The organism is Streptomyces sp. NPDC029151, assembly GCF_055564315.1.
This window is the reverse complement of record NZ_JBVHWQ010000004.1, coordinates 6,191-111,691: the sequence shown is the minus strand read 5'-3', so window position 1 is coordinate 111,691 and position 105,501 is coordinate 6,191. Positions and strand designations below refer to the sequence as shown.

Here is a 105,501-nt window from a genome sequence, read left to right as displayed (position 1 = left end):
CCGCTCTGCCGTGGAAGGCGGCGCAGGTCCCCACCCTCCACCCCCCCCCCCCCCTCCCCCCCCCCCCCCCCACCCCCCCGCCCCCCCCTCCCCCCCCCCCCCCCCCCCCCCCCGCGGTCGGGCTGCTCAGACGGTCGTGACGACGTCCTCGTACGCCAGGCGCGGGGAGCGCGGGAACCAGGCGTCCGGGCCCGGCTTGCCGATGTTGACGACCATCAGCGGGGTGTGGTCGTCGTCCAGGAACTCCTTGCGGACGCCCTCGAAGTCGAAACCGGTCATCGGGCCGGCGGCCAGGCCCGCGGCACGGACGCCGATGATGAAGTAGGCGGCCTGCAGCGCGGCGTTCAGCGCGGCGGCGCCCTCACGGGCCGGACGCTCGCTGAAGAAGAGGTCCGCGGCCTGCGGGAAGTGCGGGAAGAGGGCCGGCAGCTCCTCGTGGAACTCGTTGTCCGCGGAGAGGATCGCGACCAGCGGGGCGGCGGCCGTCTTCGGCTGGTTGCCCTCGGCCATGTGCTGCACCAGGCGCTCGCGGGCCTCGGGGGAGCGGACCAGGGTGATGCGCAGGGGGCTCTGGTTGAAGGCGGTCGGGCCGTACTTGACCAGGTCGTAGATCGCCTGGACCTGCTCCTCGGTCACCGGCTCGTCGGTGAAGGTGTTCGCGGTGCGGGCCTCACGGAACAGCAGGTCCTGGGCAGCGGGGTCAAGAACGAGAGACATGTGACTTCCTCGGATGCGCGTCCGGTCCGGAGCCCGGACCGGCTGACGGCACGACCCTACGACAGATGAGGTTTAACCTTCAACTAAAGCGGGGGTGCGGTGACCCGCCTCACAGCGCGCGCCCCGCTCAGTCCTCGGCCTGCTCCGTCTCCTCCTCCTCGGCCAGCGCCGCGTCCAGCCGGGCCCGGGCCCCCTCCAGCCAGCGCCGGCACACCTTGGCCAGCTCCTCGCCGCGCTCCCACAGCGCCAGGGACTCCTCCAGCGTCGTCCCGCCCGCCTCCAGCCGCCGCACGACCTCGATCAGCTCGTCCCGCGCCTGCTCGTACGAGAGCGCCTCGTCCACCTTGCTCGTCATTCGCTCACCTTCACTGTGAATTCACCCTCCGCGACGCGGGCCCGCAGCGCCTCGCCCGCCGTCACCTCGTCCGGACCGCGCACCACGTGCCCGTCCGCCCGCTGCAGCACCGCGTAACCGCGCTGGAGCGTCGCCGCGGGGGAGAGGGCCACCACGCGCGCGTGCGTGTGCGTGAGCTCCGACTCGGCGCGGTCCAGCAGGTGCCCCACGGTCCGCCGCCCGCGGTCGAGCAACGCGGCCACGTGGTCGGCGCGCTCGTCGATCATCCGGTGCGGATCCTCGACCGACGGCCGCGCCAGCGCGTGCGCCAGCCCCCGCTGCTCCCGCTCCAGGAACGCCGCCGTGCAGCGCCGCGCCCGGTCCCGCAGCATCCGCACCCGCTCCAGCTCCTCGCCGACGTCCGGTACGACCTTCTTGGCCGCGTCCGTGGGCGTGGAGGCGCGCAGGTCGGCGACGTGGTCCAGCAGCGGGTTGTCCGGCTCGTGCCCGATCGCGGACACCACGGGCGTACGGCACTCCGCCACGGCCCGCACCAGCTGCTCGTCGGAGAACGGCAGCAGGTCCTCCACGCTGCCCCCGCCGCGCGCGACGATGATCACGTCCACCTCGTCGACCGCGTCGAGTTCCTTGACCGCCTGCACGACCTGGGGAACGGCGTGCACGCCCTGCACGGGGACGTTGCGCACCTCGAAGCGGACGGCGGGCCAGCGGTGCCGGGCGTTCTCCAGCACGTCCCGCTCCGCGGCGGAGGCCCGGCCGCACACCAGCCCGATCAGCTGCGGCAGGAACGGCAGCGGCTTCTTCCGCTCCGGCGCGAACAGGCCCTCCGCCGCGAGCGCCTTCTTCAGCTGCTCCAGCCGGGCCAGCAGCTCGCCGACGCCGACCGGCCTTATCTCGGCGGCCCGCAGGGAGAGCTGGCCCCGCGGCGCGTACCACTCCGGTTTCGCCAGGACGACCACGCGGGCACCCTCGCCGACGACGTCCGCGACCGTGTCGAAGACCTGGCGGTAGCAGGTCACGCTGACGGAGATGTCGTACGACGGGTCGCGCAGCGTCAGGAACACCACACCGGCGCCCGGCCGGCGCGACAGCTGCGTGATCTGCCCCTCGACCCACACCGCGCCGAGCCGGTCGATCCACCCCCCGATCAGCCGCGACACCTCGCCGACGGGCAGGGGGGACTCCGGGGACGTGTTCACAGCCATGCGGCCGAGCCTAACGGCCCCCACGGACAACGGGACCGCGCGCCGTGGGAAGGACCGCGTCGCCGGGAACGACCGCCTCCGGGGTGCTCGCGCGGGCTCCCCGCGCCGTCACCGGCGCCCCCGCGGGGGCCCTCGCCTACCCGCGCACCTCCCGCCGCCCCCGTTGACCCACCAGCACCGGCAACCCGGCCACCAGCCAGGCCGCCCCCACCACCTGCGCCACCCCGGACGCCTCCACGACGACCGCCACCGTGATCACCGCCCCCGCCACCGGCACCAGCACATGCCGCCACCAGCTCGTTTCCCCCCGCCGCACCACGAAGTACCCCACCACGCTCGCGTGCAGCAGCGTGAACGCGGACAGCGCCCCGATGTCGACCACCGAGACGAGCCGGTCCAGACGGTCGTCCCGCCGCGCCGCCCACCCCGCGGCCACCAGCGTCACCACCGCCGCGCACAGCAGCGCCACCCGCGGCACCCCGGCGTCCGTCCGGGCCGGCGCCCGGGGCAGCCTCCGGTCGCGGCCCATGGCGAACAGCAGCCGCCCGGCCGCCGCCTGCCCGGCCAGCGCCGCGAACGCCGCGCCGATCGCCTTGCTCGCGGCCACCAGGTCGTGCAGCCACGTGCCGACGGCGGAGTCCACCGCGTCGTAGAACGCCGAACCCTGCGACGCGGGATCGTGCGCGAGCCGCGCGGACGTCGTCGGCTCCGGCAACGCGACCAGGTACGTCTGCGCCACGAACAGCACCCCGGCCGGCGCCAGGCAGAACAGCAGCGCCCGCGCCACCTTCGCCGAACCTCCGGTGACCTCCTCGGCGAACGTCGCGATCGCGTCGAAGCCCAGGTAGGACAGGACCGCCACGGAGACCGCGCCGAACACCGCCGACAGCGCGAACGCGCCCTGCGTGCCGTCCCCGGTCAGCGGCGATAGCCAGCCCCGCTGCGCCCCGTCCCGCGCCGGCACCACGACCGCCGAGACCGCGAACACCAGCAGCACCACGACCTCCAGCGCCAGGACGGCGAAGCCCACGCGCGCGGCGGCCCGTACCCCCCGCAGGTTCAGCAGCGTCGTGACGACCACGGCCAGCGCCGTCCACGCCCACCGGGACACCCCGGGGACCAGCGCGTTCATCGCGATGCCGGAGAAGAGGTACGCCACCGCCGGGACGAGCACGTAGTCCAGCGCCGCCATCCAGCCCGCGACGAACCCGGCAGCGTCGCCGAGCCCCGCGCGCGTAGGCGAACACCGACCCCGCCTGCGGTACGACCCGCACCATCTGCGCGTAGCTGAACGCGGTGAACCCCATGGCGACCGTGGCCACCGCGTACACCAGCGCCACCGCGCCGTGCGAGCGGGCGTCCAGCCCGGAGGCCGAGACCGCGTCGCAGCCCGTCCCGCGCGCCGGTCGTGGAAGCTGTCGTTCCGGTGTCGGACATACGCCTCGGTCTTCCCCGCGGCGGCGCGGGGAAGCGATCCCGGCGCCGCCGAACGCACCCTTACGATGGGACCCATGACCGCTTCCTCTGGCCGCCGTGTCCTGCTCGCCGCCCCCCGGGGCTACTGCGCCGGCGTCGACCGCGCCGTGATCGCCGTCGAGAAGGCCCTGGAGCAGTACGGGGCCCCGATCTACGTCCGGCACGAGATCGTCCACAACAAGTACGTCGTGCAGACCCTGGAGAAGAAGGGCGCGATCTTCGTCGAGCGCACGGAGGAGGTGCCGCCCGGCAACATCGTCATGTTCTCCGCGCACGGCGTCGCCCCCGTGGTGCACGAGGAGGCCCGGCAGGGCCGGCTCGCCACCATCGACGCCACCTGCCCCCTGGTCACCAAGGTCCACAAGGAAGCCGTGCGGTACGCGGGCGAGGACTACGACATCCTGCTGATCGGCCACGAGGGGCACGAGGAGGTCATCGGCACCTCCGGCGAGGCACCCGACCACATCCAGCTGGTCGACGGCCCCGCGGACGTCGAGAAGGTCGAGGTCCGCGACCCGTCGAAGGTCGTCTGGCTCTCCCAGACCACCCTCTCCGTGGACGAGACCATGGAGACCGTCGACGCCCTGAAGACGAAGTTCCCCGGGCTCGTCTCCCCGCCCAGCGACGACATCTGCTACGCCACGCAGAACCGGCAGCTCGCCGTGAAGCAGATGGGCGCCGAGGCCGAGCTGGTCATCGTCGTCGGCTCGCGCAACTCCTCCAACTCCAAGCGGCTGGTCGAGGTCGCCAAGCTCGCCGGCGCCCGCGAGGCCTACCTGGTGGACTTCGCCGACGAGATCGACGAGGCCTGGCTGGAGGGCGTGAGCACCGTCGGCGTCACCTCCGGGGCCTCCGTGCCGGACGTGCTGGTCGAGCAGGTCCTGGAGTGGCTCGCCGAGCGCGGCTACGCGGACGTGGAGCTGGTCAAGGCCGCCGAGGAGTCCATCACCTTCTCGCTGCCCAAGGAGCTCCGCCGCGACCTGCGCGAGGAGGCGGCGGCGCTGGTCGCAGAGCGCGGCGGGAGCGGGACGTCCGGGGCATGACCGCTGGTGGCCCGTCGTAACGTGGAGCCATGCAGATCTTCGGCGTGGACATCGGTGGATCCGGGATCAAGGGCGCCCCAGTGGACCTGGACCGGGGGGACCTGGCCCAGGAGCGTTGCAAGGTGCTCACCCCGCACCCGGCGACACCCGACGGCGTGGCCGACGGGGTCAGGCAGGTCGTCGAACACTTCGGCTGGACCGGCCCGGTCGGCCTGACCTTCCCCGGAGTGGTCACCGGCGGCGCCACGGTCCGTACGGCGGCGAACGTCGACAGAAGCTGGATCGACACGGACGCGCGCGCGTTGTTCAGCGACCGGCTCGGCGGCCTGCCGGTGACCGTGGTCAACGACGCGGACGCGGCGGGCGTCGCCGAGATGCAGTTCGGCGCCGGCAAGGGCCGCCGGGGCACGGTGATCCTTCTCACCTTCGGCACCGGCATCGGCAGCGCCGTCTTCGTCGACGGCACCCTGCTGCCCAACACCGAGCTGGGCCACCTGGAGCTGAACGGCCACGACGCCGAGAGGCGCGCCTCCAGCAAGGCCAAGGAGGACCACGACCTCAGCTGGGAGCAGTGGGCGCACCGCGTCCGGAAGTACCTGGCGCACGTGGAGATGCTGTTCTCCCCGGAGCTGTTCATCATCGGCGGCGGGGTCAGCCGCAAGGCGCAGAAGTTCCTGCACCTCCTGGAGGACGTCCAGGCCGAGATCGTCCCCGCGCAGCTGCAGAACAACGCGGGAATCGTGGGCGCGGCGATGCGAGCGGCCCAGCACGCCTGACGGGTACGGCCGGGTACGGCGTGCGGCGCAGGGGGTGCGGGACCGGCCGGGCTGCCGGCGCCCTCCGCACCCTGCGCCCGCCGCACCGGGCGTGCGGGGTCAGCTGCGCCGCCGGTGTCGTCGTACCCGCCGCGCCGGGCGTGCGGGGTCAGCGGCGCCGGTGGTGTCCTTGTACCCGCCGCACCTACCGCGCCGGGCGTGCGGGGTCAGCTGCGCCGGCGGTGTCCTCGTACCCGCCGCACCTACCGCGCCGGGCGTCCGGGGTCAGCCGCGCCGGTGGTGTCCTCGTACCCACCGCGCCGGGCGTCCCGGGTCAGCCGCGCCACCGGTGTCCTCGTACCCGCCGCACCTACCGCACCGGGCGTCCGGGGTCAGCCGCGCCGGCGGTGTCCCCGTACCCACCGCACCCGGCGCACGAGCACGACCGCCGCGGCGGCGAGCGTCCCGCCGTACAGCCAGCCCGCCTGTGTGGCCAGCCCGGTGACCAGCCCCATCAGCCGGCCGGGGAGCCCCCCGCCGCCCTCGGCGACCGGCAGCAGCCCCACGGCGAACGCGATCGGCGCCACGACGGGCGCGCTCAGCACGTCACCCGCGCGCACCCACAGCGCGGTCAGCACACACACCGGCAGGAACAGCACACCGTAGACCGCCGGGGACGCGCCGAACACCAGCGCGTCCAGGCAGCCGATCAGGAACATCGCCGCGAGACCGAACAGTCCGCTGCCGAGCCCGGTCAGCCGGGGGTTCGGCAGGTGCCGAGCAGCGGGCGCGGGCCGTCGCTCCCCGGCGGGCCTGCGCCGTGCCTGCGCCGGCAGCGGAGATGACGAGGGCACGCCACGTCGCGGTCCGTCGTTCGGGCGATGCGTTCTGTGTTGCTCCACAGGGACCAACCTAGGTCTGTTTATGTGCCGAATCGGCTTCCAGACACGCCGGTGGGCGGAGCTTGGCCGAGGGTTCGCCGCATCCGTGAGGCGGGCGCGCGGGACGCCGTAAACTGGTGGATCGGCCAGTGTCGGTCTCTGGCCCCTGGCAGCCCCTGGCCCACTCAACAACGGGAAGTCGCAACGTGTCGCTCACGATCGGAATCGTCGGCCTGCCCAATGTCGGCAAGTCGACCCTGTTCAACGCCCTGACCAAGAACGACGTGCTGGCGGCCAACTACCCGTTCGCCACGATCGAGCCGAACGTCGGCGTGGTCGGCGTGCCCGACGGCCGTCTCGCCCAGCTGGCGTCGATCTTCAAGTCGGAGCGGATCCTCCCGGCCACCGTCGACTTCGTGGACATCGCCGGCATCGTGCGCGGCGCCTCCGAGGGCGAGGGCCTGGGCAACAAGTTCCTCGCGAACATCCGCGAGTCCGACGCGATCTGCCAGGTCATCCGCGCCTTCAAGGACGAGAACGTCGTCCACGTCGACGGCAAGGTCTCGCCCAAGGACGACATCGAGACGATCAACACCGAGCTGATCCTCGCCGACCTCCAGACCATCGAGAAGGTCCTCCCGCGCCTCCAGAAGGAGTCCCGGATCAAGAAGGACCTCGCTCCCAAGGTCAAGGCGGTCGAGGAGGCCAAGGAGATCCTGGAGAAGGGCGACACCCTCTTCTCCCAGGGCATCGTCCAGGGCACCGAGCGCGCGGAGCTCCTCCACGACCTGCACCTGCTCACCACCAAGCCCTTCCTCTACGTCTTCAACGTGGACGAGGACGAGCTGACCGACGAGGACTTCAAGAACGAGCAGCGCGCCCTGGTCGCCCCCGCCGAGGCGATCTTCCTCAACGCCAAGCTGGAGGCCGACCTCGCCGAGCTGGACGAGGAGGAGGCCCTGGAGCTGCTGGAGTCCGTCGGCCAGCACGAGCCCGGCCTCGCCACCCTCGCCCGTGTCGGCTTCGACACCCTCGGCCTCCAGACGTACCTGACGGCCGGCCCCAAGGAATCCCGCGCCTGGACCATCAAGAAGGGCGCCACGGCCCCCGAGGCGGCCGGTGTCATCCACACCGACTTCCAGAAGGGCTTCATCAAGGCCGAGGTCATCTCCTTCGAGGACCTGCTCGCATCCGGCTCGGTCGCCGAGGCCCGCGCCAAGGGCAAGGCGCGCATGGAGGGCAAGGACTACGTGATGCAGGACGGGGACGTGGTGGAGTTCCGCTTCAACGTGTGATCCGTTCGGCGAAAGGCCGTCTGACCTGCGACAGAGCGGGTCGGGCGGCCTTTGTGGTGCGCACGGAGTCCGCAGCGTGCCGACGTCGGCCGGCGCGCGGGGCAGCGGCCTGTGCCGCTTCGCCGGCCCGCGGTCGGGCATCGGCGGGCTGGTCCGCCAACGCCTTGTCGGCGGCGGCCCGGGTCCCCTCCTCGGAGCCGGGCCACAGGTGGGTGTAGATGTTCAGCGTCATGGCCGCGTCGGTGTGGCCGAGGCGCTCGGAGACCGTCGTCACGGACTCGCCGGGCTTCATCAGCAGGCTGGCGTAGTGGTGCCGGAGGGCGTGAGGTCCGGTACCCCTCGCCATGCCGGCCTTCGCGCAGGCGGGCCGCCAGGCTCCGTCCATGAAGTGCGTGTAGACCACGGGCCAGCCGCGCGGCACCCGGCACCCGCACACGACCCTTCCGGTCGCACGAGCCTCCTTGGAGTGTGGCGACACAGCGTCCGACGTGTCCTCGTGGTGATCATGCCGCCGTCCAGAAGGGAATTCGGGGCAGGAGCGGAATGGCCGGGAACCATCGGTGCGGGCGGGACGTGGATTCTGTGGGAGCACGTTGTCGACGATGTCGGGGGAGGCACGGAAGTGCGTGACGGGACTGCACTCGCCGAGCGGATCGCCGAGCGGCGGGCCGGGACGGGTGATCCGCGGGCGCTCCTCGGGGAGTTGAGGCGGGCCTGCCTGCTCGTCCCGCTGGACCGGGGCGGGCTGTGGACGGGGCGGTTCGGCGGGGTGCGCTGGGTTTTCGCGTTCACCGGCGAGGAGGCCCTCGCCCGCTTCGCGCAGGAGCGGGCGAGGGAGTCCGGAAGCGCGCAGGACAGCGCGCGGCCCTGGGAGTTCGCCGAGCTGCTCGGCGCCCGGCTGCTGGACGAGGTCATCCCGGCGATGGGCGAGCCCGCGGGCATCGCCGTCGACGTCGCCGACCCCTACGGGGCCATGCTCTTCCCGCCCGTCCTGGGCATCGTTCCGGAAGAAGCCGCCGTCGATGCGCCGGCCAGGCCCGTCGGCGGGACCGGGTCGACCGGCGCGACCGCGGGGGGTGCCGTCTGATGGGTGACGGGGCGAAGGACCTCCATGTCGACGCCTACACCGTCCAGCGGCTCACTCAGGGCCTGCACAACGCGGTCGGTGAGCTGAAGGAGATCGGTACGAGCACCGGAGCGGTGCTCGGCAAGGGTTTCTCCGAACTGGCGATGACCGGCATGGAGGCCGGGCACCACGGCCTGTCCGTGGACTTCGAGGACTTCTGCGAGCGGTGGGAGTGGGGCGTCCGCGCGCTGATCCAGGACGCCAACGCCATCGCGGCGAAGCTCGGCCTGGCCGCGGGCGTGCTGTGGGAGGAGGACCAGTACGTCGAGAGCGCGCTGAAGTACGGCGTCAACTCGGTCGCCGGCGGCAGCCCGTACGCCTCCGAGGAGGAGATCGCCGGGCAGAGCTGGGGCCAGGTGTTCACACCGGACGCGCTGAACCCGGACTGGAGCGCCGAGTCGTGGGACCGCGCCGGTGACGAAATGGCCCAGACCTGGAAGGACACCGGGCGCGCGCTGCTCACCGAGGGGGAGGGCGGCGAACGGACGCGGAGGCTCAACGACCTCCTCGGCATCGACCAGGACCAGTTCGACAAGGCCGTGGACGACACGTTCGGGCCGTCGCCCGAGGAGCTGGCCGAACAGCAGCAGCAGGGCAACGGCGGGGGGCACTGACGCATGGGCATCGGGGACTACCTCAGCGACATCACCCCTGATGTCGTGGAGGACGCGGTCGAGGACGGCGTCGAGTGGGCCGGCAACCGGATCGAGGACGCCGGCAACTGGACGGCGGACCGGCTCGACGACGTCGGCTGGGAGTCCGGTGCGGACTGGGTGCGCGACAAATCGCGGTCCCTGGCCAACCGGATGGGCGCCCAGGTGGACGAGCTGGACCTCGGGCAGACCGAGGACAAGACCAAGCTCGTCTACGGCTCGCCGGGCAAGCTGCGCTCCACCGCCACCCACCTGCGGCACTTCACGGACTCCTTCAACGATGTCGGGCTCGGTCTCGAAGGCCTCGACTCGGACTCCCTGCGCGGCCGGGCGGCGGACGCGTTCCGCGGGACGGTGAAGCTGGAGCCGCCCAAGTGGTACAAGGGCGCGGACGCGTTCGAGGAGGCGGCGAAGGCCCTGGAGTCGTTCGCGGACACGGTGACCTGGGCGCAGGGCCAGGCGCAGCTCGCCATCGACAAGTGGAAGGAAGGCACGAAGGCCTCGGCGGACGCCCTTGACGCGCACAAGAAGAAGGTCGAGGGCTACAACAGCGCCGTCGAGAAGTACAACGCGACGCCCGCCGACAAGCGTGACCCCGCCACACTGCCGCCGAAGCCGGGCGAGTTCTCCGACCCCGGCAAGGCGAAGATGCAGGAGGCGCAGGACATCCTGGCCGAGGCGCGCAAGCAGCGGAACTCCGCCGCCGAGGCCGCCCGCAAAGCCGTGCAGAAGGCCCGGGACGCGGCCCCGCCCAAGCCCTCCTACGCCGACCAGCTCAAGGACGGTCTCGACGAGGCCGAGCTGATGAAGACCCACTTCGGCATGGGTGTGGTCAAGGGCGCCGCGGGCATCGTGAACTTCGTCCGGGGCCTCGACCCGCTGGACCCGTACAACATCACGCATCCGGCCGAGTACGTCACCAACCTCAACAGCACCGTCGCCGGTCTCGTCCAGGTCGCCAACGACCCCTGGGGCACCGGCAAGCAGATGCTGGACAACTTCATGAAGGACCCGGCGGAAGGCCTCGGCACGCTGGTGCCGGACGCGATCCTCACCGTCGCGACGGGTGGCGCCGGAGCCGCCGCGAAGGGCGCGCGGCTCGCGGAGGACCTCTCGGACGCCGCCAAGGCGCGCCGCGCCCGCAGGCTCAGGGAGACCGTCCGCAGGCCCGACGGCAAGCGGTGCGGCCGTGAGCCCGTCGACTTCGCGACCGGCCGCATGTTCCTGCCGCAGCAGGACGTTTCGCTGCCGGGCAGCCTGCCGCTGCTGTTCCGCAGGGACTTCGAGTCCTCGTACCGGGCGGGCCGCTGGTTCGGTGAGAGCTGGTCGTCCACGATCGACCAGCGGCTGACCGTCGACCCGATCGGTGTTGTCCTCCACGGTGAGGACAACCTGCTCGTCCCCTATCCGCACCCCGCCCCCGGCACGCCGGTGCTCCCCGAGGCGGGGCCGCGCTGGCCGCTGGAACGGCACACCGACGGCAGTTACACGCTCACCGACCCGGACACGGGTCTCGTCCGGCACTTCCTCGCGCCGTCCGGCGCCGAGCCGGGAGGCAACGGCTGCGCGCCGCTCGCCGAGATCGCCGACCGCAACGGTCGTACGATCACCGTCGAGTACGACGAGGAGGGCGCCCCGCTCGCCCTCACCCACTCGGGGGGCTACCGCCTCACGTTCACCACGGAGAACCGCCGGATCACCTCGCTCAGCCTCGGCGGAACCGAGATAGCCCGGTACGGATACAGCGAGGAAGGCCACCTCACCGAGGTCGCCAGGTCCTCCGGCGTTCCCACCCGGTTCGACTACGACACCGAGGGCCGCATCGTCGCCTGGACCGACACCAACGGCTCCCGCTACAGCTTCGTGTACGACGACGGGGACCGGTGTGTGTCCCAGACCGGCGCCGAGGGGCATCTGCGCTCGGAGTTCCACTACAGCGACCCGCACCCCGACACCGGCCTGACCACCACCACGGTCACCGACTCCCTCGGCCACACCTGGCGCTACACGGTCAACAGCCACCTGCAGGTGGTCGCCGAGACCTGGCCCACGGGCGCGACGGTCCGGTACGCCTACGACCGCGACGACCGGCTGCTGTCCCGTACCGACCCCCTCGGCGGGCGCACCGAGTTCCGCTGGGACGACCGGGGCCGGCTGGTCTCCACGACCCGCCCCGACGGCAGCGTGCAGACTGCGGCCTACAGTGGCGACGGGCGCCCCGTCGAGCTGGTCCAGCCGGGCGGGCTGCGCTGGAAGCAGGAGTTCGACGAACGCGGCAACCGGGTCGCGGTCACCAACCCCGCCGGGCGCACCACCCGCTACACGCACGACGCGCTCGGGCACGTCACCTCGGTCACCGACCCCCTCGGCGCCACGACCCTGCTGCGCCACAACGCCGCCGGCCTGCTCGTCGCCGAGACGACCCCGGACGGCGCGACGACGACGTACGTGCGGGACGCCTTCGGCCGGATCACCGAGCGCACCGGACCGAGCGGCGGAACCGCCCGCTTCGAGTGGACTCCCGAGGGCCGGCTCGCGCGGTTCACGGCCGCGGACGGCGCCGTGGAGACGTGGACGTACGACGGCGAGGGCAACTGCCTCAGCCACACCGACGCCGAGGGCGGCACCACGGCCTTCGAGTACACCCACTTCGACCTGCTCACGGCCCGCACCGACCCCGACGGAACCCGCCACGAGTTCACGCACGACACCGAGCTGCGCCTCACCGAGGTCCGCAATCCCCTGGGGCTGCGCTGGAGGTACACCTACGACCCGGCCGGCCACCTCGTCGCCGAGACCGACTTCGACGGCCGCACCGTCACCTACGACGTCGATCCGCTCGGCCGGGTGCTGACCCGTACCAGCCCGCTCGGCACGGCCGTCCGCTACGAGCGGGACGCGCTCGGCCAGGTCGTCCGCAAGGACGCCGGCGGCGCCGTGACGACGTACGAGTACGACCCCGCGGGCCGGCTGCTGCGGGCAAGCGGGCCCGACGCGGAGCTGATGTACGCGTACGACCACCGGGGTCACGTCAAGGCCGAGCTGGTCGACGGGCAGGTGCTGTCCTTCGCGTACGACGCGGCCGGGCGCCGCACCCGGCGGGTCACCCCGAGCGGCCATGTCACCTCCTACACGCACGACAGCGTGGGCCGTGCCACCGCGCTGAACGTCGCGGGCCACGACATCGTGTTCACACGTGACGCCGCGGGGCGTGAGCTGACCCGCAGCGTCGGGGCGACGCTGACGCTGACGTCGGACTGGGACGCCGCAGGCCGGCTCACCGCCCAGGAGGTCGCGCGCGGCGGCCACCGGCTGAACCTGCGGACGTACGCCTACCGTGAGGACGGCCATCTCGTGGCGGTGGACGACGCCCTGCGCGGCCCGCGCCGCTTCGGCCTGGACGCCACGGGCCGGGTCACCGCCGTCACGGCCGGCCGGTGGAGCGAGTCCTACGCGTACGACAGCGGCGGCAACACCGTCTCCGCCGCCTGGCCGGACCGGCACGCCGGCGGCGACGCCCGCGGCAACCGCTCCTACGCCGGCACCCGGATCACAGAGGCCGGGGCCAACCGCTACGTCTACGACGACGCCGGCCGGCTGGTCCGCCGTTCGAAGACCCGGCTGTCGAAGAAGCGTGACGTGTGGTCGTACACGTACGACGCCGAGGACCGGCTCACCGAGGTCACCACCCCGGACGGCACACTGTGGCGCTACCGGTACGACCCGCTCGGCCGGCGCGTCGCCAAGGAGCGCATGGCGGCCGACGGCCGGACGGTGGCCGAGCGCACCCGCTTCGTGTGGGACGGTCCCGTGCTCGCGGAGCAGACCACGGAGGTCCCCGGCGAGCTGCCCCACCACACCACGCTGACCTGGGACCACGAGGGCCTGACCCCGGTCGCCCAGACGGAACGGCTCACCGACGCGGCCACCCGGCGGGAGATCGACACGCGGTTCTTCGCCATCGCGACCGACCTCATCGGCAGCCCGACCGAGCTGATCGACGAGGACGGGCGCATCGCCTGGCAGAGCCGCACCACACTGTGGGGCATCACGACGTGGAACGCCGACGCGTCCGCGTACACACCGCTGCGGTTCCCCGGCCAGTACTTCGACCCGGAGACCGGCCTCCACTACAACCACCACCGCTACTACGACCCGCAGACCGCCCGGTACACCACGCCCGACCCGCTGGGCCTGGCGCCCGCGCCCAACCCGACGGCGTACGTGCACAACCCGCACCGGTTCAGCGATCCGCTGGGCCTCGCGCCGTACGAGGACAACGGGGGGCTCGGCGACCTCATCGAGGTCAACAAGCCCGACCCGGACGCGGACAAGCTGGCCGAGAAGCTCGGCGGAGCGCCCCGCAGGAGGTTCGCCAACGACCCGGACGGACGGGAGTTCGACGCGATCAGCGACGACTACGTGGCTCAGGCGAAGCCCAAGGACTTCACCCTGAACAAGAAGTTCCGCAAGCAGGCGCAGGCCACGTTCGAGGCGGCGATCCAGAGTGGCCGCACGCCGTACTTCCACTTCGACGGACCGCCCGGACCAGGGGTGATCGATAAGCTCCAGGAATACGGACGCCGGTACGGCGTCGAGCCGGTGATCGACACGACTCCGCTGGAGTGAGGACATGTACGAGTTCCATGGCTGGTTCGGCATTTCCGAGGACCCGTACGAGGACGACCCGCGGTCCCTGAAGGCGGGTGTCGAGGAGCTGCGTGCGCACATCGACGCGGTCCGGTGGGGCTCCAGCTGCAAGGTCGCGCTCGACGTCTTCAACGGGCTGGACGTCGTCACGGCCACCGGCCACACCAACCACGTCGGTTACGAGGCCGCACAGGTGGACGAACTGCTGGCCTACATCGCACGCCGGTTCCCAGGCTCGTGGGGGATGCTCTACGACCGCTCGGACGACGGCGACATCCCGAACGCCGACAACGCGTTCCGGGTGCGCGTGATGCGCAGGGGGACCGTCGAGGAGCGGCTGGATCCGTTCCTGTCGCCGTGCAATCCGGTGATCGAGGACTGAGCCCGGGCGGGGCGCGCGTCAGCCCGCGTGCCGCCTCGCGGACCCGGGCGGCCTCCCCGTCGGCGGAGCCGCCCGCCCCCGCCCGGCTCCCGGCGTGACCGACGTCCTTCCAGCCCCGGAAGTCGGAGTGACCGCAGTCAGGATCGCGGATGAGGGGGCGTGGGTGTGCGGAGGGCGTGAGCGGGCGGCTCGGCGCGAGCGGTACGAGGAGGAGGGGCCCGGGGATTGCTCCCGCGCCCCCATCCGTACCCGGTCTTCCAGTCGTACACGCTGCGCGACCTGGCCGACGGCCTGCCCGACGGCGTCGACGGCATCGCGGTCGAAACCGGACCCCGGTCCCGATACTCATGGCGGCCGATGCGGAGGAGCGCCAGGTGTGGCGGGCGCTGCACAACGAGCACGGGGACGAGGAAGGCCGCGCCGAGCGGCTCGTCACCCTGCGCTCCGGGGCGCCCTCGCCCGGCCCGCTCCTGCACGGGCTGGCCCTCGGCGCGCACATGTGCTTCGTCAACGGCGAGGCCTGGAACAACCCGCACTGCCACGGTCTGGGCCGGTCCATCCAGCAGCGGCTGCTGGACCGGGAAGTCTCCCCCGGGTACTGGGAGTTCGTCCTCGACGCGCGCACCGCGCTCGCCGAGCGGCACACCGGCGGACGGCTGCAGGCCGTCGACGCCACCGCGTGGCGCGCGTACGTCGGGACGGCCCTGCGGGAGCGTGCCGCGCAGGGCCCGGAGCAGATCGGCCCGGACCGGGAGCAGTTCGTCGCCCATGTCGTGGGCCCGGTCGGCGAGGTGCTGCGCTACGAGGGCAGGTTCCGCGCCGACGGCCTGCTCGCGCCGGACGCCGCGGTGCGTTCCGTGGCCGCCTGGGACATCGGCCGCGCCTCGATGATGGCCCGCTGGGGCTGCGGCGCCCGGTTCGCCACCCGCGCCGAGATGCGCGAGGCCGTCGTGGAGGCGAGCGGGGCCGCGCGGGCCGCGCACACCTCCTGGCGGGACTTCTCCGCCGGCTACGCGCTGGGCCGCTGCCTGCACTTCGACGACGAGCGGTTCGGCGGCTGGTACCGGGAGATGCTCGCCGCCCACCCGACCCTGGCCACCCGCTCCGACAGCCCCTGGCAGACCGTCCCCTTCCGCCTGCCCCACGGCGCGGGACTGGGCGCCTAGCCGCTCGACCGGCCCCGCCCGGCGCGGTGCGGAGCCGCAGGGGCGTCAGGCCGGGACGGTCGGGGAGTGCGCGGCGTCGTACACCGCGTGGGCGCGGGCGATGTCGCCGCTGTGCCGTTTGGCCCAGTCGACGAGGGAGAGCAGGGTCTCGTACAGCTCCAGCGCCATCCCCGTGCACTCGTACTCGACCCTGGGCGGAACGGTCGGGTAGACGGTGCGCACCAGCAGGCCCTCGCGTTCCAGCTTGCGCAGGTTGAGGGTGAGCATGCGGCGGCTGATGCCCTCGATGCCGCGCTCCAGCTCGCTGAAGCGCACGGGGCCCTTCGCCGCCGCGACGAGGATTCCGATGGCCCACTTGCCGGCCACCCGCTCCAGGACCTCGCTGACCGGGCACGCCGGGTTGTCGGCCTGCTCCGTCACATCCGTGTGACCCCGAGACATAAAAGTGCCTCCTTCCGCGGGCCGTTGACGTTACACAAGATGGACCCCGTAACAAAGTGAAACCACCGAGGGGGAGTTCCATGTCCGCTCACGTCCCGCGCCTGCGAGCGGGCGACGGCGCGTCCCGCCGGCTCGCGCTGGCGATCCTCTGCGCCGGCCAGCTGATGGTGATCCTCGACGGCACCATCGTGAACGTGGCGCTGCCGTCCATCCAGGAGGACCTGGGCTTCTCCCCGTCGGACCTCGGCTGGGTGGTGAACGCGTACCTGATCCCCTTCGGTGGCCTGCTGCTGCTCTCCGGCCGGTTCGGTGACCTCTTCGGCCGCAAGCGCGTCTTCGCCACCGGCCTGGCCGTGTTCACCGCCGCCTCCCTGCTGTGCGGACTGGCGCAGAGTCCGGCCACGCTGCTCGCGTCCCGCTTCGCCCAGGGGGTGGGCGGCGCCGTCACGTCCTCCGTCACGCTGGCCATGGTCGTCACCCTGTTCACCGGGCCCGGGGAACGGGCCAGGGCGATCGGCGTCTACAGCTTCGTGCAGTCCGCGGGCGGCACGCTCGGCCTGCTGCTGGGCGGTGTGCTGACGCAGACCGTCGGCTGGCACTGGATCTTCTTCGTGAACGTGCCGATCGGTGCCGTGGCCGTCCTCACGGCCCTGCGCCACCTGCGCGCCGAGGAGGGCGCCGGCACGGGCAGGAGCGCCGACGCGCTCGGCGCCGTCCTCGTCACGGCCGCGCTCATGCTGGCCGTCTACACCGTCGTGGAGGCGGCCGACCACGGCTTCGGTTCCCCGCCCGCCCTCGGCTCCGGCCTCGCCACCCTCGTCCTGCTCGCGGCGTTCGTGCTGCGCCAGGCCAAGGCCGCGGACCCGCTGCTGCCGCCCCGGATGTTCACGATCCGCAACGTCTCCGGCGCCCTGGGCACGCACACCCTGATGATCTCCGGCATGTTCGGCTTCCAGTTCCTGGCCGTGCTGTACATGCAGAAGGTCCTCGGCTTCGACGCGGTGCGGACCGGCTTCGGCGTGGTCCCGGTCTCGCTGCTCATCGGCCTGATGTCGCTGTTCCTCGCCCCGCGCCTCATCGCCAGGGCGGGCCCCCGGACCGTGCTGCTCGGGGCGCTGGTGCTGATCGCCGGCGGTCTCGCGTTCCTCGGGCAGGTCTCGGCCGACGGCGCCTACCTCACCGACGTGTTCCCGGCCACCGTGCCGCTCGGCATCGGCTTCGGCCTGGCGATGCCGTCGCTGGCCGGCCTGGCCATGTCGGGTGCGACCCCGCGGGACTCGGGACTGGCCTCGGGGATGTTCAACACCATGCAGCAGGTGGGTGCCTCCCTCGGGCTGGCGATCCTGAGCACGCTGGCCGCCTCGCACACCAGCACCGCCCTGGGTGACGGAACCGCCCGCGCGCACGCCCTGACCGAGGGGTACCAGCTGGCCTTCCGGGTCGGTTCCGGCTTCGTCCTGGGCGCCCTGGTGGTCGCCGCGACGGTGCTGCGCGACCCGCCCCGCCCCGGCACCCGCGCCGGGGCCGCCCGCCCCGGCACCGCCCCGGCCGCCCACCCCGCCGCCACCCGGCCGACGGAGACGGACACCGCCTCGGCGTGACGCACGACGGGCACGCGAAGGGGGCCGTACCCGGCGGAGTACGGCCCCCTCCCGCCCGCGCTCCCGCGGGTCACCGCGCCGGCGGGGCCCCCGGAACACCCGGGACCGGGTACGGCGCCGGTTCCGTCACCCAGCCCGCCGCCAGCACCAGGCGGGAGTCGCGGTCCACGGCGAGGAAGGCGAAGGGGCGGTCGAAGGTGACCCGGACGACCGTCGTCTCGTAGCGGTACTGCGGCATCGCCCCGGCCGGCACCGGCATGACCGCCGTCACCGCCGCGGCCCGGAAGCCGAGCGCGCCGAACTGGGCCACGGCCGACTGGCGGGCCTCCCCCACGGCCAGCGGGTAGGGGCTCACCCCCGGGAAGTGGCCGGCACCGGTGTCCATGGCCGCCGTGAGGCCGAAGAGGCCGGCCAGGGCGAGCAGGTCGTGGTCGGCCCGCACCTCGTACGCCACCGTCGTCACGTCCAGCGTCCTCGGCTCCGGCGCGGTGGCCGGCTGCTGCTCCACGTGCAGACCGGGGCCCACGTGCCCGTGCGGCAGCGCGCCGCCCGCGGTCAGCGGCAGGCCGCGCTTCACGATGCCGACGCCGGCCGCGAGCACCTGACCCGGCGTCATGCGCTCCTCGCCCAGGACCAGGTGGACGTCGACGCCGTTGTCCCCGGGGACGGTCAGCGCGGTGACGAAACCGTCCGGCGTACCCGTCACCCCCACCCGGTCGGGCCGCACGCTGCGCCGGTGCAGGCCGCGCAGGGTACGTCCCTGCCAGGGCCCGGCGCCGGGCCGCAGCGGCTGCTCCGTGAAGGGCTGGCGCCAGGTCGTGCGCAGCGCCAGGGCGGTGGCCAGCACCATCCGCGCCTCCCGGGTCAGCGTCGCCGGCATCCGCTCCACCAGCCCGCCGGTCCGCTCGGCCGCCCAGGCGTCCAGCCGCTCCTGCGCGGTGACGAGGTCGTCCCCGAACACCCCGTGGGCGCCGGCGGGCAGCCCGGCCCGCCACTCCTCGCGCAGGGCCAGCCCGTGGTGCGTCCACAGGCCGAGCGCCGCGTCCAGGCCGGACACCGAGGCCAGCGCCGCCAGCAACTCCCGTCCGGCACCGGCCGCCCTTTCGGCCGGTACGCCCAGCGCGCCCGCCAGCTCGGCGCGCGCCGGACCGGCCGCGCCGTCGGCGAGGAAGGCCAGCAGCGGCCAGACGCCCGGCGCGGAGAACACCGTGCCCTCGGCCAGGGCCCCGGCCCAGCGGGCGGTCAGCCCGTTCACACACCGGACCGTCTCCTCGGTCACCTTGCTCACTCGTTCCCCCACGGTGCTGCTCACTCCTGCTTCCCCCTTGTTCACGTACGTCCCCGCACCCCGGCCCGCTCACCGGGCCGGTTCACCGGCGGCCGCGCCCCCGTCCCGCCGTCCCGCCCCGTCCCCACCCGCATTCCGCCCCCGCTCGTGTGCCGCTTACCATGCGGCCAGTCGTACGTCAGTCCAGCCGCCGGACGGCCGCCCGGTCCCGTGCTGCCGCCGCCCGATCCAGGAGCACGGTACCGGTGTCCCTACCTCCGCCTCCCGGCCCCCACCAGCCGGAAGGGCCGTTCCGGCCCCCCGCGTCGCAGCCGCGGGGGGCGTACGGTCCGCCGCCGTACCCGCAACCCGCGGGCTACCAGCCGTGGAGCCAGGGCTACAGCCCGTACAACCACCCCGCACCCGTCAACGGCCTGGCCATCGCCTCCCTGGTGCTCGGGGTGCTGTGCTTCCTGCCCGGGGTGGGGCTGGTCCTCGGGCTGGTGGCGCTGCGGCAGATCCGCCGGCGCGGCGAGCGCGGGACGGGCCTGGCAGTCGGCGGGGCGGTGCTGTCCGGGGTCGGACTCGCGCTGTGGGCGCTGCTGATCGCCACGGGCGGCGCGGCGGAGATATGGCACGGGTTCAAGGAGGGCGCACGCGAGGGCACGACGATCTCCCTCGCGAAGGGCGAGTGCTTCGACGCGCCGGACGGTGCGCTGACCGGCGACACCTACGACGTGGACAAGGTGGAGTGCACCGGCGCGCACGACGGGGAGGTGTTCGCCTCCTTCCGGCTGCCGGGCGGCGCCTACCCCGGCGACGACGCGGTCGCCGACACCGCCGAGGAACGCTGCCGGGGCCTCCAGGACGGCTACGCGATGGACGGCTGGGCGGTCCCGGAGAATGTCGACGTCTATTACCTGTCGCCGACCGGGGAGAGCTGGTCCGCCGGGGACCGCGAGGTCACCTGCGTGTTCGGCGCCGCCGACGAGGGCGAGGACCTCACCGGGTCGCTGCGCAACGACGAGACCGTCCTCGACGCCCACCAGGTCGCCTATCTGAAGGCCGCGCACGTCCTCAACGCGGCCATGGACACCGCCCCGGACGAGAGGTACGTGGAGGACGACCTGCCCGGGCACAAGGCGTGGGCGGGCCGGGTGGCGACCGCGCTCGAAGAGCAGGCCGGGATGCTCCGCGCGCACGACTGGCCGGCCGGCGCCCGCAAGCCGGTCGCCGCGCTCGCCGCCGACCTGGACAGGGCGCGCGCGGAGTGGGCGAAGGCCGCCAGGGCCGCGGACGCGGACACCTTCTACACGCACTACGACACCGGCTTCGACCTCCTCGAGCCCCGGCGGACGGTCGCCGTGCGCACGGTCCTGGGGCTCGCCACCACCGTCCCGCGGGGCGACGACGGAGCCGGCACGAGCGCCCAGGTGTGAGAACACGCCTATACGGGGGAGGAACCGCCTGGGTAAAGCCCTCCCCGGCCTTTTGTCATCACATCGAGTGATTCTCTGGCCTTCGCTTGCATGGCACAACCCACGGTTGCCAGGCTGTTGCTGTCTGTACAACCTGAGGGGAGCGGCCAGTGACTTTCGGTGAGCAGCCGGCGTACCTGCGCGTCGCGGGTGATCTCCGCAAGAAGATCGTCGACGGTTCACTCCCGCCCCACACCCGTCTCCCCTCCCAGGCCCGCATCCGGGAGGAGTACGGCGTCTCGGACACGGTCGCGCTCGAAGCCCGCAAGGTGCTGATGGCGGAGGGCCTGGTCGAGGGCCGTTCCGGCTCGGGGACGTACGTGCGCGAGCGGCCCGTGCCCCGCAGGGTGGCCCGCTCCGGATACCGCCCGGCGGGCGGCGCCACCCCGTTCCGGCAGGAGCAGGCCGACGCCTCGGTGCGCGGCACCTGGGAGTCCAGCAGCGAGCAGGCCGAGGCCGGCGCGGCCATCGCCGAGCGGCTCGCGATCCGGACCGGGGACCGGGTCATGCGCACCAAGTACCTCTTCCGGGAGGCCGGCGAGCCGATGATGCTCTCCACCTCCTGGGAGCCCCTGGCCGTCACCGGCCGCACCCCCGTGATGCTGCCCGAGGAGGGTCCGCTCGGCGGGATGGGCGTGGTCGAGCGCATGCGGGCCATCGACGTCATCGTGGACAACGTCACCGAGGAGGTCGGCGCCCGCCCCGGCCTCGCCGAGGAGCTGCACCTGCTCGGCGGGGTCCCGGGCCATGTCGTCCTGGTCGTCCAGCGCACGTACTTCGCCTCCGGCCGCCCGGTCGAGACCGCCGACGTCGTCATCCCGGCCGACCGCTACCGCGTCGCCTACCACCTGCCCGTCAAGTGACCTCCCCGGCAGGCGGCCGCCCCCGCCCGGGCGGCACGCCGACGGCCCCCTCGGCGTGAGGTAGCGCACACCTCGTGCGCCTCGCGCGCGGTCGCCCCCGCGGACCGGCACCCCACCGGCCTCTCGCGCGCCGCAGCGATCCGGCCGTCTTGGCAGGTGACCGGCGGTTGCTCCGGTATGCCCCCGACCCGAGCCGACGGAGTTCCGGGCGGCGCATTCGGTCCCGTGCGCCCCCGGCGTTCTGGCTGGTTGCGTACCTCTTTGTGAAAAGTCGTATTCGCTGCGTGAAGGTTGGGCGTACGCTCGGGCATATGCGGACTGCGGTTTCCTTAGGCGGGGCACTGCGGGGACCCGAGACGGGAAGCAGGTGGGGTGGTGCGAGAAGGAACGCGGGCGGTGGGAGCCATGAGTGAGGGCACGGTCTCCCTTCCCTGGATCGTGATACGGCAGGACGACAACGGCAATCGCTACCGCGTCGGCCGGTACGCGACCCGCGCGGAGGCGCAGGAGATCGCGGACAGCCTCGACGACCGGGGGCACAAGCAGCTCTACTGGGTCGAGCGCATCGGCCAGAACCGGGACGGCGCGCAGAACTGACCGGGCGCGCGCTCCCGTAGGCTCCGCTCCATGACGCGCACGACTCCCGGAGCGGAACGGATCGTGGTGGTGGGAGCCGCCCTGTACGACGGTGGCCGGCTGCTGGCCGCACGCCGCAGCGCGCCCGCCGACCTGGCCGGGCGCTGGGAGCTGCCCGGCGGCAAGGTCGAGGCGGGGGAGCGGCCCCAGGACGCGCTGGTGCGCGAACTGCGCGAGGAGCTGGGCGTCGACGCCGAGCCGCTCGGCCCCGTGCCCGGGGAGTGGCCGCTGCGCACGCCGTACGTCCTCCAGGTGTGGACCGCCCGGCTGCGCCCGGGCTCACCCGGCCCCCGCCCTCTTGAGGATCACGACGAGCTGCGCTGGCTGACGCGTGCCGAACTGTGGGACGTGCCGTGGCTGGACCAGGACGTGCCGGCGGTGCGCGAGGTGGCGGCCGGATGGCGGGGCGAGGCGTAGCCCTCGTTCCGATCGGCAGGACGGCGTGGCCCTCGCCTGGCCTGGATGCGTAGCCCCCGCCCCGCGAGGGGTGCGGGCTACGCACCGCGAGGGGCGCGTGCGGCCGGTCTCCGAGGCGCGGCCGCCGACGCATGGGCGCGGCCGGCCACGGCCGATCCCGCGACGGACCTCCGCGGTGAACCCCCGCAGCGGGCCCCGGTGACCTCCAGGTGCCGCCCCGTACGCCGGAGGTGCCACCGTGCGCCCTCTCGCGCGGTACTGCCGCCTCGATATCGGGTATGTGCCCATTAACCCCATGAAACCGGGCATGGGTGGGCTCACTGGCCTGGGAAGTGATCGGCGTGATCGACACCGATGGCGACTGCGCCGAGTGGACTTTTCCGGCGGAACCAGGCGCGGTGCGCGCCGCCCGCGCGGCGGTCCGGGGCCAGTTGCGCAGCTGGCACCTCGAGTGCCTCGCCGATCTCGCCGCGCTGCTGGTCAGCGAGCTGGTCACCAACTCGCTGCGGCATGCCGCCGGCCCCATCGGCGTACGGCTGGTCCGCCCGGCCGGCATCGGCGACACGCTGCGGGTGGAGGTCTCCGACCCGCTCCCCGACCCGCCGCGGGAACGTGTCGCGCACCCCGAGGACGAGAGCGGACGCGGCCTCCAGCTGGTCGCCGGCTCCTCCCGCCGCTGGGGCACCGAGCCCGGCGAGAGCGGAAAGACCGTCTGGTTCGAACTGGCGGTACCCGGGTGACGCCGCGGCAGCCGCGGGGGCACGGGGGTGTACAGCCGTCGGCGTGCCGTCCATCGTGCGCGCCGGGGGCGCACACGCCCCGACGGTGGGTGGTTCGACGGTGTGTTCCCTGGTTAGAAGAGTGGAAGTGTTGTCACGAACCGGTCCGAAAAACACCTGGACCGAGCTGTGATCGTGAACACCGTGTCGTGCGGCGCCGTAGTGCTGGATACTGCGGGCAGCCGCCCCCGGTGACCGGTGCCGGGCGCGGTGAGCTGGAGGGGACGGTTCGCGTGAGCGAGATACCAGCGAAGGCCACGGAGTCCGAGGACCCGTCGGACGGCGCGAGGAGCCAGACCGCGGAGGCTGCGGCGGCGCCCGGTGACGCCATGTGGCAGAGCAGTCCGCCCGGTTCGATCTACGACTACATCAAGGTCGCGTCCTTCTCCATCAGCCCCGGCGGACTGGTCGACCAGTGGAGCCTGCGCGCCGAGCAGCTCTTCGGGATCCCCGCCGAACGCGCCGTGGGCATGGACCCGATAGAGGCCTTCGTCGACCCCGACCTGCGCGACCGCGGCCAGCGGAAGATGGCCGAAATCCTCGACGGGCGCGAGTGGACCGGGGTGGTGCCGTTCCGGATGCCGGACCGGCCGGACGGCACGCGCGGCGAGGAGGGGCTGGCCGAGGTCTACGTCATGCCGACCCGCACCGCCGAGGGCGAGAAGGCCGCCGTCTGCATCGTCGTGGACGTCCGGACGCTGCGCAGCATCGAGACCGATCTCGCCGCCTCGCAGGCGATTTTCGGACAGTCCCCTTTCGGATTCCTGCTGATCGACGCCGAGTTGCGCGTCCGCCGGGCCAACATGCGGTTCGCCTCCGTCTTCGGCGGAACCCCGGACGACCACCGGGGCAAGGGAGTTCACGACTACCTGCTGCGCGGTGAGGCCGAGCGGGTCTCGGCCACCCTGCGGCGGGTGCTGGAGACCGGCGAGTCCATCACCGACATGCACGTCACCGGCTTCGTCCCGGGCTCGGAGGAACGCCGGCACTGGTCGGTCAACCTCTACCGCGTGCACAGCGGCACCGGCCGGCCCATCGGCATCGCCTGGCTCGGCACCGACATCACCGCCCGCCGGGCCGCCGCCCGCGAGGCCGCCGCCGCCCGCCGCAACCTCGCGCTGCTCAACGAGGCCGGCGCCCGCATAGGGAACTCCCTCGACCTGGAGACCACGGCCCGCGAACTCCTCGACGTCGTCGTCCCCGGCTTCTGCGACCTCGCCACCGTCGACCTCTACCAGGGACTGCTGGCCGGCGACGAGACCCCGCCCGGGCTCGCCGACGGCAGCGCCGAACTGCGCCGGGTCGCCTTCTCCAGCGCCGTGTCCGGGGCGCCGTTCACCGGCTCCGGGAAAGCCGTCGAGGTCGGCGCGGTCCACCACTTCCCCTTCAACTCGCCCTGCGCGGACGCCCTGCGCACCGCCCGGCCGCAACACGTGCCCGCCGAGGAGGGCGGCCTCGTGCAGTCCACGCTGGCCGTGCCGATGGTCGCCCACGACACGGTCGTGGGGCTCGCGCAGTTCGCCCGTACGAAGGGCAGTGAGCCGTTCGGGGACCGCGACCGGGACCTGGCCGTCGAACTGGCGGCGCGCGCCGCGGTCTGCATCGACAACGCGCGCCTCTACCGCCGCGAGCACGAACGGGCGTTGATACTGCAGCGCTCCCTGCTCCCGCCCGGCGACCCCGAGGCCTCCGGCCTGGACATCGCCTGCCGCTACCTGCCGGGCAACGCGGCGACCGAGGTGGGCGGCGACTGGTTCGACGTCATCGAACTCCCCGGACACCGCACGGCCCTGGTGGTCGGGGACGTCATGGGGCGGGGGCTGCGGGCGGCGGTCGCGATGGGCGAACTGCGTACGGCCGTACGCACACTGGCCCTGCTCGACCTGGAACCGGCGGAGGTCCTCTCGGCGCTGGACGAGATCGCGCGCGGGCTCGGCACGCCGGGCGGTGTCCAGCAGGCGACCCGGACGGCCCGTCAGCCCCGGGACGCCGACCTCTCGGAGGTGTACCTGGCGACCTGCGTGTACGCCGTGTACGACTCCGTCACCCGACGCTGTACGTTCGCCAACGCCGGCCATCTGCCGCCGGTCCTGGTCGAGCCCGGCGAGGCGGCGCTCATGCTCGACGTGCCGCCCGGGATGCCGCTCGGGGTGGGCGGCGAGCCGTTCGAGGAGGTGGAGGTCGAACTCCCGGAGGGCGCGCTGCTCGCGCTCTACACGGACGGCCTGGTGGAGTCCCGCGACCACCCCCTGGACGAGGGCCTGCAGGCGTTCATCGGCGCGCTCACGGACCCCTCCCGCCCGCTGGAGGACGTCTGCGACCACGTCCTCAGCACCCTGGACACCCACCACGGCGAGGACGACATCGCGCTGCTGATGGCCCGGGTGCAGGGGCTGCCCGCCGACTCGGTCGGCGACTGGACCCTGCCCCGGGAGCCGCGCAGCGTGGGCCGGGCCCGGGAGTACGCCCGCGGACAGTTGCTGTCCTGGGACCTGGAGCCGCTGGTCGACACGACGGAACTGCTGGTCAGCGAGCTGGTGACGAACGCGCTGCGGTACGGCGAGGGGGACATCAGACTACGGCTGCTGCTCGACCGCACGCTGGTCTGCGAGGTCTGGGACTCCGGACTGGTCCAGCCGAGGCGCCGGCGGGCCCGGGACACCGACGAGGGCGGCCGGGGCCTGCAACTGGTCGGTCTCCTCAGCGCGGCCTGGGGTTCCCGCCGGACGCCCCGCGGCAAGACGGTGTGGTTCGAACTGCCGCTGCCGGGCGGGGAAGGAACCCTCACCGACCCGGCGGAGGCGCTGCTGAGCCTCTTCTGACCGGCATCGCCCCCGGACTCGGTGGGGGCGCGGCACCCGGGGCGTCGGCTCACGCGGTGTGGCGCGCGCGGCTCAGCGGGCCGCCGAAGGCGGCGGGCTGGTCGGGCTCCGGGGCGTCCGACAGGAGGATCCCGCCGAGGAGAGCGCTGGTGAGGCCGGCCGCGTGGGCATCGGTGCGGGGGGTGTCGTGGGACCGCACGTCCCCTGCGGCCCGTTCCCGTGCGGCCCGGGCCGCCGCGTCGGCCCGGGCGGTGTCGCCCGCGCCCAGCTCCCGGACCGCCTCCGCCAGCAGGGCCCGGGCCTCCGTGCCCACGGCCCCCCGGTGCACCGTGACGAACTCCTCCGCCCCGGCCACGGAACTCCGCGCGACGAGCATCGCCGCCGTGTCCAGCACCCCGCCGCGCGCCGCCCCGGCCGACCGCTGGACGGCCCGGGTGATCCGGCGCAGCGCGTCCAGGGGATCGTACGGGCCGCCCGTCAGCTCTCCGCGGACCGCGGCCAGCACCCCGTCGGCGTAGGCCGTCCGGGGGTGCGGCTCACCCGGGGGAAGCGAGGTCCCGGTCCCGTTCCGGACCGCCGCCAGCTCCGCCTCCGCGCCGGTCAGCGCCGCCGGTACCAGCCCGGCCGCCTCCCGCAGCCGCGCCGCGCGCCGCTCCACTCCGTCCACCAGCACCCCCGCCTGGATCACCGCGCCCTCCCCGGCACGCAGCTGCCGGGCGGCCCGCCGCGGTTCGCCCGCGTCGACGGCCTGGCGGGCCTCGTTGAGCCGGGCGGTGGCGAACACCAGCCGGTCCTTGGCCTGTTCGACGTACGCGGTGACGGGACCGACCGCCGACGGCGGGTACCGCTCCCGCAGGGCCGCCAGGGTGCCCTGCGCGGTCACCGCCCGAGCCGTCAGCTCCCGGAACCGTTCCTCGGCCACCACCAGTGCCGCCCCCACCCCCCGCTCCTCGCCCATCCCCCGCAGCCGGTCCAGCGCCTCCGCCTCCGCGTCCAGCCGGCGCCCGGCCTCCGCGCAGCGGCCGATCACCCCGACCAGCGCCTGGCGCCGCGCGCTCGCCTCCTCCGGGACGCCCTCCTCGTACCGCCGCCAGATCGCGAACGCCGCCGACAGCTCCGTCTCGGCGGCCCGCAGCGCATGTGCGAACGGCTCCGTCTGCTTCTCCGGGAACAGCTCCCGTACAAAGGACAGTTCCTCCCCGCTGGTCCGCACGCAGTCGTCGGCCAGCCGCAGTGCCGCCCGGGCCTGACGCTCGGAGTCGGCCGGGGTGGGCGCGGGCGGCCGTGCCGGGACGGTGCCCGGAGTCGTCCGGGTCCGGGCCCGCCGGGTACGCCGCAGGTAGCCGTACCCGGCCAGGGACACGGCCGCGGCCCCGGCGATCAGCGGCAGCACGAGGTCGGCCGCCGACGTCCCGTCCTCCTGCGGGGCGGAGACGCTCGCCACCGGAACCGGAGCGTGGACCGCGACCGTCATCACCGGTGACACCAGCCACCCCGCTCCCACCAGAGTGCCCAGCACCGCATGCGCCACCCGCGCCCGTCGGTGCGAGGAGGAGGCGCGCCGGGCCCGGCCCCGGATCAGGGAGGACGTCACGTTGTGGAGCGTATGGCCAGGTAGACGGCTCCGCGAGCGGGACGGGGACGGGTGGGGGACCAGGCGGACAGGGGGACGGGATGGACGCAAACCCGACGGGCGACAGCCGGCGGGACGAGAACCCGGCGGCCGAAGACTCGCCGGACGCGCGCCCGCCCGGCGGGCACCGGACCGGCGACGGCGAGGACCCGGCGGCCGGGAGCCCGACGGGCGAGAACTCGGCGGCCGTGGGCCCGGCTGGTGAGGATCCGGCTGCTGTGCGCCTGTCCGGCGGGGATCAGAGCGGCGAGGGTGAGGATCCGGTGGGCGGGAGCCCGACGGGCGGGAACGGGTCGGGCGAGAAGTCGGCGGGCGTGAACCCGACCGGCGGAAGCTCGACGGCTGTGGGGCCGCCCGGTGAGGATCCGGTTCCTGTGCGCCCGTCCGGCGGGAACCAGGCCGGCGAGGGTGAGGATCCGGTGGCCGGGAGCCCGACGGGCGGGAACTCGCGGGCTGTGGGCCCGGCTGGTGAGGGCCCGGCCGGTGAGGATTCGGCTGTTGTGCGCCTGTCCGGCGGGGATCGGAGCGGCGAGGGCGGGGAGCCGATGGCCGGGAGCCTGTCCGGCGGGGATCAGAGCGGCGACGGTGAGGAGCTGACGGGCGCGAACCCGACCGGCGGAAGCTCGACGGCTGTGGGCCCGGCTGGTGAGGGCCCGGCCGGTGAGGATTCGGCTGTTGTGCGCCCGTCCGGCGGGAACCAGACCGGCGACCGCGGGGAGCCGGCGGCCGGGAGCCTGTTGGCCGGGAGCCCGACGGGCGAGAAGCCGGCGGGCGTGGGCCGGACCGGCGGAAGTTCGGCGGTCGTGGGCCCGGCTGGTGAGGGCCCGGCCGGTGAGGATCCGGCTGCTGTGCGCCTGTCCGGCGGGGATCAAAGCGGCGACGGTGAGGATCCGGTGGCCGGTAGCCCGACGGGCGCGAACCCGGCCGGTGAGAACTCGGCGGCCGTAGGGCCGGCAGGCGAGGAGCCGGCGGGCGGGCGCCTGTCCGGCGGGGATCAGAGTGGCGACGGTGGGGAGCCGGCGGCCGGTAGCCCGACGGGCGGGAACCCGGCGGGCGAGAAGTGGGTGGCCGTGGGCCCGCCCGGCGAGGAGCCGGCGGGCGGGCGCCTGTCCGGCGGGAATCAGAGTGGCGACGGTGGGGAGCCGGTGGCCGGGAGCTCCACGGGCGGGGACCGGGCGGACGGCGAGTCGGCACCGGTGGGCGGGCGGGCGCCGGGCCGCAGGCGCCGGCGCCGCATCCTCCGCGTCGCCTCCGTCGTCCTCGCCGTCCTCCTGCTCCCGCTCCTCACCGCCGAGACGGCCCTCCGGCTCAACTACACCGGCGATCCGGCCCCCGGCACCCGCACCCGCCACCAGGACGCCCTCTGGCTGGGGCACGCCTGGGTGGACGGACGGAAGACCGACGCGGACGTCAGGGCCCTCGCCCGGCGCCTGCGCGACACCGGGATCCGGGACCTGTACGTGCACGCGGGGCCGCTGGAGCACGACGGCACCCTCCCCGCGTCCGCGTACCCGAAGGCCCGCCGGCTGACGGCGGCCGTCCACCGGGAGCTGCCCGGTGTGCGGGTCCAGGCCTGGCTCGGGGACACGCTGGCGAGCGAGGGCCCGGTCGGGCTGCGGCTCGACCGCCCGGCCACCCGCGCGGCGGTCCTCGACTCCACCCGCGCCGTCCTCGCCGCCGGCTTCCAGGGCGCCCACTTCGACCTCGAACCCCTGCACTCGGGCGACCGCGACTACCTCGGCCTCCTCGACGACCTGCGCGAGCTGACCCACGCCCGGGGCGCCGTGCTCTCCGTCGCCGCCCACCAGATCGACCCGCTGCCCGCCTTCCACTCCTTCTGGGGCGCCACCACCGGCCACCCCAAGTGGTGGTCGCAGGCGTACTTCGGGCAGGTGGCCCGCCGGGTGGACCAGATCGCCGTCATGTCGTACGACACCATGCAGCCGCTGCAGAGCCTGTACGGCGGCTACGTGGCCCAGCAGACCAGCCTCGCCCTGGAGGTCACCCCGGAGGGCACCGACCTGCTGATGGGCCTGCCCTTCTACCACGAGAACCGGTTCGGCCACCGGGCGGCCGCCGAGACCGTCCCGGCGGCCGTGCGGGGCGTACGGCTGGGCCTGTCCCGGACCGACGCGGACCGGGCCCGCTTCGGCGTGGCCCTGTACGTCGACTTCGCCGCCACGGAGGATGACTGGACCGCCTATCGGGAGGACTGGGTCCGCACGCCATGACGCCCGCCCGCGCCCCCCTCACCCGGGACGACCTCGCCCCGCTCGCCCTTGCGGCCCTCGGCCGTACCCCGGCCGCCGCGCACCGGCTGCGCGGCGGCTCCAAGAAGGGCGTCTACCGGCTCGTCCTCGACGACGGCGGCACCGCGATCGCGTACGTCTGGTCGCCCGAGGAGGACTACTGGGGGCGCGCCGACGCCGACATCCGCGACAGCTTCTCGCACGCCTCCGGCATCGGTCTGTTCCTGGCCGCCCACCACCGGCTCACCGCGCTCGGCGTCCGCGTGCCGCGGCTGCTGCTCGCCGACGAGGACGCCGTCCACCTGCCCGCGCCCGCGGCGGTCGTGGAGGACATCCGCGGCGCGAGCCTGGAGCAGCTGCTGCGCGAGGACCCGGACGCGGCCCGGGTGCCGCTGCGGCGGCTGGCCGGGGTGCTCGGGGTGCTGCGGGGGTGCACGGCCGCCGGGCACGGCAAGGCCCTGCTGGTGGCGCGGGGCGGTACCGCGCACGGCGGCTCCTGCGCGCGGGTCGTCGCCGACCGGGCGGTCCGGGACATCGCCGACGCCGCCGGGCGGGACCCCCGGGTCCGCGCGGCACGCGAGGCGCTGACGGAGCGGGTCCGGGAGCTCGGGGCCGCCGTCGGACCGCGCGGCCACACCTCCCTCGTGCACGGCGAACTCGGCCCCGACCACGTCCTGGTGACCCCGGACGGCGATCCCGCGCTCATCGACGTCGAGGGCCTGATGTACTTCGACGCCGAGTGGGAGCACGTCTTCCTCCAGCTCCGCTTCGGCCCCGCCTACGAGGCGCTGCGGGCCCCCGGCCTCGACCCCGGCCGGATGGCCCTGTACCGGCTCGCGACCCACCTGAACCTCGTCGCCGGGCCGCTGCGGCTGCTCGACGGCGACTTCCCGGAGCGGGACGCCGTGCGGGGGATCGCGGAGTTCAATCTCCGGCGGGCGCTCGGCCTTCTGCGGGACGCCTCCTGATCTTCGAGCCGAGCCACACCAGCGGGTCGTACTTGCGGTCGACCGCCCGTTCCTTCAGCGGGATCAGCGCGTTGTCGGTGATCCTGATGCCCTCGGGGCAGACCTCCGTGCAGCACTTGGTGATGTTGCAGTAGCCGAGCCCGTGGTCGTCCTGGGCGGCGCGGCTGCGCTCCAGGCCGGTCTCGGCCGCCGCGTCCAGCGGGTGCATGTCGAGTTCGGCGACCCGCATCAGATAGCGGGGTCCGGCGAACGCCTGCTTGTTCTCCTCGTGGTCGCGCACCACGTGGCAGGTGTTCTGGCACAGGAAGCACTCGATGCACTTGCGGAACTCCTGCGCGCGGTCCACGTCCTCCTGGAACATGCGGTACTCGCCGGGACCCAGACCGGCCGGCGGCACGAAGGCCGGGACTTCCCTGGCCTTCCGGTAGTTGAAGCCGACGTCCGTCACCAGGTCCCGGATCACCGGGAAGGCCCGCAGTGGGGTGATCGTGACGGTCTCGGCGCGGTCGAAGACCGACATGCGGGTCATGCACATCAGCCGCGGACGGCCGTTGATCTCCGCCGAGCACGAACCGCACTTGCCGGCCTTGCAGTTCCAGCGCACGGCGAGGTCGGGCGCCTGGCCGGCCTGGATGCGGTGGACGATGTCCAGGACCACCTCGCCGTCGTTCACCTCGACAGTGAAGTCCTCCAGGCCGCCGCCCCGTTCGTCGCCCCGCCACACCTGGAAGCGGGCCTCGTAGCTGCTCACTCGTACAGCTCCTCTTCGGCGAGGTACTTGACCAGCTCCTCCTTCTCGAAGAGGGCGAGCAGGTCCGGGCGGATGGGCTCGGTGGTCTCGCGGGCGAGACGGATCTGGCCCCGGGCCGGGTCGGTCGCGGCGAGACCCCCGGTGGGGTCGGCGAGGGTGCACAGCAGGTTCACGTTGCGCCAGGCGCGGTCCATCGCCGGATGGTCCTCGCGGGTGTGCCCGCCGCGCGACTCGGTGCGCTCCAGCGCGGCCCGGGCCACGCACTCGCTGACCAGCAGCATGTTCCTGAGGTCCAGGGCGAGGTGCCAGCCGGGGTTGAACTGGCGGTGGCCCTCGACCCCGGCCCGCCGGGCCCGGGCCCGCAGCTCGGCCAGCTTGTGCAGGGCCTGCTCCATCTCGCCCTCGCGGCGGATGATGCCGACCAGGTCGTTCATCGCCTGCTGGAGTTCCTGGTGCAGGGTGTACGGGTTCTCCGGGGTCCGCGCCCCGCCGTCCCGCTCCGCCTCCGCGGAGAAGGGCCGCAGTGCCTCGGCCGCGGCCGCGTCGACCTGGACGTCGTCCACGGGCGGGCGCCGGCCGGCCAGGGCCCGCGCGTACTCCGCCGCGTGCCAGCCGGCCCGGCGGCCGAAGACGAGCAGGTCGGAGAGGGAGTTGCCGCCGAGCCGGTTGGAGCCGTGCATGCCGCCGGCCACCTCACCGGCCGCGTACAGCCCCGGCACCCCGCGGGCCGCCGCGGTGTCGGAGTCGACCGCGATGCCGCCCATCACGTAGTGGCAGGTCGGGCCGACCTCCATCGCCTCCGCGGTGATGTCGACGTCCGCCAGCTCCTTGAACTGGTGGTACATGGACGGCAGCCGGCGCCGGATCACCTCGGCGGGCATCCGGGTCGACACGTCCAGGAAGACGCCGCCGTGCGGGGAGCCGCGGCCCGCCTTCACCTCGGCGTTGATCGCGCGGGCCACCTCGTCGCGGGGCAGCAGCTCGGGGGGCCGGCGGTTGTGGTCCGGGTCCTCGTACCACCGGTCGGCCTCCTCCTCCGACTCGGCGTACTTCTCCTTGAAGACGTCCGGGACGTAGTCGAACATGAACCGCCTGCCGTCGGAGTTCCTGAGGACCCCGCCGTCGCCGCGCACCGACTCGGTGACGAGGATGCCCTTCACCGACGGCGGCCAGACCATGCCGGTCGGGTGGAACTGCACGAACTCCATGTTCAGCAGGGGCGCCCCGGCGAGCAGCGCCAGCGCGTGGCCGTCGCCGGTGTACTCCCACGAGTTCGAGGTGACCTTGAAGGACTTGCCGATGCCGCCGGTGGCGAGGACGACGGCGGGCGCCTCCAGGACGAAGAAGCGGCCGGTCTCGCGGTCGTAGGCGAAGACGCCCGAGACCCGGCCCGCGGCGGAGCCGCTGTCGGATGCCGTGTCCTTGAGGACCCTGGTGACCGTGCACTCCTGGAAGACCTTCAGCCGTGCCTCGTAGTCCCCGGTCTCCCGGTGGTCCTCCTGCTGGAGCGCGACGATCTTCTGCTGGAGCGTGCGGATCAGCTCCAGGCCGGTGCGGTCACCGACGTGCGCGAGGCGCGGGTACTCGTGGCCGCCGAAGTTGCGCTGCGAGATCCGGCCGTCCTTCGTCCGGTCGAACAGCGCGCCCCAGGTCTCCAGCTCCCACACCCGGTCCGGGGCCTCCTGCGCGTGCAGCTCGGCCATCCGCCACTGGTTGAGGAACTTGCCGCCGCGCAGGGTGTCGCGGAAGTGGACCTGCCAGGTGTCGTGCTCGTTGGCGTTGGCCATCGCCGCCGCGATGCCGCCCTCGGCCATCACCGTGTGCGCCTTGCCGAACAGCGACTTGCAGATCACCGCCGTACGGGCGCCCCGTTCGCGCGCCTCGATCGCCGCGCGCAGCCCGGCGCCGCCCGCGCCGACGACCACGACGTCCCACTGCTGCCGTTCCACCGCTGCCATCAGAAGAACCTCGGATCGTCGAAGACGCCGGACGCGACCAGGTACACGTAGAAGTCGGCCGACGCCACGCTGAGCAGCGAGGCCCAGGCCAGCTGCATGTGCCGGGCGTTGAGCCGCCCGACGAACCGCCAGGCCCGGTAGCGCACGGGATGCCGGGAGAAGTGCTTGAGCTTGCCGCCGACGATGTGCCTGCAGGAGTGGCAGGAGAGGGTGTACGCCCAGATCAGCACGATGTTGGCGAGGAAGACCAGGCTGCCCAGGCCCATGTGGCCCCACCGGTAGTGCTCGTCCCGGAAGGCCAGCACGGTGTCGTAGGTCAGCACACCCGCCACCAGCAGGGCGGCGTAGAAGAAGTACCGGTGGGCGTTCTGCAGGATCAGCGGGAAGCGGGTCTCGCCGGTGTACGTGCGGTGCGGCTCGGCCACCGCGCACGCGGGCGGGGAGGCCCAGAACGCGCGGTAGTACGCCTTGCGGTAGTAGTAGCAGGTCAGGCGGAAGCCGAGCGGGAAGACGAGGATGATGATCGCGGGGGAGACGCCCCACCAGCCGCCGAAGAGGTCGGCATTGGGCCCGGCGCGCATGGTCCGGCAGTTCTCCGCCAGGCACGGCGAGTAGAACGGCGAGACGTACGGCGCCGCGTAGTAGTCGGCGCCCGCGAAGGCCCGCCAGGTCGAGTACACGACGAACGCCAGCAGACCGGCCGCGGTGACGGCGGGCGCCAGCCACCAGCGGTCGGTCCGCAGGTGCGGGGCGGCGATCGCGGCGCGCGTACGGGCGCGTACGCCGCCGCTGTTCTGTTGGGGTTCCGTACCAGTGGCCAAGTCAGGACTCCGGTCGGTAGCGGTTGATCAGGGGGCGCGGCGGTCGCGGGCGCCCAGTCCCTCGTCGTCCGTGTCCGTCCACAGGCTGATGTCGTAGGGCGTGTCGGAGATGGTGACGAGGTCGGGCCGGCGCTGCGCGGCGGGGGCCGCGGCGGCGGCCCGGAGCAGGGCCAGGCTCTCGCGCAGGTGGTCGGCGTCCAGACGGACCCGGCGTATCTCCAGGCCGCCGCTGCCGAGCTGGTGTTCCAGGCGCCCCAGAGACCGGTGTAGGTCGTCGAGACAGCGCTGTACGGCGTTGATGTCGTCGTGCACGGACATGACTTGCCCTCGCTTCCGCGGGTCCGGCGGGCCATGGACGGCAACGTTGATGCGCCTTGGAGTGTTGCGCCTCACGCCCGCCGGTGTGAAGGGATGTGCAGCGATTGGCCGAGGCGTACGGGTGCATCGCCCGGTGTGTTGCGCCGCACGGGTGGGCTTACCGGCTGTCGTCGCCGTGTCGCCCACCGTTGCCGGATCCTTTCCTCTTCAGTGGCCGCATAGATCTGATCAGCTCCATATACCGCCAAACGTGATCAGCTCCATATACCGACAAATGTGAGCATAAGGCCCGTGGCTTCCTGGAGGTAGCAGAGATGTCCTACGACGGCGTTGGGCAGCGCCCTGAAGGGGCTCGGGGCCGCACCACCGAGCAGCGGCCGCGTCCCGGGGCGCGAGGAGCCACGACGCACTCCCCGACGGCCCCGGGCCGGTCCCGGCGTCTCCAGCGGGCCCTCGCCCTCCTCGGCGCCGGTGCCCTGGCCGTCCCCCTGCTCGCCGGCTGCGGTGACGACGACGAGGTCAGCAGCCCGCTCGCGCCCCAGGACATCTCCCCGGTCGCCCGGGACCTGGTCGCCGACGGCGGCACCCTGAAGTGGGCCGTGGACGCCGTACCGGAGACCCTGAACACCTTCCAAGCCGACGCCGACAGCGGCACCAGCAGGGTCGCCCAGGCCGTGCTGCCCTCCATGTTCCGGCTGGACTCCGCCGGCCGGCCGGTGGCCGATCCGGCCTATCTGGAATCGGCCGAGGTCATCGAGACCGAGCCGCGCCAGGTCGTGCTGTACAAGCTCAACCAGCAGGCCGTCTGGAGCGACGGCCGGGAGATCGGCGCCGCCGACTTCCTCGCCCAGTGGCGCGCCCTGTCCGGGAAGAACAGTGCCTACTGGACCGCCCGCAACGCCGGCTACGACCGCATCGCCAAGATCGAGCGCGGCGCCAACGACCTCCAGGTCCGGGTCACCTTCTCCCGCCCCTACGCCGACTGGAAGTCGCTGTTCTCCCCGCTGTACCCGAAGGACGTCATGGGCACCCCGGACGCCTTCAACGACGGCGCCCGCCGCAAGCTCCAGGTCACCGCCGGCCCGTTCAAGGTGGAGAAGGTCGACACCGCCAAGAAGGACGTCGTCCTCACCCGCAACCCGCGCTGGTGGGGCAAGCCCGCCAAGCTGAACCAGATCGTGCTGCACGCCGTCGCCCGCGACAAGCGGACCACCGCGCTCGCCGACGGCAGCGTGGACCTCGCCGAGATCGACTCCACCGACGCCCAGCGGATCGGCCTCGCCCACCGGACGAAGGGCACCGGCACCCCGCTCCAGGGCGCCGGGGGCAGGACCTCCGTGAAGAAGCTGCGCGCCTGGGCGGTCGAGCACGGCCTCGACTCCGATCAGGTGCACGCCGGGAAGAAGAAGCTCCGCAAGGCCATCACCCGCTATCTGGAGCAGCAGCAGGAGCTGCGGGACGTCGAGGTCCGCAAGTCCCTGGAGCCCACCTACACCCAGCTCGCCCTCAACGGCGCCGCCGGCCCCCTCACCGACGAACGGGTCCGCCGGGCCGTCGCCCGCGCCCTGGACCGCGCCGAGCTGGCCCGGCTGGTGCTCACCCCGCTGGGGCTGCCCGCCGTACCCGTCGGCAGCCACCTCGCGCTGTCCGGGCAGCCCGCCTACGCCGACAACAGCGGCGCGATCGGCGGCCAGGACGCCAAGGAGGCGCAGGCGCTGCTCGCGGACGCCGGCTGGGTGCGCGGCGGCCCGCTGAAGGAGGAGAAGAAGGGCGAGAAGGCGGCCGGCCCCCAGAAGCAGGAGAAGGACAAGCGGAACAAGCCGGACGCGGACGTCTCGGACGGCGGTGACGACGGCGAGTACATCGTCGGCGAGGACGACAAGGGCCACGACGACCGGCAGGACGACGGCCGGGCGCACGGCGGCAGCGACGGCAAGGGCAAGCACCACGAGTCCCCCGGCGGCGAGCACGAGCACCCCGACCGGCGCCTCGCGCAGGAGGGCAAGCACGGCGGCGCGCCCGGCGCCTACGCCCCCAAGGGCACGGCCGCCCCGGCCGCCGCTCCGGCCGGGCCCTTCGCCAAGGACGGCAAGCCCCTCGCGCTCCGCTTCGTCCTGCCCTCCGGACCCGGCTCGCAGATCCTGAACTCGGTCGCCGAGCGGATCTCCGCGATGCTGGAGCAGGTCGGGATCCGCACGACGATCACCAAGGTGTCGGACGAGAGCTACTTCAAGGACCACATCGCCGCCGGCGACTTCGACCTCGCCCTGTACTCCTGGCCGTCCTCCGCCTTCCCGGCGACCGACGCCCGCCCCGTCTACGCCAAGCCGGTCCCGGCCGCGGACGGCTCGGTGAACGTGGAGCAGAACTACACCCGGGTCGGTACGGACCAGGTCGACCAGCTCTTCGACCAGGCCGCGACCACGCTGGACGAGGGCGAGGCGCGGGACCTGATCCGCCAGGCCGACGCCCACATCTGGGCGGCGGCCGGCTCCATCCCGCTCTACCAGCGCCCCCAGCTGGTGGGAGCGCGCAGGAACGTCGTCAACGCGGGGGCCTTCGGCTTCCAGACACCGGTCTACGAGGACATGGGATTCCTGAAGAAGGGGGCGAAGGTGTCGCCGAGCCCCGGGAAGTGAGCCCCCCGGCAGTCGCCCCGCAGGGCGGCGCGGACCCCTCCCGCGCGGGCGACGCGGAGGGCGGGAGAGGGCGGGCGGGACCCCCGGCGGCGGGTGCGCCGGGGGCCGGGCCGAGCCGCACCGCCGTAGCCCGGCGAGCCGCAGCGGCGGCGCACCCGTACCATGGGGTGAGGCCGTGGCGTGTCCAGCCCGGCAGGGCCCGCGCGACACGGACGTACGCGCAGGGCGATCCTCACACTTCCGGGAGTACGGCAGCTTATGGCCACGCGCCACGACATCCGCAACGTCGCCATCGTCGCTCACGTCGACCACGGCAAGACCACCATCGTCGACGGCATGCTCAAGCAGGCCGGCGCGTTCGCCGCCCACCAGCTCGACTCGGTCGACGACCGCATGATGGACTCGAACGACCTGGAGCGTGAGAAGGGCATCACGATCCTCGCCAAGAACACGGCGGTGAAGTACCACCCCAAGGACGGCGGGGACCCGATCACCATCAACATCATCGACACCCCCGGCCACGCCGACTTCGGCGGCGAGGTCGAGCGCGGTCTGTCGATGGTGGACGGTGTCGTGCTGCTGGTGGACGCCTCCGAGGGCCCGCTGCCGCAGACCCGCTTCGTGCTGCGCAAGGCGCTCCAGCAGCGGCTGCCCGTCATCCTGTGCATCAACAAGACGGACCGCCCCGACTCGCGCATCGACGAGGTCGTCAACGAGACCTACGACCTGTTCCTCGACCTGGACGCGGACGAGGAGCAGATCGAGTTCCCGATCGTCTACGCCTGCGGCCGTGACGGCATCGCCTCGCTCACCAAGCCGGACAACGGCACGGTCCCGGCCGACTCCACCAGCCTGGAGCCGTTCTTCTCCACGATCCTGGAGCACATCCCGGCCCCGACCTACGACGAGGACGCCCCGCTCCAGGCCCACGTCACCAACCTGGACGCCGACAACTTCCTCGGCCGTATCGCGCTGCTCCGCGTCGAGCAGGGCGAGCTGCGCAAGGGCCAGACGGTCGCCTGGATCAAGCGCGACGGCACCGTGCAGAACGTCCGCATCTCCGAGCTGATGATGACCGAGGCGCTCACCCGCAAGCCGGCCGAGAAGGCGGGCCCGGGTGACATCTGCGCGGTCGCCGGTATCCCGGACATCATGATCGGTGAGACGCTGGCCGACCCGGAGAACCCGGTCGCGCTGCCGCTGATCACGGTGGACGAGCCCGCGATCTCCATGGTCATCGGCACGAACACCTCGCCGCTGGTCGGCCGGGGCGGCACCGGCAAGGGCGCGGACGCGAAGGCGGCCGTGAAGGACCGCAAGGTCACCGCCCGCCAGGTCAAGGACCGCCTGGACCGCGAGCTGATCGGTAACGTCTCGCTGCGCGTCCTGGACACCGAGCGCCCCGACGCCTGGGAGGTGCAGGGCCGCGGTGAGCTGGCGCTCGCCATCCTGGTCGAGCAGATGCGCCGCGAGGGCTACGAGCTGACCGTCGGCAAGCCGCAGGTCGTCACCAAGGAGATCGACGGCAAGGTCCACGAGCCGGTCGAGCGCATGACGATCGACGTGCCCGAGGAGCACATGGGCGCCGTCACGCAGCTCATGGGCGTCCGCAAGGGCCGCATGGACAACATGTCGAACCACGGCTCCGGCTGGGTGCGCATGGAGTTCGTCGTGCCCTCCCGCGGTCTCATCGGCTTCCGTACCGAGTTCCTGACCCAGACCCGGGGCACGGGCATCGGCCACTCCATCCACGAGGGCTTCGAGCCCTGGTTCGGCAACCTGACGACCCGGAACAACGGTTCCCTCGTCGCCGACCGCTCCGGCGCCGTCACCGCGTTCGCGATGACGAACCTCCAGGAGCGCGGCGTGCTCTTCGTGGAGCCGGGCACCGAGGTGTACGAGGGCATGATCGTCGGCGAGAACTCCCGCTCCGACGACATGGACGTCAACATCACCAAGGAGAAGAAGCTCACGAACATGCGGTCGTCGTCGGCCGACTCGTTCGAGGCGATCGTGCCGCCGCGCAAGCTGTCGCTGGAGCAGTCGCTGGAGTTCTGCCGCGACGACGAGTGCGTCGAGGTGACCCCGGAGGCCGTTCGCATCCGCAAGGTCGTGCTCGACCAGCGTGAGCGTGCCCGCTCCGCGAGCCGCGCCAAGCACAGCTGATCCCACGGCACTTGAGCCCGGATGCCCCCTCGGCGGGGGCATCCGGGCTTTTTGCAACCCGTTTTCGGGGGCCGCATGTCCGACATGCGGAGATCGGTGCCCGATAGCCAGGTAACAAGTCCGTTTCGCGCATTCTTCGGGCGAACAGTTTGTCCAGATTTTGGAAGGTCTACGGGCGAGCTGTGACTGAATTGAGATCTACGGGCAGTGGTCGGTAGTCGACCGATGGCAGATAGTTAGCCGCGTAGCGCTCGGGTCAATGGGTCTCGCGCTGTGGGGACAGCGCCGACTCACGAGCACCAGGGGGTGTCCGACCCTCCGTCAGGGGTGTCGGAGGGTGGACGGAAACCCCTTCCTGTTGGTGAACCGTGGAGTCATGAGGAGGGAACCCCAGTAACTACGCGCGTCCGACTGCGGTCACGCGCGTTCTTGGAGTACGCGGGCAACTCCCACACTCATACCTGTGAAACGGACAAACCGTGACAAGTCCTATCGACATAGAGGGCGGCGGGGCTCCGCTCGTCGTCGACGGCGAACCAGGGCCGGAGACGGGGACGGAAGTCGTCAAGCTTGCGGGCCGGTCCCCCGGCCAGCTGATGTGGCTGCGCTTCAAACGCGACCGCACGGGTGTCGTCTGCGCCCTGGTGGTGATCGCCTACTTCGCCGTCGCCCTGCTCGCCCCGCTGCTCGTGAAGCTGCCGGGCACCGATCCGTACACCCTGTACGGCCAGGACCCCACCTACGCCGACAAGCCCGTCCTCGACGAATTCGGGCTCCCGCTCGGCTACTTGGGGGGTGTCTCAGGAGACCACTGGTTCGGCGTCGAACCGCAGTACGGCCGCGACCTCTACGCCATGCTGCTGTACGGCATGCGCACCTCGCTGTACATGGCGCTCGGCATCACCGCTCTCATCATGGTCACCGGTGTCGTGATCGGCCTCGTCGGGGGGTACTTCGGCGGACGCACGGACTACTGGATCGGCCGTGGCACCGACTTCTTCCTCTCCTTCCCGCAACAGCTGTTCTTCATCGCGTTCATGCCCGTCGTGACGTCGTTCTTCGTGGATCCCCGCGAGGCGACACCCACCTACTTCCGCGCCCTGGCCATGCTGATCGTGCTGTGGCTGCTGGGCTGGATGGGCATGGCCCGGCTGGTGCGGTCGACCGTACTGTCCCTGCGCGAACGGGAGTTCGTGGAGGCGGCCAAGGTCTCCGGGGCCTCGCCGTGGCGGATCGTGCGCAAGGAGATCCTGCCCAACGTCGTCACCCCGATCCTCGTGCAGTTCACGTACCAACTGCCCAGCACCATCCTGAGCATCGCCTTCCTGTCCTTCGCGGGCGTCGGGTTCGTCGAGCCCACACCCGACTGGGGACGCCTCTTCGCCGCCGGCGCGCGGTACGCCGAACAGGACCCGGCGTTCATGTTCTTCCCCGGGGTGGCGCTGGTGATCTTCGTCCTGTGCTTCAACCTCCTCGGGGACTCCGTACGGGACGCGTTCGACCCCAAGTCCGGGCGCTAGGTGGTCCGTTGGGTGGGGGGTGGCTGCCGCCCCCGCCGGCCCCAGCCGGCCGGCGCCCGGCAGATCTCACGGATAACAACGACAGGTAGGTGGATTCGCCACATGATGTCTCATCGCGCCCGCGGAGCGCGTGCCGTCGTGATCGCCCTTACGGCCGGCTCCCTCGCTCTCACGGCATGCTCCAAGAACGAGGGCGGCAAGTCCGGCAAGGACTCCAGGAAGGACCAGAAGGAGGCGGCGGTCCAGTCCAAGGCGGTCACCTACGTCGACGCGGCGGGATCGACGGGCCCGGCCAAGGAGGTGCCCGGCGCCAAACCCGGCGGCACCATCACGGTGTACCAGGAAGCGGGCCTGTCCCACCTGGACCCCGGCCAGATCTACGTCTCCGACGCCGGCCAGGTCGCCAACCTGCTCTTCCGCCGCCTGACCCAGTTCCAGGAGGACGACAAGGGCGACGTCTCCGTCGCCGGTGACCTCGCCACCGACTCCGGCAAGTCCACCGACGGCGGCAAGACCTGGACCTTCACGCTGAAGGACGGCATCAAGGACGAGAACGGCAACCCCATCACCTCGTCCGACGTCCGGCACAGCATCGAGCGCCTCTACGCGAAGTTCATCTTCGACGGCCCGACGTACCTCCAGACCTGGCTGAGCGGCGCCGACTACCGCAAGGCCCTGCCCGGCGGCGGCTTCGACGGCAAGCACCTTCCGGCCTCGGTGCTGGACACCCCGGACGACAAGACCGTCGTCTTCCACTTCGACCAGCCGCGCCCGGACCTGCCGCAGACCCTCGCCATGGCCGGCTACGCCGTCGTCCCGGCGAAGGGCGACACCAAGGAGCGGTACGAGAAGAAGCCGGTCGCCACCGGTCCGTACAAGATCGCCGAGAACAAGGCCGGCAAGATCCTGAAGCTGGTGAGGAACACCAACTGGGACCCGAAGACCGACTCCGTGCGCCACCAGTACGTCGACGGCTTCACCATCCAGTTCGGCGTCACCGAGTCCACCCAGACCAAGCGCCTGATCGCCGACGAGGGCGACAACAAGAACGCCATCCAGCTCACCAACGGCGTCGAGGCCACCCAGATCCAGGACGTCATCAACAACCCCGACGCCAGCAAGCGCACGGTCAAGGGCTACCAGCCCTACGTCATGACACTGACCTTCAACCTCGACCGGGTCAAGGACAAGAAGGTCCGCGAAGCCGTCACCTACGCGGTCAACTCCAAGTCCCTCATCGCCGGCGAGGGCGGCGCCTACGGCGGTGACGTCGCCCCCAACTACTTCGCGCCGACGCTCCCCGGCTACGAGGCGGGCTACGACCCCTACGGCCGGCTGAAGACCCCGCAGGGCAACATCCCCAAGGCCAAGGAGATCCTCGGCGGCGTCCCGGCCGGCGAGAAGAAGCTCGTCTTCGCCTACCCCAACAGCGAGGCCGGCCAGAAGCGCAAGGTCGCCATCGAGGACGCGCTGGAGAAGGTCGGCTTCGACGTCGTGGCCAAGGAGGTCGACTCGGCGAGCTACTACGAGCAGATCGGCAAGCTCAAGAACCCGTACGACATCTACATCACCGGCTGGGGCCAGGACTGGCCGTCCCCGGGCACGGTCGTCACGCCGATCTACGACGGCTCGCAGGTCGCCGACGGCTCCTCGAACTACTCGCACGTCAAGGACGACAAGGTCGACGCCCTCATCAAGAAGGCGCTGACCCAGGAGCCGACCGAGGCCGCCAAGACCTGGAAGGAAGCCCAGCACTACCTGCTGGAGAAGGTGATCCCGGCCGCTCCGCTGTGGTACACGAAGCAGTTCCAGATCTCCGGCTCCAACGTGGGCGGTGCCCGCTACGGCTCGGTGTCCAGCCTCATCGACATCAACAGGCTGTTCCTGAAGTCGTCGTGACCCGCGGCTGACGACGGGGGTGCGCCCGGGAGCGGGCGCGCCCCCGCTCCGAGCGCACCCCACCCACCGTCTGTCGCAGAGAGCAGCCAGCCCGCCATGCTTCAGTTCATCCTCCGGCGCGCGGTCGGCGCCTTCGTCACACTCTTCCTCATCGGGGCGGCGACCTTCTTCCTCTTCGTGGCCGCACCCTCCGACTATGCCTCCCTGGCCTGCGGCAAGGACTGTTCGCCCCAGCGGCTGGCGGACATCCGTGAGGCCCTCGGCCTCAACCTGCCCCTGGCCCAGCAGTTCTGGGACTTCATGTCCGGCATCGTGACGGGCCGCGACTTCCCGACCGGACACTGCTCGGCCCCCTGCCTGGGGGTGTCCTTCTACTCGGGGGACATGGTCTGGAGCACCATCATGGACCGGTTCCCGCTGACCCTCACCCTGACCGCCGGCGGTGCGATCGTCTTCCTCCTCATCGGCGTCGGCACGGGCATGATCGCCGCCTACCGGCGCGGCACGATGGTCGACAAGGTCGCCACCGGCGCGTCCATGGTGCTCAGCTCCTTCCAGATCTACTTCCTCGGCCCGGTCGTGCTGACCATCCTCGTCTACAGCACCGGCTGGATGGAGGACCCCAAGTACGTCCCCTTCACCCAGGACCCGGTCGGCTGGTTCGTCGGCATGTCGATCCCGGTGTGCGTCATGGCCACGATCTTCACCGCGCAGTACACCCGTATGGCGCGCTCCTCCATGATCGAACAGCTCGCCGAGGACCATGTGCGCACCGCCCGGGCCAAGGGCATGTCACGCAAGTACGTCTTCCTGCGCTACGCCTGGCGCGGCTCGCTCATCCCGATCGTCACCGTGCTCGGCATCGACGTCAGCTCCATGCTGGGCGGCGCCGTCGTCACCGAACTGACCTTCTCCCTGCAGGGGATCGGCCGGCTCGCGGTGGACGGCGCGGTCAACAAGGACCTGCCGCTGACGATGGGGGTCATGCTCTTCGGCGCCTTCTTCATCCTCGTCATCAACATCCTCACCGACATCACCTACGCGTGGATCGACCCCCGCATCCGGCTCTCCTAGGAAGAACCAGCCAAGTGACCACAGTGACCAAGGCCGAGGGCGCGCCGGCCCCGACCGGGCCGGACGGATTCCTCTCGGTGCGCGATCTCCAGGTGACGTTCTCCACCGAGGACGGCCCGGTCAAGGCCGTCGACGGGCTCTCCTTCGACCTGCACCGCGGGAAGACCCTCGGCATCGTCGGCGAGTCGGGCTCGGGCAAGTCGGTCACCAACCTGACGATCCTCGGGCTGCACGACCCGCTGTTCACCACGGTCGACGGGGAGATCGTCCTCGACGGCAAGGAACTGATCACCGCCACCGAGAAGGAGATGGAGAAGCTCCGCGGCAACCGGATGGCGATGATCTTCCAGGACCCGCTCACCGCGCTGTCGCCCTTCTACACCATCGGCCGGCAGATCGCCGAGCCGTACATGAAGCACACCGGTGCCTCGAAGAAGACCGCCTGGGAACGGGCCGTGGAGATGCTCGGCAAGGTCGGCATCCCCCACCCCGCGGAGCGCGCGCGGGACTACCCGCACCAGTTCTCCGGCGGTATGCGCCAGCGCGCGATGATCGCCATGGCGCTGGTCTGCGACCCGGACCTGCTGATCGCCGACGAGCCGACCACGGCCCTCGACGTGACCGTGCAGGCGCAGATCCTGGACCTGCTCAAGGACCTCCAGCGGGAGTTCGGCACGGCGATCGTCTTCATCACCCACGACCTAGGGGTCATCGCCGACATGGCCGACGACATCATGGTGATGTACGCGGGCCGGGCGGTGGAGCGCGGCACGGTGGACGAGGTCCTGCGCTCACCGCAGCACCCGTACACCTGGGGCCTGCTGAACTCCATGCCCCGGCTGGACTCCGACCTCGGCACCCCGCTCTCCCCGATCCCGGGCACCCCGCCCTCCCTGCTGACCCCGCCGCCCGGCTGCCGCTTCCACCCCCGGTGCACCTTCCGGGACCGCGTCGACGGCGACCGCTGCGTCACCGAACGGCCGTTCCTGGCACCGGACCGTTCCTCGGCGTGCCATCTCGGCACGGAGCAGAAACGCACCATCTTCATCGAAGAGATCAGGCCCCGACTGGGCTAGGAGGACAACCACATGAAAGAGGACCTGGTCCTCCCGACCACCCACGAGACCCCCGCGGACCCGGTACCCGAGCCGCTGCTCGCGGTCTCCGGCCTGGTCAAGCACTTCCCGGTCAAGGGCGGCTTCCCCATTCGCCGTACGGTCGGCGCGGTCCAGGCCGTCGACGGCGTCGACCTGACCGTGCACGCGGGGGAGAGCTTCGGCCTGGTCGGCGAGTCGGGCTGCGGCAAGTCGACCACCGGCCGGCTCATCACCCGCCTGCTGGAGCCCACCAGCGGCACGATCACCTACCGCGGCCAGGACATCAGCCACGCGAACCGCCGGCAGCTCGCCCCGATCCGCTCCGAGATCCAGATGATCTTCCAGGACCCGTACTCGTCGCTGAACCCGCGGCAGACGGTCGGCAAGATCATCTCCGGTCCGATGGAGATCAACGGGATCAACCCGCCCGGCGGCCACGAGAAGCGCGTGCGCGAACTCCTGGAGACCGTGGGCCTGAACCCGGAGCACTACAACCGCTTCCCGCACGAGTTCTCCGGCGGCCAGCGCCAGCGCATCGGCGTGGCCCGCGCCCTGGCGCTGGAGCCCAAGCTGATCGTCGCCGACGAACCGGTCTCCGCCCTGGACGTCTCCATCCAGGCCCAGGTGGTCAACCTGCTCCAGCAGGTCCAGAAGGACCTGGGCATCGCGTTCGTCTTCATCGCCCACGACCTGGCAGTGGTCCGCCACTTCTCCCAGCGCGTGGCCGTCATGTACCTGGGCAAGATCATCGAGGTGGGCGACCGCGACTCCATCTACACGCGCCCGCGCCACCCCTACACCCACGCCCTGCTGTCCGCCGTCCCCGAGGTGACCCTGACGGAGGGTGAGGCGACCGGGCGCGAACGCATCCGCCTCGCCGGCGACGTACCGTCCCCCATCTCCCCTCCCTCCGGCTGCCGCTTCCGCACCCGCTGCTGGAAGGCCCAGGAGAAGTGCGCGACCGAGGAACCCCCGTTGGTCCGACTCTCCGGCAACCACACCGGCCACCTGACGGCCTGCCACTTCCCGGAGGACCCGACGACACAGGCCCGGGAGGAGGACATCGTGCTGGACCCGGCGTTGTCGGCGCTGGAGGAGGACCAGGCGGGCCGGCACTAGTGTGTGCGGCACCTTCTCACCTGTTCGGAGTCGCAGATGGCCGTTCGCCGTGTCGTGCCCAACATCCAGTCGGAAGCCGCCGACGAGAGCCGGGAGTTCTACGGCCTGCTGGGCTTCGAGGAGGTGATGAACCACGGCTGGATCATGACGCTCGCGTCCCCGTCCAGCCCGGCGGCGCAGATCAGCGTGATGACCAGCGACAGGACGGCGTCCGTCACTCCCGACATGAGTGTCGAGGTGGACGACGTGGACGCGGCTTATGCGGCCATGCGGGCGAGTGGCGCGGAGATCGTCCACCCCTTGCGGGACGAGGAGTGGGGCGTGCGGCGGTTCTTCGTCCGTGATCCCAGCGGACGGGTGGTCAACGTGCTGGGCCACAGCTGACGGCCCCTCCCCGCGGCCCGGTCGGGAACGCGTGTCGAAGCCGCTCGGCACGTGGCTGCCGCGCAGCGGACCCGACGGTCAGTCCCGCCCGGCCACCGTGATGATCTCCGGCGAGCTCGGGGTCAGCGGGCCCCGGTCCCAGTCGCCGTACTGTTCGGTCACCGTCAGGCCCGCTTCCGCCAGGAAGGCGTCCAGCGCGGCGGCGTCCAGGAAGCGGAGGGTGCTGTGGTGGACCTGGGGAGTGGGCCAGCGGGGGCCGGCGTAGGTCTCGGTGAAGTGGACGCGGTCCCGGGCGGGCGCGTCGGGCTGTACCTCGTGCCACACCCGCACCGGGGTGCCGTCGGCGGCGGTGATCTCGTGCACGCGGTCCGGGGTCCAGCGCTCCCAGGCGCGGGCGGCGGGGTTGCGGGTCTCGAAGACGAAGCGGCCGCCGTCGCGGAGGGCGGAGCGGGCGGCGTGCAGACAGGTCCGGATGTCGTCGTCCGTCAGCAGTTCCTGGAAGGCGTGCCCGGTCATGACGACCAGGTCGAACTCCGGCTGCCAGCGGCGCACCCGCACGTCGCCGAGCACCCACTCCACATCCGGCCGGGCCCGCCGGGCCTGCACGAGCATCGCGGCGGCCGGATCGAGGCCCGTCAGCCGCCCCCGGTGCCCCTCGGCCCGGGCCCGCCGCAGCAACTGCCCGGTGCCGCAGCCGATGTCCAGCACGGACCCGGCCTCCCGCAGCAGACCGAGGTAGAAGTCGTCCCCTGGCCCCCAGGGGTTGAGGCGGTCGTACAGCGCGGCGAGCGAGAGGTCGGCAAAGACGTGATCCACCACCGCGGCAGTCTGACACACGATGCTGAACGGCGTGTCAGGAAAGCGGGACCCCGTACACAGAGGAGGGCCCGTGCCTTGGGTTCCGTCGGCGAGTGCTGGGTCACGAGGATCAGCGGTAGGCACGCATCTGCCGGTGCTGTCCAGCCTTTTCTGTTCATCGCCCCGTTCGGGCGCGCGGTCGCAGACCGCCCCCTTGGCTATCGGACGCCCCATTCCTTCAGTACACGAGGCTGTCCCCTCGGCCCGCCCCTACACCGGCTCAGGTGTCACATCGGCCGGCAAGACCAGATGACGACATCACCGATCAATGAGGCGGCAAAGTAGCTCAGAAGTAGCTCAAATGCGTGATCAAGCGTGTGTGGAGAGTGATTGGATGGCTTGCGTCGGCCACTTGGGAACGACGTAAGACGTAAGACGACCAAGAGGGAACTCGTGAAGTTCACGCAGAAAATCGGGGCTGTCGCATCCGCGACTTCAGTATGCGTCGCGCTTGGTGTCGTTGGCACCGCTTCGCCGGCCGAGGCGAGTCAATTGACGTTCAGGCTCAAGAACGCCGTCTCGGGTAAGTGCTTGCAGTGGAATGGCATTGACGGCGAGAACATAACGCAGGTCAAGTGCAAGAACGCTCGCAATCAGTACTGGGCGCGTGCTGGCCAGAAGCTGGTCACCATTTCTGGCGGGCTCATTGGCGAGGGCTGCGTGACGAGCCCGAACGGACATGAGGTACATGCCACGGGCCAGCCGTGCAGTGATTACGACCTCCGTCACAACGGATGGGCGATCTTGTCCACCAATCGGGGTGCTAAGACCCCGGTCGGGAACGCCGTCTGCGGCATGCTCAAGACGACCAAGAAGGGCAGTGTCCTCTGTGGTGCGAAGGTGTCCGGCGATCGGGACGTCTGGATCATCAACTAGGCATTAGCCCTGCAAAGCGGAAGGCCCGTGCAGAGTAGTTGTTCTGCACGGGCCCTCGTCCCCGGGACCGGACGTTCATGGGCTCGGGTCAATGGGCCGGTGAAAGTCCGCTCCACCAGGGGGCGGCTGACGGAAAGGGGTGTGTCAGGCCGCCGCCTCGGGGTTCTTGGTGAGACCGTCCTTGGAGAGGCGCGGAGCGGGGACGGTGTCCGTCGTCTCGGGGTAGTGGCACGCCGTGAGGTGGCCCGGCTTGTTGCCCGCCGCCTCCACCAGCGGCGGCGCCTCCGTCGCGCACTTCTCGGTCGCCTTCCAGCACCGGGTGCGGAAACGGCAGCCGGACGGCGGGTTGATCGGCGACGGCACGTCACCGGTCAGCCGGATGCGCTCCCGCGGCTCCTCGTCCACCGTCGCCTCGGGGACGGCGGACAGCAGGGCCCGGGTGTAGGGGTGGCGCGGGTTGTTGTAGAGGTCGTCACGGTCGGCGATCTCCACGATCTTGCCCAGGTACATCACCGCGACGCGCTGGGAGAAGTGGCGCACGATCGCCAGGTCGTGGGCGATGAAGACGAACGCGATGCCCAGGTCCTTCTGGACCTGCTGGAGCAGGTTGACCACCTGGGCCTGGATGGAGACGTCCAGGGCGGAGACCGGCTCGTCGGCGACGATCAGCTTCGGTTCCAGGGCGAGGGCCCGGGCGACGCCGATGCGCTGGCGCTGGCCGCCGGAGAACTCGTGCGGGAAGCGGTTGTAGTGCTCCGGGTTCAGGCCCACGATCTCCAGGAGTTCGCGCACGCGCTTCTCGTGGCCGCCGGGCGGGTTGATCCCGTTGATCTCCATCGGACCCGCGATGATCTTGCCGACCGTCTGCCGCGGGTTCAGCGAGGCGTACGGGTCCTGGAAGATCATCTGGATCTCGGACCGGATCGGCGCCAGCTGCTTGCGGCCGGCGTGCGTGATGTCCTGGCCGCGGTAGGCGATCCGGCCGCCGGTCGGCTCCAGCAGGCGCGTGATGAGCCGGCCGGTGGTCGACTTGCCGCAGCCCGACTCGCCGACGAGGCCCAGGCTCTCGCCCTCGGCGACCTGGAAGTCCAGGCCGTCGACGGCCTGCACGGCGCCGACCGTCCGCTTGATGGGGAAGCCGCCCTTGATCGGGAAGTGCTTGGTGAGCCCGGAGACGTCCAGGAGGGGGGTGGTGCTGCTCATGGTGGTGAAGTCCCGTCTGAAATCCGTCAGTGGGTGCGGGCGGCGGCGTAGTCGGTGAACAACTCGCGCTTCTGCTCCGGCGTCAGGTGGCAGGCCGCACCCCGGCCGTCCACGACCTCCAGCGCGGGGCGCTCACTGGAGCACCGGCCGCCGGACACCTTGTCGGCGAACGCGCAGCGGGGGTGGAAACGGCAGCCGGACGGCGGGTTGAGCAGCGAGGGCGGCGAGCCGGGGATCGGCGACAGGGGGACGTCGACCGGTCCGTCCAGCGCCGGCATCGAACCGAGCAGACCCAGCGTGTACGGGTGCTGCGGGTCGCGCAGGACTTCCTTCTTCGTCCCGCGCTCCACGCACCGGCCGCCGTACATCACCAGCACGTCGTCCGCGATGTCCGCGATGACGCCCAGGTCGTGCGTGATGAAGATGATCGCGGTGCCGAACTCCTGCTGGAGGTCCTTCAGCAGGTCCATGATCTGCGCCTGGACCGTCACGTCGAGGGCCGTGGTCGGCTCGTCGGCGATGAGCAGCTCGGGGTCGCAGACCAGCGCCATGGCGATCATCGCGCGCTGGCGCATACCGCCGGAGAACTGGTGCGGGTAGTCGTCCACCCGGGTGTCCGGCTGCGGGATGCCGACCCGGCGCAGCATCTCGATCGCGCGGACCCGGGCCTCGCGCTTGCTGCAGCCGGTGTGCTTCCGGTACGTCTCGCCGATCTGCGCGCCGATGGTGTGGTACGGCGACAGGGAGGCCAGCGCGTCCTGGAAGATCATCGACATCTTGTTGCCGCGGAGCCGCTCCAGCTCCTTCTCGGTGGCGGTGATCAGCTCCTTGTCGTCGAGCAGGATCTCGCCGTCGAGGGCGGTGTTGCGCGGGTCGTGCAGGCCCATGACCGCCATGTTGGTGACGGACTTGCCGGAGCCGGACTCGCCGACGATGCCGAGGGTCTTGCCCTTCTCCAGGTCGAAGGAGAGGCCGTCGACGGCCTTGACGATGCCGTCCTCGGTGGAGAAGTGCACCTTGAGGTCGCGGACGGAGAGGAAGGGGGTGCTCATGGGTCTCTCCTTAAGCGAGGCGCACGCGCGGGTCGATCATGGCGTAGACGGCGTCCACGATGATGTTGAAGACGACGATCGCGCCGGCGGCGACCAGGACGACGCCGAGCAGCACGGGCAGGTCGTGGTTCTGGACCGCCTTCACCGAGAGCATGCCGAGGCCCTGGAGGCTGAAGGTCGACTCGGTGATGATCGCGCCGCCGAGCAGCACGCCGAGGTCGAGGCCGAAGATGGTGATGATCGGGCCCATGGCGCCGCGCCAGGCGAACCGGAAGAACACCGTGCGGCGGGACAGGCCCTTGGCACGGGCGGTGCGGACGTAGTCCTGGCTGAGCGTCTCGACCATCTGCGAACGAGTCATACGGGTGTAGTTCGCGGTGAAGATCAGAGACAGCACCAGCCACGGCACCAGCAGGCCGGAGAACCACTTGGCCGGGTTGTCCGTGAACGGTGTGTAGCTGGCCCGATCGAGCAGGTGCAGCTGGTCGACCAGGAGGTAGGTGGCGAAGACACCGACGACGTAGATCTGCATCGAGGACGCGACCAGCGAGGCGGAGCTGGCGATCTTGTCCAGGGCCTTGCCCTGCTTGACGGCGGCCAGCATGCCCGTGCCGACACCGAAGAACAGGAAGACGACCGCGGCACCCAGGGACAGGGACACCGTGGTGGGGAAGCGGTCCAGGATGGTGTCCAGCACCGGCTCACGGCTCTGGAAGGAGAAGCCCAGGCAGGGAGCGTCGCAGTGTCCGAACGAGCTGTAGTCCCGCCCCACGAACAGGCCCTTGAGCCATTCCCAGTACTGCACGGGGAGCGGGTCGGAGATCGCCAGGTTCTTCCGCACCAGGGCCAGGGTCTCAGGAGTGCAGACCTTGCCGCACGCGATGCGGGCGGGGTCGCGCGGAGCGGCGTAGAACAGGACGAACACCAGGGCACTGATGATCAGCAGGATCACCGCGGCGCCGAGGATCCGGCGAACGAGGAAGCGGAACATGGCAGTTGGGATTTCCTGACGGATGCCGTAGGGGGGTCAGACGGCGGGGCGGCACCGGGCCGCCCCGCCTAGGGGGCCGTACGTCAGGCCTTGACGAAGGTCTTGTACAGCAGGGTCGCGGAGAAGTTCGGGTCGAACTGGGCGCCGCCGACCTTGTTGCCGTAGACGTAGAAGCGACGCTGGTACGTCTCGGGGATCATCGGAGCGACCTCCTCCATGATCTTCTTGTCCAGCGCGGCCCAGGCCTTGCCGGCCTCCTGCTGGTCCGGGATGACGGCGTTCTTCTTGATGGCCTCGTTGATCCAGTCGACGTCGGTCTGCGACACGTTGTTCTTGCCGTTGCCGATCGCGTCGCCGTCGAGCAGCGGCTGGATCATCGTGTAGGCGGTGGGCCAGTCCGGGGACCAGCCGCCCCACATCACGTCGTAGCTGTTGTCGATCTGCTGGACCTCGTCGTAGTACGCCGTGGACTCCAGCGGCTTGATGATCGGGGTGAAGCCGGCCGCCTTCAGGGCGTTCTCGATGACGACCTTGGTCTTGTTGTAGGTCGGGTCGTTCGGGAAGGCGTAGACGATCTTCCGGCCGAGCGCGTTGGCCTCCTTCAGCAGCTTCTTCGCGGCCTCCGGGTCGCCCTGCGGCTTCTTCGACTTGTTGTACAGGTCGGTCTTCTGGTAGCCGATGATGTCGGGGCTGAGGATCGAGGTCGCGAAGTCACCGGCGGACGGGCCGCCGTAGATCTGCCGGATCTGCTGCAGCGGCCAGGCGTGGATGAGGGCCTGGCGGACCTTCAGGTCCGTGACGCGCTTGGTGTTGATCCAGTAGAAGTAGGTACCGGTCAGCAGGCCGTTGAAGGTGCGCTTCTTCAGGTCCGGGTCGGTGAGGACCTTCTGGATGCGCTCAGCGGGCACGCCCTTGTAGATGGAGACGCCGTAGGCGTCGTTGCCCTGGGAGGAGATGAGGCGGTCCACGCCGTCCAGCGTCTCGACGCCGAAGGTGAACTCGAAGCCGTCCGGGTAGGCGTTGCGGATCGCGTCGGTCTTCGGGTCCCAGTGCTTGTTGCGGATCAGCACCATCGACTTGTCGGTGGTGTGGGCCTTGATCTTGTACGGACCGGCGGCGACCGGCTTCTTGTCGTACTTCTCCTTGGTGTCCAGCTTCGCCGGCACCGCGGCGTAGGAGTGCATGGCCAGGGTGAAGTTGAAGTCGGGCTTCGACTCGGCCAGCTTGAAGGTGATCGTCCGCTTCGCCTTGTCGGTGACGATCGCGTCGAGGTGCTTGCCCTTGTACGGGCCCTCGTACGCGTCACGCCACTTGCCGCCCTTGCCCGTCAGCGCACGCTGGGCGTAGTCGGCGCCCTCGGTGACGAACGGCGCCCAGGCGCGCTCGAAGCCGTGGCGGACGTCCTCGACGGTCAGCTCGCTGCCGTCCTCCCACTTCAGACCCTCCTTCAGCGTGAAGGTCCAGGTCTTGTTGTCGTCGGAGGCCTTGCCGGTGTCGGTGGCCAGGTCGCCGACCAGCTTCTGCTTGCCGGACGCGTCGATCTTGTAGCCGGTCAGGCAGCGGTGCAGCAGCAGCGCGACGGTGGAGTTGTACGCGTAGTAGATGCGCTGCGGGTCCAGGTGCGAGAAGTCGTCCGGGGCCAGGCCGTGGATCGTGCCGCCCGTCTTCGCGCCGGGGATCTCCGGAGCCGGGCCGGTGGAGTCGGCCGCGGTGCCGACGGTGACCTTGGCACCGGTGTACTCCGTGGCGCCGGCACTCGGGGTGCCGCCGCTGCCGCCCGCGTCACCGCTGCTGCACGCGGACAGCACGGTCGAGCCCGCGGCCGCGACAGAGGTGGCGATCAGGAAGTTTCTGCGGGAAAAGGACATGGCTGGCCTGTTCTGCTGGAGGAACGAAGTGGTGCAGGACCCCGGCCGGGCCCCGTCGCCGTGGCCGGGGATGACGCATCAGCGCTTGGTCTTGGGGTCCAGGGCGTCGCGGACCGAGTCGCCGAGGAGGTTGAAGGCGACCACGAAGATCACCATCGTCAGGCCCGGGAAGAGCATGAAGGTGATGTCGTCCTGGTAGAAGTGGGCACCGTTCTGGATCATCACGCCCCAGTCGGGGGTGGGGTCCGAGAGGCCGACGCCGACGAAGGCGAGGCCCGCTTCCGCCGTGACGTACGTGGGCAGCAGGAGCGTGGACTGGATCAGGATCGGCGTCCACAGGTTGGGCAGCAGTTCCTTGAAGATGATGCGGGCCGGGGAGGCGCCGGTGACCTTGGCCGCCTCGACGAACTCCCGCTCGCGCAGGGCGAGGACCTCGCCGCGCAGCAGTCGGGCGATGGAGGCCCAGCCGAAGGCCGTCATCACGACGATGAGGCTGGTGACGATCAGCCAGACCGGCGTGTTCTCCTCGTCGGAGACGAAGATCGCCATGACCACGGGCCAGAAGGCGATGAAGAACAGGGTCTGCGGGAAGGCCAGCAGGATGTCGATCACGCGGCCGACGAGGTAGTCCGTCTTGCCGCCCAGGTAGCCGGCGGTGATGCCGATGACGACGCCGAGGAGGGTCGTCAGCAGGGCCGCGGCGGTCGCGATCAGCAGCGAGTTGCGGATGCCGTACAGCAGGAAGGTGAAGACGTCCCGGCCGAGCTGCGGCTCGATGCCGAACCAGAAGTCGGAGCTGATGCCGCCGTTGGGCTTCACCGGGAAGTTGAACTCGTTCAGCAGGCCCGGGGTGTTCATGCCGTAGGTCGTGTACGGGTCCTTGCCGTACAGCTTGGCTATGAGCGGCGCGAGGATGCCGATGGCGAAGAAGAAGATCACCACAAAGGCGGATATGACGCCCGTCCGGTCCCGCTTGAAGCGGGTCCAGGCCAGCCGTCCCGGAGAGCGGCTTTCGCTGCCCTTGGGGGTGCCGAGCTTCGCCGGTGCGGCGCTGTCCTCGTCGGCCACCTCAAGTGGGGCGGCCGGGGAAGGGGTTGCGGGGGTCATGATGCTCCGTGCCTTGTGGGTCAAGGCTCCGCAGGGCGCTCCCCTACGGGCTACGCCGGACTTTTTCAACGCAATTCATTCAAGGTCAATAAATTCTCGACCGCCTTGGTTTTCTCTTTACCTTCTTTGCTCGCACTTGATCGTTCCGTAGCTACGCGGGTAGCACGCCGTAATCAATCCGTGCTTCACATCGGGCCAATGGGGCCAAACGGGCAAGGAGTTCGATATGCGGACGGTGGAGTGTCGAAATGCGTACATCGCCGCGTCTCAATCCAACGTTTCAGCATCGTTACGTGAAGATCTATTGCGCCCGGCGCCCCAAGATCATCGGCGCGACGGACGGACCGTGCCTGCATTCGGATGACGTGTCCCTCTAAAGAGGGCTCAATCAGGCGGTGCGGATGAAATATGCGCGGTATGTGTCTATATGACCGATAGTCGGTCCCCGCTCAGGGACGGACGTCGGGCCCGGCTCAGGGAGGAGGCACGCCATGCGGGGCAGCGCGCACGTCCGATGGGCCGCCGTCGCGGTGGTGTCGGCGCTCGCGCTCGGCGCCTGCGGCGGCGCGGGCTGGAACGGGGGCGGCAACGGCGGGGCCGTGCTCACTTCCTCCTGGGGGGATCCGCAGAACCCGCTGGAGCCGGCCAACACCAACGAGGTCCAGGGCGGCAAGGTCCTCGACATGATCTTCCGCGGGCTGAAGAAGTACGACCCCAGGACCGGCCGGGCCCTGGACTGGCTCGCCCGGTCCATCGAGACCCGGGACTCGCGGAACTTCACCATCCGGATCAAGCGGGGCTGGACCTTCTCCAACGGCGAGCCGGTGACCGCCCGGTCCTTCGTGGATGCCTGGAACTACGGGGCGAGTCTGCGCAACAACCAGAAGAACGCCTACTTCTTCGGCTACATCGACGGGTACGACCAGGTCCACCCCGACAAGGGCGCGCAGCGCGCCGACAGACTCTCCGGACTGAAGGTCGTCGACGACCACACCTTCACCGTCCGGCTCAACCAGAAGTTCTCAGGCTTCCCCGACACCCTCGGCTACGCCGCCTTCGCCCCGCTGCCCCGGCTGTTCTTCACCGACCACGCGGCCTGGGTGAGCAAGCCGGTCGGCAACGGGCCGTACGCCGTCGCGTCCTACACGAAGGGCGCCCAGATGTACCTGAGGAGGTGGGACGGCTACCCGGGCCCCGACAAGGCGCGGAACGACGGGGTGACCCTTCTCGTCTACACCGACAGCAACACCGCCTACACCGACCTCCTGGCCGGCAACCTCGACCTCGTGGACGACATCCCCGCCGCCCAGCTGAAGAACGTCGAGGGGGACCTCGGCGACCGCTACATCAACACGCCGGCCGGAATCATCCAGACCCTCGCCTTCCCCTACTACGACAAGGCCTGGAACCGGCCGGGCGCGGAGAAGGTCCGCACCGGTCTGTCCATGGCGATCAACCGCAGGCAGATCACCGACACGATCTTCCGCGGGACGAGGACCCCGGCCACCGACTGGACCTCCCCGGTGCTCGGCACGGCCGGCGGCTACAAGGCGGGGCTGTGCGGCACGGCCTGCGACTACGACCCGGTACGGGCGAAGAAGCTGATCAAAGAGGGCGGCGGGATCCCCGGCGGCCGGCTCCGCCTCACCTACAACGCGGACACCGGCTCGCACAAGGAGTGGATCGACGCGGTGTGCAACTCCATCAACAACGCGCTCGGCGACGACAAGGCCTGCGTCGGCAACCCCGTCGGCACCTTCGCCGACTACCGCAACCGGCTCGGGCGGCACAAGATGACCGGTCCGTTCCGCGCGGGCTGGCAGATGGACTACCCGCTCATCCAGAACTTCCTCCAGCCGCTCTACTACACGGGCGCGTCCTCCAACGACGGCAAGTGGTCGGACAAGGACTTCGACCGGCTGGTGGACCGGGCCAACGCCGAGACGGACACCACCAGGGCGGTCGCCCTCTTCCAGCAGGCCGAGGAGGTGGTGCGCGACTCCATGGCCGCCATCCCGCTCTGGTACCAGAACGGCAGCGCCGGCTACTCCGACCGGCTGTCCCACGTGGCGCTCAACCCCTTCAGCGTGCCCGTCTACAACGAGATCAAGGTCGGCTGAGCCGCGATGGGACGCTACGTCGCCCGGCGGCTGCTCCAGATGGTCCCGGTGTTCGTCGGGGCCACGCTGCTGATCTTCCTGATGGTGAACGTGATGGGCGACCCCGTCGCCGGGCTGTGCGGGGAGCGGGCCTGCGACCCGGCGACGGCCGCCCAGCTGCGCAGGGAGTTCGGCCTCGACAAGCCGCTGTGGCAGCAGTACGTCACCTACATGGGGAACGTCTTCACCGGAGACTTCGGTACGGCGTTCAACGGCCAGCCGGTCACCGAGCTGATGGCGACGGCGTTCCCGGTCACCGTCCGGCTGACGGTGGTGGCCCTCCTCTTCGAGATCGTCCTCGGCGTCACGCTGGGCGTCGTGACGGGACTCCGGCGCGGCCGGCCGGTCGACACCGCGGTGCTGCTGGCGACCCTGGTCGTGATCTCCGTACCGACCTTCGTCACCGGTCTGCTGCTCCAGTTGCTGCTCGGGATCAGATGGCAGTGGATCAAGCCGTCGGTGCGCAGCGGCACCCTGGACGAGCTGATCGTGCCCGGCCTGGTCCTCGCCTCCGTCTCGCTCGCCTACGTCACCCGGCTGACCCGCACCTCCATCGCCGAGAACAAGCGGTCCGACTACGTCCGCACGGCCGTCGCCAAGGGCCTGCCCCGGCGCCGGGTCATCACCCGGCACCTGCTGCGCAACTCCCTCATCCCCGTGGTCACCTTCATCGGCACCGACGTCGGCGCGCTGATGGGCGGCGCGATCGTCACCGAGCGGATCTTCAACATCCACGGCGTCGGCTACCAGCTCTACCAGGGCATCCTGCGCCAGAACACCCAGACGGTCGTCGGCTTCGTGACCGTGCTCGTCCTCGTCTTCCTGGCCGCCAACCTGCTCGTGGACCTGCTGTACGCCGTACTCGACCCGAGGATCCGCTATGCCTGAGCAGCCGTACGAGCCCGAGCGCGCGATCGCCGGCACCGGCATGGGCGGCGCGATGGACCTCGCGGCGAGCGAGGCGACCACGCTGGAGGGGGTACCGGGCGGACCGGAGGGCGCCGGCCCGGCCGCCTCCGGCGGACGGGCGCGCTCGCTGTGGTCCGACGCCTGGCGGGACCTGCGCCGCAACCCGGTCTTCCTCCTCTCCGCCCTGATCATCCTCTTCCTCGTCCTCGTCTCCCTGTGGCCCTCGGCGATCGCCTCCGGCAGCCCCCTGACGTGTGACCTGGCGAAGGCCCAGGACGGCCCGGGCCCGGGCGCGCCCTTCGGGTACGACGGACAGGGCTGCAACGTCTACACACGGACCGTCTACGGCGCCCGTACGTCCGTCACGGTCGGCCTGTGCGCCACGCTCGGGGTGGCCCTGTTCGGGTCGGTGCTCGGCGGCCTCGCGGGCTACTTCGGCGGTGCCTGGGACGCGGTGCTCTCCCGGATCACCGACATCGTCTTCGCCATCCCGGTCGTCCTCGGCGGTCTCGTCCTCCTCTCGGTGGTGACCTCCAGTACGGTCTGGCCGGTCATCGGGTTCATGGTGCTGCTCGGCTGGCCGCAGATCTCCCGCATCGCGCGCGGCTCGGTCATCACCGCCAAGCAGCACGACTACGTCCAGGCCGCCCGCGCCCTCGGCGCCTCCGACACCCGCATCCTGCTGCGGCACATCGCCCCGAACGCCGTGGCTCCCGTCATCGTCGTCGCGACCATCGCGCTCGGCACCTACATCGCCCTGGAGGCGACCCTGTCCTACCTCGGCGTCGGCCTCAAACCGCCCAGCGTCTCCTGGGGCATCGACATCTCCGCCGCCTCCCCGTACATCCGCAACGCCCCGCACGCCCTGCTGTGGCCCTCCGGCGCCCTCGCGGTGACCGTGCTGGCCTTCATCATGCTCGGCGACGCGGTCCGCGACGCCCTCGACCCGAAACTGAGGTGACGGCGCGGATGCCGCGGGAAGAGCGAAGCCCGGGCGGCGGGTCCGGGACCCGGTCCGGGGTACGGGGGCGGGGCCCGGCCGGGGACGGCGGTGCGGGCGTGCGCCCGGCCGGGCTCCCCGGGTGCGCCGGGGCTGCCGGAGCCGGCTCCGGTGCGTCCGGTGACGTGGTCCGTGCCGGTCTTTGCGGGGAGGCGGGCTGATGGCGGGCATGCTGCTCGACGTGCGGGACCTGAGCGTGGAGTTCCGGACCCGGGACGGCGTCACGCGCGCCGTCGACGGGGTCGGCTTCGCGGTGGACGCGGGGGAGACGCTGGCCGTGCTCGGGGAGTCCGGCTCGGGGAAGTCCGTCACCGCGCAGGCCGTGATGGGCATCCTGGACACGCCTCCGGCGCGGATCACGGGCGGGCGGATCCTGTTCCAGGGGCGGGATCTGCTGACGCTGAAGGAGGAGGAGCGGCGCAGAATCCGGGGCGCGGCGATGGCGATGATCTTCCAGGACGCGCTGTCCGCCCTCAACCCCGTCATGACCGTCGGCGACCAGCTGGGGGAGATGTTCGTCGTCCACCGGGGCACGTCACGCAAGGACGCCCGGGCCAGGGCGGTGGAGCTGATGGAGCGGGTGCGCATCCCGGCCGCCGCGCAGCGGGTGCGGGACTACCCCCACCAGTTCTCCGGCGGCATGCGCCAGCGCATCATGATCGCCATGGCGCTGGCGCTGGAACCGGCGCTCATCATCGCCGACGAGCCGACCACCGCCCTCGACGTCACGGTCCAGGCCCAGGTCATGGACCTGCTCGCGGAGCTGCAGCGCGAGTACCGCATGGGGCTGATCCTCATCACCCACGACCTCGGCGTGGTCGCGGACGTCGCCGACCGGATCGCGGTGATGTACGCGGGGAGGATCGTCGAGTCCGCCCCGGTGCACGACATCTACAAGGCCCCCGCCCACCCCTACACCCGCGGCCTGCTGGACTCCATCCCGCGCCTGGACCAGAAGGGACAGCAGCTCTACGCCATCAAGGGCCTCCCGCCGAACCTGGCGCACATCCCGCCCGGCTGCTCATTCCACCCCCGCTGTCCGCTCGCCCGGGACGTGTGCCGCACCGACGAACCCCCGCTGTACGCGGTGGACGAGCGGCGGGGCAGCGCCTGCCACTTCTGGAGGGAGTGCCTGCGTGACCACGACCACTGAGCCGCTCCTTGAGGTCAGCGGCCTGGTCAAGCACTACCCGCTGACCCGGGGCGTCCTCTTCAGGAAGCAGATCGGCGCGGTGAAGGCCGTGGACGGCGTCGACTTCACCCTCGGCCGGGGCGAGACCCTGGGCATCGTCGGCGAGTCGGGCTGCGGCAAGTCGACGGTGGCGAGACTGCTGTGCCACCTGGAGCGTCCGACGGCCGGCTCCATCCGGTTCAGGGGCGAGGACGTCACCCGGCTGTCCGGCCGCGCCCTGAAGGCCGTACGCCGGAACATCCAGATGGTCTTCCAGGACCCGTACACCTCGCTCAACCCGCGCATGACGGTGGGCGACATCGTCGGCGAGCCCTACGACATCCACCCGGAGGCGGCCCCCAAGGGGGACCGCCGGCGCCGGGTGCGGGAGCTGCTGGACGTGGTCGGCCTCGACCCGGACTACGTCAACCGCTACCCGCACCAGTTCTCCGGCGGCCAGCGCCAGCGCATCGGCATCGCCCGGGGCCTCGCGCTGCGTCCCGAGGTCATCGTCGCCGACGAACCGGTCTCCGCGCTGGACGTCTCGGTCCAGGCCCAGGTGGTCAACCTGCTCGCCCGGCTCCAGTCGGAGTTCGAGCTGTCGTACGTCTTCATCGCGCACGACCTGTCGATCGTGCGGCACATCTCGGACCGGGTCGCGGTGATGTACCTGGGCCGGATCGTGGAGACCGGCCGCGACAGCGAGATCTACGACCATCCGACCCACCCCTACACCCAGGCCCTGCTCTCCGCCGTGCCGGTGCCCGACCCGGAGGCCCGCGACCGCCGGGAGCGGATCATCCTCGCCGGTGACGTGCCCTCCCCGGCGGCCGTCCCCTCCGGCTGCCGCTTCCGCACCCGGTGCTGGAAGGCGCGGGAGCGCTGCGTCCTCGAGGTCCCGGCGCTGGCCGTCCCGGAGGCCTTCCGCGACACCTGCGGCCCGGCGGCGCACGCCTCGGCGTGCCACTTCGCGGAGGAGCGGCAGGTGGTCCCGCCGGAGGAGCCGCGGCTGAACGGCAACGGGCCGGGGTGACATGCGCACCCCGGCCCGTACACGGCACCCGCACGGCCGTACGCTGATCAGCTTCCCGTGTCCGTATATCGGTACGGCTTCCGTGAAGTTGCCTGTGTGTTAAAGCGGTTGGGGGTTGCGCGGTTCACGCCTGGCCGCCCGGCCGGGGCAGGGAGCGCCGGAGGAAGTCCAGCTGGAGCAGGAGCAGGTTCTCCGCGACCGTCTCCTGCGGGGTCATGTGGGTCACCCCGGACAGGGGCAGCACCTCGTGCGGGCGGCCGGCGGCCAGCAGGGCCGAGGACAGGCGCAGCGAGTGGGCGACGACCACGTTGTCGTCCGCCAGTCCGTGGATGACCATCATCGGGCGGTGCGGCTCGGCCGGGTCGACCAGGCCGGCGTCGTCGATCACCGAGTTGCGGCGGTAGACCTCCGGCCGCTCGTTCGGGTCGCCGAGGTAGCGCTCCTGGTAGTGGGTGTCGTACAGCCGGAGGTCGGTGACCGGCGCGCCGACCACGGCGGTGTGGAAGACGTCCGGGCGGCGCAGCACCGCCAGCGCCGCCAGGTAGCCGCCGAAGGACCAGCCCCGGACGGCCACCCGGGTGAGGTCCAGCGGGTACCGCTCGGCGAGCGCGTGCAGGGCGTCGACCTGGTCCTGGAGCACGACGTCCGCCAGGTCGTCCCGGACCGCCTTCTCCCACGCCGGCGAACGGCCCGGGGTGCCCCGGCCGTCGGCCACGACCACCGCGAAGCCCTGGTTGGCGAACCACTGCGAGGTCAGGTGGGCGTTGTGCGCGGCGGTCACCCGCTGGCCGTGCGGGCCGCCGTAGGGGTCCATGAGGACCGGCAGGGGAGTGTCACCGTGGTAGTCCCGTGGCATAAGCACGGCGCACGGAATTCGGCGTGCGCCCCCCTGGGTCAGGATCACCCTCGGGGACAAACCGGGATCTTCGGCGTACGACCGGACAGTCGTCGTCGGTTTCCCGTCACACAGCACCTGCGCCCGCGCCCCCGGCCGGTCCAGTGCGGCGGACACCAGGACGGTCACGTTCCCCGAGCGCACCGCCGAGTGCACGCCCGGCTCCTGTGACAGGCGCTCCACGCCCAGTTCGTTCACCCGGTACACATGGACTTCGCCAATCTCCGGCGCCTCGGCCTCCGGACCGGAAGAGGCGGAAACCAGTACGTCCTCCGGACCCACGTCCAGAACGGCCCGAATGTGCAATTGGCCGCTGGTCAAAGGCCGTTCGCCGACCGTCAGCACCCGCGCGCCGGCCTCGTCCGCGATCCGGACAAGCTGCCCGGAGGGGCTCCAGCAGGGCACGCCGGCGAAAAGTTCCAGCCAAGTTGGATCTTCATCGGCGTGCACCATCCGGGTGGACCCGGAATCCGGGTCCACGGCCAGGAACAGCTGGCTGCGCTGGTCCCGCGCCTGCACCAGCAGCAGCGGCGCACCCGCCGCTGACCAGTGCACACGCGCCAGATACGGATAGCGCGTACGGTCCCAGACCACCTCGGTGCGCGTCCCGTCCAGTCCTTGTACGTACAGACGCACGTCCGCGTTCGGAGTGCCCGCCGCGGGGTACCGGATGTTGAGTGGCTCACGCTCCGGACGGGCCGGATCCGCGATCCACCACCGCCGTACCGGCGTGTCGTCCACGCGCGCCACGAGCAGCCGGTCCGACCCCGGCGCCCACCAGAAGCCCCGCGAACGCCCCATCTCCTCGGCCGCGACGAACTCCGCCAGGCCGTAGGAGACGTCCGCCGACTCCGGCTCCGCCAGCGCCCGGTCGCCGTCCCCCTCGGCGCCCACGACCCTCAGCGCGCCCCCCGCCACATACGCGATGTGCCGTCCGTCGGGGGACGGACGCGGGTCGATCACCGGCCCCCGGACGCGGAGTTCACGCGCCGTACCGGCCCGCAGCTCCGCCGTGAAAAGCCGCCCTGACAAGGCGAAAGACGCCAACTCCACGGCACTGTCGGTGGCGAGGCCGACGATCCCGGCCCCGCCCTCGCGGCTGCGCTCGCGGCGCGCCCGCTCCTCGGCCGAGAGCTCTTCGGAGGCGCCCTGGAGCAGCACGCGCGGGTCGGCCGCGAGCCGCTCCGTGCCCTCCGGGAGATCCAGTACCCACAGGGAGTTGGCCCGGTCGGTGCCGGAGCCGGAACGCAGGAACGCGACACGCGAACCGTCGGGCGCCACGGTGAACGCGCGCGGCGCGCCGAGCGTGAACCGCTGGGTCCGGGCGTAGCGACGGGGGAAGGAGTCAGCCTCGGTCGTCATACCCCCGACCATATTGGCCATGCGCCCCCTTGTGCGGCTGTGCGCCGACCGATGCGCGAGTACGGATAGTTATGATCACTACCGCAGAGTGGGTATGAACCTGCTGGCGTCTGCATGGATTTGCTCAACTGATCTAGAACCCGCGTCCCTGGGATCTTTGGAGGTGAGCCGCCGTGGCACTCTCGATTTCGGCGGTTGTGCTGCTGGCGATCATCGTCTTCCTGCTGATCAAGAAGTCGGGGCTGAAGGGCGGTCACGCGGTCGTCTGCATGCTGCTCGGCTTCTACCTCGCCTCCTCGACGGTCGCTCCCACGATCAGCGAGCTGACGACCAACGTCGCCAGCATGATCGGCAGCATCAAGTTCTGACGGCCGCCGTCCGGGCCGCCGTCCCGGGGACCGGCACGGGGACCTCGTAGGCTGGTCCCCATGACGGAACTGTCCTCCCGGCGCCTCCTCCTGGTGCACGCGCACCCGGACGACGAGTCGATCAACAACGGCGCGACCATGGCCAGGTACGCGGCCGAGGGTGCCCGGGTGACGCTGGTCACCTGCACCCTGGGGGAGCGGGGCGAGGTCATCCCGCCGGAGCTGCAGCACCTGACCGGCCCCGCGCTGGGCGCCCACCGGCGCGGTGAGCTGGCCGCGGCCGCCGCCGCGCTCGGCGTCGAGGACGTCCGGCTGCTCGGCGGCGCCGGGCGGTACGGCGACTCCGGGATGATGGGCCTGGCCGACAACGACGACCCCGATTGCTTCTGGCAGGCCGACCTCGACGAGGCCGCCGGCCTGCTCGCCGACGTGATCCTCGAGGTCCGCCCGCAGGTCCTCGTCACCTACGACGACCACGGCGGCTACGGCCACCCCGACCACATCCAGGCCCACCGCGTCGCCATGCGCGCGGTCGACCTCGCGGCCGAACGCGGCCACCCGGTCGCCAAGGTGTACTGGAACCGCGTCCCGCGCTCCGTCGCCGAGGCCGCCTTCGCCCGCCTCCAGGACGAGCTGCCCGCACTGCCGTTCGACAAGGGTGCCGACCTGGACGACGTACCCGGCGTGGTGGACGACGAGCGGATCACCACCGCGGTCGACGGCACCGCCCACGCCGCCGCCAAGGCCGCCGCGATGCGCGCCCACGCCACCCAGATCGAGGTGGCCGAACCGTACTTCGCGCTCTCCAACGCACTCGCCCAGCCCCTGTTCACCACCGAGTACTACGAGTTGGTGCGCGGCCCGGGGCAGCGGGGGGAGACCGACCTGTTCGCCGGGCTGGGCCTCGGCCCCGGGGAGGCGTCGTGAGCAGCGGCGGCAACGGCTCCCTGCTCGCCCAGCCGCTCCGCCCGCCCTCCGCCGGCCGGGTCCTCGCCCACCTCGGCCTGTTGCTGCTCGGCGCGGTCACCGGCCTCGCCGGGGCCCTGGTGCAGGCCGCCTGGTTCCCCGGCGGGCTGCTGCTCGCCCTCGCGGGCGCCGCCGGGCTGTTCCTCGGCGGGGGGTACGCCACCGCGAGCCGGGCCGGCGCGGTCACGCCGGCGGCGGGCTGGATCGTCGCCGTCATCCTGCTCACCACCACACGCCCGGAGGGCGACTTCCTGTTCGGCGCGGGCGGCGGCTCCTACCTCTTCCTGCTCGGCGGCATGGCCCTCGCTGTGATCTGCGCCACCGTCGGCGCCGTGCGGCAACCTCGCGGCGACTCCGCCCGACTTGGCAAGTGACGTACCACTTCGCCGTGCGGCGCACGTGCGAGTCCGGTGTGGGTTTCCTCGGTGGTCATGGGATAAGCGCCATAAGTGGCCAGTATGGTGGTGCGCGCCGCCGAGCTGCCCGCGTGAGGTCGTGACGGGCGGCGGAGCCAACCGGGAGAACCTGCCTTGAGTCGTGAAACTGACACTCCGTCCTCCGGGCCCAACGGGCGCGGCGGAGCCGCATACCCCTCCGGCACGCCGCCGTACGGGACCCCCCTGGCTTCCGACGACGGTACGGGCGCGGGCCGTTCGGGCACGCGTCCGGAGGAGAAGAAGACCGAGACCACGCTGACGACCCGGATCCGGATCAACATCCCCGGGTCCCGGCCCATCCCGCCGGTCGTCATGCGCAAGCCCGTCGGGGACGCCGAGGGCTCCGCGGACGAGGCGCCCGCCGCCGAGCCGCGGCCCGCGGCCGACCGGACGCCCGCCGCTGCCGCCTCCGAGGCCCCGGCCGAGTCCGGCGCCCAGGCGGAGGAGAAGACCAGCGACTGGTTCGCGCCCCGCAAGTCCTCGGCCCCCAAGGCCGGTCCGGGCGGCGGCGGCACGAACGGCGCCGGGATCCCCGGGGGTTCCGCGGCCACCGCCGCGCCCTCGGGATCCGCCGGGTCCGCCGCGTCGTCCGGCGTGCCGGGCGGCCGTCCGGGTGGTCCGGGAGCGTCCGGAGCCGCCGGTACCACCGGCGCGCGACCCGGCGGTGGCCGTCCCGGCGGCGTGGTCGGCTCCATGAGCGTGCCGGGCGGCCCCCGCTCGGGCGGTTCGAACGGCAAGGGCCTGCCCGGTGCCACCGGCGGCCCCGTCGCCCCGGGACACGGCGGCGGCACCGGCTCCTTCGACGTGACCGAGGCGCTGACCGCGGGACCGCTGTCCGGCGGCTCCCGCCCCGGCAACGCGGGCTCCGGCGAGCCCCGCCGGGACGGCCTGCCGTACTTCGCGGAAGGCCACCCGGACGACGCCGGCCAGGACGGCTTCGGCACCGGCACGCCGGGCACCGGCGGCCGGGACGGCTTCGGCGACGGCCCCGGCGGCCGGGACGGCTTCGGTGGCGGTGCGGCCGCCGCGCACGGGCGTGACGGCTTCGCCGGTGCCGCGGGCGGTGCCCACGGGCACGGCGGCCCCGGCGGCGCCGGCGGCTTCGACGGACCCGGCGGTCCGCAGGGCCCGGCCGGTCCCACCGGCGGCCCGGTCACCGGCGACGGCCCCCTCGTCCCCCCGGCCGCCGGCGGCCCCGGCATGGGACCCGGCGAGCCCTTCGACGGCCCCGCGGGCGCCGGCTTCCCCGGCCGGGGCACCCCGCCGGCCCGCAGCGCCCTCACCGACATCGCCGGCCTCGACGGCCCGGCCGGCGGCCGGGGCGGACCCGGCGCCGGTCCGGCGGGCCGCGGTCCCGGGGGCGGCTTCAGTGACGACACCGCGATCCTCACCCCGCAGAAACCGGCCCCGGAGCCCGGCACGCCCGGCTACCGCTCCCCGGCCGCCGACAACGTCTCCGGACACACCGTCACCAGCGGTATCCCGGTCGTCCCGAACGCGGGCAAGCCGTTCGGCACCCAGCCCGGCGGCCCGGGCGCGCCCGCAGCGCCGCGGCCGGAGCCGGCCGCCACGCCCAAGGCGGCGGCCAAGCCCAAGAAGAAGGGCCGCAGCAAGCTGATGCTGCTCGCCGTCGGCGTGGTCGTCGTCGCGGGCGGTGCCTACGGCGCCGGGCTGCTGATGAACCGCACCGACGTGCCCAAGGGCACCACCGTGCTCGGCGTCGACATCGGCGGCGGCACCCGCGACGACGCCGTCAAGAAACTGGACGACGCCTTCGGCAGCCGGGTGAGCAAGCCGCTGAAGCTGTCCGTGGGCGGCAGGACGGTCAACCTCGCGCCGGGGAACGCGGGCCTCCAGTTCGACTACCAGGCCACGGTGAGCGAGGCCGCCAAGAGCGACTACAACCCGATGCACGTCGTCGGCTCGCTCTTCGGGCAGAAGCGCGTGGTCGAGCCGGTCATGCCGGTGGACGAGGAGAAGCTGCAGGCCGCCCTCCAGCAGGCCGGCGGCGGCTCCGGCTCGGTCACCGACGGCACCATCAGGTTCCGCTCCGGCAAGGCCGTGGCCGTCTACGGCAAGGCGGGCCAGGCCATCGACGCCGGCCGCGCGACCGACGCGGTCGAACAGGCCTACCGCAGGCTGGTGGAGACGGACACCGCGGCCCCGGTCACCGTGCCGACCACCACCAAGCAGCCCACGGTGTCGAACGCCGAGGTCGACCGGGTGATGAACGACTTCGCGAAGCCCGCGATGTCCGGCCTCGTCCGGGTGCAGACCGACGCGGTGCACAGCATCCCGTTCGGCCCGCTGTCCCTGCCGAAGATCATCAGTTTCAAGGCGGTCGACGGCAAGCTCGTGGACACCTACGACCTGAACGCGCTGAAGGCGGCCTACGGCAGCACCTTCGACGGTGTGCAGATCCAGACCGCGACCGGGAAACGCGGTGTGCTGCCGCAGGACGTGGTCACCGCCCTGCGCAAGGCGCTGCGCGGCAAGACGGCGGCCGAGCGGGTCGGGGTCATCGACACCAACCCCAGCTAGCGGCTTGTCGCAGGGGGCGCCCTCCCCAGAGGGGCGCCCCCTCGGCACGTCCGTCACCCCGGCCGCATGACATCTGTCATCCGGCACTCAGGACCCCCGGCACTGCCGCGCCCCGGGCCCGCCAGGCCAGCATGGACCCATGACGACGACAGCGGCACCGGCCACCACCGCTCCGGTGGTCGGGTTCGACCAGGTGACCAAGACGTACGGGAGCGTGCGGGCCGTCGACGGCCTCTCGCTCCGGCTGTACCCGGGCGAGACCGTCGCCCTCCTCGGCCCGAACGGAGCGGGCAAGTCCACCACCCTGGACCTGCTCCTCGGGCTCAAGCACGCCGACAGCGGCTCGGTGAGCCTGTTCGGCACCGGCCCGCGCGAGGCGATCGTCGCTGGCCGGGTCGGCGCCATGCTGCAGAGCGGCGGGCTGATGGACGGGGTCACCGTCGCCGAACTGGTCAAGCTGGCCTGCTCGCTGCACCCGCGGCCGTACCCGGTGTCCGAGGTGCTGGCCCGCGCCGGCATCGCCCAGATCGCCGACCGCAAGGTGGACAAGCTCTCCGGCGGCCAGGCCCAGCGGGTCCGGTTCGCCCTGGCCACCGCCGGCGACAGCGACCTGATCATCCTGGACGAGCCGACCACCGGCATGGACGTCACCGCCCGCCAGGCCTTCTGGGCGACCATGCGGGAACAGGCCGACCAGGGCCGTACGGTCCTCTTCGCCACCCACTACCTGGAGGAGGCCGACGCCATCGCCGACCGGGTGCTGGTGCTGCACCGCGGGCGGCTCCTCGCCGACGGCACGGCCGCCGAGATCAAGGCGAAGGCGGGCGCGCGACGCATCTCCTTCGACCTGGAGGGCGACATCGACCAGGGCGCCCTGCGCGGACTGCCCTTCCTCACCTCGCTCGACGTCTCCGGCCAGACCGTGCGCGTCCAGTCCGCCGACGCCGACGCGACCGTGCACGCCCTGTACGGCCTCGGCCTCTACCCCCGCAATCTCGAAGTCGCCGGGCTCGGTCTGGAGCAGGCCTTCGTCGCCATCACGGAGGCCGAGGAGGCCCGGCAGTCATGAACGCCCTCATCAAACTCGAACTGGCCCGCGCCCTGCGGAACAAGAAGTTCCTGTTCTTCTCCGTGCTCTACCCCTCGATCATCTACCTGATCTTCTCCAGCAGCACCGGCCCGTCCGGGAAGGTCGACGGCACCGACCTGACCGTCGCCACCTACCTGATGGTCTCCATGGCCTCCTTCGGCGCCCTGACCGCCGTCCTGATGGGCAACAGCGAGCGCATCGCCAAGGAGCGCGAGAGCGGCTGGGTACGGCAGCTGCGGCTGACCCCGCTGCCGGGACGCGGCTACGTCCTCGCCAAGACCGCGAGCGCCGCCGTGGTGAGCCTGCCGGCCATCGTCGTGGTGTTCGCCGTCGCCGCCGGGATCAAGGACGTACGCCTGGACGCCTGGCAGTGGCTCGCGCTCACCGGGGTCATCTGGGCCGGCAGCCTCGTCTTCGCCGCGCTCGGCGTCGCCATCGGCTACCTCGCCTCCGGGGACGCGGTGCGCCCGATCACCATGATCGTGTACTTCGGCCTGTCGCTCCTCGGCGGCCTGTGGATGCCCTCCGCGGGCTTCCCGCAGTGGCTCCAGGACATCGCCCAGTGGCTGCCCACCCACGCGTACGCTGCCCTGGGACGCGCGATCGAACAGAGCCAGGCCCCGCACGCCCAGGACATCGCCGTCCTCGCCGTCTCCTTCGTCCTCTTCGCGGGCGGCGCGGCCTGGCTGTACCGGAAGGACACGCTGAAGGCGTGAGCACGATGAGGGAAGACCCGCACACCGGGACACCGGACCACGCGCCCGTGGGCTGGCCGCCCCGCAACCGGCGCGAGCTGCTGGTCAAGACGCTGTGGATCGGGGTCTGGCTGGTCTTCCTCAGCTCACCGGTCGAGGACCTGGTGAGCGGCGGGCACTCCACCGGCGCCACCGTGGCCGGGGCGGCCGGCCTCACCTTCTTCGTCGGGGTCTATCTGACGCTGGTCTTCCGCAACATGGGCCGGCCGTTCGCCCCGCGCCTGGTGCTCACCCTGGGGGGCGTCCTCGGGGTGCTCGCCCCCGTCCTGGCGTACACCCTCGGCAGCGCCTGGCTGGGCCTGTTCGTCTACCTGTCGGTCGCGTGGGGGGCCACCCTGCCGCTGCGGGCGGCGTACTGGGCCATCCCGGCCTCCGCCGTGGCGATGTACCTGATCGGCCTGCACACCGACGAGCACGAGGCGCGGGGCCTGGTCGTGCTGGTCCTGCTCATCGGGTTCGCGATGACGGGCGTCGGCCAACTCGTCCGCACCACCATCGCGTTGCGCAAGGCCCGGGCCACCGTCGCCCAGCTGGCCGCCAACGAGGAACGCCTCCGCCTCGCCCGCGACCTGCACGACCTGCTCGGCCACTCGCTGTCGCTGATCACCCTGAAGAGCGAGCTGGCCGGCCGGATGCTGCCGGACCACCCCGACAGGGCGGCCCAGCAGGTCGCCGACATCGAACAGGTCAGCCGGCAGGCCCTGATCGACGTCCGGGAGGCCGTCACCGGCTACCGGCGGCCCCGGCTCGCCGCCGAACTCGCCGGGGCCCAGGTCGCCCTGACCGCCGCCGGAGTCGTCGCCGAGACACCCGCCGAGCCCGGCCTCGACGGCGTCGAGGAGGACGCCGAGTCCGCGCTCGCCTGGGCGCTGCGCGAGGCGATCACCAACGTGGTCCGGCACAGCGGCGCCGACCGCTGCGTCATCCGGCTGCTGCGCCGCCAGACCCTGGACGGGCCGGTGCTCGAACTCTCCGTCGAGGACAACGGATCCGGCGGTTCCGGCACGGGCCCCGGCAACGGCCTGACCGGGCTGACCGAGCGGCTGGAGAAGGCCGGCGGCACCCTGGAGGCGGGCCGGTCCAGGCACGGCTTCCGGCTGCTCGCCCGCGTCCCCGCGGACTCCGCGGCCGACGTAGGATCCGGGGCATGACGAGCACGATCAAGGTCCTTCTCGCCGAGGACCAGTCGATGGTCCGCGAGGCGCTGGCCGCGCTGCTCGGCCTGGAGGACGACATCGAGGTCGTCGCCCAGGTCGCGCGCGGCGACGAGGTGCTCGCGGCCGTCGGCGCGCACGGCGTGGACGTCGCGCTGCTCGACATCGAGATGCCCGGCTGCACCGGCATCGAGGCCTGCGCCCGGGTGCACCGGGAGTACCCGCGGGTCAAGCTGGTCGTCCTCACCACCTTCGGCCGGCCCGGCTATCTGCGCAGCGCGATGGAGGCGGGCGCCGACGCCTTCCTCGTCAAGGACGCGCCGGCCGCCCAGCTCGCCGAGGCGATCCGCAAGGTGCTGGCCGGCGAACGGGTCATCGACCCCACGCTGGCCGCCGCCGCGCTCGCCGAGGGCGCGAACCCGCTCACCGAGCGCGAGCGCGAGGTGCTCCGGGCGGCGGCCGACGGCTCCACCAACGCCGAACTGGCCCGCGCCCTCCACCTGTCCCAGGGCACGGTCCGCAACTACCTGTCGACCGCCATCCAGAAGCTGGCGGTACGCAACCGGGCGGAGGCGGTACGGATCGCCCGGGACAAGGGGTGGCTCTGAGGGAGCCGCTCAGTTGAGCTTCGCCCGCGCCGTCCCCGCCTCCTGCCGCACCTTGCGCGCCGCCGACTCGTCCACCACCTCGATCAGGTCGGCGTAGTACTCCATCTCCTCGGCGCCCGCCACGAACTGCCCGCGCTGCACCAGCAGCTGCCCGTGCTCGTAGCGCAGCCGGGCCGGGTGGGAGGGGATGAGCAGCGCCAACTCCACGGCCCGCAGCGCGACGTCCGACCGTTCCGGCCGCGCCGCCGCCCAGGCCCGGATGTTGTTCAGGATGCGCTGGACGACCTCCAGCGGGGGCGCCGGCTCCAGCATCGAGGGGTCCAGCGGCGCGCCCGTGGCACCCGCCACCAGCAACTCGGCGTCCATCCCGGTCAGCACCCGGCCCGCGTCGAACGGGTCGGCCAGCACCTGCTCGGCCGCCGTGCCGAACCCGACCACGAAGTGCCCCGGCAGCGCGACCCCGTACACCGGGGCCCCGGCGCGGCGCGCGACCTCCAGCCACACCACCGACAGCAGGATCGGCAGCCCGCGCCGCCGCCGCAGCACCTCGTGCAGCAGGGAGGACTCCAGGCGCTGGTAGTCGCCCGGTGTGCCGTGGAAGCCGTAGCGGGTGCCGAGCAGCCGGCTCACGGCCTCCGCCCACGCGCGCGGCCCGCCCGGCCGGTACGGCAGCTCGCCCGCCAGCCGGTCCAGCTCCGCCTGCGCGGTGTCGATGCCGGCCTCGTCCAGCGAGCCGTCCGTCTCCGCGCCGATCAGCAGGCACAGCGCCGACAGGTCCGGCCGCTCGGAGCGGGCCTCCTCGGCGAAGCGCCGCCGCAGCTCGGCGGAGCGCTCCGGCGGGGGCGGGTACGGGGGCGGCAGATGGGGGTGACGCATGCCAGGCTCATGCCCTTCCACGGCGGGTTCTACGGGCGTGCGGGGCCGGCGGTCGCCTCCGGTCCCCGCGCTGCCCCGGGCTGACGGCCGGACCCGGGCTCCTCGGGAGCCCGGTAGTGGTGGTAGGCGTGGTGCGGCAGGAAGCCGAGCGCCCGGTACAGCGCCCGGCCGCCCTCGTTGTCCGTCTCCACCTGGAGCCAGGCCGCCGAGGCCCCCTCGTCCAGGGCGCGCCGGGCCAGCGCGGCCATCACCTCCGTGGCCAGTCCCTGCCGGCGCCGGCCGGGATCCACCTCGACGGCGGCGAACCCGGCCCAGCGGCCGTCCACGACACACCGCCCGATCGCCGCCGGAGGCTCGCCCTCCGCCGCACCGGGCACGGAGGCGAACCACACCGACGGTCCGGACCCGAGCACCCGCAGGGCCACTTCGCCCACTCCCTTGCGCCGGTACCGCGCGAGCCACGCCTCGTCCGCCGTCCGGGACAGGACCACCCCCGCGCCCCCGGCCCGGTCCGCGACCGGCGCCAGGGCCCCGGTCCACAGCTCGGCGGTCACCTCCCGCACCCAGCCCTGCCGCTCCAGCTCCGCGCACAGCAGCTCCTGCGTGCCCTCGGCGCCGGTCGCGGTCTGCACGTAGGCGGGCAGGCCACGCTCGCCGTACCAGCGCCGTACGGCCGCCAGGGCCGCGTCGAGCGGAAGCCCGGGGTCACCGAGCGGCAGCACGCTGTTGGCCCGCCGGGTGAACCCGTGAGCGGCGCGCAGCTCCCACTCCCCGAGCCGCTCGCTCTCCACCGGCCGCCACGCGCGCGCGGCGATGTGCGCGAGTTCCGGGTACGTCGCGGCGGGCCCCCTGCGCCGGGCCGGAGCCGCGGGTACCACCTTGCCCGCGACCAGTGTGGTTTCCGGGATGTGCACCCGTTCTCCGTCCCGCCGTGTGATCATGAGCACGCCACCGTCCCATGATGTGAGAACACCCACCGTGTCAGTGAACTTCTCCGATCCGGAACCGGTTTCGCCCAAGCGCCGTACAGAGACCCGTTTCCCCACGTCAGCAGGGGTGATTCGGACCTCCAGGCGTCCTTTCGCCGAGAATTCCACTGGTCAGTTCACCCCTCCTGTTCGGATCATGCTCCGGAACGGAGATACTAGGGGCGGGCATCGACGACGCCGCGCTCCCGCGCGCCAGGCGGCGGAGCCTGAGGAGGCCCGCCAGCGCCCTATCGAGGAGGAACGACAGCGTGACCTACGTCATCGCGCAGCCTTGTGTCGACGTCAAGGACAAGGCGTGCATCGAGGAGTGCCCGGTCGACTGCATCTACGAGGGCCAGCGGTCCTTGTACATCCACCCGGACGAATGCGTCGACTGTGGTGCCTGTGAGCCGGTCTGCCCGGTCGAGGCGATCTTCTACGAGGACGACGTCCCGGAGGAGTGGAAGGACTACTACAAGGCGAACGTCGAGTTCTTCGACGAGCTGGGCTCGCCCGGCGGTGCCAGCAAGCTGGGGCTGATCGAGCGCGACCACCCCTTCGTCGCCGCGCTGCCGCCGCAGGGCGAGTGACCGTCTAAGCGCCAAGCGGCCGCCCGCAACAGCGCCGCCTCGGTCCCGTACGGCCCGATCACCCCGATCACCGCCGCACGGGACCGAGGCGTTTGCCGCACCGTACGAAAGTGAGCCCGATTCCCGTGTCCGCAGTCTCCGACCGGCTCCCCGCCTTCCCCTGGGACAAGCTGGCCCCGTACAAGAAGACGGCCGCGGCCCACCCGGACGGCATCGTCGACCTCTCCGTGGGCACCCCGGTCGACCCGGTCCCCGACCTGGTCCAGAGGGCCCTGATCGACGCGGCCGACTCCCCCGGATACCCGACCGTCTGGGGCACCCCCGCCCTGCGCGACGCGATCACCGGCTGGCTGGAGCGCCGCCTCGGGGCCCGCGGGGTCACCCACCACCACGTCCTGCCGGTCGTCGGCTCCAAGGAACTGGTCGCCTGGCTGCCGACCCAGCTCGGCCTCGGCCCCGGCGACCGGGTCGCCTACCCGCGCCTGGCCTACCCCACCTACGAGGTCGGGGCCCGCCTGGCCCGCGCGGACCACGAGGTCTACGACGACCCGCGCGAGCTGGACCCGTCGAACCTGAAGCTGCTCTGGCTGAACTCCCCGTCCAACCCGACGGGCAAGGTGCTGTCGAAGCAGGAGCTGACCGACATCGTCGCCTGGGCCCGCGCCCACGGCGTCCTCGTCCTCTCCGACGAGTGCTACCTGGAGCTGGGCTGGGAGGCCGACCCGGTCTCGGTCCTGCACCCGGACGTCAACGGCGGCTCCCACGACGGCATCGTGGCCGTCCACTCGCTCTCCAAGCGGTCCAACCTGGCGGGTTACCGCGCGGCCTTCGCCGCCGGCGACCCGGCGGTCCTCGGCCCCCTGCTGGAGATCCGCAAGCACGGCGGCATGATGACCTCCGCGCCGACCCAGGCGGCGGTCGTGGCCGCGCTGTCCGACGACACCCACGTCCACGAGCAGCGCGCGCGCTACGCGGCCCGCCGCGAGGCCCTCCGCACGGCCCTCCTCGCCTGTGGCTTCCGCATCGAGCACAGCGAGGCCAGCCTCTACCTGTGGGCCACCCGGGACGAGTCCTGCTGGACCACGGTCGCCGGCCTCGCCGAGCGGGGCATCCTGGTGGCCCCGGGCGACTTCTACGGCACGGCCGGCGAGAACCACGTCCGCGTGGCCTTCACGGCGACGGACGAGCGCGTACGAGCAGCGGTGGCCCGCCTGACGGCGTGACCCGGCCGCCGGGCGCCGCCCGCACACCGTCCGCGCCTGCCGAGGCGGACACACGGGCGCGCCTGCCGAGGCGGACGCACAGGCCGACGGGGCCCGGGAGACTGCCCGGGCCCCGTCGGCGTGTGCGGCGGAGGTTCAGCCGCCCAGCGGCAGCCCCTTGGCCGTCAGCGAGTCCGTCGGCAGGCCGCCCTTGGTGAGGGAGTCCGTCGGCAGCCCGCCCTTCGTCGCGCCGGAGGCGGCGTCCCCCAGGACGCTCCCGGCCGTCCCGGCCGCGTCCCCCGCCGCCTTCTGCGCCACGGGCGTCGTCTTCTTCACGGCGCCGCCGCCGGTCTTGCCCGCGGCCGGCACGGTCTGCTCGACCGCCTTGCCGCCCGCGTGGCCCGCGAGCGAGGTGGCGCCCTGCGCGACACCGTCGACGGTGTTGCCGGCGTGCGCGGCGTCCAGGGCGGTCAGACCGCCCAGGTTCGGGGTGGCCGCCGGCAGATTCGTGGCCGCTCCGGCGGAGCCGGCCGCACCGACCCCGGCAGCCGCTCCCGCTGCGACGAGCAGCGCGGCACGGGCGATACGGCGGGTCAGAGGGAGGGACATGATGCTCCATTCGACGGGAGTAAACGATGTGGGTGTCCGGGAACCGTGTCCGGCTCGGACGCCGTGACTACCGCTCGAAGCCCGCGAAGGTTGCGGACGCTCCAGGTAAAGAATGGATAACGCATCGCATTATCAGGTGTGGATAAAAACGGGCAAAGAACGTCCGCCCGCCCGCGTGCAGAATCCTTCCGGCCCTGCAATGCCAAGGGGTTCCGCGTTCCGTACCGCACCCGCCCGGACGGCCGGACACCGCCGCGCCGCGCAACCCGCCGGAGTGAGCGGCCGTACTCCTGTCCGGTCTACGGCCGGGTCACGATCCGGACCGAGCCCAGGGACTGCTCCGCCCCTCCGGCCCCCTCGGAGCCGGCCGTCCGCCACGCGTCGCTCCCGCTCCCCGCCGTCCACACCCGCCCGGCGTACGACACCCGCTCGATGTGCAGCGCCGAGGAGTTGGCGACCGCCCACTGCGCCAGCTGCCAGCCCCGCGCCCTCTCGCCGCGCTCGGCCGTGGCCGTCTTCACGCCGTCCTGCCGCACCGGGACCGTCACCGTCCGCCCGTGCGCGGTCGCGGTCACGCTGGGCGACGGGGACGGCGACGGCACGGGCGTCCCGCCCACCACCGCACCGGTCTCCCGCAGCGCGTCCCGCCCGAAGTCCCGTACCAGCGCGTCCCGTACCGCGTCCGGACCGGTCGCCGAGGCCGTGCGTTGGGGGCGTCCGTCGCAGGTCAGCGTGGCCGCGGCCCGCCCGGTCAGGGCCGCCGCGAGCAGCGCGGCGTCCCGCTCGTGCTTGGCGTACGCCTCCGGGTAGCCGCTGCGCTGCACCCGCTGCGCGGCCACCGTCAGCGGCAGCGCGGTGTAGTCCGGAACCTTGGCCAGGTGCGCGTAGAAGATGCCCGCCGCGTACGACGGGTCCATGATCTGCTCGTCGGTGCCCCAGCCCTGCGAGGGCCGCTGCTGGAACAGGCCCAGCGAGTCCCGGTCGCCGTGCTCGATGTTCCGCAGCCCCGACTCCTGCAGGGCGGTCGCCAGCGCGATCGTCACGGCCCGCTCGGGCATCCCGCGCCCGGTGCCGACGGCGGCGATCGTCGCCGCGTTCACCGCCTGCTCGGGCGTGAACTCGTACGAGGCCCCGTCGCCGGAGGCCGGGACCACCTTGCAGCCGCGCGCTCCGCTGCCTCCGGTGACGTACTGCACCACGAGGTACGCGGCGACACCGCACAGGACCAACAGGGCCGCCGAGAAACGGAAGAGGCGACCGCGGCGCTTGGGACGGGTGGGGGACGGCTCTGACACGCGTACAAGGTACTGGAGTCCCGCCCGCCCCTCGCGGGGGGTTCCGCGGCGCGCTGCGCCCCACCCGGCCCCGGCCGGGGGCGCGCTAGGGTCGAGGCCATGGCCGACACCTCGCTTGACCTCACGCTGGACGCCGCCGCGCTCACCGCGCGGCTCGTGGACTTCCCCTCCGAGAGCGGCACCGAGAAGCCGCTCGCGGACGCCATCGAGACCGCCCTGCGCGCCCTGCCCCACCTGACCGTCGACCGCCACGGCAACAACGTGATCGCCCGCACGGAGCTGGGCCGCGCCGAGCGCGTGATCCTGGCCGGTCACATCGACACCGTGCCCATCGCGGACAACGTGCCCTCGCGGCTCGACGCGGACGGGGTGCTGTGGGGCTGCGGCACCTGCGACATGAAGTCGGGCGTGGCGGTGCAGCTGCGCATCGCGGCCACGGTCCCCGCCCCCAACCGGGACCTGACCTTCGTCTTCTACGACAACGAGGAGGTCGCCGCCGACCTCAACGGCCTGGGGCACGTCGCCGAGGCGCACCCCGAGTGGCTGGCGGGCGACTTCGCGGTGCTGCTGGAGCCCTCCGACGGCGAGGTGGAGGGCGGCTGCCAGGGCACGCTGCGGATGCTGCTGAAGACCAAGGGCGAGCGGGCCCACTCCGCGCGCGGCTGGATGGGCTCCAACGCGATCCACGCGGCCGCTCCCGTCCTGGCCCGCCTGGCCTCCTACGAGGCGCGCCGGCCGGTCATCGACGGCCTGGAGTACCGCGAGGGCCTGAACGCGGTGCGGATCGGCGGGGGAGTGGCCGGGAACGTCATCCCGGACGAGTGCGTGGTGGCGGTCAACTTCCGCTACGCCCCCGACCGCACCGAGCAGGAGGCGATCCGGCACGTCCAGGAGGTGTTCGCGGACTGCGGTGTGGAGGAGTTCGTGGTGGACGACCACAGCCCCGGCGCGCTGCCCGGCCTCTCCCAGCCCGCCGCCGCGGCCTTCGTCGAGGCGGTCGGCGGCACCCCGCGGCCCAAGTTCGGCTGGACGGACGTGTCCCGTTTCTCCGCGCTCGGCATCCCCGCGGTCAACTACGGCCCCGGCAACCCGCACTTGGCGCACAGGCGCGACGAGCGCGTGGACACCGCGAAGATCCTCGCCGGCGAGGAGCGGCTGCGGAACTGGCTCACCGCGTAAGGCCCCGACGGCCCCGTTGCGCGCCGGACATCCCCAGATCCCCCCTCCGCAACCCGGGTGGATCTAGTCTGAGATCGAACTACCGGCAAGCGGAGGGAGCGCACATGGCTACCGGCAACCCCGAGGGGAAGAAGCAGCCGCCGGACGAGCAGCGGCTCGGACCGGTCCTCCGACGGCGGGGCCAGGTGACGGCCAGCACGACCGACCAGCGCCTGCTGGACGAGCGCGCCCCCACGGACTGGGTGCACACCGACCCCTGGCGGGTCCTGCGCATCCAGTCGGAGTTCATCGAGGGCTTCGGCACGCTGGCCGAACTCCCGCCCGCCATCAGCGTCTTCGGCTCGGCCCGGACCCCGGTGGACTCACCGGAGTACGACGCGGGGGTGCGGCTCGGCCGCGGGCTGGTGGAGGCCGGCTGGGCGGTCATCACCGGCGGCGGCCCGGGAGCCATGGAGGCGGCCAACAAGGGGGCGTGCGAGGCGGGCGGCGTCTCGGTCGGCCTCGGCATCGAGCTGCCCTTCGAGCAGGGGCTCAACCCGTACGTCGATATCGGCCTCAACTTCCGGTACTTCTTCGTACGAAAAATGATGTTCGTCAAATACGCCCAGGGGTTCGTGGTCCTCCCCGGCGGCCTCGGCACCCTCGACGAACTCTTCGAGGCCCTGACCCTGGTCCAGACCCAGAAGGTCACCCGCTTCCCGATCGTCCTGTTCGGCACCGAGTACTGGGGCGGCCTGGTGGACTGGCTGCGCAACACGCTGGTGGCCCAGGGCAAGGCGGCGGAGAAGGACCTGCTGCTCTTCCACGTGACGGACGAGGTGGAGGAGGCGGTGGCCCTGGTCTCGAAGGAGGCGGGCCGCTAGCACGGCGCTTCACCCCCGGGGGGCCTGCCCCCCGGGGCTCGGTCCCATGCGTCAGGCCAGACCCCGCCGGGCCACCGCGGGAGGCCGGTGGCCGGCGATGGACGCCACCATGTCCAGGACCTGGCGGGTCTCCGCCACCTCGTGCACCCGGTACACCTGCGCCCCGAGCCACGCGGAGACGGCGGTCGTCGCGAGCGTACCGATCAGCCGTTCCTTCACCGGCCGGTCCAGTGTCTCGCCGACGAAGTCCTTGTTGGACAGCGAGACCAGCACCGGCCAGCCCGTGGCCACCATCTCGTCCAGCCGCCGCGTCGCCTCCAGGCTGTGCCGGGTGTTCTTCCCGAAGTCGTGCCCGGGATCGATCAGCACGGACTCCCGCGGCACACCGAGCGCCACCGCCCGCTCGGCCAGCCCCACGGTCACCTCGAGGACGTCGGCCATGACGTCGTCGTACGTCACCCGGTGCGGACGCGTCCGCGGCTCCACACCCCCGGCATGCGTGCACACCAGCCCCGCCCCGTACCGTGCCGCGACCTCCGCGAGCCCGGGGTCGACCCCGCCCCACGCGTCGTTCAGCAGATCCGCGCCGGCCTCGCACACGGCCTCGCCGACCTCGGCCCGCCAGGTGTCCACACTGATGACCACGTCGGGGAACCGGCGCCGCACCTCCGCGACGAAACCGACCGTCCGGCGCGCCTCCTCCTCGGCCGTGACCTCCTCGCCTGGCCCCGCCTTGACCCCGCCGATGTCGATGATCGCGGCACCCTCGGCCACCGCCTGCTCCACCCGGGCGAGGGCCGGCTCGTCGCGGAAGGTGGCTCCCCGGTCGTAGAAGGAGTCCGGCGTCCGGTTGACGATCGCCATGATCACCGGCTCGTGCGGGCCGAATTCCCGCCTGCCCAGCCTGAGCATCCGCTGTGACCTCTCCTAGTACGTTCCGCAGTACGGCCGCCTGTGACCCTAACTGTCAGAGGCGCATGGCACGATCGGACCCTGACAGATTCGGCATCCGGCACAGCGTCCGGTACGAGCGTGGGGACCCCGAGGCGATGATGATGTTCTTGTTCCTGGTCGTCGCGCTGGCCGTCGTGGTCGCCGCGGTGACCCTGGCCGTGGTGGGCGGCGGCGAGAGCGCCCCGCTCCCCGAGGTGGCACCGGAGCGCCTGGCGGACCCGCTGCCCGCCGACCGCCCGGTGGACGCCGCGGACGTGGAGAGCCTGCGCTTCCCGGTCGCCCCGCGCGGCTACCGCATGGCCGACGTGGACGACGCCCTCGGCCGGCTCGGCGCGGAACTGGCGGAGCGGGACGCCCGCATCGCCGACCTGGAGTCCGCGCTGGCCGGCGCCAGAGCCGCCGCCACGCACCCGCACCCCGCACCGCACGCCCGGCCGGAGACGGGCGAGGGCCAGGAGGACCGGCGATGACCACCGGAGCGGCCGTCGCCGGGCCGGACGGGGCGCTGCGCTGCCCCTGGGCGCTGTCCACCGACGACTACGTGGCCTACCACGACGAGGAGTGGGGCCGCCCGGTGCACGGCGACGACGCCCTCTTCGAGCGGCTCAGCCTGGAGGCCTTCCAGTCCGGCCTGTCCTGGATCACCATCCTGCGCCGTCGCCCGGGCTTCCGCGCGGCCTTCGCCGGGTTCCGCATCGAGAAGGTCGCCGCCTTCACCGACACCGACCGCGAGCGCCTCCTGGCCGACCCGGGCATCATCCGCAACCGCGCCAAGATCGACGCCACCCTTGCCAACGCCCGCGAACTCGCCGGCTGGGCCGAGGGCGACCTGGACGAGCTGATCTGGTCCCACGCCCCCGACCCGGCGACCCGACCGGCCCCCAGGACGCTCGCGGACGTCCCGGCGGTCACACCCGAGTCGACCGCGCTCTCCACGGCCCTGAAGAGACGGGGCCTGAGATTCGTCGGCCCGACGACGGCGTACGCGCTGATGCAGGCGTGCGGGCTGGTCGACGACCACCTGGAGACCTGCGTGGCCCGCGGCGCCCGGTGAGGGGTGGGTCACCGCCCCAGGTACTTCGGCCGTTCCTTGTTCACGAACGCCTGCACGGCGATGGCGTGGTCCTCGGACCGCCCGGCCCGGGTCTGCAGCTCGTCCTCCTTCTCCAGCGTCTCCGCGAGCGAGTGCGTCAGCCCGTAGGCCACCGCCTCCTTGATCGCCGCGTACGCCACCGTCGGCCCCTCGGCCAGCGCCCGCGCCACCTTCTCCGCCTCCGCGCGCAGCTCCGCGGCGGGGACGACCCGGTTGGCGATGCCCAGCTCCAGCGCGTCCTGGGCGCTGATGGTGCGCGGGAAGAGCAGCAGGTCGGCGGCGCGGCCCGGGCCGATCACCCGGGGCAGCGTCCAGGAGACGCCGGAGTCGGCGGTGAGGGCCACCCCGGCGAACGACGTGTTGAAGGAGGCGGTGTCGGCGACGACGCGGTAGTCCGCGGTGAGCGCGAAGCCGAGGCCGGCCCCGGCCGCGACGCCGTTCACCGCCGCGACGACCGGCTTCGCCGCCCCGGCCAGGGCGCGCACGATCGGGTTGTAGTGCTCCCTGACCGTGCTCATCGTCTGGCCGGACCCGGTCTCCCGGTCCTGGGCGAGCAGCCCGATGTGCTCCTTGAGGTCCTGGCCCACGCAGAACGCCCGCTCCCCGGCGGCGGTCAGCAGAATCGCCCGTACGGCCGTGTCGGCGGCCGCCGATTCCGCCGCCTCGCGGAGGGCGACCTTGGTGGCGATGTTCAGGGCGTTCATCGCCTCGGGGCGGTTCAGCGTGATCGTCGCGAGTCCGTCGCTCACCTCGTAGAGCACGGTGTCGGCCATGGCGGTTCCCCTCCGGTGCAGCGGCTGGTGACGTACCGCTCGGTACGCCCATGTCTGAGGACAGCATGGCGGAGATCGCCGTCCGCGAGCCGGACCGGACGTGTGACCTGCGTCAAAGAAAACCGGAGCGAAAAGCGTCGGCGGATCTTCGTGCGGTGGCGCAGTATCGCAGTCGCATCGCCGAATTGGGTGGTTTTGCTCGCGCGCGTTGCCCAAGCGATGCCGACCGATGTTGGTCATCGGGTCGTGCGATGCGGGATAATGGCTGGGAAGCAATGTGTTCGATGCCGGTGTCGCGTGTCCGTTTCGGATGCGGGTGCCCTTCCGGGGCCGTCGGCAGACGATGAGCTGGTTTCAGGAAGGGGAACGAGCATGGCGGCCATGAAGCCGCGGACGGGTGATGGCCCGCTCGAGGTGACCAAGGAGGGGCGGGGCATCGTCATGCGCGTTCCGCTCGAAGGCGGCGGTCGACTCGTCGTCGAGCTGACCCCTGACGAGGCCGAGGCGCTCGGAGACGCCCTCAAGAAGGTCGTCGTCTGACGTACCGGCGATCAGTCCTTCCGGCTGCCCCGGCATCGCGTGCGGTGTCGGGGCAGCCGCGTTCGGGCGCCCCGGCCGAGGGTTTGGGTGTTCGGCCCTCACCGTCCGACGCTCACTGTTCGACCGTCACTGTTCGACCGTCACTGTTCGGCCGTCACCGTTCGACCGTCACCGTTCGGCCGTCACCGTTTGACGGCGCACAGCAGGCCGTCGCCCACCGGCAGCAGCGAGGAGACCAGCGCCTGGCTCTCCCGGACCGTGCGCAGCAGCTCGCGCAGCCGCAGCACCTCGGTCGGCTGCGGCCCCGAGTCGACCGTACGGCCGCCCGCGAAGACGCCCTCGAAGACCACCAGGCCGCCCGGCCGGAGCAGCCGCAACGATTCACCGAGGTAGTCCGGGTACTCGAGGCGGTCCCCGTCGCAGAAGACGAGGTCGTAGCCGGCGTCCGCGAGACGCGGGAGCACGTCCAGGGCGCCGCCGGGGATGAACCTGGCCCGGTTGCTGGCGAAGCCGCAGAGGCGGAAGGCCTGCCGGGCGAACTGCTGGTGCTCCGGCTCCGGGTCAACCGTCGTGAGCACCCCGTCCGGCCGCATCCCGTGCAGCAGATGGATCCCGGAGACCCCGCAGCCCGTTCCGATCTCCGCGACCGCCTTCGCGTCCACGGAGGCGGCGAGCAGGCGCAGCGCGGCGCCCGTGCTGGGCGACACCGAGCGCAGCCCTGCCTCGCGGGCCCGGTCGCGGGCCCAGTGCAGCGCTTCGTCCTCGGCGACAAAGGCGTCGGCGAACGCCCAGCTCGTCTGCCGGTTGCCGGTAATGACCCTCTCCTGTCCCCGTGGTTGCCTGGGCGTGACTGTATCCGTTGGCGACGGGAACCCGCAGATGGGACCGGGCGTTTAAGAGGATGAGCCGGTGGTCGGGGACGCGACGGGGGGCGAGTGGTGGAGCAGGGCGCCGAGCAACTGCTGACGCAGCGGCATGAGCCGTATCAGCGTGTATCAAATTCTCGTAAAACCGCTTATCCGGAGCTAACGGGCGAGGTGGCTATGGTAGGGGCTCCACTGGACACCACCAGAGCCGACAGGGGAGGTGCGGCTGCGCCCGGGGACCGGGGCGGAGTGCTGCGGCGCTTCCTCGGGTCGGCGGGCAGGCCGAAATCCGTGACCGACACCGCTGCTGACAGCCACGCCGCCGGTCTCGCCGCAGGCGAGACCCAGACCGCGACCTTCGCCACCGACGCGGACGGGCAGGCGTGGACTCCACCCACGTGGGACGAGATCGTCAGCACGCACAGCGGCCGTGTCTACCGGCTCGCCTACCGCCTGACGGGCAACCAGCACGACGCCGAGGACCTCACCCAGGAGGTCTTCGTCCGCGTCTTCCGCTCCCTGTCCACGTACTCGCCCGGCACCTTCGAGGGCTGGCTGCACCGCATCACCACCAACCTCTTCCTGGACATGGTCCGGCGCAAGCAGCGCATCCGCTTCGACGCCCTCGGCGAGGACGCGGCCGAGCGCCTGCCCAGCCGCGAGCCCACCCCGCAACAGCTGTTCAACGACGCCCACTTCGACGCCGACGTCCAGCAGGCCCTCGACACCCTCGCGCCCGAGTTCCGCGCCGCCGTCGTCCTCTGCGACATCGAAGGACTGTCGTACGAGGAGATCGCCGCGACCCTCGGCGTGAAGCTCGGCACCGTGCGCTCCCGTATCCACCGCGGCCGGTCCCAGCTCCGCAAGGCGCTCGCGCACCGCTCCCCGGAGGCCCGCGCGGCCGAGCGGCGCTCCTTCCTGGCCCGGGTCCCCGCTCTGGGAGGAGGGGGCGCGACCGCGTGAGTGGATCTCGGCCGAAACCTGTCGAGGCACGCCTCGCAGAGCAGCACCTGGGAGACCGGCTCTCCGCCCTGGTGGACGGAGAGCTGGGTCACGAGACGCGTGAGCGAGTCCTCGCGCACCTGGCCACCTGCGCCCGGTGCAAGGCGGAGGCGGACGCCCAGCGCGCGCTGAAGAACGTCTTCGCGGAAGCAGCCCCGCCGCCGCCGTCGGCGAGCTTCCTGGCCCGCCTCCAGGGCCTCCCGGGGGGAGGTGACCTGGACGGCGGCGGCGCGCCGTCCCCCGGGGGCGGACTCCTCGGCGGCGGCCACGGCACCGGACCCACCGGGGCCACCGGGCCGTCGGGACCCCCCGGACCCTCCGGGACCTTCGGGGTGAGGCGTGGCGAGCGCCTCCCGTTCGGCTACGTCGCCGCCCGTGCCCACGGCCTCGCGGCCGGCACGGACCGTGCGGCGGCCCCGGACGACCGCGGCTTCCGCATCCACCCCGTCGGACGTCCGGACGACGGCCGCTCGGGCTCACGCGGGCTGCGCTTCGCGTTCGCCGCCGCCGGAGCGGTGTCCCTGGCCGCGGTCGCCCTCGGCGGCGTGACCACCGCCTTCCCCGGCGACCTGGCCACCGACGCCCGGAGCGGCTCCGGCGCGGGCAGCAATGTGGTTCCGGCCCGCTCGGCGGGCACCGGATCCGGCGGGGGCGCGGCCACGCCGGACAGCCACCGCCGTCGTCCGGTGGGACCGCTGCTGGCGCAGGGCGGCATGCTCGCCGGCCCGGCCCCGGTGGTACCGACCACCCTCTCCGCGCCGCTGCTGCCCGGGGTGCCGGACCCCGCCGACGGGCGGGGCCGCACCGAGGCGGTGCACGGCCTGACCGCGCCGCTGCTGGCCGGTGCGGCGGCCGTCTCCCCGCTGATACGCCGGCTCGACGAGGCCGTGGCCCTTCCGCTCACCGACTGGTCCACCACCCCCGGCATCACCGGCTCCGGCCTGCTGTCCGCCCCCGTCCCCGACACCACCCCCGACACCGCTCCCGCTCCCTCGGCCTCGCCGGCCGCACCCGCCGCACCCCGCCAGTCGCCCTGACCGGCCACTGCGCCACGGCCCGCGAACCTGGTTGAATCCTGGGAGGCCGTGCCCGCGGCGACACCCCGGGCCGGCAGTCGATGTGCCATGGCCGCGGCAGCGCGCGGTCGCGGCCCAGCCGTGGGGAGAGCATGAACGAGGGGAACCGTGTCCCGCCGGTGGACGGACCGGAGGGAGCGGCGGGGGCGGCACCGGCCGACCGGACCATGGGCGTGGCCGACGCCCAGGGCGCCGTACCGGAAGCCGCGGGGGCCGACGGCGACTTCGAACTGGCCAAGCCTGCACCACTGCCGACGGCCGGCGCCGACGCGGAGGACGCCGGAGCGGTGCGGGGGTCCGTGGTGACGGGGGACGGGGCCGTGGCCGGGGAGTCCGCAGTGGTGGGGAACATCCCGGTGGCCGGGGACGACGCGGCGGTCGGGGAGTCCGCCTGGACGGCTCCGGCCGAGCGGCCCAGGCCGCTGCACGACCCCGACCCGTACAGCACCCCGCCCTACGGCGAACCCGGCCCCTGGGCACCCGCACCCCCGGTCCAGCACCCGGCGGCCACTCCGGCCCACGGCACGGCCGTACCGCCGCTCACGGCCCCGCCGGCACCCGTGCCGGCAGCACCCGTGCCCACGGCACCCATGCCCGCCCCCACGGTCCCCGCACCGGCCCCGGCGACCCACGTACCCGGCCCCGCGCCGGCGCCCGGGGTTCCCGCACCGGCGCCCGCCCCCGGGGATCCCGCACCGGGCGCCCCGGCCCCCGACTGCGTGCCGCAAGCCGCCGGCCCCGTGCCGCGGACCGACGGCTCCGTGCCGCAGACCGGTGAGCTCGGGCCGCAGGCCGCCGGCTCGGGGTCGCAGGGCGCCGGTCCCTGGGGCCGCTACGACCCCTGGGCCGCCGGTTCCGCCACGGAGCAGGTGCCGGCCCCGGGACCGCTGCAGCAGACCGGCGCCGCGGTGCCGGCACAGCGGCAGCGCCGCAGGAGCGCGCGGCGGTTCCTGCTCGGGTGGACCCTGGTCGTCGCCGTGGTCGCCGCGGGCATCGGCGGAGCCGTCGGCGCCTACGTGGAGCGCGAGGGCCTCGGTGGCGACGTGCGGCTGCCGCAGGCCGGGAGCGTGCCGGCCGGCCGGGCGCCGGACAGCGTGGCCGGGATCGCCGCCCGCGCCCTGCCCAGCGTGGTCACCCTGCACGTCAGAGGGGCCGACGAGGCGGGCACCGGCACCGGCTTCGTGCTCGACGGCGAGGGGCACATCCTCACCAACAACCACGTGGTCGAGCCCGCCGGGTCGGGCGGCGAGATATCCGTGACGTTCGGCAGCGGCGACACCGTCCGGGCGAAGGTCGTCGGCCGGGACAGCGGCTACGACCTGGCCGTGGTCCAGGTGCACGGCGTCCACGGACTCACCCCGCTGCCGCTCGGCAACTCCGACGACGTCAGGGTCGGCGACCCGGTCGTGGCCATCGGCGCCCCCTTCGACCTCGCGAACACGGTCACCTCCGGCATCATCAGTGCCAAGGAGCGGCCCATCACGGCAGGCGGGGAGAAGAGCGACGGCAGCGACGTGTCGTACGTCGACGCCCTCCAGACCGACGCCCCCATCAACCCGGGCAACTCCGGCGGTCCGCTGCTCGACTCCCGGGCCCGGGTCATCGGCATCAACTCCGCCATCCGGTCGGCCGGCGGCGGCACCGACTCCGACGGCGGCCAGGCCGGTTCCATCGGCCTCGGCTTCGCCATACCCGTCAACCAGGCCAGACGTGTCGCCGAGGAACTGATCAACGACGGCCGGGCCACCCACCCGGTGATCGGCGTCACCCTCGACATGGGCTACACCGGCGACGGCGCCCGGATCGACGACAAGAGCGCCGGCGGCGGCCCCGCCGTCCTCAGGGGCGGTCCGGGCGAGCGGGCCGGTCTCAAGGCGGGTGACGTCATCAGGGAGGTCGGCGGGGAGCGCGTCCACACCGGCGAGGAACTGATCGTCAAGATCCGCGCCCACCGGCCCGGCGACCGGCTGCGGCTGACGGTCGACCGCGACGGGACCGAGCGGGAGGTGTCACTCGTGCTGGGCGCCTCGGAGCAGAACTGACACAAGTCTCACCTCGGGACGGTACCGGTCGGACAGGAACGCCGGGTACCGTTGAGCGACCGAGGACATCGCAAGGAGCGTCAGGTGTTCAATGACATAGGACCACTGGAGCTGGTGACCATCATCGTGCTCGCCGTGCTCGTCTTCGGTCCGGACAAGCTCCCCAAGGTCATCCAGGACGTGACGCGCACGATCCGGAAGATCCGCGAGTTCTCGGAGAGCGCGAAGCAGGACATCCGTAGCGAACTGGGTCCGGAGTTCAAGGACTTCGAGTTCGAGGACCTCAACCCCAAGACGTTCATCCGCAAGCAGCTGGACAACGACGATCTGGGGCTGAAGGAGATCCGCAACGGATTCGACCTGAAGAAGGAGATGGCGGAGGTCACGGACGCGGTCAACGGCCGCGACGGCGGCGCCTCGGCGTCCACGGCGTCCTCATCGGCCTTCTCGTCCCCCTCCTCGTCCTCCGGCGGCGGGCGCGTCGACATGACCAAGAAGCCCGAGACGCCCGGCGACGACGACCGCCCGCCCTTCGACGCGGACGCCACATAGGCGCTCCCGCCGGAGCCCCTCCCCGCCGACACGCGCGCCCGGACGCATGCCGCGCACGTGACGCGTTTCATACCGTGCACCCGTCGCGCACGGCCTGAACGGGCCGTGCGCGCGACCCACGCATCCAGCGCCTGCCCTGCTGCTCTCGGCGGTGTGGATATGCTGCCGAGTTGTTGTGCGGACCGGACACGTACGCCCGAAGGGGGGCGGGCCACCCCGGTCCGACGAGAGCGAGGAGGCGTCCGGGCAGATGGAGACGACAAGTCGGGTGGGCGCGCAGGCGCCGGCCGCGGAGGGCGGACAGCAACTCCCCTCCGCCCGGCGTACGGTCGACGGTTACCTGCGGGCGCCCTTCCCGTGGTACGGGCTCGACGAGGCGTTCACGGGCCCGCGCTGGCTGATGCAGGTCGGCACGGCGGCCGACGGCGCCGTCGAGCACGGGTCGATCGGGCACGGTGACGAGCCCTCGGTGCGGGGCGAGTCCGGCACCGCCGGTGAGCCGCGGGAGAAGTTCGCGGTCGTGGTGACCGTCGCCGCACAGCCGTCCCGGCGCAGCGCCGACGGCACCGGATTGCTGGAGGCGACCTCCGTGTCCTCGGCGGCATGGCTGGCCGGGGTCGGGCTGCTGTCGTTCACCTGGCCCGGCCAGATGGACCACAGCCTGCGGGACGACTGGCTGGAGCAGCAGACCGAGACGGCGTGGGCGCTGGCCGACGATCTCGACGGACCCGAGTGGTCCAGACTCAGCCTCCCGGTGGACGGGGTCGCCGCCTCGTTCCACTACCGGGAGTCCGAGTACGGCTGGGTGCTGGCCGGCACGACCGAGGCGGGAGTGCACCTGGGCGCGTACGGGCGGGGGATGAGCGCGTACGGGCTGGGCTTCGCCGCGATCAAGGACATCGCCGCGTACGCCTGACCGGCGCCTGAGGGGACCGCCGCGGCCGTGCGGCGGTTCCGGGCGGTCCGCCGGCCCCCTAACGGGCCAGGTACTGCCAGAGCGTCGTGGCCGCGACCAACTGGGCGAAGAGCCAGGCGACGTGACCGGCGAAGCCGCGGAACCGGTAGATGGACAACAGCACCGCGAGACGACCGTGCGCATACGGCTGCCCCTCGCTGAACGTCTCCGTATCCATCCAGAGGCCGGTGCCCGTCAGCACGATGGCCATGAACAGGGAGTAGAGAAGCAGATCCACGAAGTTCCCGCCGGTGAAGATGTTCAGCAGAACAGCCAGACAGGCGGGCACGGCATAGGCGAGGACCAGGCTCCATGCTCGGACGGTGCTGTGCCGGCCGGGGAGCAGGCGCCAGAGCGCGCCCAGGGTGAAACCGGCGGCGGCCCACGCCGCCTGACAAGCGATGAACTTCAGGACCATCTCCGGGATCGCCGTGGGCTCATGGCTGAGTTTCATGTACTTCCAGCGGTCCGCCAACTCCAGGTAGAGCACACCCGCGCTGCCCGGAACGCCGAAGAAGAAAGCGATGCGCGCCGCATGGACGGCGTTGTCCCACCAGCGGCCCTCCGGTCCCCAGGCCAGGGCGATGTCCATGACGGAGATGTGCTCGGGCGGTGGGTTCTTCTTGCCGCATTCGGACACCAGCCACTGTCGCAGGTCGCGCTGCTGCGTCTCCACCTGGTCGGACGTCATGGTCGCGGCACGCCCTTGGTCGAGCAACTGCGCCTGGTGGTCGAGGCTGCGATACTCATGGGCCTTGTTCCTCAGCTCCTGGCGCCGCTTCCTGCCTCGCAACCGCTTCAGACGGAAGCCGTCGCCCAGCCGGCTCAGGACCGACCACCGTCGTCCGGCGGCGAGAACCGCGTACAGCGAGCCGATGTTCAGCAGGAGCCAGGCCGGGTACTGGCCGACGTTGCCGGCGAATGCGGCACCCTGCAGGCCCGCGGTGAAAGCGAACACCGCCGCGGTGAGCAGCACGTCGGGTCCTTCCGGCCCCGACGCGGACCTCTCCCGCTTGTAGTCGGCCTGCTGCCGCGCCATCGTGCGGAAGTGCAGAAGGGCCAGCAGTGCGATGCCCGTCAGCAGCCAGCTTTGGGAGAAGATCAAGGTGAGGTGAGTGATCGAGAACTCCGAGAGGTACGTGACGACGTGCACGCCGTGCCCGGTACCGGCATTCTGACCGACAGGCCAGGACACCCTTTTCCACTGGTTCTCACTCACCCACCAAAGGCATCCGAGCAGGCCGCCGGCGACCGCTGTGAGGAATACGGAGACGACCGCGACGCAGCGAATTGGCGCGGTCTCCCATTTCCTGGTCCAGGAGGCGGGTCCCAGGGCTCCCTCATAGGCGAAGCGCCACGCCCACGCGGTCATGGCCGCGAGCCACAACCACACGGTCGCCAGCCCCACGAGCACGTATCCGATCTTGCCGGAGACGTTCGGCTCTTCCTTCGGCACCAGGTTGGGCGGCAGGCTGAACAGCGCGGGAGCGAGGACCACCAGCAGCCCGATCGCCGCCACGGAGAAGGCCACGCCTTTCACGGCGCGCGCCTGGAGAAGCGTCCCGCCGATCCAGGGGCGGGCGACGAGGGTCAGGGCCAGTCCGGCCGGAATCCAGATAAGGGCGATCCAGGGCGGACGGATCGACTGGGAGCCGGTCAGGATCAACATCACGGCGACCGACCCGCTGAGCACGGCCCACTGCAGCACGGCTTGCCAGACGCTGCCCCCGCGAGCCCCGGTCGCGGAGCCCGGGTGAGCCTGTCGTCCGCGCAGCGCGGCCAGGGCGATCACGACCGAAGCGCATACCCACCAGGCGATGACGCCGGCCCATTTCCAGAACGACCGGTCGTAGCTCAGCACCCACCAGCGTTGCCACGGGAGACTGAATTCGAACCTGACCTGACGGGGCGGGCGTCCCTCCCAGGTCAGCTTTCCGTTGGCGGGTGAGGACAACTTCCAGGGGTCCTTGAAACTCAGGCCGCCCAGGTCCGCCTCGACCTGCCAGTGAGCCTTCTCCAGCGCCTGCGGAGCAAGGGAAGCCGTCCATGTGCTGGTGCTGCCCTTCTTCGCGACGATGCTCCATGGGCCGAGCTGGATCGGGCCGTTGTCCCTGATCCATGCGTAGCAGTCGTAATCCAGTCGTACATAGTCGTCCGTGGTGGTCACGTGCGGGTCGTCGGTGCGCCATTCCTTCCTGTGGGTGGAACGGTCCTTGCCGCGCAGAACGCAGCGCACGGCGTGCAGATAATCGCCGGACTTCTCATCGGACAGCAGCTGAGTGGCCAGGGGTACGTATCGAGGGATCTCGACCGCCATCCCCGAATGAATTTTCAGGCCTTCCTTGTCGTGTTGGTCGAATTGAAGAACTGCGTGTACCCGGCTGCTTTCGAGCTGCTTTTCCCAGCATTTTCCGATATCGTTCTGCCGTGCCGCCGCCGAAGGGCACCCCCACCACATCACGGCCGCAATGATCAGCGGCAGAAACTGCCGCCAACGAATATTCTTCACCGCCCCGACACCTCCTCCTGGAGGAATTTATATGCTCTCGGTGCGTGATGCTTCCGGACACGCGGAAGCGAGTTGCGGGAAAAAAGTCGGTGGCTGATAATGGAATCCGATGACCGTCAACTATTTGACGGAGGGGTTATGGCCGACATAAACGTTTCCGCTCCGAGGCGCCCGCTTCCCCGCTTCGAGGAGGCCGAGGGGCTGGGCCCTGGGGACGCGGAGTTCGTCCGGGATCTGGTGGAGGTGCTGGCCAGGCACGGGAACCTCGACCGCTTCGGCCTGTGTCTGCTGCACGACCACTTCCCGCTCGGCGCCGACGAGGTGCTGGTGGAGACGAACGACCCCGGGGCCCGCACGCTCCACGTCCACGTGGAGAAGGCGGACCGGACCCGGCACGCCAAGGCGTCACAGTGGCGGTTCGTGCCCCATGCCGACCGGGAGCCGGGCGGCGGGCCCGCGGGCGGCGCCTACCAGGAGGTCCTGCTGTGCACCAAGCTCGAACTCTGCCCGGGGCACGCGGACGCGCGTGAGGCGCCGTCCACGGAAGACGGCGCCTCTGGGTAGGAAGCGGGAAGTCGCAGGAACCCGGGTTCTCAGAACTTGTTCTTCGGTGTGATCCCCAGCGACAGCCCCGAAAGCCCCCGCTGCCGTCCGCCCAGCTTGCCGGCGATCGCGCGCAGCGCGGAGCCCGCCGGGGAGTCCGGGTCGGTCAGGACCACCGGCTTGCCCTCGTCGCCGCCCTCGCGGAGGCGGACGTCGATCGGGATGTTGCCGAGGACCGGGACCGTCGCGCCCGTGGTGCGGGTGAGGCCGTCGGCGACCAGCTGCCCGCCGCCCGTGCCGAAGACGTCGACCATCTCGCCGCAGTGCGGGCAGGGCAGGCCGGACATGTTCTCGACCACGCCGACGATCTTCTGGTGGGTCTGGACCGCGATGGACCCGGCGCGCTCGGCGACCTCGGCCGCCGCCTGCTGCGGGGTCGTCACGACCAGGATCTCGGCGTTCGGCACCAGCTGGGCCACGGAGATGGCGATGTCACCCGTGCCGGGCGGGAGGTCCAGCAGGAGGACGTCGAGGTCGCCCCAGTAGACGTCGGCGAGGAACTGCTGGAGCGCGCGGTGCAGCATCGGGCCGCGCCAGACGACCGGCGCGTTGCCCGGGGTGAACATGCCGATGGAGATGACCTTCACGCCGTTCGCGGACGGCGGCATGATCATGTTCTCGACCTGGGTGGGCCGGCCGTCGGCGCCCAGCATGCGCGGCACGCTGTGGCCGTAGATGTCGGCGTCCACGACACCGACCTTCAGGCCGTCGGCGGCCATCGCCGCCGCCAGGTTCACCGTCACCGAGGACTTGCCGACGCCGCCCTTGCCGGAGGCGACCGCGTAGACCCGGGTGAGGTTGCCCGGCTTGGCGAAGGGGACCTCGCGCTCGGCCTGGCCGCCGCGCAGGGCCGCCGCCAGCTCCTTGCGCTGCTCGTCGCTCATCACGTCCAGGGTGACGTCGACGCGGGTGACGCCGTCGACCCGGGAGACCGCCTCGGTGACGCGCTGGGTGATGGTGTCGCGCATCGGGCAGCCGGACACCGTCAGGTAGACGGTGACGGCGACCGCTCCGTCCGCGCCGATCTCCACCGATTTGACCATCCCGAGTTCGGTGATCGGGCGGTTGATCTCGGGGTCGTTCACCGTCGCCAGTGCCTCGCGCACCGCGTCTTCCGTAGCCATAAGGACGATGGTACGGCGCGCCGAGGGGCGTCCGGGATGCCCCTCAACGGTCGTCTGTGTCACGTCCCGGCGGATGTTCTGCCCGTTCCGCCGGGAATACGACGTGGCCGGGGTGCCCGTCGTGACGGCGGCGCTCCTCCAGCTCCTTGACGAGGTCCTGGAGTTCCGAGCGGATCCAGTCGCGGGTGGCCACCTCGCCCAGGCCCGTGCGCAGCGCGGCGACCTCCCGGGTCAGGTACTCCGTGTCGGCGATGGACCGCTCGTTCTGCTTGCGGTCCTGCTCCAGGTTGACCCGGTCCCGGTCGTCCTGCCTGTTCTGCGCGAGCAGGATCAGCGGGGCCGCGTAGGACGCCTGGAGGGACAGCATCAGGGTGAGGAAGATGAAGGGGTACTCGTCGAAGCGCAGATGGCGGGGCGCGGCGACGTTCCACACCACCCACATGATGATGACGACCGTCATCCAGACGATGAAGCGTCCCGTCCCCAGGAACCGGGCGATCTTCTCCGACAGCCGGCCGAAGGCCTCCGGGTCCCACTCGGGCAGGAACCGGTGGCGCGGCGCACGCGGCTGGTCCAGCCGGGTGGCCCGGGGCCGGCCGGCGGCCGTGGCACCCGCCGGATGACGCTCGCGGGTCGCGGTCTCGCGCTCAGGAGCCATGCGTGGCCGCCCCCTCTCCGTGGTCGAGCCCTTCTTCCAGGTGGAACTCCGTCTCCCGCCAGTCGTCGGGGAGCATGTGGTCCAGTACGTCGTCCACGGTCACCGCGCCGAGCAGCGACCCGGACTCGTCCACCACGGGCGCCGCCACCATGTCGTACGTGGCGAAGAACCCGGCGATGATCGGCAGGGACGCGTCCGGGGACAGCGGCTGGAGATCGTCGTCGACCAGCGAGCTGACCAGCGTGTACGGAGGGTCGCGCAGCAGCCGCTGGAAGTGGACGGTGCCCAGGTACTTGCCGGTCGGGGTCTCGTCGGGCGGGCGGCAGACGTACACCTGGGCGGCGAGCGCGGGGGACAGGTCGGGGTTGCGGACCCGGGCGAGCGCGTCGGCGACGGTGGCGTCGGGCCGCAGCACGATGGGCTCCGTCGTCATCAGACCGCCGGCGGTGTGCTCCTCGTAGGACATCAGACGGCGCATGTCGGCGGCGTCGGAGGGCTGCATCAGGCTCAGCAGCCGCTCCTTGTCCTCCTCCGGGAGTTCGGCGAGCAGGTCGGCCGCGTCGTCCGGGTCCATCGCCTCCAGCACGTCCGCCGCGCGCTCCTCCTTCAGCTTGCCGAGGATCTCGATCTGGTCGTCCTCCGGCAGCTCCTCCAGTACGTCGGCGAGCCGGTCGTCGTCCAGGGCGGCGGCCACCTCCGCCCGCCGCTTCGGGGAGAGGTGGTGCAGGACGTTGGCGAGGTCGGCGGGGCGCAGCTGTTCGAAGGTGGCGAGCAGGCTCTCGGCGCCCTGTCCGTGCTCTTCCAGGGAGAACCCGGTGACGGCCGACCACTCGGCGGTCAGCGTCTCGCCCTTCGCCCGCCGGAAGGCGCCGCCCTTCCTGCCCTTGCGGACGAAGACACGGTCGACCTCCCAGTCCCGGCGGGCGGGCAGCTGCTGCACGGACACGTCGAGGACGGTGACCTCCTCGCCGGTCTGCACGAGGGTCACGCGCCGGTCCAGCAGCTCGCCGAAGACCAGCCGCTCGGTGGGCCGCTGCTCGAAGCGCCGGACGTTGACCACGCCGGTGGTGATGACCTGGCCGGACTCGATGCCGGTGACCCGGGTCATGGGCAGGAAGATGCGCCGCCGGGTGGACAGTTCGACGACCAGCCCGAGGACGCGCGGGGGCTTGCGGCCCACGCGCAGCATGACGACCAGATCGCGTACGCGGCCCACCTGGTCGCCGGCCGGATCGAAGACGGGGACCCCGGCGAGGTGCGAGACGAAGATCCGGGGGGCGCCGGCTGCCATGACTGTGCTTCCTTTGCGTGGGGATCGTGTGAGTTGCTCAGATATGCCCGCACGGGTGCGCTTCAGGCTAGCCCGTCCTGTTCCGATACGCCCTGGTGGGCGGTCCGGACGGACTGGCTCCGCCGGGCGGGCGGGGCACCGGTACCCTGCGGTACGCCGCTCAGGAACCGTCAGAAAGGCGACCCCACCTGTGACTGCGATTCCCCCGGGCCGTAGCCGCCGGACCACGCTGGTGACCGCGACCTGCGCGCTGGCCGTGACGGGAGCGATGGTGCTGTCGGGGTGCGGCGGTGACGACCCGGACGCGGGGACCAACGGGGTGGGCAAGCTGCCCGCCGCGAAGATCCAGGCGAAGACCCGGGCCGCCGCGGACGCGGCCTCCGCCGTACGGCTCTCCGGGACCGTGGTCACCAGCGGCCGTACGTACCGCCTGGACATGCAGCTCAAGGCCGACGGGGGCACCGGGTCGGTGACCTCCGGGGGAGCGACGTTCAAGCTGCTGCGGCTCGGGCGGGAGCTGTACCTCAAGGCCGACGCGGGCTTCTGGAACCACGCGGACGGCAGCGACGGCGCCACCGGCAAGCTGGACGGCAAGTATGTGAAGGTGCCGCAGGGCGATCCCGCGTACAAGAAGTTCAGCGGCTTCACGGACAAGGACGTCCTCCTCGATGGTCTGCTGACGCTGCACGGCACGCTGGCCACGGAGGGCCACCACGACGAGGCGGGTACCCGCACGATCCGCATCACCGGCGACGACGGCTCCGGCGGCACGCTGGACGTCTCCCTCCAGGGCACCCCCTACCCCCTCCGCCTGGTCCGCGCCGGCCACGCGGGGACGCTCCGCTTCTCGGACTGGGGCAAGAGCTTCACCGTCCGGGAGCCGGCCAGGTCGGACACGGTGGACTACGGCAAGCAACTGCCGACGTCGTAGCCCGGCCACCGGCGTCGCGGCTGATGCCTGCAGTCGAGCCTGACCGCTGCGGCGACGGCGACGGCGACGGCTATGGCCATGGCGACGGCTGCGGCAGCCGCGGGCGGGGACCGCGGGCGGGGTCGGCACCGTGGGCGCCCCATGGCCGCCGCGACGGCGCTCGTCCCGCCCGGTGCGGACCGGCGGTGCCGGGCTTCTCCCGGCCCCGGCCGCTCACGCCTGCCCGCCGCTCACCTCACTCGCCGCCGCTCATGTCACTTCCGTTTACGGCGCTTGAGCAGCAGCTTCGGCAGGCCCGCCGGGACCGGTGCGCGGGTGGTCGCGGGGGTCGGCACGGGGGACTCGGCGAGGTCGCCGGTGGGCAGCGGGGCCACCGGCCCCGTCGGTACCAGGCGGAGCACCCGGCACTCGCGCGCCCAGCGGGCCGGCATCCGCTCGCCGTCGGGGGCGTTCAGCCGCTTGCCCTTCAGCTCGGCGACGGCCGCCTCCCACTGCTCGGAGCCGGACGCCAGCTCGGACACGGTCACCGGGAAGGTCACCAGCCGGCCCCCCTTGTCCTTGCTGCGCACGCTCACCTCGGCGGAGCCGCCGTCGGTCAGACCCTCCAGCGGCTGCTCCCCGGGACCGTCGCCGACCACGCACACCGCGCCCTCGTGCCACACGTGCCACAGCGCACGCGCGGCCGGCGCACCGGCGCCCCTGACCCAGATCAGGCCGGACTTCTTCGAGGCCTCCTCGATGAGGGCCCGGTCGAGCAGCTCGCTTGTCATGCGCCCCAGCCTAACCAGGCCGTACCGGCCGGCTCACAGCCAGCCGTTGCGCTTCAGCGTGCGGTGGATGCCCAGACACAGGGCGACCGTGACGCCCATGATCACCGGGTAGCCGTACTTCCAGTGCAGCTCGGGCATGTGGTCGAAGTTCATGCCGTAGACCCCGCACACCATCGTGGGTACGGCGATGATGGCCGCCCACGCGGTGATCTTGCGCATGTCCTCGTTCTGCGCGACGGACGCCTGGGCGAGATTGGCCTGGAGGATGGAGTTGAGGAGTTCGTCGAAGCCCATGACCTGCTCCTGGACCCGTGCCAGGTGGTCGGCGACGTCCCGGAAGTACTTCTGGATGTCCGGGTCGATCAGCCGCATCGGACGCTCGCTCAGCAGCTGCATCGGCCGCAGCAGCGGAGCCACCGCGCGTTTGAACTCCAGCACCTCGCGCTTGAGTTGGTAGATCCGCGCCGAGTCCACACCGCGCGAGACCCCGCCCTTGCGGCCGGGCGAGAAGACCTCGGTCTCCACCTCGTCGATGTCGTCCTGGACCGCGTCGGCGACCGCGATGTAGCCGTCCACGACGTGGTCGGCGATGGCGTGCAGCACCGCCGAGGGGCCCTTGGCGAGCAGCTCCGGGTCGTCCTGGAGGCGGTGCCGCAGGGCGCGCAGCGAGCCCTGGCCGCCGTGCCGGACGGTGATGAAGAAGTCCCGGCCGGTGAAGCACATGACCTCGCCGGTCTCCACGACCTCGCTGTTCGCGGTGAGCCGGTCGTGCTCGACGTAGTGGATGGTCTTGAAGACGGTGAACAGGGAGTCGTCGTAGCGCTCCAGCTTCGGCCGCTGGTGGGCCTGGACCGCGTCCTCCACGGCCAGCGGGTGCAGCCCGAACTCACTGGCGATACCGGCGAATTCGGCCTCGGTCGGCTCGTGCAGCCCGATCCAGACGAAGCCGCCGTCGCGGCGGACCAGCCGCATCGCCTCGTGCGGGGTGAGCGGGCCGGCGCTCACGCGGGCGCCGTCGCGGTAGACGGCGCAGTCGACGACGGCCGAGGGCGTGCCGGGGGCGCGGGTGGTGTCGTAGGACGGGCTGGTGTCCTTGCGCAGCGAGACACGGTACGACGGGCGGACCACGGCGCGCAGGTCGCGGATCATCGACATGGGCAGGCTCCTTCGCGGGCGGGCAGCGAATGCGCGCGGCAACGGGTGGAACTACCCGGAATGGGGACGTCCTGTTGTGCGTACGTCCGGCACGTCCACAAAGCGGGGAGCACCGCACCGTTGCGGTGGCGACTGCGCTGCTGATGCAGAACTGATGCGGATCAGGCAGATCAGGCAGGGCGAAACGAAGTGCTCTTCCGCACGACGATGCGCAAAGGAAGGCGGCGGCCAGCCGGTAACTACGTCAGCAGCCGGAAGAGCGAGTGGTACTGCACGGTCGACTTCGATCCATGACAGCCCCACCTCCTCCGGCCGGTCCCTCGTAAGGGAGTCTCATCGGCGTCGGGACCTGATAGCGACGCTTCGCGTGCTGCCCCGAACCACCGGCTCAGAGTACCAGCCGCCCGTACTGTCAAGGCGCCGCTTTGCCCGCTACTGACGAGTTCTATGCTCGGCCCATGGCTGATGTTCTTCCTCTGGTCGAGGCCCGGTTGACCACCGCGCTGGGCGAACCGGACGCCCGTGCCGCGGTCACCTTCCTCGGCACGGACCGCATCGAGGTGCTCCGCTTCCAGGAGGGGGACGTCGTCCGGTACGCCACCCTCGGCATGTCGCAGCACCCCATGGCGGACCCGACGGCGATGGTCGCCGACCCGGTCGAGGGCCCCCGCGCCGAACTGGTCCTGTCCGTCCGCGCGGGCCTCGCCGACACCGACAAGGTGCTCCGTCCGCTCGCCGTGCTGGCCGCGACGCCTCAGGTGGAGGGGCTGGTGGTGGCCCCGGGCGCCTCGCTGGACGTGGGTGAGCCGCTGTGGCCCGGCGCCCCCTTCACCTCGGTGCTGGTGGGCGAGCCCGGCGGGCTGGTGGAGGACCTGGAGCTGGACGCCCCGATGGACCCCGTACGGTTCCTGCCGCTGCTGCCGATGACCCCGAACGAGGCCGCCTGGAAGCGGGTGCACGGCGCCCAGGCCCTCCAGGAGCGCTGGCTGGCGAGCGGGACGGACCTGAGGGACCCGGCCCGCCGGTCCGCCCCGCTGGACTGACGCCCGAGTGACCGATCTCACCAACGCAAGGCGGGATCCGGTCAGTTGAGGATCGGTCGGCCGGCGGTCCGGTCAGCCGGCGATCCCGCTGGCCGGCGGCCCGGTCAGTCGGCGAAGACGCCGACCCCGTCCTCGGTGGCGTGCGCCGGCTCCGGCTCCTGCGCCATGGGGGTCCCCTCTGTTCGATCGGATTCGAGAACGTCGAGAACTGGGTGGAGGGTGAGGGCCTTGCGCCGTACGACGACGACGAGCGCGCCCAGCACCGCCGTGACGGCCGCGACCACGAACGGGACGTGGAGGTCGGTCCACTCCTCGATCTTGGGCGCGAAGTAGGGCGCGGCGGCCGCGGCGAACCAGCGGACGCAGTTGTAGCCGGCGCTCGCCACCGGGCGCGGCGCGTCCGACACGCCGAGGGCCAGCTCGGTGTACACGGTGTTGTTCACGCCGATGAACGCGCCGGAGAGGATCGTGCAGACGACGGCCGTGGTGTGGTCGCCGTAGCCGAGTACGAGCACGTCCGCGCCGAGCAGGACCAGCGAGCCGCCGAGCACCTTCAGCGAGCCGAGGCGGGCCTGCAGGCGCGGGGCCACGATCACCGAGAAGAGGGCGAGCAGCACACCCCAGGCGAAGAACACCGCGCCCGAGCGGTACGGCGTCATGTCCAGCACGAACGGTGTGAAGGCCAGCACGGTGAAGAACGTGTAGTTGTAGAAGAACGCCGAGACCGCCGCCGAGGCCAGGCCGCCGTGGCCGAGGGCCTTCAAGGGGTCCAGGACCGAGGTCCGTCGGGCCGGCTTCGGCTGCTCCTTGAGGAACGCCGTGATGCACAGGAAGCCGATCGCCATCAGCGTGGCCGTGCCGAAGAAGGGGTAGCGCCAGCTGATGTCGCCGAGGACCGCGCCGAGCAGCGGGCCGCAGGCCATGCCGAGTCCGAGCGCGGACTCGTACAGCAGGATCGCCGCCGCGCTGCCCCCGGCCGCCGCGCCGACGATGACGGCGAGGGCGGTCGACACGAACAGCGCGTTGCCGAGTCCCCAGCCCGCACGGAATCCGACGAGTTGGCCGACCGTGTCCGACGTTCCGGCGAGGCCCGCGAAGACGACCACGAAGGCGAGGCCGAGCAGCAGGGTCTTCCGGCCGCCGACGCGGCTGGAGACGAAGCCGGTCAGCAGCATCGCGACGGCGGTGATCAGGAAGTACGAGGTGAAGAGCAGTGACACCTGGCCGGCGGTGGCGTGCAGGCCCTGGGCGATCGACGGCAGGATCGGGTCGACGAGACCGATGCCCATGAAGGCGACGACGGAGGCGCCCGCCGTGGCCCAGACCGCCTTGGGCTGTCGCAGGAGACGTCCGGCTCCCGCCTCGAAGGGGTCCATGTGCTTCTCCCGTCCTCACGTAGGGGCCGATCAGATAGTTGGGTTATGCACATAGTAAGTTAGCTCAGCTAAATAATGCAAGATGCATCTATCGCCGTTCGCGTGGACCCCGTAGGGCACATGGCCGGGTCTTCCGTCCGGACGGGTGATCGTCCTTGACGTGGGCGGGCAGGGGTAGGACCGTGGAGCCCTATGAGGGGCGAACCCAGTTGCCCGAAGTGCGGTGGCCGGGTCAGGGCTCCCGGACTCTTCGCCGATGCGTGGCAGTGCGATGTGCACGGCACGGTGTATCCGCTGCAGCCCGTGATCCCGCCCAGCGTCGAGGCGCTCAACGTCGTGGTGCACCGCACGCAGGTGCCGGTGTGGATGCCGTGGCCGCTGCCCGTGGGCTGGCTGTTCACCGGGGTGGCGTACGCCGGTGACGACCGCAGCGGCGGCCGCGCGACCGCGGTGGCCTGCTCGGGCCCCGGCCCGCTCGGCGGCCCCGGCGAGATGATCCTGATCGCCGAGGAACTGGGCGTGGGCCTCGGTGCGCGCTACGCCGGCATCGACGGCCCCGACCCCGGGTCGTACATGAACGTCGAGAAGCCGCCGCAGGCCAAGGTGCTGGCCGCGGGCCGGCCGACCCCGCTCTGGCACGTCTACCGCGCCCCCGACGACCGCGCCGTCTTCGCCGGCGAGGCGCTCGGGATGTGGCTGTGGGCGGTGATGTGGCCGGAGCAGTCGGGCTTGCTCATGTACGACGAGCTGGTGCTGACCGATCTGCGGGACGCGGGGGCGGAGATAGACCTGGTGCCCTGCGGAGCGTTGTCGCCGCGCTTGCTCCGGCCGTAGCGCCACGGGGGTGCCGGGTGCCGCCCGTGCGCGGCTGCGGGCACTGTGGCCGGCCGCGCAGTTTCCCGCGCCCCTTGGTCGGTTGTCGTAGGGGGCGCTCCGGGGTTGCGGGTGTGACAGGCGGTGTGGAAAACACCGCTATCCTTAGGTGTCCCCTTCTTCCGTCGCCCCGCCTGGAGTCAGCGTGCGTATCGATCTGCACTGTCACTCCACGGCGTCCGACGGTACGGACACCCCGGCCGAGCTGGTCCGGAAGGCCTCCGCCGCGGGGCTGGACGTCGTCGCGCTGACCGATCACGACACCACCCGTGGGTACGGCGAGGCGATCGCCGCGTTGCCCGAGGGGCTGACGCTGGTCACCGGTGCCGAGCTGTCGTGCCGGCTCGACGGCGTGTCGATGCACATGCTGGCCTACCTGTTCGACCCGGAGGAGCCCGCTCTGCTCGCCGAGCGCGAGCTGGTGCGCGACGACCGGGTGCCGCGGGCCAAGGGCATGGTCGCCCGGCTGAACACGCTGGGCGTGCCGGTCACCTGGGAGCAGGTCGAGCGGATCGCCGCCGGCGGCTCGGTGGGACGCCCGCACGTCGCCTCGGCACTGGTCGAGCTGGGTGTCGTACCGACGGTGAGCGACGCCTTCACCGAGGAGTGGCTGGCCGACGGCGGGCGGGCCTTCGTGGAGAAGCACGAGACCGACCCCTTCGAGGCGATCCGGCTGGTCAAGGCCGCGGGCGGAGTCTGCGTGTTCGCACACCCGGCCGCCGCCAAGCGCGGCCGCACCGTGCCCGAGTCCCGCATCGCGGAGATGGCCGCGGCCGGTCTCGACGGCATCGAGGTCGACCACATGGACCACGACCCCGACGCCCGGGAGCGCCTGCGGGGCCTGGCGAAGGAGCTGGGACTGCTGGTGACGGGCTCCTCCGACTACCACGGCAGCCGCAAGACCGTGGCGCTGGGCGCGTACACGACCGACCCCGAGGTGTACGGGGAGATCACCCGGCGGGCGACGGGCGCGTTCCCGGTGCCGGGCACCGGCGGAGCCTGAGGCCCGCCCGCACCACCGGATCACCGCACCACCGGATCACCGGATTGCCACGTGACCGGTTTCTGATCACCTCGTCACCGTCCATCGGATCCGGATCGCCGAGTCACCGGATCCCGAGCGCCGGCTCACCCGTTCCTGCCCGTACATCCTCTTCCCGCAAGGCCTGTTCTTCCGCCATGTTCGACATCGCCGTCTTCGGCTCCCTGTTCCTGACCCTTTTCGTCATCATGGATCCCCCCGGGATCACGCCGATCTTCCTCGCCCTGACGGCCGGACGTCCGGCCAAGGTGCAGAGGCGGATGGCCTTCCAGGCCGTCTGCGTGGCGGGCGGGGTCATCGCCGTCTTCGGCGTCCTGGGCCACCAGATCCTCGACTACCTGCACGTGTCCGTGCCCGCGCTGATGATCGCGGGCGGACTGCTGCTCCTGCTGATCGCGCTGGACCTGCTCACCGGCAAGACCGACGAGCCGAAGCAGACCAAGGACGTCAACGTCGCGCTCGTCCCGCTGGGCATGCCGCTGCTGGCGGGGCCCGGTGCGATCGTGTCCGTGATCCTCGCCGTGCAGAAGGCGGACAGCGTGTCCACGCAGCTCTCGGTGTGGTCCGCGATCCTCGCGATCCACGTCGTGCTGTGGCTGGTGATGCGTTACTCGCTGCTGATCATCCGGGTCATCAAGGACGGCGGTGTCGTCCTGGTGACGCGGCTCGCGGGCATGATGCTGTCCGCGATCGCCGTGCAGCAGATCATCAACGGGGTCACTCAGGTGATCCGGGGGAGCTGAGCCGACGACGGCTCGGCTCCCCCGGAAAGCTTGAGTGACGCGTGCCCGTGCGGGCTACGAGGCCGGGGTCTCGGCCGGGCGGATCCACAGGCGCTGCCCGACGGCGGCGGCCTGCTGAACGATCCGGTTGACGGAGGCGGCGTCCACGACGGTGCTGTCCACGGCGGTGCCGTCGACCTCGTCGAGTCGCATGATTTCGAAGCGCATGGGCTTCTCCCTTCGTCTGGTCATCCTCCTGCGGAGAACTACTCGTGTGACGTCTGGTGTATCCAGCGCCGTACGTAGTCAACATGCGCCGTGTTACGAACATTCCCTACGCTAAAGAAATTTTTCGAACGACTAATTACTGACTGGTAAGCCGCCGGGTAGCGACGGTCGACCGTTCGGGACCGGCCGGGAGCGGTCGAGGCCGGGGACCGGACGGATCGGGACCGGTTGTGTTCGGAATGTGACCACCGGGACAATGGAGGCAATGAACGACGACCTGGCCGCCCTCGGCGCCCGCATCACCCGTACGAACGAGCTGCTCGAACGCATGCTCGCCGAGGTGGCGAAGACGCCCTCCACGCACGCGATCTTCGTCGACGCGGGCTATCTGTACGCGGCCGCCGGCCGGCTGGTCGCCGGAACCGAGGACCGCCGCGCCTTCGACCTCGACGCCGAGGGCCTGATCGACGCGCTGATCGACAAGGCCCGCTCGATCTTCGCGGACAGCCGGCTGCTGCGCGTGTACTGGTACGACGGCGCCCGGCGCCGCATCCACACCGCCGAACAGCAGGTCATCGCCGAACTGCCCGACGTCAAGGTCCGCCTCGGCAACCTCAACGCCAACAACCAGCAGAAGGGCGTCGACTCGCTCATCCGCACCGACCTGGAGTCACTCGCCCGCCACCGCGCGATCAGCGACGCGGCTCTCCTCGGCGGTGACGAGGACCTGGTCTCGGCGGTCGAGGCGGCCCAGGGCTACGGCGCCCGCGTCCACCTCTGGGGCATCGAGGCGCCCGAGGGCCGCAATCAGGCCGAGCCCCTGCTCTGGGAGGTCGACAGTCAGCGCACGTTCGACCTGGAGTTCTTCAAGCCGTACGTCTCCCGGCGCACGGCCGCCGGGTACGACACGGCAGGCGGCGACCGCCCCACCCGCGAGGACGTCCGCTTCGTCGGCGCCCAGATCGCGGCGCGCTGGCTCGCCTCCCGGGGCCGTGAAGCGCTGGTCGAACTCTTCCCCGGCCACCCCTACCTGCCCGGCTCCGTCGACCAGGACCTCCTGGTCGAGGCCGAGGCGCTGCTCCAGTACTCCCTGCGCGGCCAGGCGGACCTGCGGCGGGCCCTGCGGGACGGGTTCTGGCAGCACCTGCAGGCGCAGTACTAGGCCTGCCCGGCGACGCCGTCCCAGAAGTCGGCGAGGGCGCGGGCGGTCTCCGCGGGGCGGTCGGTGTTGGGCGAGTGCTCCGCACCCTCGACGACCGTCCGGCGCGCCTCCAGCCGTAGGGCCATCTCGTCGAGCAGCGGCAGCGGCCAGGTGTCGTCCAGCGCTCCCGACAGCACGTGGAACGGCAGCGGTACGGCCGCCAGTTCGGCGACCCGGTCCGGTTCCGTACACAACTGGCGTCCGGTGGCCAGGAGTTGGGCGGGCTTGGTGGCCAGCCAGCGGCGCCGCAGGTCGTCCCGGTCGTCCAGCCCGGCGTCGAGCGCGGGCGTGTCCGTCTCCTCCGGCGGCTCCATCGCCCGGATCGCCTCCCACACCTCCGCCATGCTCAGCACCGCGAGGGCGTCCCGGAGCAGCTTCACGCGCTGCTGCTGGGACGCCGAGATCTGCGCCGGCCCGGAGGACATCAGGGTGAACGACACGAAGGGCGTGTGGTCGAGCAGGACGGCCGCGCGCGCGACCTGTCCGCCGAGGGAGTGCCCCAGCAGGTGCACCGGGCCGCCGACCGCCTCCGCCTGCGCGAGCACGTCCCGGGCCAACTCCTCCTGCGCGTAGGCGGACTCGTCCGTCGCGGGGCCGTCCGACTCGAACTGGCCCCGCCCGTCCACGGCGACGGTCCGGTACCCGCGCTCGGCGAGCGGCGCGTGCAGCGGGTTGAAGTCCTCCTTGCTCCCGGTGAACCCCGGCAGCAGCAGCGCGACGCCCCTGGGCTCCGCACCGGGGGCCACGGGAGCGTCCACCACGGCGAATTCACCGCGAGCCGTTCGCAGCGGGTACGCACGGGCGCCGGGGGGCGGGACGAAGGTGGGCGGCCTGCTCATGGGGAGAGGTTATCGGCAGGTGGGCGGGTGTACGGGGGTGGGTGGTGGGGGGAGGGGGGATGAACTGCGGGTTCCGGGCGCGGGGCGGGCTGGGGGCTGCGGGGCGGGAAACGCCGATGGCCGGGTCCACTGTCGTGGACCCGGCCATCGGACCGGTGGACGTCGTCACCGCGTACGCGGCGCCTGGTCAGGCCTCGGGGGCCTCCACGGCGGCCGTCACCTTACGGGTCCGGCGCCGGGGCTTGACCTCGGGCTCCTCGGTGGCCTGCGCCGGAATCTCCGGAACAACCGCCTCGGCAACGGCCTTGCGGGTCCGTCGCGCCTTGGGAGCGGTGGCCGCCTCACCGTCGACGGCGACCTCGGCGGCTGCCGTCTTCCGGGTGCGGCGCGGCTTGGCCTCGGCCTCGGCTTCGGGGGCGTCCGGCGTGGTCGCCGCGGTCTTGCGGGTGCGGCGGGGCTTGGTCGCGGTGTCGGCCTCGGTCGTCTCCGGTGCGGCCGTGGTGGCCTTGCGGGTGCGGCGGGGCTTGGCCTCGGCGGCCTCGGCGGTGTCCGTGGTGGCCTCGGCGGTTGCCGTGGTCTTGCGGGTGCGGCGCGGCTTGGCCTCGGCTTCGGGGGCGTCCGGCGTGGTCGCCGCGGTCTTGCGGGTGCGGCGGGGCTTGGTCGCGGTGTCGGCCTCGGTCGTCTCCGGTGCGGC

General features: G+C 72.0%; 93 protein-coding genes and 2 pseudogenes. 58 read left to right on the top strand and 37 right to left on the bottom strand.

Translation table 11 applies throughout. The annotated features are described in order from the left end of the window. Positions 1 to 126 precede the first annotated feature (126 nt). The 4 genes and pseudogenes from ACZ4VF_RS17020 to ACZ4VF_RS17005 all read right to left on the bottom strand — a co-directional run bounded on the left by ACZ4VF_RS17020 (position 127) and on the right by ACZ4VF_RS17005 (position 3,714). The gene (locus ACZ4VF_RS17020; RefSeq protein WP_467926708.1) at positions 127 to 717 is read right to left on the bottom strand and encodes a malonic semialdehyde reductase; all 591 of its coding nucleotides are present in this window, start codon (positions 715 to 717) and stop codon (positions 127 to 129) included. A gap of 127 nt (positions 718 to 844) precedes the next feature. Further along, the gene (locus ACZ4VF_RS17015; RefSeq protein ID WP_189301942.1) at positions 845 to 1,072 is read right to left on the bottom strand and encodes an exodeoxyribonuclease VII small subunit; all 228 of its coding nucleotides are present in this window, start codon (positions 1,070 to 1,072) and stop codon (positions 845 to 847) included. Further along, entirely contained in the window at positions 1,069 to 2,277 is a 1,209-nt protein-coding gene (gene xseA / locus ACZ4VF_RS17010) for an exodeoxyribonuclease VII large subunit (protein WP_467926706.1), read from the bottom strand. Before xseA ends, ACZ4VF_RS17015 begins: the two co-directional genes overlap by 4 nt. A 136-nt stretch (positions 2,278 to 2,413) precedes the next feature. Next, positions 2,414 to 3,714 (bottom strand): annotated as a pseudogene (locus tag ACZ4VF_RS17005) (APC family permease). Between the two features lie 65 nt (positions 3,715 to 3,779). Between ACZ4VF_RS17005 and ACZ4VF_RS17000 the strand changes: the two are divergent. Both ACZ4VF_RS17000 and ppgK read left to right on the top strand, forming a co-directional pair. After that, a complete protein-coding gene (locus ACZ4VF_RS17000; RefSeq protein ID WP_467926705.1) occupies positions 3,780 to 4,796 on the top strand; it encodes a 4-hydroxy-3-methylbut-2-enyl diphosphate reductase in 1,017 nt (338 codons plus the stop codon). A 29-nt stretch (positions 4,797 to 4,825) separates the two neighbouring features. Continuing rightward, complete coding sequence (gene ppgK, locus ACZ4VF_RS16995) at positions 4,826 to 5,572, top strand: polyphosphate--glucose phosphotransferase (protein WP_467926704.1); 747 nt, start codon at positions 4,826 to 4,828, stop codon at positions 5,570 to 5,572. 371 nt (positions 5,573 to 5,943) lie between these two features. Here the strand turns inward: ppgK and ACZ4VF_RS16990 are convergent, their stop codons facing one another. After that, positions 5,944 to 6,453 carry a DUF6542 domain-containing protein gene (locus tag ACZ4VF_RS16990; protein WP_467926703.1) on the bottom strand — a complete coding sequence of 170 codons (510 nt, stop codon included), beginning with the start codon at positions 6,451 to 6,453 and terminating at the stop codon, positions 5,944 to 5,946. A gap of 185 nt (positions 6,454 to 6,638) precedes the next feature. Between ACZ4VF_RS16990 and ychF the strand changes: the two genes are divergently transcribed. Beyond that, positions 6,639 to 7,727: a redox-regulated ATPase YchF gene (ychF, locus tag ACZ4VF_RS16985; RefSeq protein WP_467926701.1), complete on the top strand. Its 1,089-nt coding sequence runs from the start codon at positions 6,639 to 6,641 to the stop codon at positions 7,725 to 7,727. Here ychF and ACZ4VF_RS16980 read toward each other — a convergent pair. Further along, positions 7,717 to 8,112, bottom strand: a complete 396-nt coding sequence (locus ACZ4VF_RS16980) for a tyrosine-type recombinase/integrase (protein ID WP_467926700.1) — start codon at positions 8,110 to 8,112, stop codon at positions 7,717 to 7,719. The genes ychF and ACZ4VF_RS16980 overlap by 11 nt on opposite strands. 237 nt (positions 8,113 to 8,349) lie before the next feature. On the opposite strand from ACZ4VF_RS16980, the gene ACZ4VF_RS16975 reads away from it, so the two are divergent. The 5 genes from ACZ4VF_RS16975 (at position 8,350) to ACZ4VF_RS16955 (ending at position 15,704) form a co-directional block, all read left to right on the top strand. After that, positions 8,350 to 8,814 carry a hypothetical protein gene (locus tag ACZ4VF_RS16975; protein WP_467926699.1) on the top strand — a complete coding sequence of 155 codons (465 nt, stop codon included), beginning with the start codon at positions 8,350 to 8,352 and terminating at the stop codon, positions 8,812 to 8,814. Next, the gene (locus tag ACZ4VF_RS16970; protein WP_467927354.1) at positions 8,811 to 9,467 is read left to right on the top strand and encodes a hypothetical protein; all 657 of its coding nucleotides are present in this window, start codon (positions 8,811 to 8,813) and stop codon (positions 9,465 to 9,467) included. Before ACZ4VF_RS16975 ends, ACZ4VF_RS16970 begins: the two co-directional genes overlap by 4 nt. 3 nt (positions 9,468 to 9,470) lie before the next feature. Beyond that, positions 9,471 to 14,135 (top strand): putative T7SS-secreted protein, encoded by a 4,665-nt coding sequence (locus tag ACZ4VF_RS16965; RefSeq protein ID WP_467926698.1) that lies wholly within the window; start codon positions 9,471 to 9,473, stop codon positions 14,133 to 14,135. A 4-nt stretch (positions 14,136 to 14,139) separates the two neighbouring features. After that, on the top strand, positions 14,140 to 14,538 hold the full coding sequence (locus ACZ4VF_RS16960) for an Imm7 family immunity protein (RefSeq protein WP_467926696.1): 399 nt from the start codon (positions 14,140 to 14,142) through the stop codon (positions 14,536 to 14,538). 347 nt (positions 14,539 to 14,885) lie between these two features. Further along, positions 14,886 to 15,704, top strand: coding sequence for a DUF1266 domain-containing protein (locus tag ACZ4VF_RS16955; protein ID WP_467926695.1), 819 nt, complete (start codon positions 14,886 to 14,888; stop codon positions 15,702 to 15,704). 45 nt (positions 15,705 to 15,749) lie between these two features. Here the strand turns inward: ACZ4VF_RS16955 and ACZ4VF_RS16950 are convergent, their stop codons facing one another. Next, a complete protein-coding gene (locus ACZ4VF_RS16950) occupies positions 15,750 to 16,145 on the bottom strand; it encodes a winged helix-turn-helix transcriptional regulator (RefSeq protein ID WP_467926694.1) in 396 nt (131 codons plus the stop codon). 80 nt (positions 16,146 to 16,225) lie between these two features. Here ACZ4VF_RS16950 and ACZ4VF_RS16945 point away from each other — a divergent pair, with 80 nt between their 5' ends. Beyond that, positions 16,226 to 17,746 (top strand): MFS transporter, encoded by a 1,521-nt coding sequence (locus ACZ4VF_RS16945; protein WP_467926693.1) that lies wholly within the window; start codon positions 16,226 to 16,228, stop codon positions 17,744 to 17,746. A 70-nt stretch (positions 17,747 to 17,816) separates the two neighbouring features. Here ACZ4VF_RS16945 and ACZ4VF_RS16940 read toward each other — a convergent pair whose 3' ends face one another. Next, positions 17,817 to 19,058, bottom strand: coding sequence for a serpin family protein (locus ACZ4VF_RS16940; RefSeq protein ID WP_467926691.1), 1,242 nt, complete (start codon positions 19,056 to 19,058; stop codon positions 17,817 to 17,819). A gap of 221 nt (positions 19,059 to 19,279) precedes the next feature. On the opposite strand from ACZ4VF_RS16940, the gene ACZ4VF_RS16935 reads away from it, so the two are divergent. The 6 genes from ACZ4VF_RS16935 to ACZ4VF_RS16910 all read left to right on the top strand — a co-directional run bounded on the left by ACZ4VF_RS16935 (position 19,280) and on the right by ACZ4VF_RS16910 (position 26,008). Further along, a complete protein-coding gene (locus ACZ4VF_RS16935) occupies positions 19,280 to 20,452 on the top strand; it encodes a DUF4190 domain-containing protein (RefSeq protein ID WP_467926690.1) in 1,173 nt (390 codons plus the stop codon). A gap of 149 nt (positions 20,453 to 20,601) precedes the next feature. Further along, entirely contained in the window at positions 20,602 to 21,354 is a 753-nt protein-coding gene (locus ACZ4VF_RS16930; RefSeq protein ID WP_467926689.1) for a GntR family transcriptional regulator, read from the top strand. A gap of 405 nt (positions 21,355 to 21,759) precedes the next feature. Further along, the gene (locus ACZ4VF_RS16925) at positions 21,760 to 21,951 is read left to right on the top strand and encodes an SPOR domain-containing protein (protein ID WP_467927352.1); all 192 of its coding nucleotides are present in this window, start codon (positions 21,760 to 21,762) and stop codon (positions 21,949 to 21,951) included. A gap of 30 nt (positions 21,952 to 21,981) precedes the next feature. Further along, the gene (locus ACZ4VF_RS16920) at positions 21,982 to 22,407 is read left to right on the top strand and encodes a (deoxy)nucleoside triphosphate pyrophosphohydrolase (protein ID WP_467926687.1); all 426 of its coding nucleotides are present in this window, start codon (positions 21,982 to 21,984) and stop codon (positions 22,405 to 22,407) included. Between the two features lie 311 nt (positions 22,408 to 22,718). Further along, entirely contained in the window at positions 22,719 to 23,147 is a 429-nt protein-coding gene (locus tag ACZ4VF_RS16915) for an ATP-binding protein (protein ID WP_467926686.1), read from the top strand. Between the two features lie 272 nt (positions 23,148 to 23,419). Beyond that, entirely contained in the window at positions 23,420 to 26,008 is a 2,589-nt protein-coding gene (locus ACZ4VF_RS16910; protein WP_467926685.1) for a SpoIIE family protein phosphatase, read from the top strand. A gap of 49 nt (positions 26,009 to 26,057) precedes the next feature. On the opposite strand, the gene ACZ4VF_RS16905 is transcribed toward ACZ4VF_RS16910, so the two are convergent. Further along, on the bottom strand, positions 26,058 to 27,602 hold the full coding sequence (locus ACZ4VF_RS16905; RefSeq protein ID WP_467926683.1) for a hypothetical protein: 1,545 nt from the start codon (positions 27,600 to 27,602) through the stop codon (positions 26,058 to 26,060). 1,235 nt (positions 27,603 to 28,837) lie between these two features. Here ACZ4VF_RS16905 and ACZ4VF_RS16900 point away from each other — a divergent pair. Then, positions 28,838 to 29,872, top strand: coding sequence for a glycoside hydrolase family 18 protein (locus ACZ4VF_RS16900; protein ID WP_467927351.1), 1,035 nt, complete (start codon positions 28,838 to 28,840; stop codon positions 29,870 to 29,872). Further along, entirely contained in the window at positions 29,869 to 30,858 is a 990-nt protein-coding gene (locus tag ACZ4VF_RS16895) for a phosphotransferase family protein (protein WP_467926681.1), read from the top strand. Before ACZ4VF_RS16900 ends, ACZ4VF_RS16895 begins: the two co-directional genes overlap by 4 nt. On the opposite strand, the gene ACZ4VF_RS16890 is transcribed toward ACZ4VF_RS16895, so the two are convergent. Genes ACZ4VF_RS16890 through ACZ4VF_RS16875 form a run of 4 tightly spaced genes read right to left on the bottom strand, consistent with a single transcriptional unit; the run spans position 30,815 to position 34,706 of the window. Continuing rightward, the gene (locus ACZ4VF_RS16890; RefSeq protein ID WP_467926680.1) at positions 30,815 to 31,609 is read right to left on the bottom strand and encodes a succinate dehydrogenase/fumarate reductase iron-sulfur subunit; all 795 of its coding nucleotides are present in this window, start codon (positions 31,607 to 31,609) and stop codon (positions 30,815 to 30,817) included. The genes ACZ4VF_RS16895 and ACZ4VF_RS16890 overlap by 44 nt on opposite strands. Beyond that, positions 31,606 to 33,567 (bottom strand): fumarate reductase/succinate dehydrogenase flavoprotein subunit, encoded by a 1,962-nt coding sequence (locus ACZ4VF_RS16885; protein WP_467926679.1) that lies wholly within the window; start codon positions 33,565 to 33,567, stop codon positions 31,606 to 31,608. The genes ACZ4VF_RS16890 and ACZ4VF_RS16885 overlap by 4 nt, the downstream gene beginning before the upstream one ends. After that, complete coding sequence (locus tag ACZ4VF_RS16880) at positions 33,567 to 34,388, bottom strand: hypothetical protein (RefSeq protein WP_467926677.1); 822 nt, start codon at positions 34,386 to 34,388, stop codon at positions 33,567 to 33,569. The genes ACZ4VF_RS16885 and ACZ4VF_RS16880 overlap by 1 nt, the downstream gene beginning before the upstream one ends. Before the next feature lie 27 nt (positions 34,389 to 34,415). Further along, positions 34,416 to 34,706: a hypothetical protein gene (locus ACZ4VF_RS16875; protein WP_467926676.1), complete on the bottom strand. Its 291-nt coding sequence runs from the start codon at positions 34,704 to 34,706 to the stop codon at positions 34,416 to 34,418. A 314-nt stretch (positions 34,707 to 35,020) separates the two neighbouring features. On the opposite strand from ACZ4VF_RS16875, the gene ACZ4VF_RS16870 reads away from it, so the two are divergent. From ACZ4VF_RS16870 to ACZ4VF_RS16835, 8 genes are all read left to right on the top strand, one after another. Continuing rightward, positions 35,021 to 37,345 (top strand): ABC transporter family substrate-binding protein, encoded by a 2,325-nt coding sequence (locus ACZ4VF_RS16870; protein WP_467926675.1) that lies wholly within the window; start codon positions 35,021 to 35,023, stop codon positions 37,343 to 37,345. Positions 37,346 to 37,603: 258 nt separating this feature from the next. Then, on the top strand, positions 37,604 to 39,511 hold the full coding sequence (gene typA, locus ACZ4VF_RS16865) for a translational GTPase TypA (protein WP_467926674.1): 1,908 nt from the start codon (positions 37,604 to 37,606) through the stop codon (positions 39,509 to 39,511). Positions 39,512 to 39,990: 479 nt separating this feature from the next. Further along, entirely contained in the window at positions 39,991 to 41,031 is a 1,041-nt protein-coding gene (locus ACZ4VF_RS16860; protein ID WP_467926672.1) for an ABC transporter permease, read from the top strand. 102 nt (positions 41,032 to 41,133) lie between these two features. Continuing rightward, positions 41,134 to 42,930 carry an ABC transporter substrate-binding protein gene (locus ACZ4VF_RS16855; RefSeq protein ID WP_467926671.1) on the top strand — a complete coding sequence of 599 codons (1,797 nt, stop codon included), beginning with the start codon at positions 41,134 to 41,136 and terminating at the stop codon, positions 42,928 to 42,930. Positions 42,931 to 43,026: 96 nt separating this feature from the next. Beyond that, positions 43,027 to 44,004 carry an ABC transporter permease gene (locus ACZ4VF_RS16850; protein WP_467926669.1) on the top strand — a complete coding sequence of 326 codons (978 nt, stop codon included), beginning with the start codon at positions 43,027 to 43,029 and terminating at the stop codon, positions 44,002 to 44,004. Between the two features lie 14 nt (positions 44,005 to 44,018). Continuing rightward, positions 44,019 to 45,080 (top strand): ABC transporter ATP-binding protein, encoded by a 1,062-nt coding sequence (locus tag ACZ4VF_RS16845; protein ID WP_467926668.1) that lies wholly within the window; start codon positions 44,019 to 44,021, stop codon positions 45,078 to 45,080. A 12-nt stretch (positions 45,081 to 45,092) separates the two neighbouring features. After that, on the top strand, positions 45,093 to 46,220 hold the full coding sequence (locus ACZ4VF_RS16840; RefSeq protein ID WP_467926666.1) for an ABC transporter ATP-binding protein: 1,128 nt from the start codon (positions 45,093 to 45,095) through the stop codon (positions 46,218 to 46,220). 36 nt (positions 46,221 to 46,256) lie between these two features. Next, positions 46,257 to 46,604, top strand: coding sequence for a VOC family protein (locus ACZ4VF_RS16835; protein WP_467926665.1), 348 nt, complete (start codon positions 46,257 to 46,259; stop codon positions 46,602 to 46,604). A gap of 78 nt (positions 46,605 to 46,682) precedes the next feature. Here ACZ4VF_RS16835 and ACZ4VF_RS16830 read toward each other — a convergent pair whose 3' ends face one another. Further along, entirely contained in the window at positions 46,683 to 47,423 is a 741-nt protein-coding gene (locus ACZ4VF_RS16830) for a class I SAM-dependent methyltransferase (protein WP_467926663.1), read from the bottom strand. Between the two features lie 432 nt (positions 47,424 to 47,855). Here ACZ4VF_RS16830 and ACZ4VF_RS16825 point away from each other — a divergent pair, with 432 nt between their 5' ends. Continuing rightward, positions 47,856 to 48,338 carry an RICIN domain-containing protein gene (locus tag ACZ4VF_RS16825; protein WP_467926662.1) on the top strand — a complete coding sequence of 161 codons (483 nt, stop codon included), beginning with the start codon at positions 47,856 to 47,858 and terminating at the stop codon, positions 48,336 to 48,338. A gap of 144 nt (positions 48,339 to 48,482) precedes the next feature. Here ACZ4VF_RS16825 and ACZ4VF_RS16820 read toward each other — a convergent pair whose 3' ends face one another. The 5 genes from ACZ4VF_RS16820 to ACZ4VF_RS16800 all read right to left on the bottom strand — a co-directional run bounded on the left by ACZ4VF_RS16820 (position 48,483) and on the right by ACZ4VF_RS16800 (position 54,559). Next, positions 48,483 to 49,541, bottom strand: coding sequence for an ABC transporter ATP-binding protein (locus tag ACZ4VF_RS16820; RefSeq protein ID WP_467926661.1), 1,059 nt, complete (start codon positions 49,539 to 49,541; stop codon positions 48,483 to 48,485). A gap of 26 nt (positions 49,542 to 49,567) precedes the next feature. After that, positions 49,568 to 50,593 carry an ABC transporter ATP-binding protein gene (locus tag ACZ4VF_RS16815; RefSeq protein WP_467926659.1) on the bottom strand — a complete coding sequence of 342 codons (1,026 nt, stop codon included), beginning with the start codon at positions 50,591 to 50,593 and terminating at the stop codon, positions 49,568 to 49,570. Between the two features lie 10 nt (positions 50,594 to 50,603). Further along, on the bottom strand, positions 50,604 to 51,584 hold the full coding sequence (locus ACZ4VF_RS16810; protein WP_467926658.1) for an ABC transporter permease: 981 nt from the start codon (positions 51,582 to 51,584) through the stop codon (positions 50,604 to 50,606). A gap of 83 nt (positions 51,585 to 51,667) precedes the next feature. Next, entirely contained in the window at positions 51,668 to 53,452 is a 1,785-nt protein-coding gene (locus ACZ4VF_RS16805; protein ID WP_467926656.1) for an ABC transporter substrate-binding protein, read from the bottom strand. 78 nt (positions 53,453 to 53,530) lie between these two features. Then, positions 53,531 to 54,559 carry an ABC transporter permease gene (locus ACZ4VF_RS16800; RefSeq protein ID WP_467926655.1) on the bottom strand — a complete coding sequence of 343 codons (1,029 nt, stop codon included), beginning with the start codon at positions 54,557 to 54,559 and terminating at the stop codon, positions 53,531 to 53,533. Positions 54,560 to 55,050: 491 nt separating this feature from the next. Here ACZ4VF_RS16800 and ACZ4VF_RS16795 point away from each other — a divergent pair, with 491 nt between their 5' ends. From ACZ4VF_RS16795 to ACZ4VF_RS16775, 5 genes are all read left to right on the top strand, one after another. Continuing rightward, positions 55,051 to 56,679, top strand: coding sequence for a peptide ABC transporter substrate-binding protein (locus ACZ4VF_RS16795; RefSeq protein ID WP_467926653.1), 1,629 nt, complete (start codon positions 55,051 to 55,053; stop codon positions 56,677 to 56,679). A gap of 6 nt (positions 56,680 to 56,685) precedes the next feature. Beyond that, positions 56,686 to 57,606 (top strand): ABC transporter permease, encoded by a 921-nt coding sequence (locus ACZ4VF_RS16790; protein ID WP_467926652.1) that lies wholly within the window; start codon positions 56,686 to 56,688, stop codon positions 57,604 to 57,606. Then, a complete protein-coding gene (locus tag ACZ4VF_RS16785) occupies positions 57,599 to 58,588 on the top strand; it encodes an ABC transporter permease (RefSeq protein WP_467926651.1) in 990 nt (329 codons plus the stop codon). The genes ACZ4VF_RS16790 and ACZ4VF_RS16785 overlap by 8 nt, the downstream gene beginning before the upstream one ends. A gap of 208 nt (positions 58,589 to 58,796) precedes the next feature. Then, complete coding sequence (locus ACZ4VF_RS16780) at positions 58,797 to 59,780, top strand: ABC transporter ATP-binding protein (RefSeq protein WP_467927349.1); 984 nt, start codon at positions 58,797 to 58,799, stop codon at positions 59,778 to 59,780. Continuing rightward, positions 59,764 to 60,831 carry an ABC transporter ATP-binding protein gene (locus ACZ4VF_RS16775; RefSeq protein ID WP_467926649.1) on the top strand — a complete coding sequence of 356 codons (1,068 nt, stop codon included), beginning with the start codon at positions 59,764 to 59,766 and terminating at the stop codon, positions 60,829 to 60,831. Before ACZ4VF_RS16780 ends, ACZ4VF_RS16775 begins: the two co-directional genes overlap by 17 nt. A 124-nt stretch (positions 60,832 to 60,955) precedes the next feature. Here the strand turns inward: ACZ4VF_RS16775 and ACZ4VF_RS16770 are convergent, their stop codons facing one another. Beyond that, on the bottom strand, positions 60,956 to 63,088 hold the full coding sequence (locus ACZ4VF_RS16770) for a S9 family peptidase (RefSeq protein WP_467926648.1): 2,133 nt from the start codon (positions 63,086 to 63,088) through the stop codon (positions 60,956 to 60,958). 173 nt (positions 63,089 to 63,261) lie between these two features. Here ACZ4VF_RS16770 and ACZ4VF_RS16765 point away from each other — a divergent pair, with 173 nt between their 5' ends. From ACZ4VF_RS16765 to ACZ4VF_RS16730, 8 genes are all read left to right on the top strand, one after another. Beyond that, positions 63,262 to 63,456 carry a hypothetical protein gene (locus ACZ4VF_RS16765; RefSeq protein WP_030346161.1) on the top strand — a complete coding sequence of 65 codons (195 nt, stop codon included), beginning with the start codon at positions 63,262 to 63,264 and terminating at the stop codon, positions 63,454 to 63,456. Positions 63,457 to 63,516: 60 nt separating this feature from the next. Then, a complete protein-coding gene (mshB, locus tag ACZ4VF_RS16760) occupies positions 63,517 to 64,383 on the top strand; it encodes an N-acetyl-1-D-myo-inositol-2-amino-2-deoxy-alpha-D-glucopyranoside deacetylase (protein ID WP_467926647.1) in 867 nt (288 codons plus the stop codon). Continuing rightward, positions 64,380 to 64,796, top strand: a complete 417-nt coding sequence (locus ACZ4VF_RS16755) for a DUF6113 family protein (RefSeq protein ID WP_467926645.1) — start codon at positions 64,380 to 64,382, stop codon at positions 64,794 to 64,796. The genes mshB and ACZ4VF_RS16755 overlap by 4 nt, the downstream gene beginning before the upstream one ends. Positions 64,797 to 64,952: 156 nt before the next feature. Beyond that, positions 64,953 to 67,400 (top strand): hypothetical protein, encoded by a 2,448-nt coding sequence (locus ACZ4VF_RS16750; RefSeq protein ID WP_467926644.1) that lies wholly within the window; start codon positions 64,953 to 64,955, stop codon positions 67,398 to 67,400. A gap of 139 nt (positions 67,401 to 67,539) precedes the next feature. Next, complete coding sequence (locus ACZ4VF_RS16745) at positions 67,540 to 68,469, top strand: ABC transporter ATP-binding protein (RefSeq protein WP_467926643.1); 930 nt, start codon at positions 67,540 to 67,542, stop codon at positions 68,467 to 68,469. Beyond that, positions 68,466 to 69,206: an ABC transporter permease gene (locus ACZ4VF_RS16740; protein ID WP_467926641.1), complete on the top strand. Its 741-nt coding sequence runs from the start codon at positions 68,466 to 68,468 to the stop codon at positions 69,204 to 69,206. Before ACZ4VF_RS16745 ends, ACZ4VF_RS16740 begins: the two co-directional genes overlap by 4 nt. A 5-nt stretch (positions 69,207 to 69,211) precedes the next feature. Then, complete coding sequence (locus tag ACZ4VF_RS16735) at positions 69,212 to 70,396, top strand: sensor histidine kinase (protein WP_467927348.1); 1,185 nt, start codon at positions 69,212 to 69,214, stop codon at positions 70,394 to 70,396. Beyond that, on the top strand, positions 70,393 to 71,007 hold the full coding sequence (locus ACZ4VF_RS16730) for a response regulator transcription factor (RefSeq protein WP_189302052.1): 615 nt from the start codon (positions 70,393 to 70,395) through the stop codon (positions 71,005 to 71,007). Before ACZ4VF_RS16735 ends, ACZ4VF_RS16730 begins: the two co-directional genes overlap by 4 nt. 9 nt (positions 71,008 to 71,016) lie before the next feature. On the opposite strand, the gene ACZ4VF_RS16725 is transcribed toward ACZ4VF_RS16730, so the two are convergent. Continuing rightward, entirely contained in the window at positions 71,017 to 71,883 is an 867-nt protein-coding gene (locus ACZ4VF_RS16725) for a transglutaminase family protein (protein WP_467926640.1), read from the bottom strand. 29 nt (positions 71,884 to 71,912) lie between these two features. Next, on the bottom strand, positions 71,913 to 72,980 hold the full coding sequence (locus ACZ4VF_RS16720) for a GNAT family N-acetyltransferase (protein ID WP_467926639.1): 1,068 nt from the start codon (positions 72,978 to 72,980) through the stop codon (positions 71,913 to 71,915). 140 nt (positions 72,981 to 73,120) lie between these two features. On the opposite strand from ACZ4VF_RS16720, the gene fdxA reads away from it, so the two are divergent. Next, positions 73,121 to 73,441: a ferredoxin gene (gene fdxA, locus ACZ4VF_RS16715; protein ID WP_014674796.1), complete on the top strand. Its 321-nt coding sequence runs from the start codon at positions 73,121 to 73,123 to the stop codon at positions 73,439 to 73,441. 125 nt (positions 73,442 to 73,566) lie between these two features. Continuing rightward, positions 73,567 to 74,664: a bifunctional succinyldiaminopimelate transaminase/glutamate-prephenate aminotransferase gene (locus ACZ4VF_RS16710; RefSeq protein ID WP_467926637.1), complete on the top strand. Its 1,098-nt coding sequence runs from the start codon at positions 73,567 to 73,569 to the stop codon at positions 74,662 to 74,664. Between the two features lie 135 nt (positions 74,665 to 74,799). Here ACZ4VF_RS16710 and ACZ4VF_RS16705 read toward each other — a convergent pair whose 3' ends face one another. Then, the gene (locus ACZ4VF_RS16705; protein ID WP_467926636.1) at positions 74,800 to 75,252 is read right to left on the bottom strand and encodes an ATP-binding protein; all 453 of its coding nucleotides are present in this window, start codon (positions 75,250 to 75,252) and stop codon (positions 74,800 to 74,802) included. A gap of 299 nt (positions 75,253 to 75,551) precedes the next feature. Further along, entirely contained in the window at positions 75,552 to 76,547 is a 996-nt protein-coding gene (locus ACZ4VF_RS16700; RefSeq protein ID WP_467926635.1) for a VldE C-terminal domain-containing protein, read from the bottom strand. 99 nt (positions 76,548 to 76,646) lie between these two features. Between ACZ4VF_RS16700 and dapE the strand changes: the two genes are divergently transcribed. Together dapE and ACZ4VF_RS16690 are read left to right on the top strand one after the other, a co-directional pair. Then, a complete protein-coding gene (gene dapE, locus ACZ4VF_RS16695) occupies positions 76,647 to 77,726 on the top strand; it encodes a succinyl-diaminopimelate desuccinylase (RefSeq protein WP_467926633.1) in 1,080 nt (359 codons plus the stop codon). 104 nt (positions 77,727 to 77,830) lie between these two features. Then, on the top strand, positions 77,831 to 78,589 hold the full coding sequence (locus tag ACZ4VF_RS16690; RefSeq protein WP_467926632.1) for an LOG family protein: 759 nt from the start codon (positions 77,831 to 77,833) through the stop codon (positions 78,587 to 78,589). 51 nt (positions 78,590 to 78,640) lie between these two features. On the opposite strand, the gene folP is transcribed toward ACZ4VF_RS16690, so the two are convergent. After that, positions 78,641 to 79,501, bottom strand: a complete 861-nt coding sequence (gene folP, locus ACZ4VF_RS16685) for a dihydropteroate synthase (RefSeq protein WP_467926631.1) — start codon at positions 79,499 to 79,501, stop codon at positions 78,641 to 78,643. 137 nt (positions 79,502 to 79,638) lie between these two features. On the opposite strand from folP, the gene ACZ4VF_RS16680 reads away from it, so the two are divergent. Next, on the top strand, positions 79,639 to 80,013 hold the full coding sequence (locus tag ACZ4VF_RS16680) for a DivIVA domain-containing protein (RefSeq protein WP_467926629.1): 375 nt from the start codon (positions 79,639 to 79,641) through the stop codon (positions 80,011 to 80,013). Next, positions 80,010 to 80,597 carry a DNA-3-methyladenine glycosylase I gene (locus tag ACZ4VF_RS16675; RefSeq protein ID WP_467926628.1) on the top strand — a complete coding sequence of 196 codons (588 nt, stop codon included), beginning with the start codon at positions 80,010 to 80,012 and terminating at the stop codon, positions 80,595 to 80,597. Before ACZ4VF_RS16680 ends, ACZ4VF_RS16675 begins: the two co-directional genes overlap by 4 nt. 8 nt (positions 80,598 to 80,605) lie before the next feature. Here ACZ4VF_RS16675 and chcB read toward each other — a convergent pair whose 3' ends face one another. Continuing rightward, on the bottom strand, positions 80,606 to 81,409 hold the full coding sequence (gene chcB / locus ACZ4VF_RS16670) for a 2-cyclohexenylcarbonyl CoA isomerase (RefSeq protein ID WP_467926626.1): 804 nt from the start codon (positions 81,407 to 81,409) through the stop codon (positions 80,606 to 80,608). 372 nt (positions 81,410 to 81,781) lie between these two features. Here chcB and ACZ4VF_RS16665 point away from each other — a divergent pair, with 372 nt between their 5' ends. Next, complete coding sequence (locus ACZ4VF_RS16665) at positions 81,782 to 81,949, top strand: DUF3117 domain-containing protein (protein WP_018544333.1); 168 nt, start codon at positions 81,782 to 81,784, stop codon at positions 81,947 to 81,949. Positions 81,950 to 82,131: 182 nt separating this feature from the next. Here ACZ4VF_RS16665 and ACZ4VF_RS16660 read toward each other — a convergent pair whose 3' ends face one another. Continuing rightward, positions 82,132 to 82,830, bottom strand: coding sequence for an O-methyltransferase (locus ACZ4VF_RS16660; protein ID WP_467927346.1), 699 nt, complete (start codon positions 82,828 to 82,830; stop codon positions 82,132 to 82,134). 234 nt (positions 82,831 to 83,064) lie between these two features. On the opposite strand from ACZ4VF_RS16660, the gene sigE reads away from it, so the two are divergent. The 5 genes from sigE to ACZ4VF_RS16635 all read left to right on the top strand — a co-directional run bounded on the left by sigE (position 83,065) and on the right by ACZ4VF_RS16635 (position 88,403). Further along, a complete protein-coding gene (gene sigE, locus ACZ4VF_RS16655) occupies positions 83,065 to 83,778 on the top strand; it encodes an RNA polymerase sigma factor SigE (RefSeq protein WP_467926625.1) in 714 nt (237 codons plus the stop codon). Next, complete coding sequence (locus ACZ4VF_RS16650; protein ID WP_467926624.1) at positions 83,775 to 84,854, top strand: zf-HC2 domain-containing protein; 1,080 nt, start codon at positions 83,775 to 83,777, stop codon at positions 84,852 to 84,854. Before sigE ends, ACZ4VF_RS16650 begins: the two co-directional genes overlap by 4 nt. Before the next feature lie 131 nt (positions 84,855 to 84,985). Then, entirely contained in the window at positions 84,986 to 86,935 is a 1,950-nt protein-coding gene (locus ACZ4VF_RS16645) for a S1C family serine protease (RefSeq protein ID WP_467926623.1), read from the top strand. 84 nt (positions 86,936 to 87,019) lie between these two features. Further along, entirely contained in the window at positions 87,020 to 87,487 is a 468-nt protein-coding gene (locus ACZ4VF_RS16640; RefSeq protein WP_467926621.1) for a sec-independent translocase, read from the top strand. A 250-nt stretch (positions 87,488 to 87,737) separates the two neighbouring features. Further along, complete coding sequence (locus ACZ4VF_RS16635; RefSeq protein ID WP_467926620.1) at positions 87,738 to 88,403, top strand: hypothetical protein; 666 nt, start codon at positions 87,738 to 87,740, stop codon at positions 88,401 to 88,403. 58 nt (positions 88,404 to 88,461) lie between these two features. Here ACZ4VF_RS16635 and ACZ4VF_RS16630 read toward each other — a convergent pair whose 3' ends face one another. Beyond that, on the bottom strand, positions 88,462 to 90,951 hold the full coding sequence (locus tag ACZ4VF_RS16630; RefSeq protein WP_467926619.1) for a DUF6185 family protein: 2,490 nt from the start codon (positions 90,949 to 90,951) through the stop codon (positions 88,462 to 88,464). Positions 90,952 to 91,089: 138 nt separating this feature from the next. On the opposite strand from ACZ4VF_RS16630, the gene ACZ4VF_RS16625 reads away from it, so the two are divergent. Next, complete coding sequence (locus ACZ4VF_RS16625) at positions 91,090 to 91,515, top strand: hypothetical protein (protein ID WP_467926617.1); 426 nt, start codon at positions 91,090 to 91,092, stop codon at positions 91,513 to 91,515. 29 nt (positions 91,516 to 91,544) lie between these two features. On the opposite strand, the gene ACZ4VF_RS16620 is transcribed toward ACZ4VF_RS16625, so the two are convergent. The 3 genes from ACZ4VF_RS16620 to ACZ4VF_RS16610 are packed head-to-tail and all read right to left on the bottom strand — an operon-like array spanning position 91,545 to position 94,627. Continuing rightward, complete coding sequence (locus ACZ4VF_RS16620) at positions 91,545 to 92,678, bottom strand: Mrp/NBP35 family ATP-binding protein (protein ID WP_467926616.1); 1,134 nt, start codon at positions 92,676 to 92,678, stop codon at positions 91,545 to 91,547. A 43-nt stretch (positions 92,679 to 92,721) separates the two neighbouring features. Then, on the bottom strand, positions 92,722 to 93,336 hold the full coding sequence (locus tag ACZ4VF_RS16615) for a DUF1003 domain-containing protein (protein ID WP_467926615.1): 615 nt from the start codon (positions 93,334 to 93,336) through the stop codon (positions 92,722 to 92,724). Next, positions 93,326 to 94,627, bottom strand: a complete 1,302-nt coding sequence (locus ACZ4VF_RS16610) for a magnesium transporter MgtE N-terminal domain-containing protein (protein ID WP_467926614.1) — start codon at positions 94,625 to 94,627, stop codon at positions 93,326 to 93,328. Before ACZ4VF_RS16610 ends, ACZ4VF_RS16615 begins: the two co-directional genes overlap by 11 nt. 190 nt (positions 94,628 to 94,817) lie before the next feature. Here ACZ4VF_RS16610 and ACZ4VF_RS16605 point away from each other — a divergent pair, with 190 nt between their 5' ends. Continuing rightward, positions 94,818 to 95,558, top strand: a complete 741-nt coding sequence (locus tag ACZ4VF_RS16605) for a hypothetical protein (RefSeq protein WP_467926612.1) — start codon at positions 94,818 to 94,820, stop codon at positions 95,556 to 95,558. Positions 95,559 to 95,812: 254 nt separating this feature from the next. Here ACZ4VF_RS16605 and ACZ4VF_RS16600 read toward each other — a convergent pair whose 3' ends face one another. Continuing rightward, positions 95,813 to 96,328, bottom strand: a complete 516-nt coding sequence (locus tag ACZ4VF_RS16600) for a hypothetical protein (RefSeq protein WP_467926611.1) — start codon at positions 96,326 to 96,328, stop codon at positions 95,813 to 95,815. A 33-nt stretch (positions 96,329 to 96,361) separates the two neighbouring features. Then, positions 96,362 to 97,483, bottom strand: a complete 1,122-nt coding sequence (locus ACZ4VF_RS16595) for a magnesium and cobalt transport protein CorA (RefSeq protein ID WP_467926610.1) — start codon at positions 97,481 to 97,483, stop codon at positions 96,362 to 96,364. Between the two features lie 458 nt (positions 97,484 to 97,941). Here ACZ4VF_RS16595 and ACZ4VF_RS16590 point away from each other — a divergent pair, with 458 nt between their 5' ends. Next, complete coding sequence (locus ACZ4VF_RS16590) at positions 97,942 to 98,526, top strand: suppressor of fused domain protein (protein WP_467926609.1); 585 nt, start codon at positions 97,942 to 97,944, stop codon at positions 98,524 to 98,526. Between the two features lie 104 nt (positions 98,527 to 98,630). Here ACZ4VF_RS16590 and ACZ4VF_RS16585 read toward each other — a convergent pair whose 3' ends face one another. Continuing rightward, the gene (locus ACZ4VF_RS16585; protein ID WP_467926607.1) at positions 98,631 to 99,902 is read right to left on the bottom strand and encodes an MFS transporter; all 1,272 of its coding nucleotides are present in this window, start codon (positions 99,900 to 99,902) and stop codon (positions 98,631 to 98,633) included. A 192-nt stretch (positions 99,903 to 100,094) separates the two neighbouring features. Here ACZ4VF_RS16585 and ACZ4VF_RS16580 point away from each other — a divergent pair, with 192 nt between their 5' ends. The 3 genes from ACZ4VF_RS16580 (at position 100,095) to ACZ4VF_RS16570 (ending at position 102,560) form a co-directional block, all read left to right on the top strand. Continuing rightward, positions 100,095 to 100,736 carry a DUF6758 family protein gene (locus ACZ4VF_RS16580; RefSeq protein ID WP_467926606.1) on the top strand — a complete coding sequence of 214 codons (642 nt, stop codon included), beginning with the start codon at positions 100,095 to 100,097 and terminating at the stop codon, positions 100,734 to 100,736. A gap of 184 nt (positions 100,737 to 100,920) precedes the next feature. Continuing rightward, on the top strand, positions 100,921 to 101,778 hold the full coding sequence (locus ACZ4VF_RS16575) for a PHP domain-containing protein (RefSeq protein WP_467926605.1): 858 nt from the start codon (positions 100,921 to 100,923) through the stop codon (positions 101,776 to 101,778). A gap of 176 nt (positions 101,779 to 101,954) precedes the next feature. After that, the gene (locus ACZ4VF_RS16570) at positions 101,955 to 102,560 is read left to right on the top strand and encodes a MarC family protein (RefSeq protein WP_467926604.1); all 606 of its coding nucleotides are present in this window, start codon (positions 101,955 to 101,957) and stop codon (positions 102,558 to 102,560) included. 54 nt (positions 102,561 to 102,614) lie between these two features. Here ACZ4VF_RS16570 and ACZ4VF_RS16565 read toward each other — a convergent pair whose 3' ends face one another. After that, positions 102,615 to 102,767, bottom strand: coding sequence for a hypothetical protein (locus tag ACZ4VF_RS16565; protein WP_171153060.1), 153 nt, complete (start codon positions 102,765 to 102,767; stop codon positions 102,615 to 102,617). Between the two features lie 256 nt (positions 102,768 to 103,023). Between ACZ4VF_RS16565 and ACZ4VF_RS16560 the strand changes: the two genes are divergently transcribed. Continuing rightward, entirely contained in the window at positions 103,024 to 103,929 is a 906-nt protein-coding gene (locus ACZ4VF_RS16560; RefSeq protein ID WP_467926602.1) for an NYN domain-containing protein, read from the top strand. On the opposite strand, the gene ACZ4VF_RS16555 is transcribed toward ACZ4VF_RS16560, so the two are convergent. Further along, positions 103,926 to 104,807 (bottom strand): alpha/beta fold hydrolase, encoded by an 882-nt coding sequence (locus tag ACZ4VF_RS16555; protein ID WP_467926601.1) that lies wholly within the window; start codon positions 104,805 to 104,807, stop codon positions 103,926 to 103,928. The genes ACZ4VF_RS16560 and ACZ4VF_RS16555 overlap by 4 nt on opposite strands. A gap of 187 nt (positions 104,808 to 104,994) precedes the next feature. Further along, positions 104,995 to 105,501 (bottom strand): annotated as a pseudogene (locus ACZ4VF_RS16550) (DEAD/DEAH box helicase); the annotation flags it as partial.

Bases quoted from the DNA above. Each gene is read 5' to 3' on its own strand.
- ACZ4VF_RS16835 (WP_467926665.1), top strand. From the start codon at position 46,257: ATGGCCGTTCGCCGTGTCGTGCCCAACATCCAGTCGGAAGCCGCCGAC.
- ACZ4VF_RS16555 (WP_467926601.1), bottom strand. From the start codon at position 104,807: ATGAGCAGGCCGCCCACCTTCGTCCCGCCCCCCGGCGCCCGTGCGTAC.
- ACZ4VF_RS16925 (WP_467927352.1), top strand. From the start codon at position 21,760: ATGAGTGAGGGCACGGTCTCCCTTCCCTGGATCGTGATACGGCAGGAC.
- ACZ4VF_RS16980 (WP_467926700.1), bottom strand. From the start codon at position 8,112: ATGGACGGAGCCTGGCGGCCCGCCTGCGCGAAGGCCGGCATGGCGAGG.
- ACZ4VF_RS16585 (WP_467926607.1), bottom strand. From the start codon at position 99,902: ATGGACCCCTTCGAGGCGGGAGCCGGACGTCTCCTGCGACAGCCCAAG.
- ACZ4VF_RS16625 (WP_467926617.1), top strand. From the start codon at position 91,090: ATGGCCGACATAAACGTTTCCGCTCCGAGGCGCCCGCTTCCCCGCTTC.
- ACZ4VF_RS16570 (WP_467926604.1), top strand. From the start codon at position 101,955: ATGTTCGACATCGCCGTCTTCGGCTCCCTGTTCCTGACCCTTTTCGTC.
- ACZ4VF_RS16855 (WP_467926671.1), top strand. From the start codon at position 41,134: ATGATGTCTCATCGCGCCCGCGGAGCGCGTGCCGTCGTGATCGCCCTT.
- ACZ4VF_RS17000 (WP_467926705.1), top strand. From the start codon at position 3,780: ATGGGACCCATGACCGCTTCCTCTGGCCGCCGTGTCCTGCTCGCCGCC.
- folP (WP_467926631.1), bottom strand. From the start codon at position 79,501: ATGCTCAGGCTGGGCAGGCGGGAATTCGGCCCGCACGAGCCGGTGATC.
- ACZ4VF_RS16885 (WP_467926679.1), bottom strand. From the start codon at position 33,567: ATGGCAGCGGTGGAACGGCAGCAGTGGGACGTCGTGGTCGTCGGCGCG.
- ACZ4VF_RS16805 (WP_467926656.1), bottom strand. From the start codon at position 53,452: ATGTCCTTTTCCCGCAGAAACTTCCTGATCGCCACCTCTGTCGCGGCC.
- ACZ4VF_RS16690 (WP_467926632.1), top strand. From the start codon at position 77,831: ATGGCTACCGGCAACCCCGAGGGGAAGAAGCAGCCGCCGGACGAGCAG.
- ACZ4VF_RS16735 (WP_467927348.1), top strand. From the start codon at position 69,212: ATGAGGGAAGACCCGCACACCGGGACACCGGACCACGCGCCCGTGGGC.
- ACZ4VF_RS16595 (WP_467926610.1), bottom strand. From the start codon at position 97,483: ATGTCGATGATCCGCGACCTGCGCGCCGTGGTCCGCCCGTCGTACCGT.
- ACZ4VF_RS16960 (WP_467926696.1), top strand. From the start codon at position 14,140: ATGTACGAGTTCCATGGCTGGTTCGGCATTTCCGAGGACCCGTACGAG.
- ACZ4VF_RS16730 (WP_189302052.1), top strand. From the start codon at position 70,393: ATGACGAGCACGATCAAGGTCCTTCTCGCCGAGGACCAGTCGATGGTC.
- mshB (WP_467926647.1), top strand. From the start codon at position 63,517: ATGACGGAACTGTCCTCCCGGCGCCTCCTCCTGGTGCACGCGCACCCG.
- typA (WP_467926674.1), top strand. From the start codon at position 37,604: ATGGCCACGCGCCACGACATCCGCAACGTCGCCATCGTCGCTCACGTC.
- ACZ4VF_RS16770 (WP_467926648.1), bottom strand. From the start codon at position 63,088: ATGACGACCGAGGCTGACTCCTTCCCCCGTCGCTACGCCCGGACCCAG.
- ACZ4VF_RS16665 (WP_018544333.1), top strand. From the start codon at position 81,782: ATGGCGGCCATGAAGCCGCGGACGGGTGATGGCCCGCTCGAGGTGACC.
- ACZ4VF_RS16785 (WP_467926651.1), top strand. From the start codon at position 57,599: ATGCCTGAGCAGCCGTACGAGCCCGAGCGCGCGATCGCCGGCACCGGC.
- ACZ4VF_RS16610 (WP_467926614.1), bottom strand. From the start codon at position 94,627: ATGGCAGCCGGCGCCCCCCGGATCTTCGTCTCGCACCTCGCCGGGGTC.
- ACZ4VF_RS16705 (WP_467926636.1), bottom strand. From the start codon at position 75,252: ATGTCCCTCCCTCTGACCCGCCGTATCGCCCGTGCCGCGCTGCTCGTC.
- ACZ4VF_RS16800 (WP_467926655.1), bottom strand. From the start codon at position 54,559: ATGACCCCCGCAACCCCTTCCCCGGCCGCCCCACTTGAGGTGGCCGAC.
- ACZ4VF_RS16820 (WP_467926661.1), bottom strand. From the start codon at position 49,541: ATGAGCAGCACCACCCCCCTCCTGGACGTCTCCGGGCTCACCAAGCAC.
- ACZ4VF_RS16950 (WP_467926694.1), bottom strand. From the start codon at position 16,145: ATGTCTCGGGGTCACACGGATGTGACGGAGCAGGCCGACAACCCGGCG.
- ACZ4VF_RS16615 (WP_467926615.1), bottom strand. From the start codon at position 93,336: ATGGCTCCTGAGCGCGAGACCGCGACCCGCGAGCGTCATCCGGCGGGT.
- ACZ4VF_RS16600 (WP_467926611.1), bottom strand. From the start codon at position 96,328: ATGACAAGCGAGCTGCTCGACCGGGCCCTCATCGAGGAGGCCTCGAAG.
- ACZ4VF_RS16560 (WP_467926602.1), top strand. From the start codon at position 103,024: ATGGAGGCAATGAACGACGACCTGGCCGCCCTCGGCGCCCGCATCACC.
- ACZ4VF_RS16945 (WP_467926693.1), top strand. From the start codon at position 16,226: ATGTCCGCTCACGTCCCGCGCCTGCGAGCGGGCGACGGCGCGTCCCGC.
- chcB (WP_467926626.1), bottom strand. From the start codon at position 81,409: ATGGCCGACACCGTGCTCTACGAGGTGAGCGACGGACTCGCGACGATC.
- ACZ4VF_RS16565 (WP_171153060.1), bottom strand. From the start codon at position 102,767: ATGCGCTTCGAAATCATGCGACTCGACGAGGTCGACGGCACCGCCGTG.
- ACZ4VF_RS16895 (WP_467926681.1), top strand. From the start codon at position 29,869: ATGACGCCCGCCCGCGCCCCCCTCACCCGGGACGACCTCGCCCCGCTC.
- ACZ4VF_RS16965 (WP_467926698.1), top strand. From the start codon at position 9,471: ATGGGCATCGGGGACTACCTCAGCGACATCACCCCTGATGTCGTGGAG.
- ACZ4VF_RS16815 (WP_467926659.1), bottom strand. From the start codon at position 50,593: ATGAGCACCCCCTTCCTCTCCGTCCGCGACCTCAAGGTGCACTTCTCC.
- ACZ4VF_RS16790 (WP_467926652.1), top strand. From the start codon at position 56,686: ATGGGACGCTACGTCGCCCGGCGGCTGCTCCAGATGGTCCCGGTGTTC.
- ACZ4VF_RS16780 (WP_467927349.1), top strand. From the start codon at position 58,797: ATGCTGCTCGACGTGCGGGACCTGAGCGTGGAGTTCCGGACCCGGGAC.
- ACZ4VF_RS16875 (WP_467926676.1), bottom strand. From the start codon at position 34,706: ATGTCCGTGCACGACGACATCAACGCCGTACAGCGCTGTCTCGACGAC.
- dapE (WP_467926633.1), top strand. From the start codon at position 76,647: ATGGCCGACACCTCGCTTGACCTCACGCTGGACGCCGCCGCGCTCACC.
- ACZ4VF_RS16675 (WP_467926628.1), top strand. From the start codon at position 80,010: ATGACCACCGGAGCGGCCGTCGCCGGGCCGGACGGGGCGCTGCGCTGC.
- xseA (WP_467926706.1), bottom strand. From the start codon at position 2,277: ATGGCTGTGAACACGTCCCCGGAGTCCCCCCTGCCCGTCGGCGAGGTG.
- ACZ4VF_RS16850 (WP_467926669.1), top strand. From the start codon at position 43,027: ATGCTTCAGTTCATCCTCCGGCGCGCGGTCGGCGCCTTCGTCACACTC.
- ACZ4VF_RS17015 (WP_189301942.1), bottom strand. From the start codon at position 1,072: ATGACGAGCAAGGTGGACGAGGCGCTCTCGTACGAGCAGGCGCGGGAC.
- ACZ4VF_RS16620 (WP_467926616.1), bottom strand. From the start codon at position 92,678: ATGGCTACGGAAGACGCGGTGCGCGAGGCACTGGCGACGGTGAACGAC.
- ACZ4VF_RS16795 (WP_467926653.1), top strand. From the start codon at position 55,051: ATGCGGGGCAGCGCGCACGTCCGATGGGCCGCCGTCGCGGTGGTGTCG.
- ACZ4VF_RS16745 (WP_467926643.1), top strand. From the start codon at position 67,540: ATGACGACGACAGCGGCACCGGCCACCACCGCTCCGGTGGTCGGGTTC.
- ACZ4VF_RS16870 (WP_467926675.1), top strand. From the start codon at position 35,021: ATGTCCTACGACGGCGTTGGGCAGCGCCCTGAAGGGGCTCGGGGCCGC.
- ACZ4VF_RS16840 (WP_467926666.1), top strand. From the start codon at position 45,093: ATGAAAGAGGACCTGGTCCTCCCGACCACCCACGAGACCCCCGCGGAC.
- ACZ4VF_RS16740 (WP_467926641.1), top strand. From the start codon at position 68,466: ATGAACGCCCTCATCAAACTCGAACTGGCCCGCGCCCTGCGGAACAAG.
- ACZ4VF_RS16725 (WP_467926640.1), bottom strand. From the start codon at position 71,883: ATGCGTCACCCCCATCTGCCGCCCCCGTACCCGCCCCCGCCGGAGCGC.
- ACZ4VF_RS16645 (WP_467926623.1), top strand. From the start codon at position 84,986: ATGAACGAGGGGAACCGTGTCCCGCCGGTGGACGGACCGGAGGGAGCG.
- ACZ4VF_RS16590 (WP_467926609.1), top strand. From the start codon at position 97,942: ATGGCTGATGTTCTTCCTCTGGTCGAGGCCCGGTTGACCACCGCGCTG.
- ACZ4VF_RS17020 (WP_467926708.1), bottom strand. From the start codon at position 717: ATGTCTCTCGTTCTTGACCCCGCTGCCCAGGACCTGCTGTTCCGTGAG.
- ACZ4VF_RS16810 (WP_467926658.1), bottom strand. From the start codon at position 51,584: ATGTTCCGCTTCCTCGTTCGCCGGATCCTCGGCGCCGCGGTGATCCTG.
- ACZ4VF_RS16955 (WP_467926695.1), top strand. From the start codon at position 14,886: ATGGCGGCCGATGCGGAGGAGCGCCAGGTGTGGCGGGCGCTGCACAAC.
- ppgK (WP_467926704.1), top strand. From the start codon at position 4,826: ATGCAGATCTTCGGCGTGGACATCGGTGGATCCGGGATCAAGGGCGCC.
- ACZ4VF_RS16635 (WP_467926620.1), top strand. From the start codon at position 87,738: ATGGAGACGACAAGTCGGGTGGGCGCGCAGGCGCCGGCCGCGGAGGGC.
- ACZ4VF_RS16920 (WP_467926687.1), top strand. From the start codon at position 21,982: ATGACGCGCACGACTCCCGGAGCGGAACGGATCGTGGTGGTGGGAGCC.
- ACZ4VF_RS16680 (WP_467926629.1), top strand. From the start codon at position 79,639: ATGATGATGTTCTTGTTCCTGGTCGTCGCGCTGGCCGTCGTGGTCGCC.
- ACZ4VF_RS16580 (WP_467926606.1), top strand. From the start codon at position 100,095: ATGAGGGGCGAACCCAGTTGCCCGAAGTGCGGTGGCCGGGTCAGGGCT.